106 protein-coding genes and 1 riboswitch (1 of these 107 only partly in view) are annotated in these 114,138 nt (G+C 66.8%); of the genes, 70 read left to right on the top strand and 36 right to left on the bottom strand.

Annotated elements, in window-relative coordinates; all coding sequences use genetic code 11:
- On the bottom strand, positions 1–1,143 hold the 5' portion of the coding sequence (locus tag NA11_RS21265; RefSeq protein WP_069163694.1) for a neutral zinc metallopeptidase. The gene continues 306 nt to the left of window position 1, outside the view; only the first 1,143 of its 1,449 coding nucleotides appear in the window; it begins with the start codon at positions 1,141–1,143; its stop codon lies off the left edge, out of view.
- A 107-nt stretch (positions 1,144–1,250) separates the two neighbouring features.
- Here NA11_RS21265 and NA11_RS21260 point away from each other — a divergent pair, with 107 nt between their 5' ends.
- From NA11_RS21260 to glmM, 5 genes are all read left to right on the top strand, one after another.
- The gene (locus tag NA11_RS21260; RefSeq protein WP_069163693.1) at positions 1,251–3,737 is read left to right on the top strand and encodes an FHA domain-containing protein; all 2,487 of its coding nucleotides are present in this window, start codon (positions 1,251–1,253) and stop codon (positions 3,735–3,737) included.
- A 76-nt stretch (positions 3,738–3,813) separates the two neighbouring features.
- Positions 3,814–5,589 (top strand): hypothetical protein, encoded by a 1,776-nt coding sequence (locus tag NA11_RS46685; RefSeq protein ID WP_245746029.1) that lies wholly within the window; start codon positions 3,814–3,816, stop codon positions 5,587–5,589.
- 216 nt (positions 5,590–5,805) lie between these two features.
- Positions 5,806–6,249, top strand: coding sequence for a 50S ribosomal protein L13 (rplM, locus tag NA11_RS21250; protein WP_014981802.1), 444 nt, complete (start codon positions 5,806–5,808; stop codon positions 6,247–6,249).
- On the top strand, positions 6,246–6,764 hold the full coding sequence (gene rpsI, locus NA11_RS21245) for a 30S ribosomal protein S9 (protein WP_084654883.1): 519 nt from the start codon (positions 6,246–6,248) through the stop codon (positions 6,762–6,764). The genes rplM and rpsI overlap by 4 nt, the downstream gene beginning before the upstream one ends.
- Before the next feature lie 242 nt (positions 6,765–7,006).
- Positions 7,007–8,383, top strand: coding sequence for a phosphoglucosamine mutase (gene glmM / locus NA11_RS21240; RefSeq protein WP_069163692.1), 1,377 nt, complete (start codon positions 7,007–7,009; stop codon positions 8,381–8,383).
- Here glmM and NA11_RS21235 read toward each other — a convergent pair whose 3' ends face one another.
- Positions 8,384–10,039 (bottom strand): ABC-F family ATP-binding cassette domain-containing protein, encoded by a 1,656-nt coding sequence (locus NA11_RS21235; protein ID WP_069163691.1) that lies wholly within the window; start codon positions 10,037–10,039, stop codon positions 8,384–8,386.
- Between the two features lie 275 nt (positions 10,040–10,314).
- Here NA11_RS21235 and NA11_RS21230 point away from each other — a divergent pair, with 275 nt between their 5' ends.
- From NA11_RS21230 to NA11_RS21210, 5 genes are all read left to right on the top strand, one after another.
- Complete coding sequence (locus NA11_RS21230; RefSeq protein ID WP_069163690.1) at positions 10,315–10,506, top strand: PspC domain-containing protein; 192 nt, start codon at positions 10,315–10,317, stop codon at positions 10,504–10,506.
- Positions 10,507–10,599: 93 nt separating this feature from the next.
- A complete protein-coding gene (locus NA11_RS21225; RefSeq protein ID WP_069163689.1) occupies positions 10,600–10,908 on the top strand; it encodes a DUF6802 family protein in 309 nt (102 codons plus the stop codon).
- 99 nt (positions 10,909–11,007) lie between these two features.
- Entirely contained in the window at positions 11,008–11,340 is a 333-nt protein-coding gene (locus tag NA11_RS21220; protein WP_069163688.1) for a hypothetical protein, read from the top strand.
- A 39-nt stretch (positions 11,341–11,379) separates the two neighbouring features.
- Positions 11,380–13,233, top strand: a complete 1,854-nt coding sequence (locus NA11_RS21215; protein WP_069163687.1) for a WXG100 family type VII secretion target — start codon at positions 11,380–11,382, stop codon at positions 13,231–13,233.
- Between the two features lie 109 nt (positions 13,234–13,342).
- The gene (locus NA11_RS21210) at positions 13,343–13,690 is read left to right on the top strand and encodes a hypothetical protein (RefSeq protein WP_141717743.1); all 348 of its coding nucleotides are present in this window, start codon (positions 13,343–13,345) and stop codon (positions 13,688–13,690) included.
- Positions 13,691–13,992: 302 nt separating this feature from the next.
- On the opposite strand, the gene NA11_RS21205 is transcribed toward NA11_RS21210, so the two are convergent.
- Positions 13,993–14,850, bottom strand: a complete 858-nt coding sequence (locus tag NA11_RS21205; RefSeq protein WP_069163685.1) for a dienelactone hydrolase family protein — start codon at positions 14,848–14,850, stop codon at positions 13,993–13,995.
- A 36-nt stretch (positions 14,851–14,886) separates the two neighbouring features.
- Here NA11_RS21205 and glmS point away from each other — a divergent pair, with 36 nt between their 5' ends.
- Positions 14,887–16,770, top strand: coding sequence for a glutamine--fructose-6-phosphate transaminase (isomerizing) (glmS, locus tag NA11_RS21200; protein WP_069163684.1), 1,884 nt, complete (start codon positions 14,887–14,889; stop codon positions 16,768–16,770).
- A gap of 277 nt (positions 16,771–17,047) precedes the next feature.
- Here the strand turns inward: glmS and NA11_RS21195 are convergent, their stop codons facing one another.
- Positions 17,048–18,241 (bottom strand): MFS transporter, encoded by a 1,194-nt coding sequence (locus NA11_RS21195; protein ID WP_069163683.1) that lies wholly within the window; start codon positions 18,239–18,241, stop codon positions 17,048–17,050.
- A 138-nt stretch (positions 18,242–18,379) separates the two neighbouring features.
- Here NA11_RS21195 and NA11_RS21190 point away from each other — a divergent pair, with 138 nt between their 5' ends.
- The gene (locus tag NA11_RS21190) at positions 18,380–18,871 is read left to right on the top strand and encodes a MarR family winged helix-turn-helix transcriptional regulator (protein ID WP_069163682.1); all 492 of its coding nucleotides are present in this window, start codon (positions 18,380–18,382) and stop codon (positions 18,869–18,871) included.
- A 9-nt stretch (positions 18,872–18,880) separates the two neighbouring features.
- On the opposite strand, the gene NA11_RS21185 is transcribed toward NA11_RS21190, so the two are convergent.
- The gene (locus tag NA11_RS21185) at positions 18,881–19,312 is read right to left on the bottom strand and encodes a cupredoxin domain-containing protein (protein ID WP_245746028.1); all 432 of its coding nucleotides are present in this window, start codon (positions 19,310–19,312) and stop codon (positions 18,881–18,883) included.
- 106 nt (positions 19,313–19,418) lie between these two features.
- Here NA11_RS21185 and NA11_RS21180 point away from each other — a divergent pair, with 106 nt between their 5' ends.
- From NA11_RS21180 to tsaD, 7 genes are all read left to right on the top strand, one after another.
- Positions 19,419–20,885, top strand: a complete 1,467-nt coding sequence (locus tag NA11_RS21180; RefSeq protein WP_069163680.1) for an NAD(P)H-hydrate dehydratase — start codon at positions 19,419–19,421, stop codon at positions 20,883–20,885.
- 219 nt (positions 20,886–21,104) lie between these two features.
- Entirely contained in the window at positions 21,105–22,232 is a 1,128-nt protein-coding gene (gene alr / locus NA11_RS21175; protein ID WP_084654881.1) for an alanine racemase, read from the top strand.
- Positions 22,229–23,320 (top strand): alpha/beta hydrolase, encoded by a 1,092-nt coding sequence (locus tag NA11_RS21170; protein ID WP_069163678.1) that lies wholly within the window; start codon positions 22,229–22,231, stop codon positions 23,318–23,320. Before alr ends, NA11_RS21170 begins: the two co-directional genes overlap by 4 nt.
- A 13-nt stretch (positions 23,321–23,333) precedes the next feature.
- The gene (tsaE, locus tag NA11_RS21165; RefSeq protein ID WP_069163714.1) at positions 23,334–23,759 is read left to right on the top strand and encodes a tRNA (adenosine(37)-N6)-threonylcarbamoyltransferase complex ATPase subunit type 1 TsaE; all 426 of its coding nucleotides are present in this window, start codon (positions 23,334–23,336) and stop codon (positions 23,757–23,759) included.
- Positions 23,760–23,814: 55 nt separating this feature from the next.
- Positions 23,815–24,546: a tRNA (adenosine(37)-N6)-threonylcarbamoyltransferase complex dimerization subunit type 1 TsaB gene (gene tsaB / locus NA11_RS21160; RefSeq protein WP_069163677.1), complete on the top strand. Its 732-nt coding sequence runs from the start codon at positions 23,815–23,817 to the stop codon at positions 24,544–24,546.
- 5 nt (positions 24,547–24,551) lie between these two features.
- Complete coding sequence (gene rimI / locus NA11_RS21155) at positions 24,552–25,046, top strand: ribosomal protein S18-alanine N-acetyltransferase (RefSeq protein ID WP_141717742.1); 495 nt, start codon at positions 24,552–24,554, stop codon at positions 25,044–25,046.
- Positions 25,043–26,086 (top strand): tRNA (adenosine(37)-N6)-threonylcarbamoyltransferase complex transferase subunit TsaD, encoded by a 1,044-nt coding sequence (gene tsaD / locus NA11_RS21150; RefSeq protein WP_069163676.1) that lies wholly within the window; start codon positions 25,043–25,045, stop codon positions 26,084–26,086. Before rimI ends, tsaD begins: the two co-directional genes overlap by 4 nt.
- Before the next feature lie 2,024 nt (positions 26,087–28,110).
- On the opposite strand, the gene NA11_RS21145 is transcribed toward tsaD, so the two are convergent.
- Positions 28,111–29,655, bottom strand: coding sequence for a DUF7159 family protein (locus NA11_RS21145; protein ID WP_069163712.1), 1,545 nt, complete (start codon positions 29,653–29,655; stop codon positions 28,111–28,113).
- Between the two features lie 733 nt (positions 29,656–30,388).
- Between NA11_RS21145 and groES the strand changes: the two genes are divergently transcribed.
- Positions 30,389–30,688, top strand: a complete 300-nt coding sequence (gene groES / locus NA11_RS21140) for a co-chaperone GroES (RefSeq protein WP_014981824.1) — start codon at positions 30,389–30,391, stop codon at positions 30,686–30,688.
- A 90-nt stretch (positions 30,689–30,778) separates the two neighbouring features.
- Entirely contained in the window at positions 30,779–32,389 is a 1,611-nt protein-coding gene (gene groL, locus NA11_RS21135; protein WP_069163675.1) for a chaperonin GroEL, read from the top strand.
- Positions 32,390–32,608: 219 nt separating this feature from the next.
- Here the strand turns inward: groL and NA11_RS21130 are convergent, their stop codons facing one another.
- From NA11_RS21130 to NA11_RS21120, 3 genes are all read right to left on the bottom strand, one after another.
- Positions 32,609–32,845 (bottom strand): RskA family anti-sigma factor, encoded by a 237-nt coding sequence (locus NA11_RS21130; RefSeq protein ID WP_069163674.1) that lies wholly within the window; start codon positions 32,843–32,845, stop codon positions 32,609–32,611.
- A gap of 1 nt (position 32,846) precedes the next feature.
- Positions 32,847–33,422, bottom strand: coding sequence for a sigma-70 family RNA polymerase sigma factor (locus tag NA11_RS21125; protein WP_069163711.1), 576 nt, complete (start codon positions 33,420–33,422; stop codon positions 32,847–32,849).
- Positions 33,423–33,784: 362 nt separating this feature from the next.
- Complete coding sequence (locus NA11_RS21120) at positions 33,785–34,078, bottom strand: WhiB family transcriptional regulator (protein WP_069163710.1); 294 nt, start codon at positions 34,076–34,078, stop codon at positions 33,785–33,787.
- 627 nt (positions 34,079–34,705) lie between these two features.
- Between NA11_RS21120 and NA11_RS21115 the strand changes: the two genes are divergently transcribed.
- From NA11_RS21115 to NA11_RS21105, 3 genes are all read left to right on the top strand, one after another.
- Entirely contained in the window at positions 34,706–35,578 is an 873-nt protein-coding gene (locus tag NA11_RS21115) for a hypothetical protein (protein WP_174567706.1), read from the top strand.
- 189 nt (positions 35,579–35,767) lie between these two features.
- Positions 35,768–36,346, top strand: a complete 579-nt coding sequence (locus NA11_RS21110) for a sigma-70 family RNA polymerase sigma factor (RefSeq protein ID WP_069163673.1) — start codon at positions 35,768–35,770, stop codon at positions 36,344–36,346.
- A complete protein-coding gene (locus tag NA11_RS21105) occupies positions 36,339–37,436 on the top strand; it encodes an anti-sigma-D factor RsdA (protein ID WP_069163672.1) in 1,098 nt (365 codons plus the stop codon). Before NA11_RS21110 ends, NA11_RS21105 begins: the two co-directional genes overlap by 8 nt.
- A 162-nt stretch (positions 37,437–37,598) precedes the next feature.
- Here the strand turns inward: NA11_RS21105 and NA11_RS21100 are convergent, their stop codons facing one another.
- The gene (locus NA11_RS21100; RefSeq protein ID WP_022567296.1) at positions 37,599–38,012 is read right to left on the bottom strand and encodes a DUF5319 domain-containing protein; all 414 of its coding nucleotides are present in this window, start codon (positions 38,010–38,012) and stop codon (positions 37,599–37,601) included.
- A 270-nt stretch (positions 38,013–38,282) separates the two neighbouring features.
- Between NA11_RS21100 and guaB the strand changes: the two genes are divergently transcribed.
- A complete protein-coding gene (guaB, locus tag NA11_RS21095; RefSeq protein WP_084654879.1) occupies positions 38,283–39,827 on the top strand; it encodes an IMP dehydrogenase in 1,545 nt (514 codons plus the stop codon).
- A 418-nt stretch (positions 39,828–40,245) separates the two neighbouring features.
- Positions 40,246–41,400 carry a GuaB3 family IMP dehydrogenase-related protein gene (locus tag NA11_RS21090; RefSeq protein ID WP_069163670.1) on the top strand — a complete coding sequence of 385 codons (1,155 nt, stop codon included), beginning with the start codon at positions 40,246–40,248 and terminating at the stop codon, positions 41,398–41,400.
- Between the two features lie 18 nt (positions 41,401–41,418).
- Here the strand turns inward: NA11_RS21090 and NA11_RS21085 are convergent, their stop codons facing one another.
- Entirely contained in the window at positions 41,419–42,219 is an 801-nt protein-coding gene (locus NA11_RS21085) for an alpha/beta fold hydrolase (protein ID WP_069163708.1), read from the bottom strand.
- 135 nt (positions 42,220–42,354) lie between these two features.
- On the opposite strand from NA11_RS21085, the gene guaA reads away from it, so the two are divergent.
- Positions 42,355–43,923: a glutamine-hydrolyzing GMP synthase gene (gene guaA / locus NA11_RS21080; RefSeq protein WP_069163707.1), complete on the top strand. Its 1,569-nt coding sequence runs from the start codon at positions 42,355–42,357 to the stop codon at positions 43,921–43,923.
- A 60-nt stretch (positions 43,924–43,983) separates the two neighbouring features.
- Here the strand turns inward: guaA and NA11_RS21075 are convergent, their stop codons facing one another.
- Both NA11_RS21075 and NA11_RS21070 read right to left on the bottom strand, forming a co-directional pair.
- Positions 43,984–44,196: a hypothetical protein gene (locus tag NA11_RS21075; protein ID WP_069163669.1), complete on the bottom strand. Its 213-nt coding sequence runs from the start codon at positions 44,194–44,196 to the stop codon at positions 43,984–43,986.
- Positions 44,189–45,892: a PspC domain-containing protein gene (locus NA11_RS21070; protein ID WP_141717741.1), complete on the bottom strand. Its 1,704-nt coding sequence runs from the start codon at positions 45,890–45,892 to the stop codon at positions 44,189–44,191. Before NA11_RS21070 ends, NA11_RS21075 begins: the two co-directional genes overlap by 8 nt.
- 178 nt (positions 45,893–46,070) lie before the next feature.
- Between NA11_RS21070 and NA11_RS21065 the strand changes: the two genes are divergently transcribed.
- Positions 46,071–47,432, top strand: a complete 1,362-nt coding sequence (locus NA11_RS21065; RefSeq protein WP_084654877.1) for an ATP-binding protein — start codon at positions 46,071–46,073, stop codon at positions 47,430–47,432.
- Positions 47,433–47,595: 163 nt separating this feature from the next.
- On the top strand, positions 47,596–48,231 hold the full coding sequence (locus NA11_RS21060; protein WP_069163667.1) for a response regulator: 636 nt from the start codon (positions 47,596–47,598) through the stop codon (positions 48,229–48,231).
- A 7-nt stretch (positions 48,232–48,238) separates the two neighbouring features.
- Here the strand turns inward: NA11_RS21060 and NA11_RS21055 are convergent, their stop codons facing one another.
- Positions 48,239–49,354 carry a serine/threonine-protein kinase gene (locus NA11_RS21055; protein WP_069163666.1) on the bottom strand — a complete coding sequence of 372 codons (1,116 nt, stop codon included), beginning with the start codon at positions 49,352–49,354 and terminating at the stop codon, positions 48,239–48,241.
- A gap of 308 nt (positions 49,355–49,662) precedes the next feature.
- Here NA11_RS21055 and imuA' point away from each other — a divergent pair, with 308 nt between their 5' ends.
- A complete protein-coding gene (imuA', locus tag NA11_RS21050) occupies positions 49,663–50,421 on the top strand; it encodes a DnaE2-dependent mutagenesis accessory factor ImuA' (RefSeq protein WP_069163665.1) in 759 nt (252 codons plus the stop codon).
- A gap of 118 nt (positions 50,422–50,539) precedes the next feature.
- Positions 50,540–52,147, top strand: coding sequence for a DNA polymerase Y family protein (locus NA11_RS21045; protein WP_439957085.1), 1,608 nt, complete (start codon positions 50,540–50,542; stop codon positions 52,145–52,147).
- Positions 52,148–52,165: 18 nt separating this feature from the next.
- On the opposite strand, the gene NA11_RS21040 is transcribed toward NA11_RS21045, so the two are convergent.
- Positions 52,166–52,867 carry a class I SAM-dependent DNA methyltransferase gene (locus NA11_RS21040; protein ID WP_069163664.1) on the bottom strand — a complete coding sequence of 234 codons (702 nt, stop codon included), beginning with the start codon at positions 52,865–52,867 and terminating at the stop codon, positions 52,166–52,168.
- Positions 52,868–53,012: 145 nt separating this feature from the next.
- Between NA11_RS21040 and NA11_RS21035 the strand changes: the two genes are divergently transcribed.
- The 3 genes from NA11_RS21035 to NA11_RS21025 all read left to right on the top strand — a co-directional run bounded on the left by NA11_RS21035 (position 53,013) and on the right by NA11_RS21025 (position 55,945).
- Entirely contained in the window at positions 53,013–53,768 is a 756-nt protein-coding gene (locus NA11_RS21035; RefSeq protein WP_069163663.1) for an alpha/beta fold hydrolase, read from the top strand.
- A 7-nt stretch (positions 53,769–53,775) separates the two neighbouring features.
- A complete protein-coding gene (locus NA11_RS21030) occupies positions 53,776–54,684 on the top strand; it encodes a ferredoxin family protein (RefSeq protein WP_069163662.1) in 909 nt (302 codons plus the stop codon).
- Positions 54,685–54,760: 76 nt separating this feature from the next.
- Entirely contained in the window at positions 54,761–55,945 is a 1,185-nt protein-coding gene (locus NA11_RS21025) for a phage tail tip lysozyme (RefSeq protein ID WP_141717740.1), read from the top strand.
- Positions 55,946–56,008: 63 nt separating this feature from the next.
- Here the strand turns inward: NA11_RS21025 and NA11_RS21020 are convergent, their stop codons facing one another.
- Positions 56,009–56,992 carry an SDR family NAD(P)-dependent oxidoreductase gene (locus tag NA11_RS21020; protein ID WP_069163660.1) on the bottom strand — a complete coding sequence of 328 codons (984 nt, stop codon included), beginning with the start codon at positions 56,990–56,992 and terminating at the stop codon, positions 56,009–56,011.
- A gap of 160 nt (positions 56,993–57,152) precedes the next feature.
- On the opposite strand from NA11_RS21020, the gene NA11_RS21015 reads away from it, so the two are divergent.
- The 4 genes from NA11_RS21015 to NA11_RS21000 all read left to right on the top strand — a co-directional run bounded on the left by NA11_RS21015 (position 57,153) and on the right by NA11_RS21000 (position 63,103).
- Complete coding sequence (locus NA11_RS21015) at positions 57,153–57,608, top strand: hypothetical protein (RefSeq protein WP_069163659.1); 456 nt, start codon at positions 57,153–57,155, stop codon at positions 57,606–57,608.
- Between the two features lie 20 nt (positions 57,609–57,628).
- Positions 57,629–60,973 (top strand): error-prone DNA polymerase, encoded by a 3,345-nt coding sequence (locus tag NA11_RS21010; protein ID WP_069163658.1) that lies wholly within the window; start codon positions 57,629–57,631, stop codon positions 60,971–60,973.
- A gap of 82 nt (positions 60,974–61,055) precedes the next feature.
- Positions 61,056–61,985: a M48 family metalloprotease gene (locus tag NA11_RS21005; protein ID WP_084654875.1), complete on the top strand. Its 930-nt coding sequence runs from the start codon at positions 61,056–61,058 to the stop codon at positions 61,983–61,985.
- Between the two features lie 86 nt (positions 61,986–62,071).
- A complete protein-coding gene (locus NA11_RS21000) occupies positions 62,072–63,103 on the top strand; it encodes a DUF4349 domain-containing protein (protein ID WP_084654874.1) in 1,032 nt (343 codons plus the stop codon).
- A gap of 85 nt (positions 63,104–63,188) precedes the next feature.
- Here the strand turns inward: NA11_RS21000 and NA11_RS20995 are convergent, their stop codons facing one another.
- From NA11_RS20995 to NA11_RS20985, 3 genes are all read right to left on the bottom strand, one after another.
- Positions 63,189–63,653 (bottom strand): tRNA (cytidine(34)-2'-O)-methyltransferase, encoded by a 465-nt coding sequence (locus NA11_RS20995; RefSeq protein ID WP_069163656.1) that lies wholly within the window; start codon positions 63,651–63,653, stop codon positions 63,189–63,191.
- Between the two features lie 119 nt (positions 63,654–63,772).
- The gene (locus NA11_RS20990) at positions 63,773–64,609 is read right to left on the bottom strand and encodes a helix-turn-helix domain-containing protein (RefSeq protein WP_084654872.1); all 837 of its coding nucleotides are present in this window, start codon (positions 64,607–64,609) and stop codon (positions 63,773–63,775) included.
- Entirely contained in the window at positions 64,606–65,106 is a 501-nt protein-coding gene (locus tag NA11_RS20985) for a DUF6879 family protein (protein WP_245746027.1), read from the bottom strand. The genes NA11_RS20990 and NA11_RS20985 overlap by 4 nt, the downstream gene beginning before the upstream one ends.
- 277 nt (positions 65,107–65,383) lie before the next feature.
- Between NA11_RS20985 and NA11_RS20975 the strand changes: the two genes are divergently transcribed.
- Positions 65,384–65,917, top strand: a complete 534-nt coding sequence (locus tag NA11_RS20975) for a hypothetical protein (protein WP_245746026.1) — start codon at positions 65,384–65,386, stop codon at positions 65,915–65,917.
- On the opposite strand, the gene NA11_RS20970 is transcribed toward NA11_RS20975, so the two are convergent.
- On the bottom strand, positions 65,914–66,462 hold the full coding sequence (locus NA11_RS20970) for a carboxymuconolactone decarboxylase family protein (RefSeq protein WP_069163654.1): 549 nt from the start codon (positions 66,460–66,462) through the stop codon (positions 65,914–65,916). The genes NA11_RS20975 and NA11_RS20970 overlap by 4 nt on opposite strands.
- 216 nt (positions 66,463–66,678) lie before the next feature.
- Between NA11_RS20970 and NA11_RS46680 the strand changes: the two genes are divergently transcribed.
- Positions 66,679–66,921, top strand: a complete 243-nt coding sequence (locus NA11_RS46680; protein WP_069163702.1) for a DUF3017 domain-containing protein — start codon at positions 66,679–66,681, stop codon at positions 66,919–66,921.
- Here NA11_RS46680 and NA11_RS20960 read toward each other — a convergent pair.
- Positions 66,918–67,559, bottom strand: a complete 642-nt coding sequence (locus NA11_RS20960; RefSeq protein WP_069163653.1) for a nitroreductase family protein — start codon at positions 67,557–67,559, stop codon at positions 66,918–66,920. The two genes, NA11_RS46680 and NA11_RS20960, sit on opposite strands and share 4 nt — an antisense overlap.
- Positions 67,560–67,628: 69 nt before the next feature.
- On the opposite strand from NA11_RS20960, the gene NA11_RS20955 reads away from it, so the two are divergent.
- Positions 67,629–68,006, top strand: coding sequence for a winged helix-turn-helix transcriptional regulator (locus tag NA11_RS20955; RefSeq protein WP_069163701.1), 378 nt, complete (start codon positions 67,629–67,631; stop codon positions 68,004–68,006).
- A gap of 45 nt (positions 68,007–68,051) precedes the next feature.
- Here NA11_RS20955 and NA11_RS20950 read toward each other — a convergent pair whose 3' ends face one another.
- Positions 68,052–69,002 (bottom strand): oxygenase MpaB family protein, encoded by a 951-nt coding sequence (locus NA11_RS20950; protein WP_069163700.1) that lies wholly within the window; start codon positions 69,000–69,002, stop codon positions 68,052–68,054.
- A 165-nt stretch (positions 69,003–69,167) separates the two neighbouring features.
- Here NA11_RS20950 and NA11_RS20945 point away from each other — a divergent pair, with 165 nt between their 5' ends.
- On the top strand, positions 69,168–69,821 hold the full coding sequence (locus tag NA11_RS20945) for a TetR/AcrR family transcriptional regulator (protein WP_069163652.1): 654 nt from the start codon (positions 69,168–69,170) through the stop codon (positions 69,819–69,821).
- An 87-nt stretch (positions 69,822–69,908) separates the two neighbouring features.
- On the opposite strand, the gene metX is transcribed toward NA11_RS20945, so the two are convergent.
- Positions 69,909–71,069, bottom strand: a complete 1,161-nt coding sequence (gene metX, locus NA11_RS20940; protein WP_069163651.1) for a homoserine O-acetyltransferase MetX — start codon at positions 71,067–71,069, stop codon at positions 69,909–69,911.
- Positions 71,070–71,165: 96 nt separating this feature from the next.
- Positions 71,166–71,276: riboswitch (SAM riboswitch) on the bottom strand.
- A 41-nt stretch (positions 71,277–71,317) separates the two neighbouring features.
- Positions 71,318–72,034 carry a TetR family transcriptional regulator gene (locus NA11_RS20935; RefSeq protein ID WP_084654868.1) on the bottom strand — a complete coding sequence of 239 codons (717 nt, stop codon included), beginning with the start codon at positions 72,032–72,034 and terminating at the stop codon, positions 71,318–71,320.
- A 91-nt stretch (positions 72,035–72,125) separates the two neighbouring features.
- Here NA11_RS20935 and NA11_RS20930 point away from each other — a divergent pair, with 91 nt between their 5' ends.
- Complete coding sequence (locus NA11_RS20930; RefSeq protein WP_069163650.1) at positions 72,126–73,664, top strand: MFS transporter; 1,539 nt, start codon at positions 72,126–72,128, stop codon at positions 73,662–73,664.
- 370 nt (positions 73,665–74,034) lie between these two features.
- On the top strand, positions 74,035–75,252 hold the full coding sequence (locus tag NA11_RS20925) for an NADP-dependent isocitrate dehydrogenase (protein ID WP_069163649.1): 1,218 nt from the start codon (positions 74,035–74,037) through the stop codon (positions 75,250–75,252).
- Positions 75,253–75,348: 96 nt separating this feature from the next.
- Here the strand turns inward: NA11_RS20925 and NA11_RS20920 are convergent, their stop codons facing one another.
- On the bottom strand, positions 75,349–76,236 hold the full coding sequence (locus NA11_RS20920; RefSeq protein WP_069163648.1) for an NAD(P)-dependent oxidoreductase: 888 nt from the start codon (positions 76,234–76,236) through the stop codon (positions 75,349–75,351).
- Between the two features lie 129 nt (positions 76,237–76,365).
- Between NA11_RS20920 and NA11_RS20915 the strand changes: the two genes are divergently transcribed.
- The 3 genes from NA11_RS20915 (at position 76,366) to NA11_RS20905 (ending at position 79,421) form a co-directional block, all read left to right on the top strand.
- Entirely contained in the window at positions 76,366–77,349 is a 984-nt protein-coding gene (locus tag NA11_RS20915) for a helix-turn-helix domain-containing protein (protein WP_069163647.1), read from the top strand.
- 213 nt (positions 77,350–77,562) lie between these two features.
- A complete protein-coding gene (locus NA11_RS20910; RefSeq protein ID WP_069163646.1) occupies positions 77,563–78,720 on the top strand; it encodes an MFS transporter in 1,158 nt (385 codons plus the stop codon).
- Between the two features lie 56 nt (positions 78,721–78,776).
- Entirely contained in the window at positions 78,777–79,421 is a 645-nt protein-coding gene (locus NA11_RS20905) for a TetR/AcrR family transcriptional regulator (RefSeq protein ID WP_069163645.1), read from the top strand.
- An 83-nt stretch (positions 79,422–79,504) separates the two neighbouring features.
- Here the strand turns inward: NA11_RS20905 and NA11_RS20900 are convergent, their stop codons facing one another.
- Positions 79,505–81,157 (bottom strand): purine-cytosine permease family protein, encoded by a 1,653-nt coding sequence (locus tag NA11_RS20900; RefSeq protein WP_069163644.1) that lies wholly within the window; start codon positions 81,155–81,157, stop codon positions 79,505–79,507.
- A 384-nt stretch (positions 81,158–81,541) separates the two neighbouring features.
- On the opposite strand from NA11_RS20900, the gene NA11_RS20895 reads away from it, so the two are divergent.
- The 5 genes from NA11_RS20895 to NA11_RS20875 all read left to right on the top strand — a co-directional run bounded on the left by NA11_RS20895 (position 81,542) and on the right by NA11_RS20875 (position 86,382).
- The gene (locus tag NA11_RS20895) at positions 81,542–82,747 is read left to right on the top strand and encodes a lipid-transfer protein (RefSeq protein ID WP_069163643.1); all 1,206 of its coding nucleotides are present in this window, start codon (positions 81,542–81,544) and stop codon (positions 82,745–82,747) included.
- A gap of 59 nt (positions 82,748–82,806) precedes the next feature.
- Entirely contained in the window at positions 82,807–83,244 is a 438-nt protein-coding gene (locus NA11_RS20890) for a type II toxin-antitoxin system Rv0910 family toxin (protein WP_069163642.1), read from the top strand.
- The gene (locus tag NA11_RS20885; protein WP_069163641.1) at positions 83,241–84,122 is read left to right on the top strand and encodes a MaoC/PaaZ C-terminal domain-containing protein; all 882 of its coding nucleotides are present in this window, start codon (positions 83,241–83,243) and stop codon (positions 84,120–84,122) included. Before NA11_RS20890 ends, NA11_RS20885 begins: the two co-directional genes overlap by 4 nt.
- A gap of 94 nt (positions 84,123–84,216) precedes the next feature.
- Entirely contained in the window at positions 84,217–85,095 is an 879-nt protein-coding gene (locus NA11_RS20880) for an SDR family oxidoreductase (protein ID WP_069163640.1), read from the top strand.
- 27 nt (positions 85,096–85,122) lie between these two features.
- Positions 85,123–86,382 (top strand): acyl-CoA dehydrogenase family protein, encoded by a 1,260-nt coding sequence (locus tag NA11_RS20875; protein WP_069163639.1) that lies wholly within the window; start codon positions 85,123–85,125, stop codon positions 86,380–86,382.
- An 816-nt stretch (positions 86,383–87,198) separates the two neighbouring features.
- On the opposite strand, the gene NA11_RS20865 is transcribed toward NA11_RS20875, so the two are convergent.
- Together NA11_RS20865 and ephH are read right to left on the bottom strand one after the other, a co-directional pair.
- Complete coding sequence (locus NA11_RS20865) at positions 87,199–87,627, bottom strand: hypothetical protein (protein WP_069163637.1); 429 nt, start codon at positions 87,625–87,627, stop codon at positions 87,199–87,201.
- A gap of 87 nt (positions 87,628–87,714) precedes the next feature.
- A complete protein-coding gene (gene ephH / locus NA11_RS20860) occupies positions 87,715–88,626 on the bottom strand; it encodes an epoxide hydrolase EphH (protein ID WP_084654867.1) in 912 nt (303 codons plus the stop codon).
- A gap of 63 nt (positions 88,627–88,689) precedes the next feature.
- Here ephH and NA11_RS20855 point away from each other — a divergent pair, with 63 nt between their 5' ends.
- Positions 88,690–89,568, top strand: coding sequence for an exodeoxyribonuclease III (locus NA11_RS20855; protein ID WP_141717739.1), 879 nt, complete (start codon positions 88,690–88,692; stop codon positions 89,566–89,568).
- Between the two features lie 107 nt (positions 89,569–89,675).
- Here the strand turns inward: NA11_RS20855 and NA11_RS20850 are convergent, their stop codons facing one another.
- Positions 89,676–90,146, bottom strand: coding sequence for an SAM-dependent methyltransferase (locus tag NA11_RS20850; protein WP_069163636.1), 471 nt, complete (start codon positions 90,144–90,146; stop codon positions 89,676–89,678).
- A 13-nt stretch (positions 90,147–90,159) separates the two neighbouring features.
- Positions 90,160–91,470, bottom strand: coding sequence for a helix-turn-helix domain-containing protein (locus NA11_RS20845; RefSeq protein WP_084654864.1), 1,311 nt, complete (start codon positions 91,468–91,470; stop codon positions 90,160–90,162).
- A 338-nt stretch (positions 91,471–91,808) separates the two neighbouring features.
- On the opposite strand from NA11_RS20845, the gene NA11_RS20840 reads away from it, so the two are divergent.
- The 9 genes from NA11_RS20840 (at position 91,809) to NA11_RS20805 (ending at position 99,815) form a co-directional block, all read left to right on the top strand.
- Complete coding sequence (locus NA11_RS20840) at positions 91,809–92,147, top strand: hypothetical protein (protein ID WP_245746020.1); 339 nt, start codon at positions 91,809–91,811, stop codon at positions 92,145–92,147.
- A gap of 210 nt (positions 92,148–92,357) precedes the next feature.
- The gene (locus NA11_RS45730) at positions 92,358–92,531 is read left to right on the top strand and encodes a hypothetical protein (protein ID WP_167837691.1); all 174 of its coding nucleotides are present in this window, start codon (positions 92,358–92,360) and stop codon (positions 92,529–92,531) included.
- Positions 92,532–92,597: 66 nt separating this feature from the next.
- Positions 92,598–93,110 (top strand): hypothetical protein, encoded by a 513-nt coding sequence (locus NA11_RS20835; protein ID WP_069163633.1) that lies wholly within the window; start codon positions 92,598–92,600, stop codon positions 93,108–93,110.
- Between the two features lie 70 nt (positions 93,111–93,180).
- A complete protein-coding gene (locus NA11_RS44920) occupies positions 93,181–94,452 on the top strand; it encodes a hypothetical protein (protein ID WP_141717738.1) in 1,272 nt (423 codons plus the stop codon).
- Positions 94,453–94,560: 108 nt separating this feature from the next.
- Positions 94,561–95,259 (top strand): hypothetical protein, encoded by a 699-nt coding sequence (locus tag NA11_RS20825; RefSeq protein ID WP_141717737.1) that lies wholly within the window; start codon positions 94,561–94,563, stop codon positions 95,257–95,259.
- Between the two features lie 352 nt (positions 95,260–95,611).
- Positions 95,612–97,408, top strand: coding sequence for an AAA family ATPase (locus NA11_RS20820; protein WP_141717736.1), 1,797 nt, complete (start codon positions 95,612–95,614; stop codon positions 97,406–97,408).
- A gap of 378 nt (positions 97,409–97,786) precedes the next feature.
- Positions 97,787–98,728, top strand: coding sequence for a hypothetical protein (locus tag NA11_RS20815; RefSeq protein ID WP_141717735.1), 942 nt, complete (start codon positions 97,787–97,789; stop codon positions 98,726–98,728).
- 86 nt (positions 98,729–98,814) lie between these two features.
- Positions 98,815–99,321 (top strand): guanyl-specific ribonuclease, encoded by a 507-nt coding sequence (locus NA11_RS20810; RefSeq protein WP_069163628.1) that lies wholly within the window; start codon positions 98,815–98,817, stop codon positions 99,319–99,321.
- The gene (locus NA11_RS20805; protein WP_069163627.1) at positions 99,321–99,815 is read left to right on the top strand and encodes a barstar family protein; all 495 of its coding nucleotides are present in this window, start codon (positions 99,321–99,323) and stop codon (positions 99,813–99,815) included. Before NA11_RS20810 ends, NA11_RS20805 begins: the two co-directional genes overlap by 1 nt.
- 77 nt (positions 99,816–99,892) lie before the next feature.
- Here NA11_RS20805 and NA11_RS20800 read toward each other — a convergent pair whose 3' ends face one another.
- On the bottom strand, positions 99,893–100,546 hold the full coding sequence (locus tag NA11_RS20800) for a TetR/AcrR family transcriptional regulator (RefSeq protein WP_069163626.1): 654 nt from the start codon (positions 100,544–100,546) through the stop codon (positions 99,893–99,895).
- A gap of 62 nt (positions 100,547–100,608) precedes the next feature.
- Here NA11_RS20800 and NA11_RS20795 point away from each other — a divergent pair, with 62 nt between their 5' ends.
- The 3 genes from NA11_RS20795 to yhjD are packed head-to-tail and all read left to right on the top strand — an operon-like array spanning position 100,609 to position 103,747.
- The gene (locus NA11_RS20795; RefSeq protein ID WP_245746018.1) at positions 100,609–101,592 is read left to right on the top strand and encodes an oxygenase MpaB family protein; all 984 of its coding nucleotides are present in this window, start codon (positions 100,609–100,611) and stop codon (positions 101,590–101,592) included.
- Positions 101,593–101,652: 60 nt separating this feature from the next.
- Positions 101,653–102,684 (top strand): tryptophan--tRNA ligase, encoded by a 1,032-nt coding sequence (trpS, locus tag NA11_RS20790; protein ID WP_069163625.1) that lies wholly within the window; start codon positions 101,653–101,655, stop codon positions 102,682–102,684.
- Positions 102,685–102,724: 40 nt separating this feature from the next.
- Entirely contained in the window at positions 102,725–103,747 is a 1,023-nt protein-coding gene (gene yhjD / locus NA11_RS20785; protein WP_069163624.1) for an inner membrane protein YhjD, read from the top strand.
- A 67-nt stretch (positions 103,748–103,814) separates the two neighbouring features.
- On the opposite strand, the gene NA11_RS20780 is transcribed toward yhjD, so the two are convergent.
- Positions 103,815–105,110 carry a D-alanyl-D-alanine carboxypeptidase family protein gene (locus NA11_RS20780; protein ID WP_069163623.1) on the bottom strand — a complete coding sequence of 432 codons (1,296 nt, stop codon included), beginning with the start codon at positions 105,108–105,110 and terminating at the stop codon, positions 103,815–103,817.
- 121 nt (positions 105,111–105,231) lie between these two features.
- Between NA11_RS20780 and NA11_RS20775 the strand changes: the two genes are divergently transcribed.
- Both NA11_RS20775 and NA11_RS20770 read left to right on the top strand, forming a co-directional pair.
- Positions 105,232–106,785 (top strand): DHA2 family efflux MFS transporter permease subunit, encoded by a 1,554-nt coding sequence (locus tag NA11_RS20775; protein ID WP_069163622.1) that lies wholly within the window; start codon positions 105,232–105,234, stop codon positions 106,783–106,785.
- Entirely contained in the window at positions 106,775–107,398 is a 624-nt protein-coding gene (locus NA11_RS20770) for an acyl-CoA-like ligand-binding transcription factor (RefSeq protein WP_069163621.1), read from the top strand. The genes NA11_RS20775 and NA11_RS20770 overlap by 11 nt, the downstream gene beginning before the upstream one ends.
- Before the next feature lie 14 nt (positions 107,399–107,412).
- Here NA11_RS20770 and NA11_RS20765 read toward each other — a convergent pair whose 3' ends face one another.
- Positions 107,413–108,312 (bottom strand): phenylalanine 4-monooxygenase, encoded by a 900-nt coding sequence (locus NA11_RS20765; protein ID WP_069163620.1) that lies wholly within the window; start codon positions 108,310–108,312, stop codon positions 107,413–107,415.
- Positions 108,313–108,636: 324 nt separating this feature from the next.
- Between NA11_RS20765 and NA11_RS20760 the strand changes: the two genes are divergently transcribed.
- Positions 108,637–108,840 carry a type II toxin-antitoxin system VapB family antitoxin gene (locus tag NA11_RS20760; RefSeq protein ID WP_069163619.1) on the top strand — a complete coding sequence of 68 codons (204 nt, stop codon included), beginning with the start codon at positions 108,637–108,639 and terminating at the stop codon, positions 108,838–108,840.
- A 9-nt stretch (positions 108,841–108,849) separates the two neighbouring features.
- Here the strand turns inward: NA11_RS20760 and NA11_RS20755 are convergent, their stop codons facing one another.
- A complete protein-coding gene (locus NA11_RS20755) occupies positions 108,850–110,337 on the bottom strand; it encodes an alpha/beta hydrolase (protein ID WP_245746016.1) in 1,488 nt (495 codons plus the stop codon).
- A gap of 229 nt (positions 110,338–110,566) precedes the next feature.
- On the opposite strand from NA11_RS20755, the gene NA11_RS20750 reads away from it, so the two are divergent.
- Positions 110,567–111,244 (top strand): JAB domain-containing protein, encoded by a 678-nt coding sequence (locus tag NA11_RS20750; RefSeq protein WP_069163617.1) that lies wholly within the window; start codon positions 110,567–110,569, stop codon positions 111,242–111,244.
- 146 nt (positions 111,245–111,390) lie between these two features.
- Positions 111,391–112,125: a DUF6008 family protein gene (locus tag NA11_RS20745; protein WP_069163616.1), complete on the top strand. Its 735-nt coding sequence runs from the start codon at positions 111,391–111,393 to the stop codon at positions 112,123–112,125.
- 60 nt (positions 112,126–112,185) lie between these two features.
- Here NA11_RS20745 and NA11_RS20740 read toward each other — a convergent pair whose 3' ends face one another.
- Positions 112,186–113,835: an alkaline phosphatase D family protein gene (locus NA11_RS20740; protein ID WP_069163615.1), complete on the bottom strand. Its 1,650-nt coding sequence runs from the start codon at positions 113,833–113,835 to the stop codon at positions 112,186–112,188.
- Between the two features lie 64 nt (positions 113,836–113,899).
- Positions 113,900–114,138 (bottom strand): hypothetical protein (locus tag NA11_RS20735; RefSeq protein ID WP_218023355.1); only part of this gene is annotated, 239 nt, incomplete at its 5' end.

The raw sequence follows: 114,138 nt of genomic DNA, 5'->3' as shown, positions 1-114,138 counted from the left end.
GGAAATGAAGACGATGTAGCCGTTGTAGTCGCCGGTGACCTTGACCGGCAGCGGATCGTCGACATCCCAGTTGGAGGCGCCGCGCTGGGCGAGCGCCGGGATATCGGTGCCGATGGTGTTCTTGGTCGGGCAGTAGGAAACCGGCTCGGTGGCAACGCCGTTGCTGCAGCTGAGGTTCGCGCCGGAGTAGTCGTAGGCGGGTGCCGGTGCGGTCGGCAGCAGCGCGGCGAGCGCCTTGGTGAGCTCGACCAGGCTGTCCTTGGTGATCTGGTATTCGCCCCGAGTCGCCTCGCTCCTGAAGTCCTTCGGCAAATTGCCGCGCCGCTGGTTGATCTCGGCCATGTCGATGCGCTTGCAGCCCTTCGGGCCGTCGGTGAAACCGACCTGCACCGCGGTGACGCGCTCGAAAGCCGAGCCGTGCACGCTCTCCGGATCATCGGGATCGGAATCGCGGATGGCCACGGTCGCGGCGAGGACATTGTTGAGGCCGTCGGAGGTGTTGATGGTGAAGTGTTTGGACTTGCCCTCGGCCACCGAGCGGATGAACGCGCCTGCGAAGCAGTCGGCCTGCTGTTCCTTGACGATCACCGGATCCTTGGCGCCGACCAGCTTGGCCATGGTCTGCACAGCGTGCCCGTATTCGTGCGCGAGCACCATGACGACCGCCATCTTGCCGAAGGTGTCCGTCATGGCGGGCAGCAGCACCTTGCGGTCCCAGCCGATCGAGTTGTCCAACCGGCAGTACGCGGCGTTCACCAGCTGATAGGTGGTCTCTTTACAGAATTCGAGCGCCTCGGCGCGCGGCGCGCGTGCGCTCCAGGAGATGAGCTTCTCGACCGGCTTGAAATCGCCGTTCTCGAACTCGCGGCCGAATTCGGCGCGCCAATAGGTCTGGATGTCGTCGATGGCGTTGAGTGCCAACGTGTCCTCGGCGCTACCATCCCCATTGGTGGCAGTAAGCGAGCTGTCCGGGACGCCGGGACGTGGTCCGCTCGGGCCGTCGGTAGTCGGCAGTCCGGCCACCTTGAACGGGTCGTCATAGATGGAGACCGCCCGCCCGTCCACCAGTCGCGTGCAGCCCGTGACCAGCACCGCGACGAGACAAGCAACGGTGATGAACGCCGTCGCACGAACTTTCGGCAAGGCTCCCCCTAGTCGGCCGGTATCACTTTCACATCGGTCGCCGGATCGGGGCAAGAGGCGCGTCGGGGGCACCGCCGATGTCCGGGTGATGGAATAGTATCCGCTGCATGTCTTCACCGGGGGCGCAGACCATCACCGTGCGCCATGATGGAAACGAACGAGTCTTCGATTCCGGCCAGCAGGTCACTATGGGCCGTGCGCCGGAAGTGACGCTGTTCGTCGACAGCCCGCTCGTTTCACGGGTGCATGCGACGCTCGCGTGGCAGGGGACTGCCTGGGTGCTCTCCGACAACGGCAGCACGAACGGCGTTTTCGTCGACGCGCGCCGACTGACCCAGCCGGTGTCCATCGATCGGCCGACGCAGGTGCGGCTCGGCGACGCGATCAGCGGTCCGCTACTCCATCTGTTGCCTGCCAATCCGCAACCGCCGCAGCGTCCTTCGGCGCGGCCGCCGCAATCGGGCCAGCAGCCGGTGCCGCCACCGATGTCGGGCCAACGGCCCGCCGCCCAGCAGTTCCAGCGCCCGGCTTATCAGCCACCGCAGGACGCGTCGCCGCCGGTCAACTTCAACATGACCACCAGGGCCGACACCTCGAACACCCCGCCGGTGCGCGCCAGGGCCTCGACCGCGCCGATCGCCAGGGGCGATCGCCTGCCGCCGGGTGGCCTCGCGATCGGGCGCACCACCGACAACCAGATCGTCGTCAACGATCCGCTGGCCTCCCGTAAGCACGCACGCCTGCTCGCCACCAACGAGGGCCTGACCCTCGAGGACCTCGGCTCGGCGAACGGCACCTTCGTCAATGGGCATCGCCAGCAGCGGGTGGTGCTGCGCGAGCGCGACATCATCACCATCGGCAACATCGACTTCGTCGTCCAGCAGGGCACTTTGGTGCATCGGCAGAAGCCGGTCGCCGAGCAGGGCCTCGCGGTGCACGGGGTCGGGTTCACCGTCGAGGGCAACAAGCAGCTGCTCGTCGACGTGAACATGCAGGCGAACCGAGGCACGCTGACCGCGCTGATCGGTCCGTCCGGTGCTGGCAAGTCGACGCTGTCGCGATTGATCGCGGGCACCACCCGCCCGTCCGGCGGTGTGGTCACCTTCGAGGGCCGCAATCTGCACGCGGAGTACGAGGCGTTGCGCTCCCGGATCGGCATGGTGCCGCAGGACGACGTGCTGCACCGCCAGCTCACCGTGCGTCAGGCCCTCGGCTACGCGGCCGAGCTGCGGCTGCCGCCGGACAACAGCAAGGCCGACCGCCAGCAGGTGATCGACGGTGTGCTGCGAGAACTTTCGCTCACCGAACACGCCGACACCAGGGTGGACCGGCTCTCCGGCGGCCAGCGCAAACGCGCGTCGGTCGCGCTGGAGCTGCTCACCGGTCCTTCGCTGCTGATCCTGGACGAGCCGACCTCTGGCCTCGACCCGGCGCTCGACCGCCAGGTGATGGTGATGCTGCGCGAGCTGGCCGACGCGGGCCGCGTGGTGATCGTGGTGACCCACTCGGTCGCGCATCTGGACATGTGCGATCAGGTGCTGTTGCTCGCGCCCGGCGGCAAGACCGCCTACTGCGGCAATCCGGCAGGCGTCGGCGGCACCCTCGGCACCAGCGACTGGGCCGAGATCTTCGCCGACGTGGCGGCCAATCCGGATCAGGCGTTCGCCGCCTATCGAAGCAGGCAGGCGGCCGCGCCACCGCCGCCGCCGCCACCCCAGCAGTACGGGCCGGCCGGCTCACCGCCGCAATCCAGTGGCGGGAAACAGTTCTCGACGCTGTGCCGCAGGCAGCTGCGGCTGATCCTGGCCGACCGCGGCTATCTGGCGTTCCTTGTGGTGCTTCCGTTCATCCTCGGCGGGCTGTCGCTGGTGGTGCCTGGCAAGGACGGTTTCCAGCGCGGTGCGCTGAAAGCGTTGCCGGACGGCACCTTTGTGCCGGAGGGCGGCGGCGAGACCCAGCAGCTCCTGGTGGTGCTCATTCTCGGCGCCTGCTTCATGGGCTCCACGCTCACCGTGCGTGATCTGGTCGGCGAGCGCACCATCTTCCAGCGCGAGCGCGCCGTCGGGTTGCTGCCGTCGGCGTATCTGATCGCGAAGATCGCGGTGTTCAGCTTCACCGCGCTGCTGCAGTCGGCGGTGCTGGTCGGCATCGTGCTCGTTGGCAAGAAGCGGCCGGGCGAGGGTGCGGTGCTCGCGTCGGGCAGTGCCGAGCTGTACATCGACATCGCGTTGACCGCGGTGTGCTGTGTCGTTGTCGGACTGTTGCTTTCGTCACTGGCCCGGTCGAACGAGCAGGTGATGCCACTGCTTGTGGTCGCGATCATGTGCCAGCTGGTGATGGCAGGCGGTTTGATTCCGGTCACCGGACGGGTCGTGCTCGAGCAGGTGTCCTGGTTGTTCCCCGCGCGCTGGGGTTACGCGTCCGGGGCGTCGACTGTCAACATTCGCGAGGTGTTCCTCAACGCGCAACCCGATGCGCTCTGGGAGCACACGCCTGGCATCTGGGCGTTGGATGTCGGCGTGTTGCTGCTGATCACGCTGGTGCTGGCCGTGATCACCTGGCGCAGGTTGCGACTGAAGAAGTCGGCAGCATGACGGGCGAGCGATTTCCCGGCCACTGCCGCAGACTGCGGACAACGGCGAGCATGTCTTGCGCGCACCAGGCACACTTATGCCTGTGACGGTGCGAGTAGGGGCAGTACATCTCGGCTGGGATGTGGTGTCCGTGGCCGCGGGCGGCGGTGGCACACCGATTCGCCCGGTTCAGGTGGAGGGTATGTGGACACCGCCTGCGTATCTGCTGGCGGACTCGTCGGGTCGGCTGCACACCGCAGGGGTGGATCGGCAGCGTCCTGACCTAGGGATGGCGATCGCCGACGTGCGCGACATCCTCGGCCATCCGCAGATCGTGGTCGCGGGCGCGACGTGGCCTGCGGAGCTGGTGTTCCGTGCGCGCATGTACAACCCGCTCGCCGCGATCGGCAAGCATCTGCGCGGCAAACCGGACCTGGTGGCGTTGCCGTTCCCGGACGGCTGGCCGGACGAGAAGGTCGACGTGTACGCCGCGCTGGTCGAACAGCTCGATGTGACTGTTGAACCGCTGCCGGAGAGCGTCGCGTTGTCGGGCTATGTGCGGGCGCTCGGGCTGGTGCATCCGCCCGACCAGGCCAGGCCGAACGGCATCGGCGCGACCGGTGTGTACTCCGACGGCCGCACTGTGCTCGTGGTCGCGGTGCACGGCGACGACGAACAGCCGACCGAATCGGTCGACGTGCCGGTGAACCCGGAATCCATGCGCGATGCCCGCTCCGCCGACAACGTGGTGATCGAGGTGATGGCCGCGGCGCGCTCGATCGGCGCGGACACCTCGACGGTGCTGCTTTCGGGCAACGTGTGCTTCAACGACCCGCTGCGCCTTGCCTTCCAGAACCATCTCGGCCACCGGCTGCAGGTCGCCGATCATCCGATGCACGCGCTCGTGCTCGGCGCGGCCCACCTGCTGGTGACCGACACCGAAGGCGTCGAGCCCGAGCCGCCAGGCAGGCACGCCGGGCCGCCGCAGCCGGTCGACCCGACCCAGTATCAGGATCACGGCGCGCAGCAGCGCGACCAGGCCGGGCACTACCGCGCCGAATCCGCGCCACAGCAGGCGGCGCCAGGGCAGCGTCAGGCAGGCGCGGCGCATCGGCAGGCCGAGTCCGCGCAGCGCCAAGCCGAGTCCGCGCAGCGCCGTACGGATCCGCCGCCTGCCAGGCAGGAGGCGTCGCCGCCGCGCTCGGTGCCGCCGGTGCAGTACGGCCCCGGTTATCCGACGCAGGGCGAGGATTCGACGACCCGGATGTCGCGGGAGGAGCCGCGCGGCAGTCTGCCGCCGAATCTCGCTGAGCTCGGCAGCCGTTTCACCCGCCCGCCCAGCGAGCCAGGCGCGCAGCCGCCCGGTGGCGCCCCTGCGGCGCCGCCGTCCGGACAGGCGCCGCCAGGTGCCGGGTCGCATCAGGCCCCGCAGTCCGAGGCCGGACAGGGTCGACACCAGTGGCGCGAACCCGGTGCCGAGCCGGACGACGACGAGGGCCAGCCCCGCAAGGGCAAGCTCTGGAACAAGATGAAGGACAACCTGTTCGGGGCGCACACGGTGGTCGGCGCAGTGGCGCTCGCGGTGGTCGCGCTGCCAGGCGGCGGCGATCGCGTCGAGCTCGCCTCGACCGAGGTGCAGCTGACCGCGGTGTCGGGACAGCTGGCGCTGCCGAGTGTGTGTCCGCTCATGCCGTACGCCACCACCGAGGTCAGGCCAGGCATTTCGGCCGCGCGCGGCCACCTGTCCCTCGCCAAAGGCCGTGATCGCGGGACCGACGAGCGCAAGTGCGAGCAGCCGAGCGTCGACACCCTGCGCTACCTGCTACCCGGGCCGCGCGGCGGCATCGACCAGGGCCCCCCGATGCAGATCTGAGGTTTGTCGCACAGTCCATCCGACGGCTCCTCGGCTGGATGCATCCGGCCGACCCCGGCGATTTCAGTCAGCCCGATCCGGGCTGGTATCGTGGCTCGTTGGCGTATGGACGGCCGGGTAACCGGCTGTGCAATCGAGCTCCGGGTCTCCACCGGCCGCCGGGGCATTTCGACCACACGCTTGGCCGGCAACACCGACGACAGACAGGGAAGCACTGTGCCTACGTACAGCCCCAAGGCGGGTGACGTGACCCGCAAGTGGTACGTCATCGACGCCACTGACGTAGTGCTCGGCCGTCTCGCCGTTCAAGCAGCGAATCTGCTGCGTGGCAAGACGAAGCCGACCTACGCACCGAACTTCGATGGTGGCGATTTCGTCATCATCATCAACGCCGACAAGGTTGCCATCAGCGGCAACAAGAAGGCGGACAAGCTGATCCACCACCACAGCGGGCACCCGGGCGGCCTCAAGTCGCGCACTGTCGGTCAGGTGTTGGAGAGCCGTCCGGATCGGCTCGTGGAGAAGGCCGTCAAGGGCATGATCCCGAAGAACAAGCTCGGCAACGCGATCGCGGGCAAGCTGAAGGTCTACGCGGGCCCCAGCCACCCCCACGCCGCTCAGCAGCCCATTCCGTTCGAGATCAAGCAGGTGGCCCAGTGACCGCTCCTGAAGAATTCAACGAGGAAGCCGTCGTCGAGGAATTCGACGCCGCCGAGGTTGTCGAAGACGGCGAAGGCTACGAAGAGGCCGAGGTTGTCGCGGAGACCTCCTTCGCGCCGATCGTGATCGACCGCCCGGTGCAGACCGTCGGCCGTCGTAAGGAAGCCGTCGTTCGCGTGCGCATGCTGCCCGGCTCGGGCAACTTCGTGCTCAACGGCCGCACCATCGAGGACTACTTCCCGAACAAGGTGCACCAGCAGCTCGTCAAGTCGCCGCTGGTGACCGTCGAGCGCACCGAGGCCTTCGACATCCACGCTCGCCTGGTCGGCGGCGGCCCGTCGGGACAGGCAGGCGCTCTGCGTCTGGCCATCGCCCGCGCGCTGATCGAGGTCACCCCGGACGACCGCCCCGCGCTGAAGCGGGCAGGCTTCCTGACTCGTGACCCCCGTGCCACCGAGCGTAAGAAGTACGGCCTCAAGAAGGCCCGCAAGGCGCCCCAGTACTCGAAGCGCTGATTTTGGCATCGCCGACCGCCGTCTTCCGTCACCCTGGAGGTGCCGGGGACGGTATGGTCGGCGCGGCAGCTGTACGAGAGCAGGCTTCCAGCAACGGCTGGTTGCCTGCTCTCGTGCTGTATCAGAACTGCGGCGTTCGCGGGCGTACGTCGCCGGGATCGGTCTCGCCGACCCCGGTGTACCTACCTCGCGCCTTCGGGCCGGACGTGCACGCCGCGGCACCACCGATGAGGGGCTGAGGTATGGGACGTTTGTTCGGCACCGACGGAATCCGTGGGCTTGCCAACGAGTCGTTGAGTCCGGAACTCGCACTGCGGGTCTCGGGTGCGGCCGCACAGATTCTGAGTCGGGGCAAGAAACGTCCCCTCGCGGTCGTCGGTCGTGACCCGAGGGCGAGCGGTGAAATGCTCGAGGCCGCGGTGACCGCGGGGTTGACCGCCACCGGGGTGAACGTGCTCCAGGTCGGCGTGCTGCCGACCCCGGCCGTCGCCTACCTCACCGGGCTCTACGACGCGTGCTTCGGCGTGATGATCTCCGCCTCGCACAATCCGATGCAGGACAACGGCATCAAGATCTTCGCCGCGGGCGGGCACAAGCTCGACGACGCCATCGAAGACCGCATCGAGGCGCTGATCGCCGAGGACGTCATGCAGCGACCGACCGGCGCGGGCATCGGGCGGGTCGTCAACGCCGCCGGTGCGCGCGACCACGGGCAGGTCGTCCCCGATCAGTACAGCCTGGCCGGCACCCATGAACGCTATGTCGAGCATCTCGTCGAGGCGACCGCGCAGGATCTGTCCGGGCTGACGGTGGTGCTCGACTGTGCGCACGGTGCCGCCGCCGAGGTCGGTCCCGCCGCGTTCCGCGAGGCAGGCGCGACCGTGATCGCCATCAACGCCGAGCCGGACGGCCTCAACATCAATCACGGCTGCGGCTCCACCCATATCGAGCAGGTGCAGCGGGCGGTGCGTGAGCACGGCGCCGACCTCGGCCTCGCCCTCGACGGCGACGCCGACCGGTGCCTGGCCGCCGACGCCGACGGCAACGTCGTCGACGGCGACGTCATCCTGGCGATCCTCGCCCTCGGCATGCACGAGGCCGGTGCGTTGGCCGACAACACCTTGGTCGGCACCGTGATGAGCAATCTCGGCCTGCACATCGCCATGCGCGCGGCCGGAATCACGTTGCTCACCACCGCGGTCGGCGACCGTTATGTGCTGGAGGAGCTGCGCCGCGGCGGATTCTCGCTCGGCGGGGAACAGTCGGGGCACGTCATCTTCCCGCAGTTCGGCACCACCGGCGACGGCATCCTCACCGGCTTGCAGCTGATGGCGAGGATGGCGCGGACCGGGCGCACCCTCGCCGACCTTGCCTCCGTATTGCAGACGGTGCCACAGGTTTTGGTGAACGTGCCGGTGACCGACAAGACCGTGGTCGCGGCGGCGCCCGAAATCCGCGAGGCCGTCCAGGAAGCCGAACGCATCCTCGGCGACTCCGGTCGAGTTCTGTTGCGCCCCAGCGGAACCGAACAGCTGGTCCGGGTGATGGTGGAAGCCACCGACCCGGCCCTTGCTCGTCAACTCGCCGACGACCTCGCCAAGCGGGTCGGCTCGGTCTGATCAGCTCGATTCGGTGAGCCTGCCCGCCGCCATGTGCCAGCGGCGGGTGGCCTCGATGGTGTCGAGCATGCGGCGGTCGTGGGTGACCAGGAGCAGTGTGCCGGTGAAGGATTCGACGGCCTGCTCCAGCTGCTCGATGGCGGGCAGATCGAGATGGTTGGTCGGCTCGTCTAGCACGAGCAGGTTCACCCCGCGGGCCTGCAGCAGGGCGAGCGCGGCGCGGGTGCGTTCGCCGGGGGACAGGGTTTCGCAGGCGCGCAACGCATGTGGGCCGCGCAGGCCGAACTTGGCGAGCAGGGTCCTGACCTCCGCGTCCGGCCAGTCCGGCAGCAGCGCGCCGAACGTGTCGACCAGCGAGGTGCTGCCGCGGAACAAGCCGCGGGCCTGATCGACCTCGCCGATCTCGACGCCGGAGCCGAGGGCGGCGGTTCCGCTGTCCGGCGTGAGCTTGCCGAGCAGCAGCGCGAGCAGCGTCGACTTGCCCGAGCCGTTCGCGCCGGTGAGCACGATCCGGTCGGCCCAATCGACCTGGGTGGTGATCGGGCCGAGGGTGAACTCGCCCCTGGTCACGCTCGCGTTCGACAGCGTCGCCACCACCGACCCGCTGCGCGGCGCCGCGGCGATCGTCATCCGCAGCTCCCACTCCTTGCGCGGTTCCTCGACGACGTCGAGGCGTTCGATGCGGCGTTGGGTCTGGCGGGCCTTGGCGGCCTGCTTCTCGGTGGACTCGGCGCGCATCTTGCGGCCCGCCTTGTCCGAGTCGACCTTCTTCGGGTCGCGGGTTTTGCGGCGAGCATTGCGGACCCCGTGCTCGAGCCAGTTGCGCTGCATCTGTGCGCGGGCCTCCAGGCCTGCCTTGGTGTCGGCGAAATCCTCGTAGGCCTCGCGCGCGTGCTGCCTGGCGATCTCGCGTTCGTTCAGATACGCCTCGTAGCCGCCGTCGTAGAGGCCGACCTGCTGCTGCGCCAGATCTAGCTCGACGATGCGATTGACGGTGCGCGCCAAGAACTCCCGGTCGTGGCTGATCACCACGAGCGGCACCCGGACGCCTGCGACGAACTGTTCGAGCCTGGCGAGGCCGTCCAGGTCGAGATCGTTGGTCGGCTCGTCGAGCAGCAGAATGTCGAAGCGGGACAACAACACCGAGGCGAGCCCAGCGCGCGCCGCCTGGCCGCCGGACAAGCCCGTCATCGGGGTGTCGAGGCGGTTCGGGAGGCTGTCGATCAGGCCGAGATCGGCCGCTACTTCCGCGGCGCGCTGGTCGAGATCCGCGCCGCCGAGTGCCAGCCAGCGCTCCAGGGCAGGTGAATAGTCGTCGTCGCCGCCGTCGGCGAGACGGGTGGCGGCGTCGTCCATGTCGTGCTGCGCGGCGGTGACACCTGTTCTGCGACCGAGGAATTCGAGGACCGTCTCGCCTGCCACCCGCTCGGGTTCCTGGGCGAGGTAGCCGACGGTGGCATCCGGCGGGCTCAGCGTGATGCTTCCGGTCGGTGTGCGGCGGTCAGCCAGCATGCGCAGCAGCGTCGACTTGCCTGCGCCGTTCACGCCGACCAGGCCGATCACGTCGCCGGGCGCCAGGGTGAGGTCGAGGTCGGCGAACAGGGTGCGCTCGCCGTGCCCCGCCGACAGGCCGCGCGCATGCAAGGTGGTCGTCACGACGCCGCCTCGTTGGCGCTCGGCGACGCCGCCTCGCTGGTGCTCGGCTCCGTCGCGCGCACCGGCACGCTGTCTTTGCGGTTCCCTCGCTGTCGCTCGCTCACTGGCCTAAGTCTGCCGTGTTCGGCGCCACGGCATGCACCCGGTCTCGGGGTCGCACCCTGAGCCGGGTCCTGGGGAAATCAGGGTTGGGATCGGTCGCCGGAGCGATGCGCCGCCGGGCGCCGCTCGGCAGAGTGGAGTCAGCTAGAGATCATCGCCAGAGAGGGAAGACCATGACCGTACCCGCCCGCCGCTTCGCCCGCTCCACCTCCGACAAGTGGATCGCCGGAGTCTGTGGTGGCATCGCCGAATACCTCGGATGGAATGCCAATGTCGTTCGCCTGCTTTTCGTTGTTTCGTGCCTGCTGCCCGGTCCGCAGTTCATCATCTACCTGGTGCTGTGGCTGCTGATGCCCAAGAAGTGACGTCCAGGGGGCTGCGTCGGGCACGGATGAATGTCAGGATGGAGCGATAGTGCTGCGCTCGGGCAGCACCGCTAGTCCTGCTGAGGAGGAGTAATGATCACCTCGGGCGAATTGCCGGGTCTGGATCTACCCGGCATCGATGCGTCCTCGTCACTGGACGGCCTGGGTGCGGTCGAGCTGCACCACCCCACCCAGGACATCGACGGCGACGGCACCCTCGACACCATCACCACCACCGGTGAGGAGGCCATGCAGGTCTGGACCGACTACGACCACGACGGCTTCGCCGACCACGTCACGGTCGTCGAGAAGGACGGCGACTACGCCGCCTGGGAATTCCACCGGCACCCGGACGGGTCATCGGAGTGGGTTCGGACGGATCACGGCAAAATCGGTTCCTGAGCCTGCCGGATCATCCCACCGGATTCGAGGGAACCGAACGCGGGTGCTGCGCGTCGAAGAAAGTATGGCGGCACTCGGCGAAGGGAACGGTGGGACCAGATGACCGGCGATCCGAGCAGCGTGGTCGGCGTCCAGACGGGGGAGTTGGGACGCCTCGCCGGAGACCTGCGGATATCCGGTCAGGTCGTGGCTGAACGGTCGAAAGACGTGACCGGCAACGAGTTCGGCCCCGGTGACGCCGGGGCGAACTACGCCGACCAGGGGACGCAGATCCAGGCCGGATTCGAGCGGATCGCGCACTGGATGGCGAGCTGGGCCGAAGCCACCATCACGACGGCGGACGCGCTCGGCGCCTCGATCGTCAAATACTCCGATACCGTCGCGGAGACCGCGGGAGACATCACGAAGGCCGGCCGTGAGCTCCCGATGTAGCGCCCGGGGTTTGCGCCGCGCGACGGTAGGGGGCTAACCGTGGTTTTCACCGTTCCGGCGCACGCGCCGATCGCCGAGTACCTCGACATCGGTTCTCGAAGTCTTTTGTACTTCGAGCATTTCGAGGCGAGGTATCGCCGTGCGTTCGGTGATCTGCCCGCGGGTTTCGCGAGCTACGAGCAGCTGCACCGGCGGTTCTACGAGCAGAACGGGCTCAACGAGGACAAGCTCGCCAGCGCGTCGGCTCGGCTCCGGGAGGTGTTGCAGGAGGCGGGAACTCAGCTGGACAGCCAGCGTGGGTCCGCGCAGGCGTTGCCTGCGCTGTGGCAGGGGCAGGCGGCTGACGCGGCGATCGACATGCTGAATCAGCAAGTGGGCCGGGCCGATACGGACTGGCAGGCCGCCGGGACCGCGTCGCAGGCACTGGCCGGTGCGGTCCCTGCCCTGCGCAGCGCGGTGAAGATCAAAGCCGATGTTGTTCGCTACATCTTGGAGAACGGCGAGACGGTGCGGATCGACGGGAAGGCGCCGGAGGACATCGACGACATCATCTCCGGCAAGACCATCGGTTTCACCAGCACCATGGGCAATACGCTGCTGAAGAAGCTGTGGCGGATCTTTCCGGAGTTGGCCGAAGACGACGGCGCGGTGACGCGCGGGTATCTGATTCCTGGCACCGACTACACGCACCGGATCCAGCAGCGGTGTCGAGACTGGCTCGACCAGGTGTTCAAGCCGGACTACGCGGCGAAGGTGCAGAAGTTCATCGAGGCCTGCGATGTGACCGACCAAGGGGTCAAGAATGTCTACACCCCGTTGATCGGTGCGCTGAACCAGGTTTCGGATGCGGCGTACCCGCGTCCGGCGGGGGCGCCGGTGCCGGGCAAGTCGACCGAGGGCACGCAGCCGACGGAGACGAATGCGCCAGGGCCGTCTGGTAATCCGACGGCGCCGACTGTGCCAGTGAGTCCGACACCGGCTGTGCCGGCGAGTACTACGCCGACTGTGCCGGCGAGCACTACACCGACTATTCCGGCGAGTACAACGCCGACTGCTCCGGCGACTACCACCCCCACCGTTCCGACAAGCCCTGCGCCGACCACCGAGCAGACGCCGGACACGACCTCCGCGACACCATCGAAGACGCCGTCGCTGAATGAGCTCGCTTCGCTGAGCCAGGTGGCTGGTCAGTTGTCGCCGTTGGCCTCTGGGCTCAGCCAGGCCGTCACCCAGGGGATCAGTTCGCTGTCCGGCGCGATCAGTGCCGGTGTCGAGGATGCGGTGGCGAGGCTCGAGGATGCCATCGATCCGACGAAGGCAGACGAACGAAACCCAGCAGGCCCGCCCGCGGCCGAATTCGATATCGCTGGAAAGCATCTGAAGTTCGAGATGGCGGACGGCGAGCTGAAGCTGATGCTGTCCGACGCTGACGGACAGCCGCAGGAGTTCAGCGTGCGGCTGGATGAGCATGGGATGCCGGTCTTTTCGATGAACGAACCGACCGAGGAGCCAGCACCCGGAGGCGACCCGGCGCAACCGGGGGATCAGCCGCAGCCCGACAAGTCCGCGCCGAGCGGCGACAAGGCACAGTCCGAGGCGCCGAGCACGGGCCAGCCGAGTACGGGGGAGCCGAGTACGGGTGCACCCCGGTCTGACCAGCCTGGGCCGAGCGGTCCGGAGCAGGAGAAGTCGACCGAGAAGGCACCCGCCGCCGAAGAGACCGTCGACCGACCTGGCATGCCGACCGGGACCCCACCGAACATCCGGCGCGGCGAGGACGGCGAACACCGGCCCAAACCCATGCCGGGCACGCAACAGCCGGACACCTCGCATGGTCCGGAACTGGCCGAGGCCGGCCCACTCTCGGATCTGACCGAGGCCGGTCCGTTGTGAGCGCGCGCAGCGCGGAGTCGTGGGCCTAGTGCATGCGGCCGACGGCGTCGACAGGACGGATGCGGCGCTGTCGCGGCGCGGTCCTGGCGAATCAGGAAGAATCGGCAGGGTGAGTTACGCCGAGGAGATCGAGCGTGCGGCTGAGGAATGCCGTCGCCGTTCGGCGCTGCTGCTGGACGAGCTCGACGACATCAACCGTCGCACCGCGGACACCAGCCGCGACCTGACCGAGAAATCCGCCGCCCAGCTGCGGGAGTACACCGCCGCGCACGCCGGCGAATTGGCGAAGGCCCGCGCCGCAGCCGAGGAGCAGGAGCGGCTCGAGGCCGAGGCCCGCGCACAACGCGAAGCCATCGCCCGCTCGATCGCCACCCGCCGCGCCAACCGAGACGTCGCCCCCGTCGACCAAGAAGACGAGGAAGCCGCCTTCTACCAGCGCGAAACCTGGTTGATCTGAGGCGAAGTCGCTGCGCCGACGCACGAGGTCGATCGGTCGAGGCAGGGTTGTCGAGGCGTTAGGGGCGCCGTGCGGGCAGCTGCCTCCGCGTTTGCCCGGATGGTTGTGGTGGCGTCGCGTGCCGGATCAAGCACACCGAGATCCGCACCCGTTCCGTGCGTCCGCACCGGTTCCGTGCGTTCCAGAACGGGTGCTGATGCGGACAAAGGGTGCGGATCTCGAGGGTTCAAGAACGTCCGCACTCCGGGCGTGTCGGCGCGCGGAGTGTTGGTGTGCGAGGGCGATTCTGGTGCGGCGCCGGGTTACTTGCGCAGGAGTGCGGCGAGCTGGCCGATCTTGAGCTTCGGGGCTTCCTTCTCTTCCTTGGCTTCCGGGTCGACCACCGCGGTGTGCGGGATCTCGGCGTCCGGATCGGCGAAGGCGCGGTAGGTCTTGTCGCCGAGCACGGTGGCGAGCAGGTATCCGACGAGCAGGGCGCGGGTGGTGCGGGCGGTCTTGGATTCGTGCTTGCCCGCGCCGACCGCGGCGAGGATGCGACGACCCTCGATGATGCCGTTGTGCGATGCGCCGTCGATCGCGCGCAGCACCATCGGCCCGGCCCAGCTGGTCGAGAGCGGGATGGCGTTGGAGCTGACCGAGGCGATATCGGTGGCGCCGGCCAGGATCAGCGCGGGCGTGTCGATGTCGGCGGCCAGGGTTTCGGCCGACGGTGCCGTCGGCGCAGGGAACAACGCGGCCACCGCGGCGACCTGCCGCTGGTTCGCGGCGATGACGGCGGCCCCCGCACCCATGCCGTGGCCGACCAGCGCGAGCTTGTCGGGGTGGACGCTGATCGTGCCGTCGCCGAGGCGCACACCCGTGCAGATATCCAGCGTGGTGAGCAAATCGGTCGCGAGGCCGAGATGTGACGGAATCGGCCCGCGCTCGGTGTCCGGCGCCGCGGCGACGAAACCCCAGGACGCGAGGTGTTCGAGCAGGTCACGATAGTTGGCGGCGCCGGTCAGCCAGCCATGTCCGAAGGCGACGGCCGGTAGGTTGAGTCCTGATTCGGGCGTGAACACCACCCCGGGCTGGCCTGCGATGGCCAAATTGCCGCGCAGCACCCGGTGGGGGCCGCGGCTGGTCAGGGTGCTCAGGAGCGATTTCACAGACGCCGACACGACGAGAACGTTATCCGATAAGTACTCTGGTGAGCCATGTGCGGAATCGTGGGGTACGTCGGATACCGGGACGCGCTCGGCGTAGTCGTTGACGCGTTGCGCCGCATGGAATATCGCGGCTACGACTCCGCCGGTGTGGCGATCGTCGACGGTGCCGGGGCGCTTGCTGTGGAGCGCAAAGCGGGCAAGCTGGCCAATTTGGAGGCCGAGCTCGCCGAAATCGGGATCGCGCGGTTCGCGGGGACCACGGGCATGGGCCACACCCGCTGGGCGACGCACGGTGCGCCGACCGATCGCAACGCGCACCCGCATCGCGATCTGAGCGGCAAGGTCGCGGTCGTGCACAACGGGATCATCGAGAACTTCGCCCCGCTGCGCCGGGAGCTGGAGGACGCGGGCGTCGAGCTGCGCAGCGACACCGACACCGAGGTGGCGGTGCATCTGGTGGCGCGCGCCTATGCGGAAGGCCCGACCGCGGGCGATTTCGCGGCGAGCGCACTGTCGGTGGTTCGTCGGCTCGAGGGCGCGTTCACGCTGGTCTTGACCCATGCCGATCATCCAGACCTGATTTTTGCGGCGCGCCGCTCGACTCCGCTGGTGGTCGGCGTCGGCAAGGGCGAGATGTTCATCGCCTCGGATGTCACCGCGTTCATCGAGCACACCCGCGAGGCGGTCGAGCTCGGCCAGGACCAGGCCGTGGTGATCACCGCGGACAGCTACACGGTCACCGACTTCAGTGGCGCGAACGCGAAGGATCGCACCCGCCCGTTCACCATCGACTGGGATCTGGCCGCCGCCGAGAAGGGTGGCCACGACTACTTCATGCTCAAGGAGATCGAAGAGCAGCCTGCCGCGGTCGCGGACACGCTGATCGGGCATTTCAGCCTCGAGCAGGACGGCGCGGGCCGGATCGTGCTCGACGAGCAGCGCCTCGCCGACCAGGAGCTGCGCGACTTCGACAAGGTGTTCGTTGTTGCCTGCGGCAGCGCCTACCACTCCGGCCTGCTCGCCAAGTACGCGATCGAGCATTGGACCAGGCTGCCCGTCGAGGTGGAGCTGGCCAGCGAATTCCGTTACCGCGACCCGGTTTTGGATCGGTCGACGCTGGTGGTGGCGATCTCGCAGTCCGGTGAGACCGCGGACACGCTCGAAGCCGTGCGCCACGCCAAGGAGCAGAAGGCGCGGGTGCTCGCGATCTGCAACACCAACGGCGCGCAGATTCCGCGCGAGTCCGACGCGGTGCTCTACACCAGGGCTGGACCGGAGATCGGCGTCGCCTCGACCAAGGCGTTCCTGGCCCAGGTGACCGCGAATTACCTGGTCGGGTTGGCCTTGGCGCAGGCGCGCGGCACCAAGTATCCGGACGAGGTGGCCCGCGAGTTCGCCGAGCTGGAGGCGATGCCGCAGCTGGTGCAGCGGGTGCTGGAGACCGCGCCGCAGGTGCGCGCGATCGCGCGTGAGCTGGCGCACGTGTCGACGGTGCTGTTCCTCGGCCGCCACGTCGGATATCCGGTGGCGCTGGAGGGTGCGCTCAAGCTCAAGGAGCTGGCGTACATGCACGCCGAGGGCTTCGCGGCAGGTGAACTGAAGCACGGGCCGATCGCGCTGATCGAGGACGGGCTGCCGGTGATCGTGGTGATGCCGTCGCCCAAGGGGCGCGCGGTGCTGCATTCCAAGCTGCTCAGCAACATTCGGGAGATCCAGGCACGCGGCGCGCGCACCATCGTGATCGCCGAGGAAGGCGACGACACGGTGCGTCCGTTCGCCGACGACCTCATCGAGATTCCCACGGCGCCAACGCTGTTCCAGCCGCTGCTGTCCACGGTCCCGCTGCAGATCTTCGCCGCCGAGGTGGCGCAGGTCCGCGGCTACGACGTAGACAAGCCACGAAACCTCGCGAAGTCTGTCACCGTCGAATAGACCCTGGCCCGACCTCGACAGCCGCCCGACGCACTCGCGTCAGGCGGCTGTCTACGTTGTAGCTGGTCGCCGACCGGGAAGAAGCACGGTCCTGTCCGGTTCGGCGGCCGAGCGGTGTCCGCGTTGTGCGGGAGCGGGTTTCGCCGTTGGTGGCCGAGAAGGCGCACGGTCCTATCCGCTCGATGGCCGAGCAGTGCCTGCATTGTGCAGGAACGTGTTTCGCTGGTTGCGGAAGATCCGGCGGTGACGTGTTGGCACCGCCGGATCGTCGGCATGGTCAGTGGTTGGCGGCGATCAGCACGGAAGCTGGTTCTGCTGCGGGACTTCCGGCGCGGCGTTCGAGGGCGCCGGACCAGACAGCGAGGCCGAGGGCGGCAAGGACAAGGGCGACGCCGACCCAGTTCGATGCGGTGTAGCCGTAGCCTGCGGCGATGACCAGACCGCCGAGCCAGGCAGCGACGGCGTTGCCGAGGTTGAAGGCGCCGATGTTGACGGCGGAGGCCAAAGTCGGTGCGCCCGCGGCCTGGTCGAGGACGCGCTTCTGCAGCGGCGGGACGGTGGCGAAGCCGAGCGCGCCGATCAGCACAACGGTGATCGCGGTCGCGATCTTGTTGTGCGCGGTGAGGGTGAACAGCGCGAGCACCACGGCGAGACCGCCGAGGGTGAGGTAGAGCATCGGCATCAGGTGGCGATCCGCGAACTTGCCGCCGACCAGGTTGCCGACGAAGAAGCCGACGCCGAACAGCACGAGCAGCCAGGTGACCGAGCTGTCCGCGAAGCCGGTGACCTCGGTCATCATCGGCGCCAAGTAGGTGATCGCCGCGAAGACGCCGCCGAAGCCGAGCACGGTCATCGCCATCGCGAGCAGCACCTGCGGGTTGCGGAAGACGGCGAGCTCGGTGCGCAGTCGCGCGTCCTGCGGCGCAGGCTGCTCGGGCACCAGCGCGGCCACGCCGATCAGCCCGATCAGGCCGACCGCGGCGACGATGAGGAAGGTGAGCCGCCAGCCGAAATGCTGGCCGAGCAGGGTGCCGAACGGCACGCCGACCATGGTGGCGACGGTGAGCCCGGTGAACATGATGGCGATCGCGCCCGCCCGCCGGTCCGGGCGGACGACCGCACCCGCGACGACCGCGCCGATGCCGAAGAAGGCGCCGTGCGCCAGCGATGCCACGATCCGCCCGGTCAGCATCAGTCCGAAAGTGGGTGCGACAGCGGACAATACGTTGCCCGCCACCAGGAGCAACAGCATGCCGAGGAGCATGCGCTTGCGCGAGACTCGCGTGCCGAGCCCGGTCATCAGCGGTGCCCCGACCACGACGCCGAGCGCGTATCCGGTGACGAGCAGGCCTGCGGTGGGGATGGACACCGCGTAGGTGTCGGCGATGTCGGGGAGCAACCCGACGACGACGAATTCGGTGGTGCCGATTCCGAAGGCCCCGAGTGTCAGGGCGAGGAGTGCGAGCGGCATGGTCGAGAGCCTCCACTTGATGTTGCGCCTGAGCCTTACGGGCGTCAACAATAATTGCATACGCGTGATAATTGCAAGCGCGGGCTATTGCGATGGTCATCTATCCTGGAACTACTGTCCCGACGCGGAAGGAACACCATGACCGCGGATGCCGCCCTGACCGGCCTGGCCGATGGTTGGTACGCACTGTCGCTGCTGCACGATCGGATCGAAGCGCACATCGAACGTGCGCTGCAGTCCGGTCACCACCTGAGCGTCCGCGAGTTCTCGCTGCTAGTAGTGCTCAGCCGCCAGCACGACGGACCGGGCGGTCACCTACGGATGAACCAGGTCGCGGAGGCGGTCGTGCTGAGTCAAAGCGCAACAACCAGGCTCGTCACGCGCCTGGAAGACCGCGGTCTGCTCCAGCGCTACCTGTGCCCCGACGATCGCCGCGGCATCTACACCGACGTCACACCGCCAGGGCTCACGCTGCTCGAACAGGCCAGGCCGACCCATGACGCCGCGCTCGCGAGTGCACTGGGTCAAGCCGCCGCCGACCCCGAACTGGCCCCGCTGGTGGCCGCGGTGGAAGCCCTCAACACCTCGTCGGCGCGCAGCTCGCGCACCCGCCAGTACCGTCCCGTCTGACCCGTCGGGTCATTGGACGGTGATGGTGCCGCGCATTTCGGGATGGAGGGAACAGAGATAGCGGTAGGAGCCGGGCACGGTGAAGGTGTAGCTCCACTCGCCCTTGTCGATGATCGGGCTGTTGATGCCCATCGCCTTGTCGCCGATGCCCTGCACGGTGTGCGGGACCTTGTCGGTGAACTTCCAGGTGACGGTCTCGCCCGCCTTGATGGTGACCTCGGCGGGGGCGAACTTCATGTCGCCGACGTGGACGATGACGGCGGCGGGTTTCTGGTCACCCGTCGGCTGCGTGATCGTTGTCGTCGGCTGGGGCGGCCGCTTCGTCGTCGTCGCGGCGGTACCGCTGTCGCCGCCGCCGCACCCGGCGACCAGCAACGCCGCCACCACCGTGAATCCGGTGAGGACCTGCATGGACCTGGCGCGGCGCTTGACCATTGGCATGATGGCCAAGCGTAGTCTGCTGTCGTTGCGGGCCCACGCGGCACCATCCGCGCGACCGGAACACCGAACACCCAGCAGTGCCGAACAACCCAGTGGAGGATCGCCCATGTCGCAGCGGGGCTATTTCACCGCCGATGAAGTGCGCGCGGCCGAGGCCGAGCTTTTCCTGCGCGTCCCGGACGGCGTCCCCATGTGGCGTGCGGCATATGGGCTGGCCACGGTGGTCGCGGACGAGCTACGGGCGCGTACCGGCGGCATCGCAGGACGCGCGGTGACGCTGCTCGTCGGTTCCGGTGACAATGGCGGTGACGCCTTATGGGCAGGCGCTACGCTGCGCCGCCGCAGTGTCGCGGTGACCGCCGTGCTGTTGCACCCGGCCCGCGCTCACGCGAAAGGTCTTGCGGCGCTGCGCAAAGCAGGCGGCCGGGTGCTCGACGGCAGCGGCGACCCCGCCGCGGTGCGCCTCGGCAGTCCCGATCTGGTGATCGATGGCATCGTCGGCATCTCCGGCCGCGGGGCGCTACGCCCGAACGCCGCGGAACTCGTTGCGGCGCTCCAGGTCCCGATCATTGCCGCGGATTTGCCCAGCGGTGTCGATCCGGACACCGGTGCCGTCACAGGACCTGCCGTGCGTGCCGCCGTCACCGTCGCGTTCGGCGCCTACAAGCCGGTGCACGCGCTTGCTGCACCGTATTGCGGACGAATCGAGCTGGTGCCCATCGGATTACGATTACCCGAGCCGGCGCTGGCGGCACTGGAGCCTGCGTCGATCGGTGCGGCATGGCCGGTGCCGGACGCCACCGACGACAAGTACACCCAGGGCGTCACCGGCGTCTGTGCGGGCAGCGCGAGCTACCCGGGCGCCGCGGTGCTGTGTACCGGCGCGGCGGTAGCGGCGACCTCTGGCATGGTCCGCTACGCGGGGCCGTGCACCGCCGACGTGCTCGCGAAGTTCCCCGAAGTCATTGCCACCGACCAGGTCTCCGAGGTCGGCCGGGTCCAGGCCTGGGTGTTCGGGCCCGGCGCAGGCACCGATGCCGCGGCCCGCGAGCGCCTCGTCGAGATTCTCGCCACCGACCTGCCCGTCGTCGTCGACGCCGACGGACTGACCCTGCTCGCCGCCGAACCCGAGCTGGTGCGCGGACGCTCGGCGCCGACCGTATTGACCCCGCACGCAGGCGAATTCGCCCGACTAGCCGGCGCGGAGGTCGGCGCCGATCGAGTAGCCGCGGTGCGTGCACTCGCCGACTCCTGGCAGGCCACCGTCCTACTGAAGGGGCGAGCCACCCTCATCGCTGCCCCCGGCGCACCGGTTCTCGTCAACGAGGCGGGCGCCTCCTGGGCCGCCACCGCAGGCGCGGGTGACGTCCTCTCCGGCATCATCGGCGCGCTGCTCGCCGCGGATCACGCCCCGGCCGCGGCGGCTGCGGCCGCTGCACGCGCCCACTCCCTTGCCGCCAACCTGGCGGCCAACGATGGTCACCCGGAAGCCGCCCCGATCTCGGCGACGCCGCTCCTCGACCACATCCGCCCCGCCATCCGCACCCTGCGCGCCCTCGCCGACGGGCAATAGACCCGCGCATCGACTTGTGCCGCGGAACACCTTCCGCGCTACACGCTCCACCAGGACATTTCTCGGTCGATAGACTCGGTCGACAACCAATGACGACTGATTTCGGAAGCAGATGGGTAACTCACCGGGGACGGGCTAACCCCACGACCACGTCACCGCAGGCCGCCCGAGTCACTACCGTGGCACCTGGGTCTGGCCTGAATACTCGGAGAGGCGGACATGCACGCGCAGGTGGAGGCGGTCGTCGACCTAGACGCCATTGCTCACAACGTGCGGATCCTGCGGGAGCACGCGGGCGACGCCGCGGTGATGGTGGTGGTCAAGGCGGACGGGTACAACCACGGTGCCGTCGAGGTGGCGAAGGCCGCGCTGGCGGCGGGCGCCGCCGAGATCGGTGTCACCACCATCGATGAGGGCGTGCAACTGCGCAAGGCAGGCATCACCGCGCCGATTCTGAGCTGGCTCAACGATTCCGACGCCGACTACGGTGCCGCGATCGCGGCCGATATCGAGATCGGCGTCTCGACCCTCGCCCATCTGCGCGCGGTGGCAGCGGCGGCCGAGCGCCTCGGCAAGCCTGCGACGGTCAGCCTCAAAGTCGACACCGGCCTCAACCGCAACGGGCTGTCGACGGGCGAATATCCGCAGGCACTCGCGGAATTGCGGACACTCGTCGATGCGCAGGCGGTGCGCTTCCGCGCGATCTTCTCGCACCTGGCGCGCGGTGACGAACCCGCGCACCCGACCAACGACCTGCAGCGCGACCGTTTTCTCGACGCCATCGCGGCGGCCAAGGAGCACGGCCTGGAACCGGAGCTCGTGCACCTGGCCAACTCGCCCGCCGCGCTGACCCGCCCCGACCTCGCCTTCGACATGGTCCGTCCCGGCATCGCGGTCTACGGGCACAGCCCGATCCCCGACATCGACGACTTCGGCCTGCGCCCCGCGATGACCTTCCAGGCCCGCGTGCTTCAGGTCAAACCGGTGCTCGCGGGGGAGGGCGTCTCCTACGGGCACACCTGGGTCGCCACCCACGACACCACCGTCGCGCTCATCCCCGCCGGCTACGCCGACGGCGTATTCCGGCCGCTGAGTGGACGTTTCGAGGTGTGGCTCGGCGGCGCCCGCCGCCCGAACGTCGGCCGGATCTGTATGGACCAGTTCGTCGTCGACCTCGGCGACAATGCCGCAGGCGTCCGCGAAGGCGATCTCGCGATCCTGTTCGGCGGCGGGCCAGGCGAGCCGCGCGCTCAGGACTGGGCGGAACTGCTCGGCACCCTCAACTACGAGGTGGTCTGTTCACCACGAGGCAGGGCGGCGCGACGCTACGTGGGTGGCATCCGATGAAGCGCCGCACCAAGGTCGCCGCGGTCCGCGGCGGCCTCGCCACCGCGGGCGTGGTCGGCGCGCTGGCCGGGGTGCACGCCCTACGCCGCGCCGGCGCCAAAGTGCTCTGGCCTGCCCTTCGCGACGAATACCGGGACGAGAACTTCGACCTCATCGAGCAGGATCGGGCAGGCGCGGTGCTCACCGAAGACGGTGTGCGCCTGGCCACTCGGGAATGCGGTCCTGCGGACGCGCCGGTCACCGTGATCTTCGTGCACGGCTTCTGCAACAGCATGGAGTCCTTCCACTTTCAGCGCCGCGACCTCGAAAAGCGGTGGGGCGCAAGCGCTCGGCTCGTCCTGTTCGATCAGCGCGGACATGGGCGCTCCGGCACGCCGACGGCGCAGAGCTGCACTGTCGCCCAGCTCGGCCGCGACCTCGCCGCGGTGATCCAGGCGACCGCGCCGACCGGCCGGGTGGTGCTGGTCGGTCATTCGCTCGGCGGCATGACGGTGCTCGCTGCGGCAGCGCAGTTCCCGGAGCTGTTCGCGGAGCGCGTGATCGGGATCGCATTGCTCTCGACCGCGGCCGCCGAGGTCACTGCCGCCGGTATCACCCAACTGCTGCGCAACCCCGCGATCGACGGGTTCCGGGTCGCCGTGCATACCGCGCCCGCGCTGATCCAAGCCGGACGATCCACGGCCCGCCATGTGATCACGCCGATCCTGCACGTCAGCTCGTATCACGGTCAGGTGAGCCCGACACTGTCCCGATTCACCACCCTGATGATCGATCAGACGCCGGTCGAGACCATCGTGAAGTTCTTGAAAGCCATCGAGTTACACGACGAGTCGGCCGCACTGCCCACCCTGGCGCACCTGCCGGTGCTGGTACTCGGTGGCACCCGCGATCTGGTGATCCCCTTCCGCAACTCCCGCGCCCTCGCCCGTGAGCTGCCGAACAGCGAACTCATCCGGCTCGCTCGGGCCGCGCACATGGCGCACCTGCAGTTCCCGGATATCGTCAACGGCGCGCTCGATCGATTGCTCGTGCGCGCCGGCGCGCTGGAACCGGCCGACCAACGCCCTTCGGAGGTGAGCAGTGGCTGAACGGCAGCAGCGGATGCTGCCCACCGTCGCCGACACCGAGGCACTCGGACGCGAACTCGCGGCCGGGCTCGGCGCAGGCGATCTGGTGGTGCTCGATGGTCCGCTCGGTGCGGGCAAGACCGCGCTCACCCGCGGCATCGCCGCAGGCCTCGGCGTGCAGGGCCGGGTCAGTTCGCCGACATTCATCATCGCCCGCCAGCACCGAGCAGGCGAGCAGCCCGGCGCGGTGCCGCTGGTGCACGTGGACGCCTATCGGCTCGGCGGCGACCTGGACGACCTGGATGCCCTCGATCTCGACACCGATCTGCATCAGGCGGTGGTCGTCGTGGAATGGGGTCGCGGCGTCGTCGAGCACCTGACCGATCGGCATCTGCGGGTGCTGTTGTCGCGCGAACCGGATTCGGACGTACGCACCGCAGAATGGGAATGGGTGGATTAACTACCTGGTAGCTCCGCACCGGCGGCAGCTACCACCCGGTATCGTTGGGTCAATCATGCTGGTATTAAGTGTCGACACCGCGACACCCGCCGTTACCGCGGGATTGGTGGAACTGGAGCAGGCCGCACCGGATGCGGCGACCGTCGTCGGCGACGGCATGCCGGTCGGCCGGAACGGCACTGTCCAGACGCGGACCGTCGCATCCAGGGTTCGGGTCGACCCGCGCGCGCACGCCGAGGTGCTCACCCCGCAGATCCTCGAATGCCTCACCGAGGCAGGACGTTCCAGGGCCGACATCGCCGCGATCGTCGTCGGCATCGGACCGGGCCCCTTCACCGGGCTGCGTGTCGGCATGGCGACGGCAGCGGCCTTCGGCGACGCACTCGGCCTGCCCGTGTACGGCGTGTGCAGCCTCGATGCGATTGCCGCCGACGCTGCGACGGACCTCACGCCGGACAGCGAACTCCTGGTCGTCACCGACGCGCGCCGTCGGGAGGTGTACTGGGCGCGCTACCGCGCCGGCGTGCGGGTCGCCGGTCCGGACGTGACCAAGCCAGGCGACGTCGATATGGCGCAAGCCACCGCGATCGCCGGATCCGCCTCGCACGTCGACTTCTTCGACCTTCCCGTCCTTCCGGTGGAGACACCGTCGCCCGCCGGACTGGTCCGGGTCGCCGCAGCCGAGCTGCTCGCGCGCACCGTGCCGGAGCCGCTCGTGCCGCTCTACCTGCGCAGGCCGGACGCTGTCGAAAAGAGTTACCGCACCCTCGACCGGACGGGAGCGTGAGGCCGGTGGACATTCGGATCGAACCGATGGCTCCCGCGGACATCGAGCGCTGTGTGGAACTCGAGCAGCTGCTGTTTCCGGAGGACGACCCCTGGCATGCGGTGGCCTTCCAGTCGGAACTGGCCGCGCCGCACAATCGCTACATCACCGCGCGCGCCGAGGACGGGCGAATGGTCGGCTACGCAGGCATCGCGTTGCTCGGTGATGACGAACACCCCGAAGCCGAGGTGCATACCATCGGCGTCGACCCTGGCTGCCTGCGCGCTGGCATCGGCACCGTGCTGCTCGAGGCGTTGCTCGACGAAGCAGGCAAGCGCGGCGGGCCCGTGTTCCTCGAGGTGCGCACCGACAACACGCCCGCGATCGCGCTGTACGCCAAGCACGGCTTCCACATCATCGGCTTACGCAAGAACTACTACCACCCCAGCGGCGCCGACGCCTACACCATGCGCAGACCCGCGTTGAGCGCGCTGCCCCTCCCGGACGAGGTCCTCTCGTGATCATCATGGGCATCGAGAGTTCCTGCGACGAAACCGGAGTCGGCATCGTGCGCAGGCACGCCGACGGCCGGTGCGAACTGCTCGCCGACGAGGTCGCGTCCAGCGTCGACCAGCACGCTCGGTTCGGCGGCGTTGTCCCCGAGATCGCGTCGCGTGCCCACCTCGAGGCGATCGTGCCCGCCATGCGCCGGGCGCTCGCCGTGGCAGGCATCGCCAAGCCGGACGCGCTGGCCGTCACCATCGGACCCGGTCTGGCCGGTGCCTTGCTGGTCGGCGTCGCGGCCGCGAAAGCCTATGCGGCAGCGTGGGATGTGCCGTTCTATGCGCTGAACCATCTCGGCGGACACGTCGCGGTGGACACCCTCGAGCACGGTCCGATGCCGCCGTGCGTCGCGCTACTCGTCTCCGGCGGGCACACGCACCTGCTGCACGTCACCGACCTGGCGGCGCCGATCGTAGAACTGGGCAGCACCGTCGACGATGCGGCAGGCGAGGCCTTCGACAAGGTCGCGCGGCTGCTCGGTCTCGGCTTCCCCGGCGGCCCCGCCCTTGACGCCGCTGCGGCCAAAGGCAATTCGCGCGCGATCAGCTTCCCGCGCGGCATGACCGGCCCCCGCGACGCGCGCTACGACTTCTCGTTCTCCGGCCTGAAAACAGCCGTGGCCCGCTACGTCGAGTCCGCGCAGCGCAGCGGCCTGACCGCGGAGGACCTGCCCATCCCCGACATCGCCGCCTCCTTCCAAGAAGCCGTCGCCGACGTCCTCACCATGAAGGCGATCCGCGCGGCCAAGGACGTCGGCGTCGACACCCTGGTGCTCGGCGGCGGCGCCACCGCCAACTCGCGAATCCGTTCGATGGCCGAAGAGCGCTGCACCGCAGCAGGTTTGACGCTACGGGTGCCCAAGCCTCGGCTCTGCACCGACAACGGCGTCATGATCGCAGCCCTCGGAGCGCACGTCATCGCGGGCGGTGCGTCCCCGTCCTCGCTGACCGTCGCCACTGATCCGGGTCTGCCCGTTTCGGTCAGCCGAGTCGGCTGAAACGCGCCGGATCGGCTGGCGAAGCCCGAAAATTCCTCAGCTCAACGGTTTCCTGAGAGCGGCAGCCTCGGGGTATGCACCGGATCAGCGTGGTGGCGTCGTGTGCCGTACCCGGCTGACCTCCGCTGTCAGATGCTCGGTGTCTCGTTCCAGCGTGGTCATCTGGCTGTGGTCCGGTCCAAAGATCTCGGGAAGTGATCTTGGGAAGGTTGATGGGAGTCCAATGGTGGGCGTCTCGGCGCGTATTCCCGCCATATGACTACCGTCAACGGCCACCTGCAACCATTCGACTACCGTCAACGCGGCCCAGCAACCATTTCTCTGCTGTCGATGAGGGGTCGGCGCTTGCCAATGAGTCGGCAACCACTGCTCTCCCATTGAGCCGAGCCTCGCCACTTCCGGTCGGTTCCTCGTACACCTATCGAGTCACGATGACATCCAAAAGCGTTGTCCTGGTCGACAGTTGGCACAGCCATGTCCCGTTCGCACGGGGCAAGCTCGACGAGCGGGACACGACGGAGGCGTTTGCGGCGTGTCGCCTCCACCATGTCCCACTCGTGCGGACACCTGCACTCCTTGCTGAGTGCTGCACTAGTGCCGGTCTGCTGCTCCTTTGCTGGTGAGAACGGGGTGCGGATTCCGGAGTTGGAGACGCGGAAGTCGTTGCGCGACGCCGGTTGTTGGCCGCGATTGACGGCCCGGTGAGGCCTGCAATCCCGGTATGTGGGATCAGAGGGGCGGTTCCATGCCGAGTGGGAACTGGTGGCGGTGGCTTCTCGGGCGATGCCGCCACCAGTTCCCAGTGATCAGTCGCCCAACTCCGCAACGGGTGTAGATGCGCAGAAGGGGTGCGGATTCAGCATTGGAGACGCCGGAGTCGTTGGGCAACGCTGGTTGGTGGGCGAGGTCGAGACCCGCTGGGCAGGACGGGAGCGGCTGGCCAGGGCCGGCGCCGCTGACCGAGGCCGTTCGTTGGGCGGGGCCGGTTGTTGGGACCGGAGTCGTTGAGCGGGACCAGAACCGCTGGGACAGAACCGGAACCGCTTGGCGAGACTGGAACTGCTGGGGCGGGACCGGAGTCGTTGGGCAACGCTGGTTGGTGAGCAAGGTCGGGACCCGCTGGGCAGGACGGGAGCCGCTGGGCAGGACCGGCGCTGCTGACCGAGGCCGTTCGTTGGGCGGGGCCGGTTGTTGGGACCGGAGTCGTTGAGCGGGACCAGAACCGCTGGGACAGAACCGGAACCGCTTGGCGGGACTGAGCCGCTTGGCGGGACCGGAACTGCTGGCCAGGACCGGAGTTGTTGGGCGGGACCAGAAGCCGGAGGTGGGAACGGAACCGCTGGGGCCGGATGGGAACCGCTTGGCGGCCCCGGAACTGCTGGGCCAGGGCCGGTTGCTGGGCGGGGCTGGAGTCGTTGAGCGGGACTGGAAGCGCTAGGCGGGAAGCGCAGGTGGGACCGGAACCGTTGGGACAGAACCTGAATCGTTCTTGGCGGACCGGAATCGTTTGGTGGCCCCCGGGGCGGCTGGGCGGGGTCGGAGATGTTGAGCGAGGCTGGTTGTTGGGCGGAACCGGTGTCGTTGAGTGGGACCAGAACCGCTGGGGCAGGACCAGAACCGCTGGGGCAGGACCAGAACCGCTGGGGCAGGATCCGGAACCGTTGGGGCAGGCCCGGAACTGCTTGGCGGGACTGAAATCGTTTGGCGGGCCCCCGGGCCCGCTTGGCGGGACTGGAGCTGCTTGACGGACTGAAATCGTTTGGCGGCCCCGGGGCCGCTCGGCGGGACCGGAACTGCTGGGCCAGGACCGAAACCCATTGGCCCTCTTGCCACCTCCACTACCGGAGGGCACAAACAGCACTGCTCAATCGGTACGAACCGACTGCCCTGCCCGGATTACGGGCCCTTCTGCCCGCCCTGCCTGTGTTACGGGCCCTTCTGCCCGCCGTCCCCTGTTGCGTGCTCTTCTGCCCACCCTGCCCGGTTGCGGGACCTACCACCTCCCACACCGGAGAGGCACGCACTCAATCAGCGTGAGCTGACTGCCCCGAACCCGTCACCGGACCACCCGACCCGGAGTTCGTGCGCGGCGGCAGTGGCAGATGGGATTCGGCGGGGGCCTGGCTCGGCTTCGAAGACTGACCAGGCGTGGTCGGCTTGGTCTTCTCCTGGTCCGACGAACCTCCTTGCGGCCCGGGGGGATTGCCGAGAATCGGGCCGAGCAGCTCCGGGAACGGGATCACCGGGAGGTTCGGGTCGGGGCGGAGGGTCGGTTGGGTGGGTGGGGTGCCGGAGATGGGTGGTACCACGGTGTTGGAGGGCTGGCCGCGGTCCGGGGTGAACGGCGGAATGTTGCCGTCGGACGGACGATTGGTGCCTTCCTGGTTCTGGCCGCTGGTTGTGGTGCCGGATCCGGTCGGCGGCACGCCGCTCACGGAGGGGGACGGCGATTGCGTCACACCGCTGGTGGTGCCTGCGGGGGAGACGTCGTCGGAACTGGGCGCGAAGGTTTTCACCCCGTAGCCGATGATCAGCCCGACCACCACGATCGCGCCTGCCAGCGTGCCGACCACCTTGGTGAAGGTGCCGACCGGCGCGTCGGCGGTGAGCGTGGCCACCGGGAAGATCGACGGCTGGACCGTATCGGCAACCAGCGCTGCGCCTTTCGCGATCACCGCGTCCGGATCTTCCACGGTGAACACTGGGACTTCGAGTTGCCTGCCGAGGGTGTCGACGACGGCTGGGATGTTGGCGCCGCCGCCGATCACCGTGACCGCTTGCGGGAATTTGGGTGCCCGCGCGAAGACCGCGGCGGCGAACACGGCGGTCTCGCGCAGCAGGTCGGCGATCAGTTCTTCGAAGTCGGCCCTGGTCAGCTTGAGCGGTTGGCCCGCAACGTGATCGATGGTGACGGCGGGCGCGAGGGACAGGTGTTCCTTGGCCGCGCGGCCGCGGTTGGTCAGCATGCCGCGGTTGGGTCGGGTGCCGCGCCGTGCGTAGTGCAGGTCGACCAGGTGGTGGTAGATGAGGTCGTCGATGGCGTTGCCGCTGATCGTGATCGTGCGCTCGGCTCGGAGGATGGAGCCGTCGGCTTGGTCGGCCACGGTGACGCTGAGCCCGGACGCGCCGAGGTCGATGATGGCGACGGTCTCGTAGCGGTCGAGCAGTCCGGTGTGCCGCAGGTAGGTGAGTGCCGCGGTGCCTTCGGGTACCAGCTTCAGATCCCGCTGCTTGCCGGTGGCCGCGCGGATGGCTTGCGCCTGCTCCTTGGTGCGGTAGGCGACGGCAACGCTGGTCGGCGGGCGACTGGTCGGCGTTTCGAGGCCGCGGGGCTGTGCGCCGGCGAAGCGTGCGCCGACGGGATAGCTGACATCGTGCGCGAGCTGCGTCGTCGGCAGCTGGTTGGTCATCAGCTCGATCGAGGAGGCGACGAGGTCGCCGAGGTCGGAGTGGGCGGCGTCGGCGGAGACGACGCGGTAGTCGAAGCTCTGCGCGCCGTTCGACGCGGTGGCGACGAGCGCCGAGCACACGACCTCGGACCCGGCCGAGATGCCTAGGGATGTTCGCATGTTCATTCACCTCCCTTCGAGCGGATGGTCAGGTCGCCGACCATCTCGAATGGACTGCCGAATCGCGGTGTTGTCGACGCACGACCCGGACTCGAACCCGGTCGGTCCCGTTGTCCGGATGGGTCGCGGGGACCGGCGATAGATCACTGTGGGTAGCTCTCTGGTGCAGCTCTCGGTGAGACGTTGTTCGGTGAAGCGGGTGTTCGCCGACGCTGGTATTCGATACAGCCGAACGCGGTGACGACAGGTGTTCGGTGACGACCCCTGGTCCCCGACGCCAGTTCGTGACGAGTCACATTCGTGACGAACACGGCGGTCGGACAGCGACCGTCGTCAATACTGTCACAATCCGTTATCCGAACGTTACAGTTTTCGCGAACTCTTGAAAACCCCTCCAGGCGTGCGGTGGGCGTGTCGCAGGCAACACTCGTCGGTGGCGAACCGAAATTGGCACAGCCCGGCCTTGAGCGCTGGCACTCTCATGTATAGAGTGCTAGTCGGCACTGTGTGAGGTGCACGGCCGGGTTTTCGCCCCGCTGCGCGCTCTCTGCGTGTGCCAGGAAGTTCGACCACTGAGCAGGGGTCCCGGCACCCGCGACGACGGGGCTGAGCGCAGTGTCGGCTACCACTTGCGACTGCTTGCAGATCGCTCGAAATACCTGTGAACCAATACTGATGGTCTGGGACAACAGTTCTGGACGACCGTAAATCCCCTGAAAGTGGAGGGCTCAACGTGGCGAGCGTGAACATCAAGCCGCTCGAGGACAAGATCCTCGTCCAGGCCAACGAGGCCGAGACGACGACGGCCTCCGGCCTGGTCATCCCCGACACGGCGAAGGAAAAGCCGCAGGAGGGCACCGTCATCGCCGTCGGCGAAGGACGCGTCACCGACAAGGGTGACCGCATCCCGGTCGACGTCAAGGAGGGCGACACCGTCATCTACAGCAAGTACGGCGGCACCGAGATCAAGTACCAGGGCGAGGAATACCTCATCCTGTCGGCGCGCGACGTGCTGGCCGTCGTCACCAAGTAGCCGATAGGCATACGCGTTCCGCCCCGGTGTCTTTCGTGACCCGGGGCGGTCTGCGTTCTGCCGCGTACTAGCACAGGAGCTGATTACCCCATGGCAAAGCAGATCGAGTTCGACGAGAAGGCTCGTCGCGCTCTGGAACGCGGCGTCGACAAGCTGGCCGACGCCGTCAAGGTCACCCTTGGCCCGCGCGGTCGCCACGTCGTGCTCGCGAAGGCCTTCGGCGGCCCGACCGTCACCAACGACGGTGTCACCATCGCACGCGACATCGACCTGGAAGATCCGTTCGAGAACCTCGGTGCGCAGCTGGTCAAGAGCGTCGCCACCAAGACCAACGACGTCGCGGGCGACGGGACAACCACCGCCACCGTGCTGGCCCAGGCGCTGGTCCGCGCAGGCCTGAAAAACGTTGCGGCGGGCGCAAACCCGATCTCGCTCGGCTCCGGCATCGCCAAGGCCGCCGGCGCGGTCTCCGAGGCGCTGCTCGCCGCGGCGACCCCGGTCTCCGGTGAGCAGGCGATCGCGCAGGTCGCCACCGTGTCCTCGCGCGACGAGGAAATCGGCCAGATGGTCGGCAAGGCGCTGACCACCGTCGGCAAGGACGGCGTGGTCACCGTCGAGGAGTCCTCGACGCTGCAGACCGAGCTCGTGGTCACCGAGGGCGTGCAGTTCGACAAGGGCTACCTCTCGCCCTACTTCGTCACCGACGCCGACAGCCAGCAGGCCGTGCTGGAGGATGCGCTCATCCTGCTGCACCGCGAGAAGATCAGCTCGCTGCCCGACTTCCTTCCGCTGCTGGAGAAGATCGCCGAATCCGGCAAGCCGGTGCTGATCATCGCCGAGGACGTCGAGGGCGAGGCGCTGTCCACCCTGGTGGTCAACTCGATCCGCAAGACGATCAAGGCCGTCGCGGTGAAGGCGCCGTTCTTCGGTGACCGCCGCAAGGCGTTCCTCGACGACCTGGCCGTGGTCACCGCGGGCACCGTGATCAACCCGGATCTCGGCATCACGTTGCGCGAGGCCGGTCTCGACATGCTCGGCAAGGCGCGTCGCGTCGTCGTCACCAAGGACGACACCACGATCATCGACGGTGCAGGCACCGCCGATGACATCGCGGCCCGCGGCGCCCAGCTGCGGCGCGAGATCGAGGCCACCGACTCCGACTGGGACCGCGAGAAGCTCGAGGAGCGTCTGGCGAAGCTGGCCGGCGGTGTCGCGGTGATCAAGGTCGGCGCGGCCACCGAGACCGCGCTCAAGGAGCGCAAGTACCGGGTCGAGGACGCGGTGAGCGCGGCGAAGGCCGCGGTCGAGGAGGGCATCGTGCCCGGCGGCGGTTCCGCGCTCGTCCAGGCGGCCGCCAAGCTGATCGAGCTGCGCGACTCGCTGTCCGGCGACGAGGCGGTCGGCGTCGAGGTGGTGCGGACCGCGCTGTCGGCTCCGCTGTTCTGGATCGCCACCAACGCGGGCGTGGACGGTTCCGTCGTGGTCAGCAAGGTCGCCGAGGGCAAGGAAGGCTTCAACGCCGCCACCCTGACCTACGGTGACCTGCTCACCGACGGTGTTGTCGACCCGGTGAAGGTGACCCGCTCGGCCGTCGTGAACGCGGCGTCGGTGGCGCGGATGATCCTGACCACCGAGAGCGCGATCGTGGACAAGCCTGCCGAAGAGGCGGCCGACCACAGCCACCACGGTCACAGCCACTGAGCCTGAGCTCCCTCGCGAGTTAGGGCGGGCTCGACCCGAACACCAAGAAGGCCCTCGGACCGTGATTCGGTCTGGGGGCCTTCGCTTTTGCGCTACTACGACAACTGATTTCTCGAGTACATGGGTAACTCGCCGGGTGCCGGCTGACTTCCCGCCTCGTTACCGTCGGCCGCCAATGCGGCTGTCGAGGTGCCTGAGTCGGCTAGAAACCGCGGGGGCCTAGTTGTCGGCAGCGATTGCTGCGAGGAGACGGGTCCGCAGGCCGGCGGGCGGCGGCGTTGCCGTCAGCTCGGCGAGCGTGGCGAGTGCGTCTTCGGTGCGCTGTACTTCGCTGCGGAAGCCGGTGCGTAGCGCGGGGTCTTCGGTGTCGAGCAGTTCCTGCACTTCATGGCGGTCTACGTCGTCGATCGATCCGAGCGCGACGGTGTGCGCGAGATCGACCTGGCGTTCGTTCATCTCACGTCACCCCCAAACTTCTTTTGAGTCGTGTCAGTCCGTCCCGAATTCGGGACTTAACGGTCGGTAACCCTACGCCGAGGTAATGCGCGACCTCCGCGTAGGTCCGCCCGCCGTAGTAGGCGAGCGAGATGGCTTCTCGTTGAGTCTCGGTCAAAGTCGCGAGCCCGTCGAGGACAGCCTGCTGTTCGAGCCTTCGCTCTACCTCTTCGGTCACTTCGTCGAATTCGTTACCGAGCACCCGGATGCCGTATGCCACCTCGCGCTGGGTGTGTGCCTGCTCGGCGCGGACCCGGTCTACCGCCCTGCGATGGGCAAGGGTCATCAACCAGGTGACGGCCGATCCCTTCTCGGCGTCGAAACTGGCTGCCGTGCGCCAGATCTGCAGGTAGACCTCTTGCGTGGTCTCCTCGGCGTAGCCAGGATCGTGTAGCACGCGCAGTACTAGACCGAAGACTCGCGCAGACGTCCGGTCGTATAGCTCTGCGAAGGCTTCCTGGTCGGACTGGCCGCATCGATCCAGCAGGGCGGCGAGCTCGATACTTTCGGCGGCGCGGGCGGTAACCGCAGAATCGATACCGGGCGTAGAGGCGTCTCTTCGGAACGAGTCGCCCTCTGCGGCCGGCTGCCGCGTTGTCACAACGCTCCATTCTGTGTCATCGGTCACCACCGTAGCGTGCCGCTATGACCCCCCTTCGGCTGGGGGTGTCGGCAAACCGCCTGTGGCCCAGCGACTTTGCGGGAAACTTCGACACGCCGGGTGTCTCGAGAGGAGACACGCCGTGACACGCCGATAGCTCACGCAAAACGCAGGGCTCTACAGGTTGTGTGACTTGTGATGGTGCGGCGGCAGGCGCATCGGTGGTGACCGCTTGTTGCCTGCCGGTTGTTTGCTAGGGATTCGGCGCACCGCGCCACATGGATGGAAATATTTTTCGATTACACCGTCATGCGGCGCCGATTGCGTCGAGCGTGCATCTCGCGCTCGGTCTCGGACATGCCACCCCAGATGCCATAAGGTTCGCTGACCTTCAGGGCATGGCTGCGGCACTGCATCAGGACCGGGCAGGCCCGGCAGATCTCTTTGGCGCGCATCTCGCGCGCGGTCCTGGCGCGGCCACGTTCGCCATCGGGATGGAAGAACACGGCGGAGTCCTGCCCGCGGCAGGACCCTCGCATCTGCCAATCCCAGACGTCGGCGTTCGGCCCGGGGAGGTGGGTCGGCATGGGCATGGTGGTGAACTCCTCGTGATGCGAGCTCGTCAGCGTTGTCGAGCAGTTGTTCTGCAAAGTCGTAGGCCACTGCGCTGTGTCGGCGGGTGTCCCGGTGCTCGCCCGTTGCGGTCGCTGCAATTTCGAGCGGCGCCGACCGTGGCGATGAGCTACGTTAGGTCCAGCCGCGAAATTCCGTCAATAGTTCTGTGCAGCAGTTTCCCAAATCTTAGGCTGCGAAATTTAACCTTCGAGCTGTTTACTTTTCGCATTGGTTCCGGCGATACTGATCGGTTGACCAGCGGCCAGTGGCTAGGCGCTGCGCACCATCCGGACGCATTTCCCCAGGTAGACCACTATTTCTGGCTGGAAACAAGGGTCAGAGCCGGTGGCAGGCCACGTGGGGCCGGTCACAGCCGTGCCTGGCGGCGGCTGCTGCGGGCGGATCCGAGATGGCGGATGCAGGGCGCTGAGGTAAATTGCGCGAAAAGCATGTGAATTCCAATCGCGCGCACTCTTGGATTGTCGAGACGAGTTTTACCTGATGGCAACATGACTTTTCGCGAGAAATGCTGAGTGGTTGCCAACTGGTGGTGTCAGGTCTTTCTTCCGGCCACCTGGTGCGGCGGCCCGGGATAGAGTTCGGCCGTGCTCGCGCCCGCTCCGCTCGGAGATCCCCGCATCGAGATACTCGCCGAGAGCGCCTTCGGGCCGACCCCCGGCCGTGCCGCTGCCGAGTTGCCCGCCGCCGGCTCCGCACTGGGTTCTTGGTATCGCGCGGTGATTCTGGGCGGGCAAGGGCGATATGCAGCCGCCAGGGCTGAATTGCGAATTATCTACGCCGAGAGCGTGGATCCGGTGCTGATTTCGCTGGCGGCCAGCACCGAGGGGTCGCTGCTGCGTCAGCTCGGATGGCACGAACGCGCCGCCGTCCTAGACGGGCGCGCGTTAGCCGTGCTGACGACCAGGTCGCTTGGTGACCGCGCGGTCGATCCGGCGGGCGGCCTCGACTACCCGTTCAGTCGCGCCGATGCGCTCGGTGACGCGCTGACCGGTCTTGCCGCCGACGCGCTCGGCACCGGGCGCACGGCACTGGCCTGGCGGCTGCTCGGCCGCGGCGATGACGCGGTGCCGCCGGACCGGCTCGGCTGGCGGCCGGCCCTCCGCAGGCAGTGGGTCAGCGCTGAAACCGCGCTCGCCGCAGGCACTTCCGAGCCCGCACAGGCGCATGCGGCGGCGGCGCTCGCGCTCGCCGAACGCGGCCCTTCGGTGCGGCATCAGGTCAAATCCCGGCTCCTTGTCGCCGCGGCCGCCGCGGTGGCGGGGGAGCACGATCGGTCCCGTGCACTCGCCGAGCAGGTCACCCACCAGTGTTGGGAACACGGTCTGGTGCCGCTGCGCTGGGCCAGCGCCATGCTGCGGGCCGGGCTCGGCACCGCGGGTGCTGCGGCGGAGGCCGAGCAGTGTGCCGCGATCATTTCCCGACGTGGCGGGCGGTTTCGTCCGATAACCGCCGACTGAGCATCAGCCTGTCCACAGTCGAACTGAAGAGGAGTGAAGTTCCGCTTAATGGGTCACACGCTGGCAAGGCCACCCGTGTTGCCTTGCACCGCGCGCTGTGTCGCTATTGTTAGTTCCGTTCCGCCCCTTCGGCGGAAGCACTGGTCATCACCGACCGTGCCACTTGTAACGCCAGGAATCTCGCTGACGATGACGAACACGGGCGAAGAGTTGGACCTCGCCGTCGCTGCCGCTGCGCAGGGCGACAGATCCGCTTTAGCTCAGGTACTCGAGATGGTCCGCCCGCTAGTGGTGCGTTATTGCCGCGCGCGGATCGGAGCCGCGGAGCGTGGGCAGCTCTCCGCGGATGACGTTGCGCAGGAGGTCTGTTTGGCCGTGATGACCGCCTTGCCCAGGTATCAAGACCAGGGCAGGCCCTTCATGGCCTTCGTTTACGGAATCGCTTCGCACAAGGTCGCCGACGCTCATCGCAATGCCGCCCGTAACAAGGCGGAGGCAATGGCCGAAGTACCAGATGTCATATCCACCGACCATGGCCCAGAACAGCGAGCTCTCGAATCGGAGACGAGCAGGCAGATGAACCGTCTGCTTGCGACACTCCGCGAGAAAGATCGAGAGATCCTGATCCTGCGCCTAGTCATGGGTTTGTCAGCCGAAGAAACCGCAGTCGCCGTGGGCAGTACGGCGGGCGCGATACGAGTGGCTCAGCACAGGGCACTCGCGAAACTCAAGTCTCAAGTGGCGAGGGCAGGTGAAATGTATGGCTAGGGATGGCGAGCGCGGTCGGGGCGACTGGAAGGCGCGACGTGGATCGCGAAACAGCGGTCCCTACGCCGACGCGTCCGAGGACACCGGCCCGGTCGACATCGCAGCGGTACGCCGCGACGATGCTCTGATCGATGCCATCGGTAGCGATGGCCCGGTACGGACCGACAGCGCGGAGGAATATCAACTCGCGACATTGCTCGCGGACTGGCGCGCGGAGCTGATCGCTCCGCCGATACGAGATGCACCCGATCTGGATGCGATCGTCGCGGCGGTCAATCAGGAGATCGGCGCACGTCAGGTAAGGATCGGGGCTCCGGTCAGCCGACTACGGCTGGTCAAGCCGCTCGTCGGTGCCGCGGCGGCACTGGCGCTGGTCTTCGGTGGTCTCACGGCGTTCACCTATCAGGCAGATCCTGATAGTCCGCTGTGGGGGGTCAAAGAGGTCGTGTTCAGCGCACAGGCCCAGACCACCGTGGTGCAGCGTGCGGGTTCCGAAATGGACGAAGCGGCAAAACTGGTCGCCCAGAACCCGACTCAGGCCAGACAGCGCCTGGAGCAGGCGAAGGTGAACGCGGAGCAGGTCGACAATCCGCAGAAGCATGCCGAGCTGATGGATCAGTTGCAGAAGCTCGTCGCACTGCTGCCGCCGGAGCTTCAGGACGGACTGAACCAGGGCACGAAGCTGCCGACCGATCCTTCGGTGACGGTGTCGACACCGGTGAAGCCGTCGCGTCCGCAGGATTCGGCGACGCTGCCTGCCAAGCCGGTCGACCCGACGGGCACCAACCCGACCACCGGGCCGACCGACCCGACCCCACCGAGTAACGACAAGCCGACGACGCCGCCACCGGTGACGACCCCGCCACCGGTGACCACTCCGCCGCCGACGGTCAACCCGACGACGGAACCCGAGAAACCCCCGGTGCCGCCGACCACTGTTCCCGAACAGCCAACGGTGGTCGTACCGACCGCGGACACGGGTACGGGCGCGCCGACGGTGCCCGCGACTCGGGTGCCGACACAAGGCAATCCGGCGACCACGTTCGCCGTCCCGCACATGACCGGTGGGGCGGGGACACCGAGTAGCTGACAAGAAACTCCCGAAGAAGACATGAACCGATTGCCTTATGGCGGTCGGTTTTCTGTCGTCGGGGGTATCGGCGTTCCGACAGTGGTGCGGTGAAAGTCACAGCGGGATAGCACACCTCGCGCGAGCCCTCTGGGTCGCGTCAGTGCTGCGGTGGAACGTGCCTCAGTTGTCGAACCCGTCGAATCCGTCGCCGTGGAAGGCCTCGTTCATCGAGGCATCCGCGTATCCCCTGCAGTAGTCCCAGGTGACGTACGCTTCCGGCGTCGGATCGTAGGCGGGCTCGTGCGGGCGCACCGTGCCGTCGACCAATAGCTGAAGCAGGTTGGCGCGCAACATGTCCCAGTCGTGGTAGTGGTCCTGCCGACAGTCTTCGCAGCTGACAACGAGACCGCGGATACCGCGGTGGGCTAGTAGGGCCTCGTAGACCGCGAGATCGGCGAGATCTTCCTCGACCGCGAGGCGCTCGTGGGGATCCAGCGGCTCACCGGGCTCGATGGCGTCGAGCGCGGCGGACGGGTCGGAGGGGTCTCCGGCGAACGGATCCGGCGGCAAGCCAGGTGGTAGATGGTCACGCACATCCCCACGGTACGCAGAACAGGGTGGTCTGCGCCAGCTATGGAGGCCGCAAGTTTCGCCGGTGCTCGCCCACTGCGGGTCGGCTACGCCTCCCGGCCAACCCCCGGTGGGCTCACTGCACCGATGAGTTTGCGGGACAGATACCATGGTGTCAGGCTTCGGCGAGCACCCGACACGATTCCCGGAGCCACCAGTCCATCCCATCAGCTGCGCGCGGCGCCGGAGACCCCGGCGCCGGTCGCTGTCGACGTCCAGGAGGGGTCGATCCGAATGAGTAATCCCGTATCGGGCGAACGCACGGCTGTCCGCCCACCTACGGGTGGTGACGATCCGAACAAGATCGCCATGCTCGGCCTCACATTCGACGATGTGTTGTTGTTGCCCGCCGCCTCGGATCTCATCCCAAGCTCTGTCGAGACCTCCAGCCAGTTGACGAGGGAGATCCGGCTGCGGACCCCGCTGGTCAGTTCGGCGATGGACACGGTCACCGAGGCGCGGATGGCCATCTCGATGGCACGCGCGGGCGGCATGGGTGTGCTGCACCGCAACCTGTCCGCCGCCGATCAGGCCGCGCAGGTGGAGACCGTGAAGCGCTCCGAGGCAGGCATGGTGACCGACCCGGTGACCTGTCGTCCGTCGGACACCCTCGCCGATGTCGACGCCATGTGCGCCCGATTCCGCATCTCCGGCCTGCCGGTGGTGGACGAGGTCGGCGCCCTTGTGGGCATCATCACCAACCGCGACATGCGCTTCGAGGTCGATCAGAACCGCAGGGTCGAAGAGGTGATGACCAAGGCGCCGCTGATCACCGCGCAGGAGGGTGTCACCGCCGAGGCCGCGCTCGGCCTGCTGCGCAGGCACAAGATCGAGAAGCTGCCCATCGTCGACGGCAACGGCAGGCTCCGCGGCCTGATCACCGTCAAGGACTTCGTCAAGACCGATCAGTACCCGAACGCCACCAAGGACCGGGACGGCAGGCTGCTGGTCGGCGCCGCGATCGGCACCGGTGACGACTCCTGGTCGCGCGCTATGACACTGGCCGACGCGGGGGTCGACGTGCTCATCGTCGACACCGCGCACGGCCACCAGGTGCGGGTGCTGGAGATGGTCACCAAGGTCAAGGCCGAGGTCGGCGACCGCATCCAGATCGTCGGCGGCAACGTCGCGACGCGGGCGGGCGCTGCCGCGCTGGTCGAGGCGGGCGCGGACGCGGTGAAGGTCGGTGTCGGTCCCGGCTCCATCTGCACCACCCGCGTGGTCGCCGGTGTCGGCGCGCCGCAGATCACCGCGATCCTCGAGGCCGTCGCCGCGTGCAAGCCCGCCGGTGTTCCGGTGATCGCCGACGGCGGCATCCAGTTCTCCGGCGATCTTGCCAAGGCGATCGCCGCCGGCGCGTCCACCGTGATGCTCGGCTCGCTGCTCGCAGGCACCGCCGAATCGCCGGGCGAGCTGATCCTGGTGGGCGGCAAGCAGTTCAAGAGCTATCGCGGCATGGGTTCGCTCGGCGCGATGCAGGGCCGCGGCCAGGCCAAGTCCTTCTCCAAGGACCGCTACTTCCAGGACGACGTGCTCGCCGAGGACAAGCTGGTGCCCGAGGGCATCGAGGGCAGGGTGCCGTTCCGCGGCCCGGTCAACCAGGTCATCCATCAACTCGTCGGCGGCCTGCGCGCGGCCATGGGCTACACCGGTTCGCAGTCGATCGCGCACCTGCAGAACGCCCAGTTCGTGCAGATCACCGCGGCGGGCCTCAAAGAGAGCCACCCGCACGACATCACGATGACCGTCGAGGCCCCTAACTACACTGGTCGCGGCTAGCCGGTCGGCGGTCGTGTACAGGACCGCCCAGTCCGTGCATGATTGAGCTGGTCGGCGACCCCGAACAACGTGGGGCCCTTCGGGGCAGGTGACCGAGGGCCGAGATGAGTCGGTCAGGCTTGCCATCGCGAGGTAACCCCCGGAGCGAGTGTCGCGAGCGATCGTTAGCGGCCCGTCTGGCGTCCGCGTGCAGGCGCGGTCGGCAGTTGCTGCCGTGCGAGGGCGCGGTCGGCACTTGCTGCCGCGTGCACGCGCGGTCGGCGGACGAACGCCGCGCGAACGCGCGACAGACAGACCAGCCGGGTGGTCGACACGGATGCGACGGTGTCGCGCGTGCCGACTGCCTGGACGCGCGGCCGAGGGGCCCGAACACGCCGTGCCACCGGCGCGGCAAACCAACACAGCAAGGAGTACAGACGTGCGCGACATGGTCGAGATCGGCATGGGCCGGACCGCCCGGCGTACCTATGAGCTGGACGATATCGACATCGTTCCCTCGCGCCGGACCCGCTCGTCGAAGCAGGTGTCGCTGTCCTGGCAGCTCGACGCCTACCGCTTCGAGATCCCGTTCCTCGCGCACCCGACCGACGCGCTGGTGTCGCCGGAGTTCGCCATCGAGCTCGGACGGCTCGGCGGCCTCGGCGTCATCAACGGCGAGGGTCTGTGGGCCAGGCACGCGGATGTCGCCGCGAAGATCGACCAGCTGCTCGAGCTCGTCGGCAAGGGCGGCTACGAGCGGGCGGTCTCGCTGCTGCAAGAGCTGCACGCCGCGCCCATGCAGCCGGAGCTGCTCGCCGCCGCCGTCGCGCAGGTGCGCGCGGCAGGCGTGACCACCGCGGTCCGGGTGAGCCCGCAGAACGCCCGCGCGCTCACGCCCGCGCTGGTGCAGGCCGGCGTCGACCTGCTGGTGGTGCACGGCACCATCATCTCCGCCGAGCACGTCGGCGACGGAGAACCGTTGAACCTCAAGACCTTTATCGCCGAGCTCGACGTGCCCGTGGTCGCGGGCGGCGTCAGCGATCATCGGACCGCGCTGCACCTGATGCGCACCGGGGCGGCAGGCGTCATCGTCGGCTACGGCTCGTTCCCCGGCGCGACCACCACCAGGGAGGTGCTCGGCATCGGCGTGCCGATGGCCACCGCCATCGCCGATGCCGCCGCCGCGCGCCGCGACTACCTGGACGAGACCGGCGGGCGCTACGTGCACGTCATCGCGGACGGTGACATCGAGACCTCCGGCCAGCTGGCCAAGGCGATCGCCTGCGGTGCGGATGCCGCGATGCTCGGGGTGCCGCTGGCCGTTGCTGCCGAGGCGCCCGGCCGCGGCTGGTACTGGCCGTCGGCCGCCGCGCATCCCTCGGTGCCGCGTGGCTCGCTGCTCGGCGTCGACTGGGAGCTGGAGGAGGGCAACGGCGACGCGGTGCGCCCCAGCCTGGAGCAGGTGCTGTTCGGCCCCTCCGACGATCCGTTCGGTTCGCTGAATCTCGTTGGTGGTCTGCGCCGCTCGATGGCGAAGGCGGGCTACTCCGACCTCAAGGAATTCCAGAAGGTCGGCCTCAGCGTCCGTGCGTGAGCCGCACGGCACTGCCGCTCAGCGGGCGTGGGTCGGGGTGACCCGCTCGCGCAGGAACCGCCGGATGGCGGTGTTCACCGGGTCGGGATGCGTCATGGTGACCGCGAGGCGGGCACCGGCGATCTCGACATAGCTTGCGCCGGTGAGGCCTTCGGTCAGCTGTTTGGCGCGATCGGGCGGGATGCCGCTGTCCGTGGCATGAATCACCAAGGCGGGACAGGTGATTTCGGACAGCCGCTCCAGCACCGAATCGCGGCTGAGCAGGCAGCCCGCCGCGACCTCGATGCCACGGCAGTCGCGAAGCAGCCAGCGGGTGGTCCAGATGGTGCGGAACCAGTTGTCGTCGCCGATCAACCAGGATGCCAGCTGGTGGGCCGCCCGCTGGCGGGAGCCGTCGTCGTACCACTCGTCGAGGAACTTGTGCGTGGCGTCGGACTGCTCGGGTGTCGGACCGTTGGCCTCGGTGCTGATCAGGATCAACGCAGACACCCGTTCCGGCGCGATGAGGGCGGTGCGCAACGCGGTGAAGCCCCCTTGCGCCGTGCCGCCGACGACGGCGTGCTCGGCACCGAGGTGGTCGAGCACGGTCAACGCGTCGCGGGCCGCGGTCCAATAGGTGAAGGGCAGTCCCTCGTCCCTGGTGCGCCCGTGCCCGCGGGCATCCCAGGAGACGATCCGGAATTCCGGTGCCAGCGCGGCCATCTGAGCCGCGAACATCGTCCGGTCCATGAAGAATTCATGTGCTAGCAGCACCACCGGGCCGCTCCCGCCGCTGTCCTCGTAGTGGATGTCGGCGTCGATCGCGCGGGCGAATGGCACGAGCACGAGGATAACCAGCGGCACGGGGGCGCGCGGTGGGATTTGCTGGCTCGTCTCATTGCTTGCTGGAGCCGGCCGCGACCGAGGTGCTGTGCCGATGGTTCTGCCACAAAGCGCGCTCACTAAACTGTGCCGGTGGCGCAAACACAGAGACCGGTCCTCGTCGTCGATTTCGGCGCGCAATACGCCCAGCTGATCGCGCGGCGAGTCCGTGAATCCAGTGTGTTCTCCGAGGTGATTCCGCACACCACCACGGTCGAGGAGATTGCCGAGAAGCAGCCACTCGCGGTGATTCTTTCCGGCGGCCCGTCGAGCGTGTATGCCGAGGGCGCACCGCAATTGGACCCGCGCCTGTTCGATCTCGGCATCCCGGTCTTCGGCATTTGCTACGGCTTCCAGGCGATGGCGCAGGCGCTCGGCGGCACGGTCGCGCACACCGGAACGCGCGAGTACGGCCGCACCGAGATCAACATCGATGGCGGCCTGCTGCACGGCGGCCTGCCGACCATCCAACCGGTCTGGATGAGCCACGGCGACGCGGTCACCGACGCTCCGGCCGGTTTCGAGGTCACCGGCACCACCGCGGGCGCACCGGTCGCCGCGTTCGAGGATCGGGAACGTCGCCTGGCCGGCGTGCAGTACCACCCTGAGGTCCTGCACTCGCCGCACGGGCAGCAGGTGCTCAGCCGGTTCCTGCACGAGCTCGCCGGCATCCGCGCCACCTGGACCCCGGCCAATATCGCCGACTCGCTGGTCACCGCGGTGCGCGAGCAGATCGGTGACGGGCACGCGATCTGCGGGCTGTCCGGTGGCGTCGACTCCGCGGTGGCCGCCGCGCTGGTGCAGCGCGCCATCGGCGACCGGCTGACCTGTGTGTTCGTCGATCACGGCCTGCTGAGGGCTGGCGAGCGCGAGCAGGTGCAGCAGGATTTCGTCGCCGCGACCGGCGCCAAGCTGGTCACCGTCGACGCGGTCGACAAGTTCCTCGGTGAGCTGAAGGGTGTCACCGATCCCGAGGAGAAGCGCAAGGTCATCGGGCGCGAGTTCATTCGCTCCTTCGAGGACGCGGTGTCCGAGGTCGTGCTCGAGCAGGGCGACGGCGCGGCGCCGACGGTGGAATTCCTGGTGCAGGGCACCCTCTACCCGGACGTCGTCGAATCCGGCGGCGGCAGCGGCACCGCGAACATCAAGAGCCACCACAATGTCGGCGGCCTGCCGGACGACCTGGAGTTCGAACTGGTCGAGCCGCTGCGGTTGCTGTTCAAGGACGAGGTGCGTGCCGTCGGCCGCGAGCTCGGGCTGCCGGAGGAGATCGTCGCCCGTCAGCCGTTCCCCGGGCCAGGCCTTGCCATCCGGATCGTCGGTGAGGTCACCGAGGATCGATTGGCCACGCTCCGGCAGGCCGACGCCATCGCGCGCGAGGAGCTGACCGCGGCCGGGCTGGACAAGCAGATCTGGCAGTGCCCGGTGGTGTTGCTCGCGGACGTGCGCAGCGTCGGCGTGCAGGGCGACGGCCGCACTTACGGTCATCCGATCGTGCTGCGCCCGGTCTCCAGCGAGGATGCGATGACCGCCGACTGGACCAGGCTGCCCTACGAGGTGCTCGAGCGGATCTCCACCCGGATCACCAACGAGGTGTCCGAGGTCAACCGGGTTGTCCTCGATGTGACGAGCAAGCCGCCGGGCACCATCGAGTGGGAGTGAATCCCTAACTGACGCAACAAAATGGCCCGTCGTGCAGACGGGCCATTTTTGTGCGGTCGATCAACGGCGTTTACGTGGCGACACCACGAGCAGGATGCCGATGAGGATGGCGCCGAGTACGGCGATCCAGCCGACCGGGACCGAGCTGCCCGGCCAGTGCTCCGGGACGAAGGCCCATGCGCTCACGCCGAGGGCGAGCAGGCCGATGATGAGTAGCGAGAGGGACGGACCGCGCTTCGAGTCGGTCGCTTCGTTGTAGGACTTGTCAGCCACGGTGCACCGCCACGTTGCCTGCACGGACGTCGATATCCAGGTTGAGCACGGGGGTGCCCGGCGTGTTCGGGCCGGTGGTGCCGCTGACGCACCCGTCGCCCATGTTCACCGTGCATGTGGTGTGCACCGTCATGGCCTGGGGCAGCATCAGCTGGAAGTCACCCATCCTGATGTCGATATCGACGGAACGATTCTCGGTCAGGTTCAGCTGGCGCAGGTCGAGCGTGCCCGAGCCCATGTTCACCCGGTACTGCGGGTCGAGGTCGGTGAGCGTGGTCGGCACCCAGGTGTGGTCGCCCATCGCGCCTCGGTCGATGTCGATCGGGCCGATCGCGGTGGCCAGCAGCACGAATCCGGCCAGCGGGGCGGTCAGCACCAGCAGCCCGTAGCCGCGGCGCAGGAACGCGCCGAACACCAGGCCGAGGCCGATCACCGCCAACGCCACCGCAGCGACCCGGCCCGGCGTCATCCAGTCGACACCCGAGGCGGCTGCCGCACCCGCGCCTGCGGCGGCGAGGATGGCGAGGCCGATGATCACCGGGGTCAGCCGGGAGCGTTGGCGTTTGGGTGGCGGCGCGACGATGGTGCGGACCGGGGTGGGTTCGGGCAGGTCCCAGGCGAGCGGGGCGACGCCGAGCGGATCCCAGGACGGCGGGGTGGTGCGGCCGAGGGAGGTCGGAGCAGGCTGCGCCAGTGCTGCAGATGGTCCTGTGCCGGAAAGGGATTGGCGGTCAGGGCCGGACTTGCTCAGCGACGGAGTGTCAGTGCGGCCAGGCGAGGCGTCGACCGATGCGGTCGCGCCGCCGGAGGGGCGATCACCCGACACGGTGGCACCGGACAGGTCGGCCGATGCTGTACTGCCGGAAGAGCTCTGGGTCTGCGCGGTGCCGCCGGAGGTCGTCGGACCGGACGGAGGTGTGCTGTGGTGCACCTCGGTGGTGCCCTTGCTGAGCAACCCGGTGTCGGATTCACCTGGTGCGTCGGCCCTTTCGGCCTCGGTCGGATCCTTGCGCAGCAAAACGGTGTCCGCGTCGCCACTCTGCATCGAATCCTGGCGGAGCACAGCGGTTTCGGCGTCGCTCGACGGGACAGGTGCTTCCGGGACATAGGTGTCAGGCAGTTTCGTGTACGGGGTGTACACGGTGGTCGGTGGCTCGTACGCGGCGGTCCGCTGCATACCCTGCGGGAAGACCGCGCCAGGGTAGCCGGTCGCCATGAGCCCGCCGCCGTCCATGGTGAATTCGCTGAATTCGCTGGTGGTGCCCGGCGGCGGTTCCGGATGGCGCAGGTGCAGCATCCACCAGCCCGCCAGCATCAAGGCCATGCTGATCACGCTGGAGCCGCCGAGGCCGACCCCGATCGGACCCATCGTGCTCACCGCGATGGCGAGCGCGACGATCAACACGATCGTTTTGGTCTGCGACTGCGAGCTGTGTCCCTTACCTACCAACGACTCGGCGGCGGACGCTTGGTCCCCTGCCTCGCTGCACAACAGCCACGCCAGCAGATAAAGGACGATCCCGGCGCCACCGAAAATCGCCGACACTACGAACGCCACCCGCACCAATACCGGGTCGACGTGGTAGCGCTGGGCGAACCCGGCAGCGACGCCGGCAACCGGCCCCTGCCGAGGCAACCGCACCGGACGCGTGCGCCACATCTGCTGGAGCTGATCCCCGAAGCTCGTTTTCGTCATGGTTCTCATACTGTGCCTGACCAGCACATCCGCACATCGGGGGGAACCCTGAAAAATAACCTGATCCGTTTGGACCACCCGGTCAGTGCGATGGTGGACAGCGGGCAAGGCCATGGCAGACAGAGATCAGGGTGATTCCTGATAGCTAGCTGTCGTCGGATCATGCCACTATCGAGTGATGTACCCGTCTGCGCCCTCGTTCGACGCCAGGGGGTTCGACGCTGCGCGCGGATTCGAGGCCACCCGCGGCTTCGGCCCGGCTCCGGTGTTCGATCCGGGGCGGCCGCCACCCGCGCGGATGTTGCGCCGCTCGGGCGGCCGGATCATCGGCGGCGTCGCGGGCGGTCTCGCCGATCACCTCGGCATCGACGTGTTCAAGGTGCGGATCGCCTTCGTACTGCTTTCCGCGTTCGGCGCAGGCATCGTCGCGTACGGCCTGCTGTGGATCTTCACCTCGGGCGGCGCCGATGTGGCGAAGGCGCCCGCGGCGGAGCGACGCCAGGCGATCGGGCTCGCCCTGCTCGGGATCGGGCTCGCCGTCGCGGTGTCCTGGATGGTCAGCGGGACCGCGGCGAGTGTCATCGCCCCGATCATCGTGGTGGCCATCGGCGCGGCGCTGGTGTGGCGGGAGTACGACGCCGACGGACCACGCTCGCTGCTCGGCCTGCCTGCGCGCCCCTCGGTGGTGACGTGGGCGCGGGTCGTCGCCGGCGGCACGCTGATCGTGGCCGGGCTCGGTGTGGTGGTGCTGGCCAGGATCGACCTGAGCTCGCTCGGGTCGGCGCTGCTCGCGGTGGCGGTCTCGCTGATCGGCGCCGGACTGCTCACGGTGCCGTTGTGGCTGCGCATGATGCGGGCGCTGAACGCCGAGCGCTCGGCCCGCATCCGCAACGAGGAACGCGAGGAAATCGCGTCACACCTGCATGATTCGGTGCTGCAGACGCTGGCTCTCATCCAGCGTCAGGCCGACGACCCGCAGGAGGTGCTGCGGCTGGCCCGCAGCCAGGAGCGGGAACTACGCAAGTGGTTGTTCGAGGATTCCGGTCCCGCGCAGTCGAGCCTGGCCGCCGCGCTGCGCACCATCGCAGGCGAAGTCGAGGATCAGCACGGGGTGAAGGTGACGCCGGTGACGGTCGGCGACGTGACGATGGACATCGGCGAGACCGGTTCGGGTTTGCCGAAGGAGCATTTCACCGCGCTGCTCGGCGCCAGCCGGGAGGCGCTGGTCAACGCCGCCAAGCATGCCGGTGTCCCGGAGATCGACCTGTTCGCCGAGACCGAACCGCATCAGGTGAGCATCTTCGTGCGCGATCGTGGCGCCGGTTTCGATACGAGTGCCGTGCTGCCGCAGGACCGGCAGGGGCTGGCGAAATCCATTCGCGGCCGGATCGAGCGGCGCGGCGGGCAGGTGGAGATCATGTCCACCCCCGGTCGCGGCACCGAGGTGCGAATCATCATGCCGCGCACGGATTCCGGTGAGCGTGAGATGGATTCTGAGGCGGTTTCCGTTGAGGTACCGGAAGGTTCGCGTGTGCCGTAATGTGGCGGAGGCTCGGAGTTATGCCACCGTGACTACTGGTCTCGTGAGCACATGGGTAACTCGTCGGGTACGTCCAGAACCGGACGCAGTGCCTGGCCGTCGGCCCGGTGACAAACCAGTGCGGCTCTTACGGCCGGCAGAAAACGCGGAGAGGCGGGGGAGCGTGCGGGTCTTTCTGGTGGACGATCACGCAGTGTTCCGGTCGGGTGTGCGGGCGGAGTTGAGTCGGGAGACCGACATGGAGGTGGTTGGTGAGGCCGGGGGTGTCGGCGAGGCGATCGCCGGGATCAATGCGGCGAAACCGGATGTGGTGCTGCTCGACGTGCACATGCCGGACGGCGGTGGGGTCGCGGTGCTGGCAGGCATCGACAGCGGGCCGGTGTGTTTGGCGTTGAGCGTGTCCGATGCCGCTGAGGATGTGATCGCGGTGATCAGGGCCGGTGCCAGAGGCTATGTGACCAAGACGATTTCGGGTTCCGAGCTGGCCGACGGCATCCGGCGGGTATCGGGTGGCGACGCGGTGTTCAGTCCTCGGCTCGCTGGTTTCGTGCTCGACTCGTTCACCGGCAAGTCGCCGGTGCCGGAGCCGCCGCTCGATCCCGAACTGGATTCGCTGACGCCACGCGAACTCGAGGTGCTGCGCTTGCTCGCTCGCGGCTACACCTATCGGGAGATCGCCGAATCGCTTTTCATCTCGGTGAAGACGGTGGAAACGCACGCCTCCAACGTGCTTCGCAAAACCCAGCAGTCCAACCGCAACGCGTTGACCCGTTGGGCCCACCGCCGTCGCATTGATTGAGTGGGTTCTACATCACTGCGACGATGATCGCGATGATGATGATCAGGCCGATCAGCAGGCCGACGGCGATGGCGAGGGGGGCGTTGCTCGGCTGCGGTGCCTTGGTGCGCTGCGGTGCGGGGGCCGCGGTGGCGCCGGGCTGGGTGCGGTGCGGGCGTGGCAGCGGGGTCGAGTGCGGGCTGCGCAGGCCCGATGCCGAATTGCGGGCTGCCCACGCCGGAATGGTGCCGTCTTCGGTGCGTACCGGGGCGCCGAGAATGTAGGGTCCGGTGCCAGGCCCGAAAGCCGCAGTAAGGATTTCGTCCCTGGCCTCGGCCATCGTCGGCCTGCGCTGCGGTGCGGGTTCCATCATGTGCAGCAGTGCCTCGGTGAGCATCCCGCTGCGGGTCGGCGGAATGATCTGCGCCATGGCCGCGCGATGCACCAGCACATCGCTGTCTTCGTCGAGACCGAACGGCGGTTGCCCCTCGATCGCGGTGTACAACGTTGCGCCGAGCGAGAATACGTCGCTGGCCCTGGTCGGTGTCGCGCCGCGCGCCACCTCGGGCGGTAAGTAGGCCGGGGTGCCGACGATCACGCCTTCGTCGTCGTAGTCGCCCGCGCCGCGGGAGATGCCGAAGTCGCTGAGCTTGGCCATGCCGACGATCGAACCCCGGTCGGCGACAAGGATATTGCCCGGTTTGATGTCGCGGTGCACGATGCCTGCCGCGTGCGCGGCAACCAATGCGTCGGCGACCTGCGCGCCGATCTGTGCCACCTCGATCGGCGGCAGCGTATCGACGAGCGCGAGTGCCTTGGCGACGCTGCGCGAGGGCAGATGCTCCATCACCAGCCATGGCTCGCCTGCCTCGAGCACCACGTCGTACACGGCGATCGCGTGCTCGTGCGACAGCTTGGCCGCGACCCGGCCCTCGTGCATGATCTGGCTGCGGATCTCGTTGGCCTGCGCCTCATCGAGGTCCGCCGTCGAGATGACCTGTTTGATGGCGACATCCCGGTCGAGCAGCCGGTCGTGCGCGAGCCAGACCGCGCCCATGCCACCGCCACCTGCCTTCGACTGCAGGCGGTAGCGGCCGGCAACCAGATAGTCGGGGCCGACAATGGGACGAGCGCGTTCGGTCACGGTGCGAGGGTAGCGGAAATCGGGGGTAGCTGGCCTGATTCATGACCGGTCGCGTCTGTATCTCCGTGCGTGCTCGCGGGCGCGGACACGAATCGGGCGAGGCGCCGCTCGATTTACAACGGCATCGTTTCGAAATGGTGGGGCGCGGGGTGGGCTCTTGACGGGAACTCGGGGGTCGGTTTCTACTGAGCAGGTATTCGAACGTATATTCGATACGAATCGATAGCTGAATCGGTGCTGACTTCTCCGCCATGAGGGCAGTTCCGCAGGCATCGCCTCGGGTCCATCGTGGAAAGCAGGTGAGAGAGATGGGTTCGGACGCGACCTCGCAGGAGGAGCAGGATCGGCCGCCGCCGACACTGGCTGAACTGCGCAAACGGATGGCGGCGATCCCCGGTCGCGGCGAAGCGGCGGCCGAGCGGATGCCACTCGACACCGCATTGCGCCGGGAGTCGCTCGCGGTGCCGCCCGCGCTCGCGAGCTTGTTGCCCGGCGGTGGCCTGGCCAAAGGGTCTGTCGTTGCCTACACGGGGGCCAGGTCGCTGCTCGCTGGACTGGTCGCCGCGGTGACGGCGGACGGTGGGCACGCCGCCGTGGTCGGGGTGCCGCGACTCGGTCTGCTCGCCGCGGTGGAGATGGGCGCCCAGCTGGAACGACTGGCCGTGATCGCCGATCCTGGCCCGGACCCGGTGGAGGTGGCTGCCGTGCTGCTCGACGGCCTCGACCTGGTCGTGCTCGGTCTCGGCGGCACCGCCGTCGCACCAGCACGCACCAGAGTGATCGCCGCCCGCGCCCGCAACAAGGGCGCCACCCTCGTGGTCACCGACGGCCGCTGGCCCGGCGCCGCAGTACAGCTCGACGCGCGCATCGCGGGCTACGCGGGTCTCGGACACGGTCGCGGCAGGCTGCGCTCTCTCGGGCTAGAGGTCGAAGTGCGCGGCAAAGCAAGCCAACCCCGGCGCGGCCGCCTCGACCTGAGCACGGACGCGGGCCGCGTGGAATGGGTACGCCGCGAAACCTCCACGCGCACTGCCGAAACCGTCGCCACCAGGGAGGTCGCGTCGTGAACGACCAGCGCCGACCGAGCACGACGGTGGGCCGGGTCTGCGGGCGAGCCACTGCGCACACCGACAACAGGTGCGGCTGTGGTGGATCGGGCGGACCTGCGGTGGCCAGCCGGGCATCGTGATTCGGCCTGGAGCGCCGAAAGGTGCGGCACGGGTGTTGGCGCTGTGGTGTCCGGATTGGCCTGCGGTGGCCGCGGCGGCGGTGGCGCAGGTGCCTGCGACGCGGCCGGTGGCGGTGTTGTTCGCCAATCGGGTGATCGCTTGTTCGGCGATCGCGCGGGCCGATGGCGTGCGGCGGGGGTTGAAGCGAAGGGAGGCGCAGGCGCGGTGTCCTGAGGTGTTTCTCGCGCAGGCGGATCCGGATCGGGACGCGCGGTTGTTCGAGCCGGTGGTCGCGGTGGTCGACGCGACGGTGCCGGGGGTCGAGGTGCTGCGGCCCGGGCTGCTTGTGCTCGGGGCGCGCGGTGCCGCACGGTTTTTCGGTTCCGAGGAGGTGGCGGCGGAGCGGCTCGTCGACGCGGCGGCCGCGGCCGGAGTCGAGTCGCAGATCGGCATTGCCGACGAGTTGTCCACGGCGGTGATCGCGGCCAGGCGTGCCGCGATCGTGCCTGCCGGTGCTGGTGCGCGGTTTCTCGCGCCGCTGCCGGTGCGGGAGCTCGCGGTGGAGCCGAGCCTGGCCGCGCCGGAGCGCGCCGACCTGGTTGATCTGTTGCACCGCTTGGGTTTACGCCGGATCGGTGATTTCGCCGCGCTGTCCGCCGTCGAGGTCGCCTCGCGGTTCGGCGCCGACGCCGTGCTCGCGCACCGCTGTGCGCGGGCGCTTCCCGAGCGCCCGCCCGCCGCGCGGCAGCCGCCCAAGGATCTCACCGTGACTCACCGCTGTGACCCGCCGATCGAGCGGGTCGATGCCGCCGCCTTCGCGGGCCGCCTGCTCGCCACCGAGTTGCACGGCGCGCTCTCGGCCGCCGGGCTGGCCTGCACCCGATTGTCGATCGTCGCGGAAACCGATGCGGGCGAGGAGCTTTCCCGCATCTGGCGCTGCGCCGAGCCGCTGACCCCCGAGGGCACGGCGGACCGGGTGCGCTGGCAGTTGGACGGGTGGCTCACCCGGCGTGACCGGCCGACCGCACCGATCACCGTGCTGCGGCTGGCGCCCGTCGAAGTGGTGGCCGCCGGCGCGCTGCAGCTCGGGCTGTGGGGCGGTGTCGGTGAGGAGGACGAGCGGGCGAGGCGCGCGCTGATCCGGGTGCAGGGGCTGCTCGGCGGCGAAGCGGTGCGGATCGGCGTGCTCAGCGGGGGCCGCGGTCCCGCCGAGCGCATCACCATGGTCGCGCTCGGCGACGAACCCGTCCCCGCCGCCGACCCGTCCCTGCCGTGGCCGGGCCGACTGCCCGAGCCTGCGCCCGCGCTGATCCTGGTGAACCGGCCGCCGGTGCGCCTGGAAGCCGCCGACGGCGCCCCGGTCCTGGTCACCGAGCGCGCCATGTTCAGCGCCGACCCCGCCCGGCTGCACTGGGGCAGCAGGCAGTGGCAGCTGACCGGGTGGGCGGGGCCGTGGCCGGTGGACGAACGCTGGTGGGCGCCGGAATCGGCCGAAAAAGACGATGCACCAACCGCTTTCATCGCCCGCGCGCAGGTGCAGCTGGCCGGTGCGCCGTCCGATGTCCGGGTGCTGCTGCTCGTCTACCAGGACGCGAGTTGGCGCGCCGAAGGCCTGTACGACTAGCCCCGTCGACTGCCGCCCCTAGGCGGGTTTGGTCCACACCGTCGCCATGGTGAACGGCTGCCCGCGCAGCTCGGCCCACTTCGGCTTGGCGGCGAGCCAGGTGTCGTCGACCAGCATCTCGGTGAGTTCGGTGAGCACCCACCCCGCGTCCAGCGCCGCCGTGACGTGCTCGCTGAGCAGATGCAGGTGCGTGCTGATCGCCACCGGCGCCCCGGCGGCGGGCGTGTAGTGCGTCGGCATCCCGGTCACCATCATGAATTGCGGGTGGAAGCTCACCAGGACACAGCGCGCCCCCGGTGCGGCCAATCGCCACGCCTCCGCGTAGAACGGCGCCAAGTCGGGCAGGTGCTCGTCGATCAACGAGGCGATCACCAGGTCGTAGCTGCCGCTCGGCAGTCCGGTGTCGCGCGCGTCCCCCTCGGTGAGCGTGGTGTGTGCGCCACGCGCCCTGGCCAGCTCCAGCATGCCCGTGCTCACATCGACACCGTCGATATGGGAGATCCCCTGCGTACGCAGCCATGCGCCGGTGCGTCCCGTCCCGCAGCCGAGGTCGGCGGCCCGCCGCACGTGCGCCCATTCCGGCCGTTGCAGCTGGGTCAGCAGCGCAAGGTCCATCTTGTCCAGCACGGTCTGTTCGTAGGTCGGCGCCCATCCGTCGTATCCGGTGGCGACGTCGACGGTGCGATAGTTCCTGCGGTCGTAGTCCGCGAAAGACGGCATGGGCGGAGTATTTCGCGGTACAACAGGATTCGCCAGACATTTTCCGGACACGCATCCCCGGTCGCTCCGCTGTGTCGCCCGGCTCAGGTGATCCGTGCAACAAGTCACCGGTCTGCCTGCGACAGCCCCAGTATCCTCGGAGATCGTGGATCTCACGGTGAACAGAGTCGCGCTCGGCGACGTGCGGATCGCCTACCGGGATTCCGGGGCGCGCACGGCCGCCGACGTGCCCGTGATCCTGGTGCACGGCATGGGCGGGGACGGCCATACCTGGGATCGGTTCGCCAGGACCCTGGTGCAGGCGGGCCGCCGGGTGATCATCCCCGATCTGCGCGGCCACGGCCGCAGCGCGCACACCGATTCGTACCGGTTCGACGAATTCGGCGCCGACGTGGCGAAGCTTTCCGATCACCTGGGACTGACCTCGGTGGATCTGGTCGGTCATTCGCTCGGCGGCTACGCGGTGTCCTGCGTCGCGCAGGAGCGCCCCGAACTGGTCCGGCGCCTGGTCATCGAGGAGTGCCCGCTGCCGTTGCAGTCCGGCGCCGAGGAACTGCGGCTGACCCGTCGCTTCCCGACCGTGCCCGAACTCTGGCACGCCACCAGCAGCCTGGTCCGGCATCCGCGCGCGGTGCTCGCCTTCGACCGGTCCATGACCGGGACGGCGCTCGAGCAGTTCCGTAAGCCGAACCCCGAGTGGTGGGATCGGCTCGCCGACATCTCCGCGCCGACGCTGGTGCTGCGCGGTGGGCCGGGTGGCATGGTCGATCCGGAGAAGCTGGCGCTCATGTACGCCGCCATCCCGGACTGCACGGTCACCGCCTTCTCCTGTGGCCACAGCATCCACCGTGATCGCTACCGCGAGTTCGCGGCCGCCGTACACCCGTTCCTCGCGGCGTGAATCGATCGTGAACGTTTTCGAAGGGCTTTCCTGTTCCGCCGCTGCGACGGATGCACCGTTGCCTGGCACCGCCACCGAGGTGACCGGCTGGTTGTGCATCGAACACCCCGGTGCGTGGGGGCGCGATGTAATCGGTGACGAGGTGCTCGGTCCGGAGATCACGCAGGAGCTGGCGGCGCGCACCGCCGCAGCACAGGTGCGGCCGACGCTGATCCGCCGTCCCGGCCGCAACGAATTCACCGGTACCCGAACGGTTTTGATCGCCAGCTCGCGCGAGGACGGCGCATGGTGTGAACGCTTCGAGATCACCGACCTGAAGCAGTTGCTCGATATCGATCTGCATCTGTTGAACGGGCCGCCGCCGGGTATCGGTGTGCCGGTGCATGATCCGCTGGTGCTGGTGTGCGCGCACGGCAAACGCGATCAGTGCTGTGCGCTGCTCGGCCGCCCGATCGCCGCCGAGCTCGCGACGAAATACCCAGGGCAGGTGTGGGAGAGCTCGCACACCGGCGGGCACCGCTTCGCGCCCGCCCTGGTGCTGCTGCCTTCCGGGTTCACCTACGGGAGGCTCGATAGCGCAGCCGCTGTGGCGATGGTCGAGGCCGCGCGCCGCGGCGAGGTCGCGTTGACCGGCCTGCGCGGGCGCAGCTGCCACCGGCCGATCGAACAGGTCGCGGAAGTCGCGGTGCGCGAACAGATCTCCGCCGCCGCAGGGGACCTCACGGTCGTTCTCGACGCCGATCCGGCGCCGACCGAGCCGACGATGGCAGGCGCTGCTCTCGTCACCCATCGCGACGGCCGTCGTTGGCGCGTCACCGTCCGCACCATCGCCTTCGCACCACGTCAGGCCAGCTGCAATGCTGCCGCCAAACCCGTAACCGGCCTGGTCGCCGACCGCATCGTTGTGTTGCTCTGAGCTACGTTCCCATGTTCGGGAACACCCGATAATCGACCTTGTCAGCATTGTCTACCCAGGTGAGAGCGAGGTGTCGATGAGTCCTAACGACACCCGGAGGGGCGATTTGCATGAGTTGCCAGCCTGCGCCCCAGGGGGATTGAAGGCGCTGTGCCGGTGGGCCGAGGGGGTCATTCAAACCCAGATCCAACTACTGGGGTCGGCCACCCCGTCCAAGGCGCCCAACTCACGTCAGCTCCTGAAGGACAACGGCATTGCCAAACCTGACGATCAGTCGGTGATAATCGACCATTATGTCGACCACAAAGAAGGTATGGATAAGGCCATCTCGGGCCTTCAGTGGAATGAAAAAGGCGTCGGCGAGGAAACCTTGAAATTCGGTGGTGAGGTGACGACAGCCTACGATGCCATCGAAGCCGCCGTGACGGTGCTCAACGGGATGATCGATGATTCCCACAAAAAGGTGCGGACCGTGACCGACAGCGCAGGCAAACCGGTGCTGGACGAGCATGGTAATCCTAAGCAGGAACTGCCGCGTGAAGTGACAAACGGACTGTTCAATGGCATCTGGAGTACTTTGGACAAGACCTCCGGAGTAGTCAGCGGTATCACTGATCAGGCGGCCGCCGCAGCGCTCAGTATCCAAGGTGGGGAGCCGAGCTACACCCCACCCAACGTCAACACCGGTGGTGGCACGCCGGTGTCGTATCCCCCCGCTGGGTACAGTGGCGGGTCTCCTGCGACGTCTCGTGGCGCCACCCCGCAGTTCAACTCTGGTTCGACGGTCGCGGCGAATATCCCTGCCGGGGAAAAGCCGACCGCGATGGCGATGATGAAATATCTCATCGACAAGTACGGCCTGAATCCGGAACAGGCAGCGGCAATCGTCGCCAATGCGAAGCATGAGTCGGGATTCCGCGTCGATGCCGTCGGCGACAACGGGACAGCCAAGGGACTGTTCCAGTGGCGTATGGGGCGGCAGGCCGCATTCATGGACTTCGCGGACAACCCGGGTGAGAGCGTCAGCGACTGGCGGACTCACATCGATTTCATGATGCATGAATTGCGTAGCGTGGATGCGTATCAGTCGGCCGAGGACAGCCTCAACAATCCCAATAAAAGTGCAGGTCAGAAGGCGGCGGACTTCGATCGGTACTACGAGATCAGCACCGGGTCGACGACCAGCGCTCGGGCCAGCTACGCCGAAGGACTTGCGAACGAGTGGAAGCAGTCCCAGTCAGGCTCCAGCATCGCCGTCTGAAGCGGTAAGCGCGCGCACATTTCGATGTGGCTCCTCAGGTTGCTTACGGGCGAGCCACGCCGTCTACCAGTGGGTGCCGGGGACCCAGCGCGCGGCGCGGCGCAGGGCGGTGCCGGTGACGCGGCGGGCGGCGGAACGAGGCCGTGGTTCGGATTGGGGGACAAGCGAAGTCTCGTCCTCTTCGGGGTCTGCCACCTGTTCGCCCTTGGCCGCTGGCGAGTCGGGCAGGGCGCGGTAGTAGCGGTGCAGGATGCGGTCGCGGAACTTGGGCGTGACCAGCGCGCCGTACTCGGCGAAGGTGCCGAGCGGCGTGTCGATGCGCTTGGGGCGCTCGGTCAGCGCGCGCACGATCGTCGCGGCGGCCCACTCAGGGGATTCGGACGGGCCCTGGTTGCCGCTCGGGGTGATCATCGGGGTGCGCACCAGCGGCATGTGGATGGTGGTGAAGGTGACCCCGTCGGCCATGGTCTCGACCGAGGCCACCTCGGCGAACTTGTCCAGTGCCGCCTTGCTGGCGAGGTAGGCGGCGAAGCGCGGCGTCGCCACCTGCACGCCGGCGCTGCTGATGTTGACGATGTGGCCGAACTTGCGCTCGCGCATCTGCGGCAGCAGCGCCAGCGTCATCCGCAGCGCGCCGAAGTAGTTGACCGCCATGGTGCGTTCGAAGTCGTGCAGCCGGTCGGTGGAGCGGTGGATGGCGCGGCGGATCGAGCGGCCCGCGTTGTTCACCAGCATGTCGACGTGGCCGTGCTCGTCGAGGATGGTCTTCACGGCGTGGTCCACCGAGTCGGAATCGGTGACGTCACACTGGTATCCGTATGCGGTGCCGCCCGCGGCCCTGATCTCGTCGACCACGCTCGCGAGTTCGTCGGCGCGGCGCGCGAGCAGGAACAGGGTGGCGCCCTTGGCTGCGACGGCGATCGCGGCCGCCCGGCCGATGCCGGAGGAGGCGCCGGTGATGAGGACGTGCCGCCCGGTGATGTCGCGGTTGCGACGGGTGCGCGGGGTCGCACGGACGTCGATGTCCTGAGCGGATGCGTCGGTCATCGCTGCTCCTTTTGCGGGGGTTCGATGGGCCTGAACTTACTCTGAAGTAAGTTTACCTGCTAAGTGCGATTGGTCACTTTTGGGGGCGGTGGTCGAGGTGGTGAACACGGGTCGAACAACCTCTCGAAATCGATCGAACATATGTGCGATACTCGGGCGCATGGCGGACGATCGGATGGCGGACATCTTTGCCGCGGTGCGGCTCGGGGGTGGGGACCCGGCGGCGGCGCGACAGGCGTTGGAGAAGTTGTGGGACGAGATCGGAGAGGGCGGTGATCCCTTGCACCGCTGCGTGATTGCGCATCACCTAGCCGATCTGCACGACACCGCCGCCGACGCGCTGCTCTGGGATCGGCGCGCGCTCGCCGCGGTGTTCGGCCCAGGCGTCCCGCTCGACGAAGGACTACGCAGCTTCCTCCCTTCGCTGTACCTCAACCTGGCCGACAGCCACCGCCGAGTCGGCGATTTCGAGGCCGCCCGCATGCAGCTGACCATCGCCCGCGGCCACCTCGACGTGCTCGCCAACGACGCCTACGGCGCCCTGATCCGCACCAGCCTCGACCGGGTCGACGCCGCACTGACCGCGCGCTCGACGGACCGTTTGCCGAACGACTAGCCCGCCGAGGAGGGTGCGCCATGGGGTGGAGCAATGGACCGCCGACCTGGTCGGAGCTGGAGCGGGTGCTCTCGGGACGGCCGGGCCGGACGAACCCGGACGCGATGTACCCCGGCGACGGCGGCGACAGTCCGGCCTGGTCGCGCAAGCGCGGGGAGTATCTGGCCGAGCCGGTGCTGCCCGGCGAATCGGTGGTGCCGTACGCGGAACTGCACACGCATTCGGCCTACAGTTTCCTCGACGGCGCGAGCCAGCCGGAGGAGCTGGTGGAGGAGGCCGTGCGGCTCGGGCTGGAGGCGATCGCGCTCACCGATCACGACGGCTTCTACGGCACCGTTCGATTCGCCGAGGCGGCAAGGGAGTGGGGAATGCCGACGGTGTTCGGCGCCGAGTTGTCGCTCGGCGCGTCGGACGGTGAGCTGGTAAAGCCGGTTGCCGCAACGGATTCCGCACCGCGGACCGGGGCGCCCGACCCGGCGGGACCACACCTGCTCGTGCTGGCTCGCGGCCAGGAGGGCTACCGCAGGCTGTCGCGGGAGATCTCGGCCGCGCACATGGCGGCGGGCGAGAAGGGCATCCTCCGCTACGACCTCGATACGCTCACCGCGGCAGCCGGTGGCCACTGGCAGATACTCACCGGCTGCCGCAAAGGCCACCTGCGCCAAGCGCTCGCACACGATTTACATTCGGGCAGCACAGATCTCGTGCACGCCGAGGCCGCGCTGCGCGACCTCATGGCACGGTTCGGCGCGGATCGGGTGAGCGTGGAACTCACCCACCACGGCGTCCCGGAGGACGACGAGCGCAACGCTCACCTCATCGCGCTGGCCGACCGCCTCGATCTCCCCGTACTCGCCACCACCGGAGCACATTTCGCCGCGCCGCGGCAGCGCCGCCGCGCCATGGCACTCGCGGCGATCAGGGCCAGACAGAGCCTGGACGAGATCGCCGGGTGGTTGGCCCCCACCGGCGGCGCGCATCTGCGCTCCGGCGCCGAGATGGCGCGGCTGTTCGCCGAATGCCAACGGGCGGTGCACAACGCGGCCGCGCTTGCCCGCGACTGTGCCTTCGACCTGAAGCTGATCGCACCGAAACTGCCGCCGTTCGACGTGCCTGCAGGCCACGACGAGGAGTCGTGGCTGCGCGCGATCACCCTCGCGGGCGCCGCGGACCGCTACGGTCCGCCTGCGGGAAACCCGCAGGCGTACCGGCAGATCGAGCACGAGCTCGCGGTGATCAACACGCTGAAGTTCCCCGGCTACTTCCTGGTGGTGCACGACATCGTCGCGTTCTGCAAGAAGAACGACATCCTGTGCCAGGGCAGGGGCTCGGCGGCCAACTCGGCCGTCTGCTACGCGATCGGCATCACCAATGTCGACCCGGTCACCAACAACCTGCTGTTCGAACGCTTCCTCGCCCCGGAACGTGACGGCCCGCCCGATATCGACGTCGACATCGAATCCGATCGGCGCGAAGAGGCGATCCAGCACGTCTACACCAAGTACGGCCGCGCCTACGCCGCCCAGGTGGCCAACGTGATCACCTACCGCGGCAAGTCCGCGGTGCGCGATGCCGCACGCGCGCTGGGGTTTTCACCGGGACAGCAGGATGCGTGGAGCAAGCAGGTGAGCCGATGGTCCGGCGTCGGCACCGAGACCGGCACCGACATCCCCACCGAGGTGCTGGAGTTGGCCGCCGACATCGAGGGCCTGCCACGGCATCTCGGCATCCACTCCGGCGGCATGGTGATCTGTGACCGGCCCATCGCCGATGTCTGTCCGGTGGAGTGGGCACGCATGCCAGGGCGCAGCGTGCTGCAGTGGGACAAAGACGATTGTGCCGCCATCGATCTGGTGAAGTTCGATCTGCTCGGCCTCGGCATGCTCTCCGCGCTGCACTACATGATCGACATGGTGCGCGAGCACACCGGCGAGGTGGTCGAACTGCACAAGCTCGATCTGCAAGAAGCAGGCGTCTACGAAATGCTGTCGCGCGCAGACTCGGTGGGGGTCTTCCAGGTGGAATCGCGGGCGCAGATGGCGACGCTGCCCAGGTTGCGCCCGCGACAGTTCTACGACCTGGTGGTCGAGGTGGCGCTGATCCGGCCCGGTCCCATCCAGGGCGGGTCGGTGCACCCCTACATCCGGCGTCGCAACAAGCTGGAGCCATGGAAATACGACCATCCGGCACTGGAGAATTCGCTGGCCCGCACCCTCGGCGTGCCGCTGTTCCAAGAGCAGCTCATGCAGATGGCCATCGACGTCGCGGGTTTCAGCGCCGCCGAGGCCGATCAGCTGCGCCGCGCGATGGGCTCCAAACGGTCGCCCGAACGCATGGAACGCCTCAAGGAGCGCCTCTACCAGGGCATGCGTGACCTGCACGGCATCACCGGCGAGATCGCCGACCGTATCTACGAAAAGCTCTATGCCTTCGCGAATTTTGGTTTCCCGGAAAGTCATTCGCAGAGTTTCGCTTCGATCGTGTTCTATTCGGCGTGGTTCAAGCTGCACCACCCCGCGGCGTTCTGCGCCGGTCTGCTGCGGGCCCAGCCGATGGGGTTCTACTCGCCGCAATCCTTGGTCGCCGACGCGCGCAGGCACGGCGTCCTGGTGCACGGTCCCGACATCAACGCCAGTCGCGCCGAACCCACCCTCGAACGGGACGGCACCGAAGTGCGTCTCGGGCTGGCCGCGATCCGGCACATCGGCGCCGATCTCGCCGAAAAGATCGTCACCGCAAGGGATTCGGGTGGCTACACCGCCTTCCTCGACCTGACCGGGCGGGTGGAACTCTCCGTCGCCCAGGCGGAAGCGCTCGCCACCGCAGGCGCTTTGAGCAGCCTGGGTGTCACCCGTCGCGAAGCGCTGTGGGCCGCGGGCGCTGCCGCGGGGGAACGCCCGGATCGGTTGCCGGGCACCGGCGCTGCCACCGAGGCGCCCGTGCTGCCCGGCATGAGCGAACTCGAGCTGGCCGCCGCGGACGTGTGGGCCACCGGTGTTTCCCCCGGCAGTTACCCCACCCAATTTCTGCGTCCGCAACTCGACGCCCTCGGAGTCGTGCCCGCGGCAAGCCTGCTCGCCGTTCCCGATGGTTCGCGAGTGTTGGTCGGCGGCGCGGTAACACACCGCCAGCGGCCCGCCACCGCGGCGGGCGTCACCTTCCTCAACCTGGAAGACGAGACCGGCATGGTGAACGTCGTCTGTTCGGTCGGCCTGTGGTCTCGCCATCGTCGCCTGGCGCAGAGTGCCCCGGCGCTGCTCATTCGCGGACGAGTGCAGAACGCCGAGGGCGCGGTGAGCGTCGTCGCCGAGCACCTGCAACGGATGGATCTGCGGGTCGACTCGAAATCGCGCGACTTCCGCTGAGCTGTCGCAGAACTCGGCTGCCACCGGACAACAGTCGCCGTACGATGAAACGTTCTGCCCAGCGCGGGAATCGGGAGGGTTCATGCACGCTGACACACCACCACCTGACGCGCCACCGTTCGTGCACCGGACCCGATTCCTTGCCGTCGTGGCCACCCTCGTGCTCGGGTTGCCGACCGTATTGCTCAGTGCCATGGTCATTTACCTCATCGCGGCACTGGCGGGGGATTGGTGGGCTGCGGCGACCGTGGTGCTGTGGTTCTGCGTCGGCGGGTATCTCTTCGACGCGGCATGGTTCACGCCGCAGCGGGGCGCGATCGCCGCCGCGTTCGGCTGCAGGCCCCCGACCGAGCCCGAGTCAGCCAGGCTGACCGCCGCGTGGGCCAACGTCACCCGCGCCCCCGGCGTGGACGGCTGGCCCTATGCGCTTCGGGTGCAGAACAACCCGGGGATGATGGCGTTCGCCATGCCCACGCGCATCGTCGCCGTGGCAAGCGGTGCGATCGCGACCCTCGAGTCGAGGCAGCTGGAGGCGATTCTCGCGCATGAACTCGGACACCACGTGAACGTCGACCCTCGGGTGCGGCTGCTCGACATGTGGGTCGACTTGCCTGGGCGGGCGCTGTGGGCGGTATGCAGGCTGTTCGGGCAGAGCGCGCGGTGGCGCGGTCCGGTCGCGCTGGTTGTTCGGTGCGTGCTGGCCGTGGTGCTGCTGCCGGTCGCTGTTGTCCTGTTGATGCCGGTGCTCGGTCCGGCCGCCGCGATCGCGCTCGGGGTGTTGCTCGCCGTCGAGCCGTTCGCCAGGGCGGCGCGGCGGCAGCGGGACGAACTCGCTGCCGATCGAACGGCGGTCGAACTCGGCTATGGTCCTGATTTGGCGGGCGCTATGCGCGAGTGGGCGGCGCGCAAGCCACCCGCCGGGCGACTGGTCGCGCTCCGTGAGCGACTGCTCGGCACGCATCCGCCGCTGGCGGTGCGGATCCGGGCGATCGAGGCCGGAATCACCGGATGATCACTGCTTTAGAGAAGTGTTAGAAGGCTTCTAGAGAACCGTTATGTCGTGCTGTTTCCGCAGCAGGGGCGGCTACTGTGCGAGTCATGCGGAAGCTTTCAGTGCTGTGCATCGGACTTTTGGGTCTGACTTTGCTTGTGGGCTGCGGTAACGGCGACGACGCGAACAAATCCGCGCCGCCGATGCCGGGGCGATCGGATTACGCATCGGCCACGGTGGCGCCTGCGCCCGCGACGGTGCCTGGGCTGCGCGAACAAGGGCCGGTGCGCAAGGACAACAACACCGGCGGTGAAACCGTCACGGCGCGTAAGGAAGTCGTCACCGGCAGCGTGGATCTCACCGCGGACAAGCCGGTCGAGGCGGCGGGCAAGATCGTCGATCGGGTGCGCGATGTCGGTGGGCGGGTCGACAGCAGGACCGAACAGCCGGGCAGCGACGACAGCGACGCCGGCGCCACGCTCACCGTGCGCGTGCCCGCCGACAAGACCGATCGCTTCGTCGACGGTCTCGGCGGCATCGGAAAAGTCACCAGGGTCAGCACCAATCGGGACGACGTGACCATGCAGTGGGAGGACCTGGACGCCAGGATCAAGGCGCTGCAGACCTCCGTCGACCGGCTCCGTGCCCTCATCGCGGGCGCGACGAACACCGCCGACCTGATCAACGCCGAACAGGCGCTGTCCAGCAGGCAAGGCGAGCTCGACAGCCTGACCGCGCAGAAGAAGCACCTCGACGACGAGGTTTCGCTGTCCACCCTGACCATCGACGTCACCACAACGACGAAGAAGGCCGACCAAGGGCCGGACAGCTTTTGGGACGGGATCGTCGCAGGCTGGCACTCGCTGGTGAACTGGTTGAAGGACGCGGTGGTGTTCACCGGTAAGGCGTTGCCGTGGCTCGGGTTCCTCGCGGTGCTCGGTGCGGCGGTGTGGGCGGTCGTGCGGTTCGTGGTGCGGCGCACCAAGGGCGGCGGGTCGACCGGAACCGGTTCCGGCACAGGCGGTTCGGGCGGGCCGATGCCGCCGATCGGATCGGGTGCGGCGAGTGGGCCTGCCCCGCAACCTGCCGGGGCCGAGAAGCCGGTCGGTGCAGGGACTGCCACCTCCTCGGAGTCCTGAGCGCTCGACGGTTTACGAAAGACGATGGGGCCGTGAGTAATCACGGCCCCATCGGGCTGTGTAGCGACCTTCTCGAATTACGGGTTCAGACGCCGTCGGGGAATCCGAGTTGCCGCCACGCCTCGTACACCGCGACCGCCGCGGCGTTCGACAGATTCATCGATCGCCTGCCCGGCAGCATCGGAATCCGCAGCTGCGCAGTGATCCGCGCGTCATCGAGCACCTCCGCGGGCAGACCCGTCGGCTCGGTCCCGAACAGCAACACGTCCCCCTCCCGATAAGCGACATCGGTATACCGAGTACTCGCCTGTGTGGTGAACGCGAACACCCGCTCCGGCCGCAACGCCTCCCACGCCGCCTCCAGATTCGCGTGCACCGTCACCGACGCCAAATCGTGGTAGTCCAACCCGGCCCGCCGCAACTTCGCCTCCGAGAGGTCGAACCCCAACGGCTCCACCAGATGCAGCTCACACCCGGTCCCAGCAACCAGACGGATCGCATTCCCAGTGTTCCCGGGAATGCACGGCTCATGAAACATCAGTCGGAACACAGCAGGCCAGTCAACCAGATCCCCACCGAGGTCCGACCACTGAGCCGGTCACCCCAGCCACCCGCTCGGCCGTAGCGCCATCCACCTGAACAAGCAGCTCGGATGTTCGGCATGCAACGTCAACTGGACCGTGCCTCGAGAGCTTTGCGGATCAATGCGCGAGCTCCTTCGCCGGTCAGGGCCTGACTTGCCAGGACGTCGAACGTTCGGTGATAGACCTGGAGCTCTCGCGGTTGAGTGATGCTCAGCTCTGCCGTGATCTCTTCCACCAGGACCATTCTCGAATCGAACATCACAAACCCGGTTGTTGCTGTTTCGAAGGGCGCCGTACGCGGAATGATCCCCAACGTCACACGGGGCATTCCCTGAACGGCTATCAGCCGATCCATCTGCCCTGCCATGGTCTGGTCATCGCCAACCGTCGTGTACAAAGCCTGCTCGGCAATCACGAAGTGGAACAAGTGATCTCGCTGATACAAGACCTGCTGGCGTTCCATACGGTTGGCCACACCCTGATCCAAGTCATTCGGAATCTGCTGGAACGCAATCACTTTCCGAATAATGCCAGCAGCATAGTCCGCTGTTTGGAGCAGCCCAGGAATCAACGTCGGCTCATACCAGCGAAGTATCCGAGCTTCCGACTCCCACTTGATCGAGGCTTGCTGCCGTCGTTTCGTGCCGGTGCTGAGAACCTTCCGCCACTCCAGGTACGCGGTATCAATGTTCTGTCGTGTGGCCTGGAGGTCCGCCAACTGATCCTCGGCATTGCAGTCCCGGCAGTACGCGGAAATATCGTCCAGCGACGGCTTGATTTTGCCGTACTCGATTTTGGAAACTTTGCTCGGGTCCCAACGGTTCCGGCGAGCGAGCTCAGCGCCGGACAAGCCGGCAGCAAAGCGAATCTCCCGCAGACGTGCCCCGAGAGATTCGCGCTGCTGATCAACAGAACTGGTCACCGTGCGACGTACTCCAAGTACGGGACACTCAGGGACCAGAGTCGTTCTTTGAGTTGTTTGCAGTAGGCGGCTATGTGCGGATCGGTGGTGACCGCACCCGACCAGCCTCCGGCATCCCCGAACGCCGAGAAGACCACCACCAAGTCATCGAACAGCCAGAAGTCATCCGGAGGTATCTCCCCGGCCAGATGTCTTGGTAGGTAACGGATGTCTTCCCCCGCCTCGGTGTTCAGTGCGGCTATCGCCAGTGCGAACCGTGTGTAATCGGTATGCGGCTCGGTGACGATCCGAACTCGGGTGATGGCGATCCCTCGGCCGACGGTCTCCTGCACCAGCTCGGTCCACGACTGGAACCAAGCATGATCCGCTGGTTCACCCGCGAGGAATCGCCTCAGCGGTTCGTGCTCATCCGGTTCGGCGTATGAGTCGAGTACCTCCAGATGGAACGCTTCCCGCTTACAAGTCCGGAGTAGGTCTGGGAAACCCTCATCAGGCACCAGCCGCACCGTAGAACGTCCTCTCTCGTTTAGGGACCGAGATTGCTGCTTCGTCGTCGGCAAGTTCGAGCTGACTCAGCGTCTCATGGTCCGTAATCGGTTGGCCGGTAAGGGTGAAGGTGCCTCGGCCGGTGTCGGTCAAGGTCGCACCGATGAACGTATCCGGCTCCAAGAAGCCGAGTAGCAGGTTCTCCGTTTCTACCGTGAGGCCAGGCGTTCGGGGCCGGTGCAGTCATCTCGGTCCCGAACTGCCTCACCAGCGACCAGAGGGGTAGTCGTGACGGATGAACCTGACGCGATAGCGGCCGTGCCGCGTAGGCGATTGCTCCAGTTCCCTGGTGGCCTACTGGAAATTCAGTCCTACGGCGACGAAGCTGAGGACTGCTCGGGGATCTACCTGGAGCTCTTTGGCCCGCTTGAACTCGACAGCCACGAAGACGGAGAAGCAGTGATGAAGTACCGGCCAACCGCAGTCGGCTATCTTCGAACGGACGTGTCCGGTTTGGCACAGCTGTGGGACCAGGGCCAAATTCGAAGGCTTGCAACACGTCTCGGATACGACTTCGCCGACATGGTGATCTACGACCCGAAGTTCGGCCGACCACCTTTGGCCCGGCTGAAGGCTCAGGCAACCCGCCTGGAGGCCGAGGCGGTCATAGTGCCGAGCCCTGAGCATTTCGACGGAGGGCAGGCGCCGGGAGCGTTGGTTAAGCAACTCGACGTGATCACCCTGACCCCTGAGGCGACGTACGCGCGGCGGGTCATGCCGCCGTTTCGTGCTCTTCCGCCGGTCAAGGCTGAGGAAGCTTAAGGTGTCGCGCGGGGTTCGGGGAGGGCGCAGGCCAGGCCTTCGGCCATTCCGGTCGGGCGGACGCCGAGCCCCTGGTTGAGGCGGGCTCGTTGGTTTTCCCAGGCGATGGCGGCTGCCAGTTCGGCGAGCTGGGATCTCGAGAGGTGCGTCAGGAGGTCGGCGCGGAGGTCGGCCATGGAGACGGCGGGGGTGGCGGTCGTGGCTTCGGCGTAGGCGATGACCAGCTTTTGTATGGGGGTGTAGGCGTCGCTGGTTCGGTAGCGGGGGAGGTCGAGGAGTTGCTGTTCGGAGAGGCCGGAGGACGCCGCGAGGGCGGAGCCGATGTCGAGGCAGAATTCGCAGTTGATCAGGCCAGCGGTCTTCAGTTCGGCGAGCTCCTTGAGTCGGGGGTCGAGGCGATTCGCGAACAGCAGGGCCGTCTCGAAGACGAGTGTGCTGACCAGGATTTGGGGCCTGCGCAGGAGCCAGCCGATGAGGTCGGATCGATGGCGCTTGGCCTGTCGCACTGCCTGCCCGTAGTGCCGGATCCGTGTCAACGCTCGCATTGCCCCCACCCTCTCGTTCGGCGATGATTCGACTCTTCCTTCAAACTACGCCCGGTAGTAGTGATGCGGAAGGGTGTCGCCGTCGCCGACCGGGCCCGTCGGCGGCACGCGAGCAGGGGTCTCTGTAAGAATCGGGGGGTGACCGACGGCGAGACGTCCACTGTGGACCAACGGGTAGCGACCGCGAGCACCGGGTTCTTGCGCCACCACCTGCCGATGATCGTGGTGGCGGCGGTCATCGTGGTGGCCGTGGTGTTCGTGGCGCAGGAGCGCTGGCGCCGCGGCACGCTGTTCTTCGGTGGGGCGACGCTGCTGGCCGCGGCGTTCCGGCTGTGCCTGCCGACCGCGCGGGTCGGGCTGCTCGCGGTGCGCAGCAAGCCCTTCGACGTCGGTGCGCTGACGCTGCTCGGCTCCGCCATCGTCCTCATCGTCGCCACCATCAACCTCGGCGGCGTCTAGCGCCCGTACCGTTCGGTGAACACCGTGTGCTCGCGCGACCTGCGGCCGGGGTGCGGCGGCGCGGCATCGCTGTAGCCGACGGCGACCAATACCGCGATGGCCAGATCGTCGCGATCGCCGATCCCGATGGCCTGTTTCACCGAGTCGGGGTCCCAGCCGTTCATGGGTGCCGAGGCCAGGCCGAGGCTGGTCGCCGCGAGCATGACGTAGGTGGCCGCGATCATCGCGTTCTTGATGGCGTTCTCTCGCAGCAGCCCGCGCTCTCTGAGCGCATGAAACTCGCTGCGGGAGTCGAACAGTGCGGTGAATTCGGCATTCCAGGCGCCGTTGCGGCGAGCCAGCTCGGCGATGTCGGCGTTGTTGTCCTGCCAGGCCGTCGGGTCGGCGACGAAGACAAGAACCACCGGCGCTTCGAGGGGCTGCGGCTGGCCGAACGCGGCCGCCGACAACGCTTGTCGGCCGGATTCGCTGGTGACGACGACGATCGACCGGTCCTGCATGTTCCATGCGCTCGGCGCCTGCACCGCCAAGTCGACGAGCTCGTCGACCAGCTGCGGCGTGAGGGGATCGGGCCGGAAGTGGCGGGTGGTGCGGCGGGCTCGTATCGCGGCGGGAACCGAAAGTGTCTGTGTTTCCATAATTCTTACTATCGGAGAGTGACGCTCCAATGGGAAGAAGGCACCTTTGGGTGCGCTACAGTGGGAAAGGTGCGCACGCTCATCGATGGCTCCGGCCTGCCCGCCGACATCTACTCGGCCAAATGCCCGACCCGCCAGGTGCTCGATCATGTCGCGGGAAAGTGGACGGTGCTGATCGTCGACGCGCTCGCGGACGGCACCATGCGCTACACCGACCTGCACAAGCGCATCGATGGCATCTCGCAGAAGATGCTGACGCAGACCCTGCGTCAGCTCGAGACGGACGGATTCCTCACCCGCACAGTGCATCCCACCGTGCCGCCGCGCGTCGAGTACACCCTCACCGAGCTGGGCCACAGCCTGCGCACACCCATTGCGGCACTGCGGGATTGGATAGAGACCAACATCAACAGGATCGAGGCGGCCCGCCGCGCGGCGGCAAGCTGACCGATTCCCCGCCGCACCCCTCGATGCAGCGGGGAATCGGCGAGGTCAGGCCGGTTCGGCGATCAGGGCACGGCCGGATCGACTGCCGTACAAGGCACGTGCCTCGCTGGGGGTGACCGTCTCGGGCCGCGTCGGCGGCGCCGCGTTCAGGTGCTCTTTGAGGATCTGACCCGCCATCGGCGCGACGAACGGTGCGGCGAACAGCAATCCGAACGAGTTGAACCGGGTGAAGCTCCATACCAGCACCTTTGCGGGCAGTTTCACCGCGAGATCCACGATCCCCCAGCGATCGAAGCGGCCGAGCCTGCGCATCCACTTCGGCAGGGTCGCCACCGACGCCAGCGAAAGCAGCCTGCTGCCAATGGCATACGAGATGCCCGCACCGTTGCGCGGCGAGGTCCACAGCAGATGGTGCATGCCCTCCTCGGCCTTTTCGGAGGTGCACAGGCGCGGCCGCACCCTGGCGAAGTATTCGCGCACCTCGGCACGGCTGCGCGGCACGTCCTCCGGCTTGCAGGTCTGCAGCTCCGCGGCGATCGCGCATTCGTGCCAGTAGCGCGCCTCTTCCTCGGGTGCCAACGGGCCGGACCCGAACACCTCGTAGGCCTTGAGCACCGAATGCCAGCCGGTGATGTGGATCCACAGCTGGGTCTCCGGGCTGTTGGCGCTGTAGCGGTTTCCGCTGATCGGCTCGATGCCCGTCATCGGCGCGTGGATCTGCATGAGGTGTTCGGCCGCCTGGATGGCGGTGCGGCCGTCGGCGATCGCGGCGATCAGGAAGTAGGAGAAGGTGTGGTCGAGGCGCTTGCGCGGGTCGCGGTAGATGCCGCGCGAGTCGGCGACGGCCGCGGTGAGGAACGGGTCGAAATGCTCGAGCACCACCGCACGCTGGAAGCCGATGACGGCGGTCGGCGCGGTCCAGATCTTCCAGCTTGGCGAGTCGGGGCCGAAGAACCCGTAGTCGTCCCGGCGCAGGGTGGTCGGATCGAAGTGCATCAGGTGCTCCTTTGCGGTGATCACCCCGGCGCGCGGAGTGAATGCAACGCAACCGTAGCAATTGCTCGAAATGAATACAACGGGTGCGTAGCATTTGTTATCGGCGGGATTCGCCAGCGATACCGGGGCGGGTGCCAGGATGGACCGCATGAAGGTGAGGCGGCAGTGACGACATCGCGTGCCAGGGCGGACGGGCCACGCAGGCGCTATGCGCCCCGCCTGCCCCCCGAGCAGCGGCGGGCGCAACTGCTCGACGCCGCTTTCACCGTGCTGAGCCGGATGGAACTGCACGAGCTGAGCATGGAGGCGGTCGCCCAGGAGGCGGGCGTCGGCAAGCCGGTGCTCTACACCGTCTTCAAGACCCGCGCCGAACTCGTTGCGGCACTGCTGGAACGGGAACGCGAACGCGGCCTCGAACAGGTCGCCGACACCCTGCCCGCGGACCTGATGGGCGCCGACCCGGTGGTTGCCGCCTCGGCGACGGTCGAGGCGTTCGTCGGTGTGGCACTGGAGAATCCGACCAGGTGGCGACTGATCCTGGCGGGCCCTGGCAACGCACCCGACGAATACCGCGAAGCGCTACGGACGTCGAGGGCTGGCATCTTCGATCAGGCCGAAGCGCTGGTCCGCATCGGCACGGCGCTCGAACCTCGATGGGCGGGTGTGGATTCCGCCCTGCTCACCAACTCGCTGCTGCAGGTCGCCGAGATGCTCGGCCGGCTGGCGGTCAGCGAGCCGGACGAGTATCCCAGGGAACGCCTGCAGGGCTTCGTGCACGCCATCGTCCGGCTGCTCGTCGGCGCGCCGACCACGAAATAGCCTGCGCCCGAGCCGCTTTCGGTCGGACCGTGGGTCAGCGCGCCGAGCATCGAACAATCCGCGAACAGTGCTGCCCGCGAAGCGAACTCAGTCGCGGGGCTTGCGATGCAGCCGAGCCAACCGCACCGTGTCGATCAGCAGCTTCGACACCGCCGTCGCCTCGGTGAGGAAACCGTCGTGCCCGTCGCGCGAATGCACGATCTCCAGTCGGTCGCAGCCGGGCAGCCCGTCCGCGAGTTCGCGCTGAGTGCGCAACGGATACAACCGATCCGAGTCGACACCGCCGACCACGCACGGCACCGGCGTAGCGGCCAATGCCGCATGCACCCCACCGCGCCCGCGCCCGATGTCGTGCCGGTTCATCGCCTCGGTCAGCAGCACGTAGGTGCCGGGATCGAAGCGGTTGCACAGCTTGTCGGCCTGGTGATCCAGATAGCTCTGCACCGCGTAACGCCCGCCGTGCCAAGGATCCTCGGCGTCCTGCGCGCTGTTCTCGAAGCGATGGTCGAGTTCGTCCTCGGTGCGATAGGTCAGGTGCGCGATCCGGCGCGCGATGCCCATGCCGCTCATCGGGGCACGGTCGGTGTCGTGGTAATTGCCGCCCTGCCAGTCCGGATCGGCCTTGATCGCGGCGATCTGGGTGGTCTGGGTGCCGATCTGATCGGCGGTGGCGCGGGCGCCGACGGCGAGCACCAGTGCGGCGCCGACCCGGTCCGGCGCGCCGACCATCCACTCCAGCACCCGCATGCCGCCCATCGACCCGCCCACGACGGCGCCGAGGCGGTCGATGCCGAGCCGGTCCATCAGCGCGGCTTCGGCGGCCACCTGGTCCCGGATGGAAATCTCCGGAAACCTTGCCCCCCAAGGCTTTCCATCCGGCGCCAGGGTCGAGGGCCCGGTGCTGCCCTTGCAGCCGCCGAGCACGTTCGTCGCGATCACACACCACTCGTCGGTGTCGAGCGGACAGCCGGCGCCGACCATCCCGTCCCACCAGCCCGGCAGCGGGTGGATGTCGTCCGGATAGCCGACCACATGCGAATCGCCGGTCAGTGCGTGCTCGACCAGCACCACGTTGTCCAACTCGGGGGAGAGCTCACCCCAGCGTTGCACGGCCAGATGGACCTGCGGAATGACCGCGCCGCTTTCCAGCGTCAGGTCGCCGATCGGGATGATGCCGAGGCGCCCGTCCGGCGGTGGCAGAGCCACCCCGGCGGCGCGTGCGACGCTCGGTTCGGTATCCACGGTCACGTCGCCGCCGCCGTGACACCGGCGGATTGTGCATGCATCCTCGACCCGAGGTGGTTCTTGGGCAACGGGAAACGACACATTAGAGGAACCTCCTGGACGGCGCGCTTGCTCTCGACCTTCGAGAGCCCGGTCATCACCCGGAGCACCCCACCGCTGCTGGAGGGTTGCCGTCCAGCAAGCCGGGGCTTCGCGCTGGCACTCATGACCTGTTCCGCATCATAGCTAACGGCTGCGCGCTGCCCGAAACGTCACCCGCGATCGGGGCAGCAGACGCGAAGGAATTCGTCGAATGTCGAGGTGAAGGCCGTGCGCGAGGCCTGTGCCGCGGCCTCGAGGTCGTCGTCGTCGAACGCGGCCTGTTGGCACTCCATGCCGAGATGGCCGATCAGCTGCCAGACGCCGAGGACGATCCGCACCGGCATGGCGTCGGGCTTGGTGCCGAGTCGCTCGGCGAGCACACCGGCGATCGCGGCGTTCTTGGTCTCGGCGTGGTCGATGCTGCGGGTACTGACCGCCGAGCTGCCGCGCATGATCCGCCGCATTTGCTGGAACTGACGGAAGGTGACGGGGCCTGCGGCGTTGTCGGCCGACGCACGATCGACGACCTGCAGGAACGCTTCGCGCAATGACTCCAACTCGTTGCCGGTGACCGGCATCCCACGCAGCGTTTCGGCGATGGCGGCCCCGAAATCGACCACCGGCCCGAGCACGATGTCTTCCTTGCTCTCGAAGTACCGGTTGATCGTGCGCGGTGAGATGTCGGCGGCGTTGGCGATCTGCTCGATGGTGGTCGCGTCGAATCCCTGTGCGTCGCAAAGGTTCAGGCCCACCTCGATGATCCGCAACCTGGTCTGTTCCTTCTTGCGTTCACGCAGTCCGGTTGGGTGCGGTCCGGGATGTGGGGTGGCGCTCGCAGGGTGTTCCGCTGCGGCACTCGCGCCCGTCGGCGTCGGTGACTCGAGCATGCTCACATGCTATCGCAATCCGGCCCTCTCCTGTCTTTAACCGCCAAATGTCGGAGTACGACATTTTTCTCTTGACGACAAATGTCGCCAAATGTCAGGATGGTCGAGCACTTCGAGCGACGAGGAGACCACAGTGACCGACACTGCGACCGCGGTAGACGTTCCGACAAAGCGGGGCAGTTCCGCCCGCTGGCTTGCCCTGGCGGTGATCGCATTGGCCCAGCTCATGGTGGTCCTCGACGCGACCATCGTGACCATCTCGCTGCCGTTCGCCCAGCAGGATCTCGGCATCAGCGACGGCAACAAACAGTGGATGCTGACCGCCTACACGCTGATCTTCGGCGGCCTGTTGCTGCTCGGTGGCCGGCTCGCCGACTACCTCGGCCGACGGCGGATTTTCATCATCGGCCTGATCGGCTTCGCGGCCGCGTCGGCATTGGCCGGTCTCGCACAGAACGGTGCGGAGATGTTCGCCGGGCGCGCGCTGCAGGGCGCGTTCGCGGCGTTGCTCGCGCCCGCCGCACTGTCCTTGCTGTCGGTGACCTTCACCGAGCCGGGTGAGCGGGCCACCGCCTTCGGTGTGTTCGCCGGCATCTCCGCCGGCGGCGCCGCGCTCGGCCTGATCGCGGGCGGCGCGCTGACCGAGTACGCCTCGTGGCGCTGGTGCCTGCTGGTGAACACCCCGATCGCGCTGCTTGCCCTGGTCGGCGCGCTGGCCTGGGTGGTCAAGGACGTTCCCGCCCCGCGCAAGGGCGGCTACGACGCGCCCGGCGCGGTGACGGTGACACTCGGTTTGATCGCCATCGTCTACGGCTTCAGTCGCGCCGCCGACGACGGCTGGCTGGCGGGCAGCACCCTCGGCCTGCTCGTCGCGGGCACCGCACTGCTGATCGCTTTCGTCGCGATCGAACGCCGCTCGGCGAACCCGCTGCTGCCGCTGCACATTCCGGGTGAGATCAACCGCGGCGGCGCGTTCCTGGCCGCGCTGCTCGTGCCGATCGCGATGTTCGCGATGTTCCTGTTCCTCAGCTACTACTTCCAGATCACGCTCGGCTACTCCTCGCTGAAGGCGGGCTTCGCGTTCCTGCCCTTCCCGGCGGGCATCGCGATCTCGGCGGGCATCACCAGCGCGCTGCTGCCCAAGCTCGGCCCGCGTCCGCTGATGGTGGCCGGTGCGGTGCTCGGGGTGCTCGGTCTGGTGTGGCTGGCGCAGCTCGGCTTCGGGGACAGCTACGCGTCGAGCGTGCTGCCCGCGCAGGTGCTGATCGCGCTCGGCATGGGTCCGCTGTTCGTCGGCATGCAGACCGTCGCGCTGCATCAGGTGGAAGAAGAGGACTCGGGCGTGGCCAGTGCGCTGCTGAACGCGGCGCAGCAGGTCGGCGGCGCGGTCGGCACCGCACTGCTGACCACGATCTCGGTGCAGGTCGCCAAGACCTACGCGGAGAACAACGCGACCGTGGACAACCTGATCGCGCGCGCCTCGATCCACAGTTACGACGTGGCGTTCTATGTCGGTGCCGGCTTCTTCCTCGCCGCGATCCCGGTGATCGCGCTGATGATCAAGGACCGGCCTGCGAACCTGATCGAGGGCGCCGAGGACGGTGCGCGCCCGGTGCATGTCGGAGTCTGAGTAGCGCCGCCCAGGTCCGCGTTCCGCTGTGCGGTGCGCGGACCTGGGGCGTTGTCGGATAGCCGCCGGAATTGCCAGATTGACCTACCAGCCAGTAAGTTCGTGGGGTTTCTCACTCGGGGGGCTGCCCGCACACCGCCGAGGGCGGCAGCAGTACGCTTGTCTTGTTTGCACCAGACGTCTCGCGGACAACGCGGGGCATATACGTTGTCTGTTGGAACAGCTGGGGTCCGCTCACAAGCGTGATTGCGGCATGAGCGTCAGGCCTGAGGCGGCAGCTTGCGTCACCACGAAGGCCCAGTGAATGCCGCCTGTCAAGCACAGCCTGGCCGTGCAACGAGGGCACCATCCTAGGAGGACGCGAAGATCCATGTCCAAGATCAAGGTTGAAGGCACCGTCGTCGAGCTCGACGGCGACGAGATGACCCGGATCATCTGGCAGTTCATCAAGGACAAGCTGATCCACCCGTATCTCGATGTGAACCTCGAGTACTACGACCTGGGTATCGAGTACCGAGACAAGACGGACGACCAGGTCACCATCGATGCCGCAGAGGCCATCAAGCGGCACGGCGTCGGCGTCAAGTGCGCCACCATCACGCCGGACGAGGATCGCGTCAAGGAATTCGGCCTGAAGAAGATGTGGCGGTCGCCGAACGGCACCATCCGCAACATCCTCGGCGGCACCATCTTCCGTGCGCCGATCATCATCTCCAACGTTCCGCGCCTGGTGCCCGGCTGGACCAAGCCGATCATCATCGGCCGCCACGCGTTCGGCGACCAGTACCGCGCCACCGATTTCAAGGTGTATCAGGCGGGCACGGTCACCGTGACCTTCACGCCAGAGGACGGCAGCGAGCCGATCCAGCACGAGGTCGTGAAGATGCCCGAAGACGGCGGCGTCGTCATGGGCATGTACAACTTCAAAGACTCGATCATCGATTTCGCGCGTGCCTCGTTCAATTACGGCCTGCAGCAGAACTACCCGGTGTACCTCTCCACGAAGAACACCATCCTCAAGGCCTACGACGGCATGTTCAAGGACACCTTCCAGGACATCTTCGACGCCGAGTTCAAGACCCAGTTCGACGCGGCGGGCCTGACCTACGAGCACCGCCTGATCGACGACATGGTCGCCTCCTCCATGAAGTGGGAGGGCGGCTACGTCTGGGCATGTAAGAACTACGACGGCGACGTCCAGTCCGACACCGTCGCACAGGGCTTCGGCTCGCTCGGCCTGATGACGTCGGTGCTGCTGACCCCGGACGGCAGGACCTGTGAGGCCGAGGCCGCGCACGGCACCGTGACCAGGCACTTCCGTCAGCATCAGCAGGGCAAGCCGACCTCGACCAACCCGATCGCGTCGATCTTCGCCTGGACGCGCGGGCTCGAGCACCGCGGCAAGCTCGACAACACCCCCGAGGTCATCGGCTTCTCGCAGACGCTGGAAGACGTCGTCATCAAGACCGTCGAAGGCGGCCAGATGACCAAGGACCTCGCGCTGCTCGTCGGCGGCGATCAGGGCTACCTGAGCACCGAGGAATTCCTCGGCGCTCTTGATGCGAACTTGGCCCGCGCACTGCGTTGAGCTGAGAGATATCCCGGCGCTGGACGCGAATCCGGCGCCGGGGGTGAACCTTACGGGCACCCGCGCCACACGGTGGTACGGGTGCCCGGACTGTTTTCAGGCGTGCACCGGGTGGTCGAGCAGGACCGAGACGGCGCGGGTCAGGCTCTCCGTTCCGTTGCCACGCGCTACCCCCGCGTCGAGCAAGGCAAGCACCGGATCGAGCAGGTCGGTCGGCAGGTCCTGCGCGCGGTTCGCGTCGAGAATCATCCGCACTATCATCTGATGCTCCTCGACGCTGGCCATGGTCGGCGGGAACTCGTCCTTGTCGATCTGGGTGGCGAGCGCGGGCAGGGTGTCGAGCAGCGAGCGCAGCCACGGCACCAGCAGTTCGCGGGTGAATTCCGTTGCGCTCGCCTGCTCGCGGCGCATCATCGCCATCGCCTGGAAGAAGCCGCCGAACAGGCCGTACATGCCTGCCAGCACCGCCAGATCGTGCGCGGCGGCCAGTCCGGTGTCCGCGCCGAGGTGCTTCGCGGTGCCCAGTTCGGCGATCGTCGCGTGATGTTCGGCCTCGGCCTCGGGGGAGCCGCTGTAGACGATTGTCGTCGCGGGCGTGCCGAGCGTCTCCGGCATGCCGAGGATCGAGCCATCCAGAAAACGGCCGTGCCGCTTGGTCGTCCAATCCGCCAGCTCGCGGGCGTCCTCGGGGCGGCCGGTCGAGAGATTCAGCACGGTGCGGTCGGCCAGGTCGTCCGGGACCGCGTGCAGCAGCTCGGCCACCATCTCCGTGTTGTGCACCGAGACGATGGTCAGCGCGCCGGCCCGCAGCGCCTCGCCGAGGGTGTCGGCGCGGACGGCGCCGAGCGTGTCGAGCTGCGGTGCGCGGCCCGGCGAGCGGTTCCACACCGTGACCGAGTGGCCGTTGCGCAGCAGGACCTCCGCGATCGTCGCGCCCATGCGCCCGAGGCCGAGCACGGTCACCGGTGTGCGGTCGCTGGTCATTGATTCCTCCGTGGTGTCGTTCGTGCGAGTGAACAGGGCGCCCGGAGATCAGTTTTCTGGTTCGAGCTTCCCAGGTGTGAGTGGCAGGACTGACCTCGACCGAACGCTTTCTGCCATACGCTGGCGGCCATGACCGGTCATGTCGTCGCGATCGCCGTCACGCCAGGGGCGCTGCATCCGTGGGATATCTATGAGCTCGGGGTGATCGCCGCGATCTTCGGTACGCCCTACCCCAATCTCGCAGACCCTTGGTACGAGTTACGGGTGTGCTCGACCCAGCCGGACGCGGCGGAATCGGCCGTCGGCGGCGGGGTGTATCTGCGAGCCGACTACGGACCGGACGAACTCCGCTCCGCCGACACCGTTTTCGTGCCATCGATCGCCTACGACTGCGTCACCGGCGACCGGCCGGTGCCGCAGGAACTGCTGGACGCGCTGGTCGACGCACACGGTCACGGCGCACGGATGGTCGCGCTCTGCAACGGCGCCTTCGCGCTGGCGGCGGCACAGCTCTTGAACGGCCGCAAGGTCGCCACGTACTGGGAGCACGCGGCGATCCTGGCCCGCCGCTATCCCGCCGTCGAGGTCGACCGGTCGGCGCTCTACGTCGACGACGGTGACATCCTCACCAGCGCCGGAATGACCACGGCCATTGATCTTTCGCTGCACCTGGTCCGCAGTGACTTCGGCGCCGCCGTCGCCAACCGGCTGGCCAGGCGGCTGGTGACACCGCCGCATCGGACCGGCGGGCAGGCCCAGTTCGTCGATCTGTCCGCCGAGGCCAAGGCCGAGACCGACCTCGGGCCGGTGCTGGCCTGGGCCACCGCCAACCTCGACCAGCCGCTCACTGTCGATCTGCTCGCCGCCCGCGCCAACATGAGCCCGCGCACTTTTCACCGGCGCCTGCACCAGTCGATCGGGCAGACGCCGAAGCAGTGGTTGCTGAGTCGTCGCCTCGCACACGCCCAATCGCTGCTGGAGTCCACCGATTTCGGCATCGAACGGATCAGCAGGCTGTGCGGGCTCGGCACGGCGACGAACCTGCGCCGACACTTCGCCGCGGTGGTCGGCGTCACGCCCGCGGAGTACCGCCGCACCTTCGAACGGCGTTAACGCGAACCGGCTCGCGCGACGAGTTCGTCCTAATTGCGGCAATTGGGTTTCTGACCTGCGCGGACCCTCGCCGGTAGCGTGTCTTAACTCACGTTTACTGGGGAAGCGAAAGTGGGGATTCGCGCGTTTCATTGACACGTGACCATCGACCTTGTCGCCCAGGCTCCCGCACTGCCCCCCGAGGCTCAGCGGTCGACGTGGCATGTCCCGGCCATGCTCGCGCTGGCGCTCGGCGGGTTCGGTATCGGCACAACAGAATTCGTCACCATGGGTTTGCTGCCCAATATCGCGCACGCCATGCGGGTCTCCGAGCCGACCGCGGGGCATGCGGTGTCCGCGTACGCCCTCGGTGTTGTCATCGGCGCGCCGGTGATCGCCGCCGTGTGCGCGCGGGTCTCCCGCAAGAAGTTGCTCATCGCGTTGATGGCCGCATTCACGCTCGGCAATGTGGCGACGGTGGTCGCTCCCACCTTCGAGACTCTGGTGCTCGCGCGGTTCGTCACTGGGTTGCCGCACGGTGCCTATTTCGGCGTCGCCTCCCTGGCCGCCGCCACGCTTGCGCCGGTGGGGCAGCGTGCCAAAGCGGTTGCCGCAGTTATGCTGGGGTTGAGCGCCGCCAATGTTGTCGGCGTTCCCGCCGCCACCTGGCTCGGCCAGCATCTCGGCTGGCGCGACGCGTACGTGGTGGTCACGGTGATCGGGCTGGCGACGGTGGCCGCGCTGCTCTACTTCGTGCCGGAGCTGACCGGCATCAGGATGACCAACCCGATGACCGAGCTCGGCGCGCTGCGGCGGCCGCAGGTGCTGCTGACCCTGCTGGTCGGTGCGATCGGCTTCGGCGGCATGTTCGCCGTGTACACCTACATTTCCACCACGCTCACCTCCGTCGCGGGGATGTCCGCCGGGTCGGTTCCGTTGGTGCTGATGCTGTTCGGCGTCGGCATGGTGGTCGGCAACATCGTCGGCGGCGTGCTTGCCGATCGCGGTGTCGATCGCGCGATCTTTCTCTCGATGATCGGCATGGCCGTCATCCTCGCCGGTTTCGTTGTCGCGGCGCACAATCCGTACGCCGCGGCCGCAGGCGCCTTCCTCGTCGGCGCGACGGGCGCGGCGCTGGCGCCCGGCCTGCAGACCCGGTTGATGGATGTGGCGCACGAGGCGCAGACTCTGGCCGCCGCGTTGAATCACGCCGCGCTGAACATCGCCAATGCCGCGGGCGCCTGGCTCGGCGGCGCGGTCATCGCGGCAGGTTTCGGCTACACCGCGCCTGCGCTGGTCGGTGCCGGGCTCGCTGTTGTCGGTGTGCTGCTGTTCCTCGGTACCGTCGGGGCCGCGCGGCGCGACGCACGCAGCGCCGCGGCGACACTGTGAACCCCCGCGGTGGCACTGTGAACATACAGAGCTGTATGTAAGTGTAGAATCACCTGATGGCCAGGATCGACATCGCGAAGCCGCAGCGGCGTACCCAGGAGCAACGCAGCACCGAGATGCGCACGCGGCTGCTCGACGCGACCATCGACTGCCTGGTCGAGTACGGATACGCGGGGACGACGACGCCGCGGGTCGCCGAACGCGCAGGCGTCACCCGCGGCGCGCAGGTGCACCACTTCGGCTCCAAGACCGACCTGGTGGTCGCCGCGATCAGTCACCTCGCACAACTGCGCGCCGAGACCGCGATGCGGGAGATGGCCAAGGTCGAGCGCGGTGACGATCCGGTCGGCGCCGCACTGGAATTCCTGTGGGAGCTGCACCAGGGGCCGCTGTTCATCGCGACCGTCGAGCTGTGGGTGGCGGGGCGGACCGATCCGGTGCTCGCCGCCGCGATGGAGAAGGTCGAGCCGTTCGTCAACAACGCCGTCCTGATGGCCGTCGCCCGGTTCGTGCCGGACGAGATCCGCCGCAAGGAGGCCCGCGACTTCATCTACACCGCGATGGACGCGCTGCGCGGCATCCTGATCTCCAACTTCGTCGACCCGGATAACGAACGCGCCCAACGCCGTTGGCGTCGCGCGACCGCGCACCTGCACGACATCGCCGCCGCGGCACTTGCCGACGTACGCGCGGCCGAGTGATCTCGTAGCGGCAATTGCCGTACCGGCTTGCCTTGTCGTCGCCGCCGTGCGGGACACCGGCTGCGTCCCGCACGACAGGGCGGTCAGTGCTGTTGCGGGAGCAGGTGATCGCCTGCCTTGTCTGTGGACAGTGCCAGCGAGCTGATGTATTGGATCTCGCCCTCGGGTCCGGGGACAGCGGAGGCGATCATGTCAGGGCGTTCGAACTCCAGGCCGGTGACGTGGCAGGTCAAGGTTTCCCCTGACGGGTTGCCGTGCTCGTCGAGCATCGGCATGTCGATGCCGTCGTCGGTGCGCCGCAGGTAGTACTTGCCCTTGGTGGCGATGGCGGTGAGCGGCGTGGCGACGAACGCGACGACAACGGCGACGATCGGGGAGTAGGGCTTCAACAGGTCGCCGAAGATCCCGAAGAACGTCATGATCGACAACACCGCCGAGAGCCCGAAGCCGACCAGGCCGACCGGGTTGACGTCGTAGAGCATGCCGCGACGGAACTCCGGCTGCTTGGGCGAGATCTTCAGCAGGTACTTGTTGACCGCGATATCCGTTGCGACGGTGACGATCCAGGCGATGCCGCAGTTGGCGTAGAAGCCCAGAATGTTGTTGAGGAAGTCGAACATGTTGGCTTCCATCAGGATCAGCGCGATCACCAGGTTCACGGCCAGGAAGATCAGCCGGCCAGGGTAGGTCTTGGTGACCCTGGTGTAGGAGTTCGTCCAGGCCAGCGACCCCGAATACGCGTTGGTGACATTGATTTTGATCTGGCTGATGACGACGAGCACCACGGCGAGCGTCATGGCGAGCCACCCTGGCACCATGTCGCGGTAGATTTCCAGGAACTGGTGCACCGGCTGGTTCGCGATGCCCTGTGCGGCAGGCACATTCGCAATCAGATACACCGCGAGGAACAGCCCGACCACCTGCTTGAGCGCGCCGAAGACCACCCAGCCCGGTCCGGCAAGCAGCATCCAGGTCCACCACTTGCGTGCGTTCTCCGGCGTGCGCGGCGGCATGAAGCGCAGGTAGTCGATCTGCTCGGCAATCTGCGCGATCAGCGACAAACACACGCCTGCCGCCAGCAGCGTGCCGGAAATGCTGACGCCCGAACCGTTTTCGCCACCGTAGGCGAAGAACGCGGACACCGAATCGGGGTGGCGCACCAGCAGGAAGCCGAACGGAAGCACCATCAGTAGCAGCCACAGCGGCGTCGTCCACACCTGCAGCTTGGCCAGGGTGTTCATCCCGTAGATGACCAGCGGGAAAATGATCAGCGTCGAGGCGAGATAGCCGAGCCACAGCGGAACGCCCAACCCCAATTCCAGCCCCTGGGCCATGATCGACCCTTCCAGCGCGAAGAAAATGAAGGTGAACGAAGCGAACACCACATTGGTGATGACCGAGCCGTAATAGCCGAATCCGCTACCGCGCGTGATCAAGTCGAGGTCGAGGTTGTATCGCGCCGCATAATAGGCGAGCGGAAATCCGGTCAGCATGACAACGATCGCGAAGAAACCAATGCCGAGCAACGCGTTTCCGGTGCCGTGCGCAATGCCGATGTTCGCGCCGATGGCGAAGTCGGCCAGGTAGGCGATGCCGCCGAGGGCCGAGATGCCGACAACGGCCGGGCTCCATTTCCGGTAGCTCCGTGGCGCGAAACGCAGCGTGTAGTCCTCCAGCGTTTCCTTGGCCGCGGCTATCCCGTCGGTATTGAGCGACCGGGTATCGAGCTCGACCACATTTACTCCTCATCCCCGCACAGACAAAAGCAACCGTTCGACCGTCGTACACGGTTGTGGACGGGGAATTTCCGAACCATTACGCGGCTGTTACGTCCGCCGCCGCGGTGAGTCACGTCACAGCAATGCGCCCGGCGCGGGCGTGACCGGCGATTTGTCGACCTGAGCTGGTGAAACATACACATCCGGCGGTATGTATCGGAGAAGGCGTTACTGGCTGGCTATTCGATAGCTGGGACCGTGAGTACCGACTACAGCCTTGCGTACTTACATACATCTCTGTATGTTTGTTTCAGCGCGATCCATCGGGATCGGCGACCGCTGTCCGCTGCGCGGGCGGCATCCGGCGGAGCACGCCGGGCGGGCACTATCTGGAGGAGTTCGATGGCGAACAAGGTCTACGTCGTCGGCGTCGGCATGACGAAGTTCGAGAAGCCGGGCCGCCGCAAGAACGAAGATGGCACCGATTGGGACTACCCGGATATGGCCAGGGAGTCGGGAACCAAGGCGCTCGCCGACGCGGGCATCGCCTACGACCTGGTCGAGCAGGCCTACGTCGGCTACGTCTACGGCGAATCCACCTCCGGCCAGCGCGCGGTCTACGAGCTCGGCATGACCGGCATCCCGGTGGTGAACGTCAACAACAACTGTTCGACCGGCTCGACCGCGTTGTACCTTGCGGCACAGTCGATTCGGGGTGGACTTGCCGACTGCACGCTGGCGCTCGGCTTCGAGAAGATGCAGCCTGGCTCGCTCGGCTCCACCTGGGACGACCGCGAGCAGCCGATGGCGCGGCACATCATGGCGCTCGCCGAGATCTCCGAGGTGCTGTTCCCGGTGGCGCCGTGGATGTTCGGCGCGGCCGGACGTGAGCACATGAAGCTGTACGGCACCACCGCCGAGCAGTTCGCCAAGATCGGCTACAAGAACCACAAGCACTCGGTGAACAACCCGTATTCGCAGTTCCAGGACGAGTATTCGATGGACGACATCCTGGGCGCCAGGATGATCTACGACCCGCTCACCAAGCTGCAGTGCTCGCCGACCTCCGATGGCTCCGGCGCGGTGATCCTCGCCAGCGAGGCGTTCGTCGACAAGCACAACCTGGCCGGGCAGGCGATCGAGATCGTCGGACAGGCGATGACCACCGACTACAAGTCCACCTTCGACGAGACCGCCAAGAACCTGGTCGGCTACGACATGACCGTCCAGGCCGCGCGCAAGGTCTACGAGCAGGCCGGGCTCGGCGCCGAGGACTTCCAGGTGATCGAGTTGCACGACTGCTTCTCCGCCAACGAACTGCTCACCTACGAGGCGCTCGGCCTCTGCGGCGAAGGTGAGGCGGGCAAGCTCATCGACGAGAACCTGACCACCTACGGCGGCAAGTGGGTGGTGAACCCGTCCGGCGGCCTGATCTCCAAGGGGCATCCGCTCGGCGCAACGGGTTTGGCGCAGTGCTCCGAACTCACCTGGCAGCTGCGCGGCGCCGCCGACAAGCGTCAGGTGGACAACGTCACTGCCGCACTGCAGCACAACATCGGCCTCGGCGGCGCCGCGGTCGTGACGGCGTACCAGCGCGCAGAGCGCTGAGCGGCAGCCGACGCTGACCATCGAACTCGCACAACACATCTCGACGAGGAGCCATTGTCATGGGACACATCGAAGCAACCAAGGACGTCAACGCCACCCCTGAGGCACTGTGGACAGTCGTCTCCGACCCGCAGACCTGGGACAAGTGGTTCACCATCCACGAGCGCTTCATGGAGGAGCCGCCCGCCGTGCTCACCGAGGGCGCGAAACTGGTCGCCAAGATCGTCATGCTCGGCATGGCGAACAAGCTGGAGTGGACCGTCGTCTCCGTGCAGCAGCCGACCAAGCTGACCCTCGGCGGCACCGGAATGGCAGGTGTGAAGACCGAATTCACCTTCGACATTCAGCCCAAGGGCGACGGCGGCAGCACCATCCTCGTCTCCGGCGACTTCGAGGGCGCGCTGATCAAGGGTGCGCTCGGCAAGGCGGTCGAGAAGGACGGCCTCAAGCAGCTGGACAAGTCCCTCGAGCAGCTCGACGCCCTGGCTTCGGCATGACATCGGAGACCACCACGTCCTCCCGGCTCGTCGAGTTCGACGACGCGGGGCTGGAAACCTGGTGTGACGAGGAACGTTTCGAGGTCACCGGCGAGCGGATCGCCGAATACGCCGCGGCAACCAACGATCCGATCGAGGCGCACCTCGCGGGCACGGTGGCCTCGCCGATCTTCGGCATCGTCCCGGTCTTCGAGGCGATGCTGATGCCGGTGATCGAGGTCGCGCCGATGGACATCTTCGGCCGGGTCGTGCACGGCGAGCAGGACTTCCACTTCCACCGGGCGATCCAGCCCGGCGACGAACTGGTCTCGCGGGCCAAGGCGATCGGCTACACCAGCAAATCCAAGGGCACGACGATCTCGCTCGTCATCGAATGCCGCACGGAAGCGGGGGAGCTGGTCAACGAGCAGTACCTGACCGCGTTCTTCCGCAACATCGACGCGGGCAAGTCGGTCGGTGTCGAGGCGCCGACGCACAAGTTCGACGAAAGCCTGCGGGCCCACGATCCGGTGGCGGTCGTCGCGCAGCATGTCGACGACGACCAAACCTTCCGTTATGCACCGGCTTCCGGTGATCCGGTGCCGCTGCATCTGGACGAGCAGGTGGCCAAGGACGCCGGGTTGCCCGGCATCATCGCGCACGGTCTGTGCACGATGGCCTTCGCCTCGTGGGCGGTGCTCACGGAGGTCGCTGATTCGGATGTGAACCGACTCAAGCGATTTGCCGTGCGCTTCGCAAAGATGGTGTTCCCTGGTGACGACCTGGAGACCCGCATCTGGAAGGTGGGCTCGGCCGACGGCGTCACCACCTACGCCTTCGAGACCGTCCGTGGCGAGGACGTCGTCCTCAGCGACGGGCTTGCCGAAGTAGCCGACTGAGCTGGTCCGGTGTGCGCCCCGGCGAAAACCCCTGGCGCACACCGTGACCCCGGCGCGACATGCAGCACAGACTTCAGTAGAAGAGGAGACATCGATGGGTGCACTCGAAGGTCGAGTAGCCGTCATCACCGGCGGCGGCCGCGGCATCGGCCGCGAGCACGCCTTGCTGTTCGCGCGTGAGGGCGCGGCCGTGGTCGTCAACGACCTCGGCGGCAGCAACGAGGGCGAGGGATCCGACACCACCCTCGCGCAAGAGGTCGCCAACGAGATCATCGCCGCGGGCGGCAAGGCGGTGGCCAACACTGCCAACATCGCCACCTGGGACGGCGCGAAAAACGTTGTCGATCAAGCGGTCTCCGAACTCGGCGGGCTCGACATCGTGGTCAACAACGCGGGCATCCTTCGTGACGCGTTCATCGCGGGCATGGACGAGGCGCAGTGGGACGCGGTGATCGCGGTCCACCTGAAGGGCCACGCCGCGGTGCTGCACCACGCTGGCGCCTACTGGAAAGAGCAGAGCAAGGCGGGCAACCAGCCGAACGCCGCGGTGATCAACACTGCGTCCGCGTCCGGCACCACGGTGCCGAATGCCGGGCAGGCCAACTATGGCGCGGCCAAGGCGGGCATCGCCGCGTTGACCCTCGTCGCGGCCGACGAGCTCGCCCGCTACGGCGTGCGGGTCAACGCCATCGCGCCGATCGCGCGCACCCGGCTCACCCTGGCGACCCCCGGCATGGGTGCGATGATGGCCGCAGAGGCGGACGAGGTCGAAGAGGGCGGCTTCGATGCCTTCAGCCCGGCCAACATCTCCCCGCTGGTGGCCTACCTCGCCTCGGACAAGTGCCCGATCACCGGCAAGGTGTTCGCGGTGCAAGGTGGGGCCATCTCCGAGCTGGCAGGCTGGCACGATGTCAAAACGATCGAGACCGAGGGGCCGTGGCTGATCGACGACATCGCCGCCCGGCTGCCATGAGCTCGGCGGAACGTTAGGAGAACAACGATGTTCGAATGGTCCGAGACCGATGTGTTGATCCGCGACGCACTGCGGACGTTCATCGACAAGGAGATCCGCCCGCACCTGGACGCGCTGGACAGCGGCGAGCTTTCGCCGTACCCGATCATCCGGAAGCTGTTCAGCGAGTTCGGGATCGACGCCATGGGCGGCGAGGCCGTGGAGAAGCTGCTTGCCAAGCAGCGGTCCAAAGAGGCCGCGCTCGCCGCCGGTGAACCACTGCCGGAGAAGAAGGAAAAGTCTTCCGGCGGTAGGCCGTTCGCCGGGCAGGAATCGCTGATGGCGGTGCTGGTCGGCGAATTGTCCGGCGTCTGTATGGGTTTGGTCACCGCGCTCGGCGTCAGCATCGGCCTCGGCGCCACCACCATCATGTCGCGCGGCACGCTGGCCCAGAAGGAACGCTGGCTCGCCGACATCGTGACCATGAAAAAGGTTGCGGCATGGGCGATCACCGAACCCGACTCGGGGTCCGACGCATTCGGTGGCATGAAGACCTACGTCAAGCGCGACGGTGAAGACTATCTGCTCAACGGGCAGAAGACCTTCATCACCAACGGGCCGTTCGCCGATGTGATGATCGTGTACGCGAAGCTCGACGAGGGCGACGGCGGCGACAAGCGTGAGCGCAAGGTGCTCACCTTCGTGCTCGACAAGGGCATGGAAGGGCTCACCCAGGGCAAGCCGTTCAAGAAGATGGGCCTGCACGCCTCGCCCACCGGTGAGCTGTTCTTCGACAACGTCCGCCTCGGCCGCGACCGGCTGCTCGGCGAGACCGAGGAGCACAAGGGTGGCGACGGCAGGGAGAGCGCCCGCTCCAGCTTCACCGCCGAGCGGGTCGGTGTCGCGTTCATGGCGCTCGGCATCATCAACGAGTGCCACCGGCTGTGCCTGGATTACGCCAAGAACCGCAAGCTCTGGGGCCAGGAGATCGCCCGCTTCCAGCTCGTCCAGCTCAAGCTGGCCAAGATGGAGATCGCGCGGATCAACGTGCAGAACATGGTGTTCAACACGTTGGAGCGTGGGCGCGCAGGCAAGCCGCCGACGCTGGCCGAGGCATCGGCGATGAAGCTGTACGCGTCCGAGGCGGCCACCGAGGTCGCCATGGAAGCCGTCCAGCTGTTCGGCGGCAACGGATACATGACCGAGTACCGCGTGGAACAGCTTGCGCGCGACGCCAAGTCGCTGATGATCTACGCGGGCAGCAACGAGATCCAGGTGACCCATATCGCCAAGGGGCTGCTGGCATAACCACGACCGATCCCGGGCGCGGCACGGCGCGCGCCCGGGACCCGTTGTCCCGACCAGGTCAGCTATCTACTCCTGACCTTCCCCCGCCACCTCGACAGCAAGCGCACCGGCGTCGCCTCCTAACGGACGCAAGGAGATCCGACGTCGTGCCCGGGCCGGCTCCGGACGGGAGCAGCGGTCGTTACTGCTCCATAGCCCTTCGCCAAGACTTGCGTGATGCGGTCCTCCAGGTGTGCCACCCGCGCGTGGAGTTGTTCTCTGTCTCGACTCAGCTGACGCTTCTGGGCGTAGAGCCGAGTCATCTCGGTCCCGAGGCGGCTCATCCCAGGCTCGAAGTGGGACTTGCGTTGTCGGGAGACGCCGGTGCGTCTGCTGGCGTCGTAGCGTTGCATGCCGAGGTGGGATATCCGGTTCCCGAGCCTGTCGACGCGTGCTCCCAGCCGGGCTACGCTGACCTTCACCAGCTTGACATCGGTTCGCACCTGTTCCTCCCGTGATTGGCGAAGTTCGGCCTCCTGTCCCTGTTGTCGTTTGCATTGCGACCACTGCCGCCAGTCGTCGACCGGTTCGCTTCTCTAGATGATCCAGTTGTGAGTCGATCGTGCGGACGGTTCGACCTATATCGCTGGCGCGCTCGTTGGACGCATGGACCAACTCGTACAGGCTTTCCACATCACTCCAGAGCCTGCTGATTGCGCGTTGAAACTCTGCGATCCCCATGGCGCGCAACGGTAGTCGCCGCTCGGCGCGCGATCGAGACCTTTTCGTGATCTGAAGAACATCCTGAACTGTGATCGCCGCACGAGTCGGCGTCGGCTAGTGCGATGGTGGCGGCTGCTTCTGCTGCAGCAACTCGACGACGAGGTCGAGGGTCTGTGAGTTCTGACGTACAACGACGTCCAGCTGAGTCACCTGCGACTCGAGTCGGGTGACCTTGGAATCGAGGTGGGTGACCTGCGATCCGTTCTGGTCCACCTGTGCCGTAAGACCGCAGAGCAGCGATTCCACGCGATCCAGGCGTTGCGCGTGTTGTCGCTGGGCGGCGAGAAGCAGGCCGAAATTTCGACCGGACGTTTTCTCTAACCGGTGCAGTCGCAGACTGTTTCCTCGTACGAAGCATTCGATCTTGTCCGTCTGCTTCTGGATCTTGTCCGTCGTCTCCTTGGTCTCAGCCGCCAGCTCGTACAGCCCATCGACATCGCCGCGAATTTGGTCGACCCTTCGATCCTCTGGTGTGCTCCCCATGGCGGCAACAATAGGTCGCTGCCGCAACGAGATCGAGACCTTTCCTCGATCTGGGGATAACTCGCTGAGCTGTGGATATCCCGTGCGTCAGACTGCGCGGAGGCGGTTGCGGCTGGCGTAGACGTGTTCGGCGATGAGGGTGGCGATCCGGTCCGGTGCTTCGAGCATCGGGACGTGGCCGACGCCGTGGACGACGATGCGGTCGGCGGAGTCGGGGAGCTCCTTGAGGTAGCGACGGGCGTAGCTGCGGTTGGGGATCACCCGGTCGTATTCGGAGAGCAGGAGCCGGACCGGGGTTTGCAGGGTGGACAGATCCTCCTGCTCGGGTCCACGGGCGGTGCCGACGATGATCGCCAGCATGGCAGGGCAGTTCAGCGTTGCCGTGATGGCGGCGGCGGTGTCGCGGCGGGAGACGGCGGCCGCGTTCTTGCTCAACGGCAACAACGCCAGTCGCTGGATGACGGGGTTGTTGATCGCGAAACCGCCGAGGCGCTTACCGATTTGGATGACCGGGACCAGCGAAAGGAACTTCAGGCAGGTGCGCATCTGGGCGAGCGAGGGGATATGCCAGCCGCCTGCGGGCGCGATCAGGGTGAGCGTGCGCGCCCGGCCGCGCCTGGCGAGTTCGACGCCGACCCAGCCGCCGAGCGAGTTCCCGGCGATATGGCAGGTGCGCCAGCCGAGTTCGTCGAGTTGGTCCTCGACGCGATCGGCCAGCGCGTGGATGTCGACGGACCAGCCGTCCGCGGGCTCGCCGCCCCAGTGTCCGGCGAAGGCGGGTGCGAACACTTCGCACTGGCTCGACAGCCGGGCCGCGGTCTGCTCCCAGCAGTGCGGCGACAGCATGAAGCCGTGTAGCAGGAGCAGCGGGTCGCCGGACCCGACATGCAATGCCTTCAGCACCTGAGGCCGGGTCGGCTCGGGCTTGGCCGGAACGGATGCGCCGGTGGCGCGTTTCGCATCGGCCTTGGACTTGGAGGTGTCAGACGACATCGTCATCGCCCCTTCCTGGACGGCGGTGTCCCGGGGGAATTCATCTGACCAGCATTGTACGGTCGTGCGGTGGCCTACATCATCTCGAGTGTGAACGTAAACGGCGTCCGCGCGGCTGCGGGCAAAGGCATGCTTGCCTGGCTGGCCGCCACCGAGGCCGACATCGTCTGTGTCCAGGAGACCAGAGCCACCGAGGACCAGGTCGCGGCGGCGCTGGCGCCCGCGCTTGCCGACGGCTGGTGGCTGGCGCAGGCCGAGCCGGAGTCCAAGGGCAGGGCTGGTGTCGCGATCCTGTCGAGGCGCGAACCGAGCGCGGTCCGAATCGGCTTCGGCAGCAGCGAGTTCGGCGCGTCTGGCCGCTACCTCGAGGCCGACTTCGGCGAGCTCACCGTGGCCAGCGTGTACGTGCACTCCGGCGACGCAGGGACACCGCGACAGGACGAAAAGTACCGTTTCATGGCCGAACTCGGCGCGTACCTCACCGCACGCACCGGCGATTTCGTGGTGAGCGGTGACTGGAACATCGCGCACACCGAACGGGATCTGAAGAACTGGAAGGGCAATCTGAAGTCGGCAGGGTTCCTGCCGGACGAGCGTGCCTGGATTGATCAGCTGCTCGCCGCAGGCTACGTGGATGTGGTGCGCGCACTGCATCCCGGTGTCGACGGCCCGTACAGCTGGTGGTCCTATCGCGGCCGCGCTTTCGACAACGACACCGGCTGGCGCATCGACGCGGTTTACACAACGCAGAGTATCGCATCCCGAGCCATATCGGCACGGGTGGAGCGTGCCGCCGCCTACGACCAGCGCTGGTCCGACCATGCGCCGGTCACGGTGGAATTCGCGGAGAAGGTACGCGAACCGCTGCTCGGCGCCTCACGTCCATCGCCCGACGTATCAGCGATCGCAGATAACCCAAAGGCTGTCCCTCAACAGGTCTACGCGTAGTTCAAGCCCGGTCCGAAGGGCGGACCGGGCTCGGAGGCTCACAGAGCGAGACTGCTACTGGCCGTTGAACTCTCCGTCGACCACCTACCCGCAGACACTGACAAGCTTCAGAAGTAGTTCTTGAGCATCGCTGTGGACCACTCAGCTTGCCGCACTTCACCGCGCGGACCGAACTCTGCGAACCACGGCTTGATGTCCAGCACGGGCGTGCCGTCCACCGCGTCCAGTTCGGCCACATGGAGATCTAGTCCGTCTACGCGAAGCAGACGCGTACGGGATACCCCTAGCCAGTTGACACGGCGCATGTTTCGGTGGCCGAAGATTCCGACCTTCGGCCAATCGGGGTTATCGCGGGCACTACGCGCTCCGAAGTGCAAATCTGTCGGATCTGTCAGATGGAAGCGGAATACAACCTCCAGATGACTGAAAGCCTCTAAGCCCAGTACAGACTCTTCTGTGAACCGGCTGTCATCTATCCGGATGATTGCCTCGGTTCCGGCCCAATGATCGTCCGTAGGTTCGATGCGACCACCCACGACATGGGCGATCGGAACAACCTCAAACGTTTCGTCTGCCATATGACCTCTGTTCCTATGTCCCGCTGGCGATCAGATATTGCGCGGCCCGCTCGTCGATCTCAGTCACGCCCGCAACCCGCTGGCCCAGATATGGTTCCACTGTGGCGCGTATGTCGCGGGCAACTTTCCTGGTGCGCCCTGACTGCACCCGGCTTCCTGATGGCACGCCATCCTGGATACCTTCCATAGCATCTAGAGCGGATGTCCATGTGGCGTAAGCCTGTTCAAGTTCGCCGCTGCGTGCCTGCACGGTACCCAAGTAGCCAAGTGTCACGGCATGGGTTCTCGCGAAGGGCTTGGCCTGTCGTTTGCGGACACTGAGTTCGAACTGGTCGGCAGCGCCGGTTAGATCGCCCGCATCACGCAACGCGCACGCGGTTTCGTGAGCAAGGCTCGCTTCGGAGAAGAAGAACACCCGAGCGGGCTCAAGGTCTGCCGAGGCAGACGCGGCGGCAAGGTCTTGCTCCGCTCTGAGTAGGGCTTTGGCCGATTCAGCGGTCTGACCAGCCGCGCCCAGCGCCTTGGCGTGAACAACCTTCAAAAGCGCTCGCTCGCGCGGGCAGGCGTTTCGGTACCGGTCGCCGCTTACCGATGCCTCTGCGAGCTGAAGGCCCTGCTGAGGGTGGCCCAGGTCGACAGCCTGATGTGCCATTGCGCGCAGTACGTGTCCGGCAAGCGGATCGTCGCCTGCATCGGCCGCGAGCTTGGTTGATGCCATGAAATAGCGTTGCGCCGGATAGTGCTCGTCGTTGTCGAAAGCCATCCAGCCAGCCAGATACGCAAGTTCACTTGCTGCTGAGAACATGTCTCGCCGAACGGCCTCGCTGGTGTACGAACCGTTGAGATAGCGGGTTACCTCATCAGTCAGGTACTGGACAACAGCTGTTCGTCCGTGGCCACCGCCCAATCGCTGGTCCATGCGCGAGAACAGGGCCACCACCTCGCGCACATCGGCCACGTCGGCTTCACCCACATGGCGAACGCTGTTATCCCGGCGTGGCAAGTCGGACGTTGATGGAGCAAGCCAGCCTGGCAGCAGAACCGATGCGCTCAGCGCAGTGGAGTAGCCGACACGAAGAAATGAGCGCCGCTCCACATCAGCCCTTCCGAGGTCTAGCAGGGTCGCCAAAGGGTCTCGAATCTGACCGAAACGCTTTTCGTACCACGCTATGACATCGTCTGTTGGTGTCCGCTCTCCGGTCTCGTAGTAAGACAGGGCGGACGTGCTGTAGTGGGTCACTCTCGACACGGCAGCAAGAGACATCCCCGACGCTTCACGGGCCGCTCGGAGCTGCGCTCCGACGACGGCAGCGTGACTGTCCATAGATCGAATCTAGACGCTTTGTGGACGCGCTGTGGACGAGATCCTGCGTATCTCATGCCGGTAGCGGTGGTTGTCTGAATAGGTGCCTGGTAGGCGCTCCACTACTCGGACGGAGCCGCCGCACCCTACCGACCGCAGGGGCCGGGCACACCTAAACCGTGCGATGCCAGCAGGGGGCTTGAACCACGATGGAACACATACCGTTTGGCGATACACCGATTTCTCGATGCGGCTACTACCGGTTGGTGTGCGGACTGGCCGCTGTCATCGACCCGCCCGGTTCTGCGCGCATCACCTTCCCTGCCGGAAGTACTGGCGCGCTGACCATGCCCGGACCGTTGGGGATCGTGCTGCGGGGCCATATGCAACACCATGGCGTTGCGGTCGGCCCGATCGTGGCGCACGTCGGCTCGAACCGGTGGAGCTTTCTGATCCGGCCTGACATACCCGATGACGACACACGGCTGTTCAACGACATGTTCCGGCTCAACGTGATGATCGTTCGTTCGGGAAGCATCCCGCTACCTTCACCGACAGCCCAAACCGGAGGCGTTCGACGCTGGATCGAACTGCCGCGCAATACCTTCCGCCCTTCGGGCAATGTTGTGGTCGACGCGATACGCGCGTGTACCGGTATCGATCGGGATTCGCGATCGTTGGCGGTGCATCGTGGCTGACACACCCACGTCCCCGCATCCTGAGGAGCCGGACGTGCACCTAGCCATCACGCTATGAGGCGAACGGCTGGACTACGCCGCATCCCAGACCGCCGCAGACAACTTCTTGCAGGAGCACCGACAGCACCACTACGTCGATGATGTGAGCGTGATCCCTGGTGTCCCAACGGGATTGGACCGACTTCCGAACGAACGACTGTACGACGGGCCATGACTGAGTACGAGCGGGCGGTACGCGAATTCCGCAGCGCTACAGACGCTTACAACCTCATGGGCGAGCCGGAGTCGGGTCCGATCCGTGACCGGTTGGACCTAGCGGTCGACCAGTTCATCCGCGCTGATAGACGCAAGGCTTCCGGCGAGGATGACGAGGACGGGGCGTGAGTTGGTTGTACCTTGACCACGACAGCGGGACGATGGCCTGTTCTGGCCATGACGAGAGGGGTAGGCATGGGAAATGACGAACAGCAATTGAGCATGGATCTCGGTGTCGAGCAGACTGAATGGGGTAAATGGGTCGACCCTGAACGTCGCCGGGTGCAAGCCCAGAAGTTCATGGACTACGCGGGTATTCGTGAAATCCCTTCAGAGCCGTGGCCGGAGGACTCGGCAGAAGTAAAGCGGCTCGATCCTATTGTTTCGGCGCTGTTCCCTGACCTGGCTACGGCGATGGCTCCCGAGAATTCCGACCTGTCCGACGCATTCATATGCTTCATGGGGCAGTGCTTTATCGAGCTGGCGGGCGCTGAGTGGATTGAATACGAATGGCCGGGCGAAGAGTGCACATTCTATCCGCATGTGAACCCTGCCCTCAGGTTTGATACTGAAGACGAAGACGAAACCACAGCATGGTATCTGATGAAAAGCATGATCGAACACCGTGACGGAATGTTCTCAGATCTAGCGGAAACGATCCGAGAGTACGCGGGCTATCACGCCGAGAAGCGAGACGGCGAAGCCTAGCCGTCATGTGACGATTCGCTGCCCGAGCCCTTTAGTCGGGACGTAAACACACCGGGGGGTGTGGCCAACGATGGACGGATACGACAGAGACCGCGATCCTTACTCGAATAATGATCGGGGCAGGATATTCGAGAACGGTACCTATGAGCACTACCATCTGCGTGAGAAGGGATACGTTCAACAGTCGCAGATGTTCAGAGTCCCCGGCATAGGTAATGTCGTCTTCGACAAGATAACGAATGATCAGGGCAAGACCTTGGCCGACGAAGACAAGTCGGGCAGGATGGATAGCAAGAAAGACGAGCGGCAGCTAGAGGTCGTATACGAGCTGATCAAGACGGGCAGGATCGACCATTACACCCTGCGGACGGTCGAGCGTGAGCCTATTTCCGACCGGTGCCAGGAGCTGATAGACAAAATACGCCGAGATTTTCCGGAAAAGTCTACGCATTTGATAATCGACCGCGAAACTGCACGGGAAATCTGGGCAAAAGGTCTCGCCATGGACCGAGGCAAAGGGCAGCAGCTCGAACTAGATAAGGTCCGCGAGAAAGCGCGAGAGGGCAAGGCGCAGGCGCTTCAAAGGGCCAAGGATAGAATCGCGGCCCTAGCTAAGGCGCGTGAAGCAAGAGAAAAATTCCGTAACATGCAACGGTTCCGGGAAGCAGTTGCACGCGGCAGGGCGGACGCTCCGGCGCGTGTCCAAGCTGAACGAGCCGAGAGGGCTAAGCCACCACCGGTACCTGAAGCCAAACGCGCCAATCGAGCACGAAGCACACCGGAAAGCAGGCGGTTGGCCGAGCGGGCACGGATCGAGAGAGAGGCCGCCGCCAAGCGGGCAGTGCGGGAGTTTCAGGACCGAATCAAGTCCGGCCCTGTGCCGTCCACAGGTAAAGCGCCCGAGAAGTCCACGCCGGAACGAGAGTCACCCGAAGCCGCACGCGCCAGAGTCGAACGCGAAGCCGTCGAACGGGTGTTGAAGGAATTCCCGTTCCCGGCAGCCAATCAATCCCCTGAGCGGGAAGCGCCCGAAATCGGGGAACGAGCCGCCCCAGAGTTGGCCGACGCTGCCAGCGTGGAACGCGCAGCCGCAGCCGAACGTGAAGCAGCGGACAGGGCAGCACGCGAGGCCGCGCGGACGCAGGCCGAGTTGGACCGGGCACGGGACGCGGCGTATCGCGAGATGCTGAATCAACCTCAAGTTCCTGAGCATGTACGACTAGGACTGTCGCACGCACAGGCACCGGAGGCGGCTGTGCGGACTCCGCCTGGACAGGCACCCAGTGTCGAACGAGGCGGCAGGGAGGGACGAGACGCACGCGGCCTCGAACGCGACCGCTGACGCGCGAAACCGCCGCCCCTGACCGGAAGCGGCCGACACGCCGACATCGGCGAAGTTGGTCAGTTGTATCCCCCACGGTGCGTCATGGCCTGCGGCACACTGCCGCGTATGGATTGGCTCAAGCTCGCCGGTGTGATCGTGGCCAGCCTCGCTCTTCTAGCTGGCCTGTACTACTTTCTTGCGGGAAGACGTAGGAACAAGATTCACATCACCTTCTCGGCGCAATCGGTCATCAGCAGCAACGTCGCGCACCATGACCTTGAACTTCGCCACAACGGCACCCTAGTCCAGAACCCCTATGCCGTACTCCTGGTCATCCAGAACCTAGGCCCGAAGGATGTGCGCAGTAACGACTTTGATGGCGATGCCTCTTTGCAGATCGATCTCGGGATGCCGATCCTGTCGGTGTCGGCCTCCTGGTCCTCGCCAAGAACGGCGAAATCGGTGTCTACTTCACCCAAGGCGGGCACCACAACGAGCGTGGAGTTTCCACCAGGACTCATGCGCAAAGGCGATCAGTGCACTGCAAGTGTGATCGTTGACGGAAAGCCAAAACCCGAGGTGCGCTCGCCTATAGCCGATACCGACGTCACGCTTGATGATCGTGCGGCTCCCCCGGTCTTCAGGGCACTGACCGTGGCGTTCACCGCTGCGGGGAGCGCCTTCACAGCGAGTGCACTTGCGGCGGGCGCCATCAGCGCGGCGGGACTCCCCAGCTTCGGAGTTGCCCTCGTCGGCGGTGGAGCCTTTATGGTCGCGACCGGCGTCAGCGTTGCCGCTCTGTACTTCGCGGTGGATCGGAGATAGTTCTGGCTGTCAGCACTACTGCCATCGAACCTATGTTCGAGGACTGCTGGAAGTGTTCGAACCTTCGCTACGCCGCGTCGTCGACCCGCCTGCGTCCGTGGCGGTCGACTTGGCGCGCGCAATACCCAGGAACCACCTGAACGCGGTCTTCTGTCGTGCGTGGCGGGACGGGGGCAAGGGCAAGACCGGACGTGCGCGGTATATCTCGGGGACCGGTAGCTAACAGACGCTCACGATTGCCGATTGGCATAAAAGCCCAAAAGGCGTTGCGCGCGCGAGTAAAGTTACCGCACACGAGGTTGCACGCGGGTGCCGTACGCACACTCGAGTTGAATACGCCCTGGGAGGCAAATTGTATTTGCGTGAGCTCCTCATCAAGAATAACGGGCCCATACGGAATCTGCATCTAATTCCGACCTTCACCGAAGAGGGCAACCCGATCCCACATGTAATTGTTGGGCGCAACGGTACCGGCAAGACCAACCTGCTCTCATTGATCGGCGATGCTCTGATGGAGGGCGCATCCGTTGCATACAGCGATATTTTAAAGACCACCGGTTTGGTACGCAGCTATTTCCGCGTAGTGGGCGGGAAGACCATAGCCTACGGTGAGCCCGGCAGTTACTCAATCTTTCGATTCGACCATGAAGGCACTGAGGTCTTCTATCATGAGGCGACCGCTCGCATGGACCCAGCTGACCTAATTGATGATATTCCTACCGATCTCGCCGCTGGTGCGAACTGGAATACAGGAAGCGAGGTCAAGAACTTTGCAATTTCCGAGAAGAAGGCCCGCGAGATCTACGGAGGCGGTATCTACGCCTTCTTCCCGGCCAGCAGATCAGAGAATCCCTTCTGGTTCAACCAAGATGCCCTGTCTGTAGATCTATACGAGAACCGCGATAGATATACACAGAATCTCGATCGGCCAATCTATGTGGAACACGGAATAGATACGTTCACTCAGTGGCTACTCGGAGCTATCACTGAGTCTCGACTCGACCCTTCGCAGACCAAAGTGATTTCCGCAAATGAAGAGCGGATAACAGTCGAGCTGGATACACCTTCATTCCGGGCATCCCAAGCGCCGCTCACTTGGGCCAATAAAATTATCAGAATTATCCTGGATGATCCCTCGGCAAATTTTCACTGGGCGGGGAGGAAGAGCTCAAGAAAGGCAGGGATATCGTCTGCGGGGAAACTTCTGGTTGCCAGCCTTGATGGCCTGTCCGGGGGACAGTCTACGCTTCTCGCTATCTTTGGAACAATATTGCGATACCTTGACGAAACCGGCAGTGCGCGGGGAATTGTAGTTATCGACGAGCTTGACGCCCACATGCATATTGACCTTCAAATGAAGGCTCTACCTCAGCTGGTCGGCATATTTCCTGAAATTCAGTTTATTTTCTCCAGCCATTCTCCCCTATTTGCACTTGGCATGGAGCAGCACTTCTCACCCACCGGCGTTCGAATTCTTGAAATGCCCACGGGACAACAGATGTATGCCGAAGGGTATCAAGAATTTGAGCACGCTCTAGCCGTTCTTATTGATACTCAAGCATTCGCCCGCGCAGTTGAAGAGCGCGTTACAGCCAACGAAGACCCGGCCATCTTTCTTGCCGGACAAACTGATTTGCTGTACTTTCGGACTGCCGCGAGGTTGTTGGGTTTCGACCGGCTGGTCGAACGTTTTTCCTGGATAGGCGAAGACAATGAACGTAAGGGCGGCGCGAACACGGGAGACCGTGCGTTAAATTCGGCAATCAGTTTCCTCAAGGCGAATCCGGACATCACTTCCAAAACGATAGTTGCCGTGTACGACTGCGATGCTAACAAATCGGATGAACATGTAGGCAACATCCACGTAATCGCCTTACCAACATTGCCTGATCGAGAGATTCAAAAAGGAATAGAAAATATGCTACCGGACTCAGTATTTTTGAAGGAGTTCTACGACGATAAGATCATCCCGAATGACTATGGCCCCGATGTGACAAAGCCTGAACTCAATAAAATGAAGTTGTGCCAGAGTTTATGTGGAGACGATGCGGTAGCTGCAACATTTTCCGACTTTCGGCAAGTCTTGGAGCGGATTGATTCCATCCTGCCTGAAAGTGAGAATCCCTCAAGCAAAACAGATACGACCTGACCTCCAACAGATAAAGCATTGAAGTCGCGAAGGGCTGCTAAACCTTACCGACACAAGAAGGCCCTCAGTTTGGATGCTGGGGGCCTTCTTCGTTCTGTGGCTAGTGAGGCCACCACCCGGCGGCCTTAGGCGTCACGCCGCCTACGACCAGCGCTGGTCCGACCACGCGCCGGTCACGGTGCAGTACCGGTGAGACTCGCCGAGTCGAACGCGCGTCGGCTGTCCCGCGGTAGTCGTTATCGTGCGAAAACTATTCAACCCGAATGATTTTCGGGTGATCTAGCGGCGGTCGAACTAGACTGGAGAGGCTTCGGGTGCACAAGGGCGTCACCGACTCCTCCGTTCCACCAAGCAAAGCAGAAGGCCGCGGTGAGTCCCGTGACATCTCCGGTTTCCCGTCATCATCCCGATACTCGACTCTGGGCCTCCGGTGCGGCTCTCGGCGGTGCGTGGGTCGAGCAAGCGCCCGTTCCCGGGGCTACGTCGCCCGATGTTGCGGCGCTTGCGGTGTTCCAGCGCGGGCTGCATATGGCTTGGCGGGCGGAGGACAGCACCGACAGCATCTGGCTGGCCGGCACCAGCGACGGGAACAGTTGGGCCTTGCCGTGGAATCTGCCGTATGTCGGCACGTCCGAGCGGCCCGCGCTGTCGGCGGTGGAGCACGCGGGCAGCGAGTCACTGTTTTTGGCGTGGAAGGGGGCGGGTCGCGATCAGAGTATCTACTGGTCCACCTCGTCCGACGGCCACAAATGGGAGGACCAGCAGATCCTGGGCGGCGCGGAATCCGCTCGCGCGCCGAGTCTGGTCGTGTTTCGCGGTGTGCTGCATGCTTTCTGGCGCGGCAGCGAGCATTTGATCACCTCCAATCAGAACCTCTACACATCGGTGCGTGATGAGACTGGTTGGGGCGCGCCCATGGGACTGCCGGGGATGAGCTCTGCGGAGAGTCCTGCGGTCGCGGTGCTCGGCGACACGCTGTATCTCGCCCATCGTGGGACGAAGGCCACCCTGGACAACGACAAGTTCATTCGACTGTGGAGTTCCGGAAACGGGATCTCCTGGACCTCGCGCGTCAATCCGCCCGACGCCTATTCCGATCTCGCGCCCGCGCTGGCCGCCCACGACGGCCGACTGCACCTGGTATGGAAATCAGCAAGCGGTCCCGAGATCTGGTACTCGTCGTTCGACGGCGAGCAGGCCTGGCAGCCGCCGACACGGGTCGCGACCTTCGAGACCGGTTGCGGTCCAGCGCTCTGTGCTTTCCGGCCCGAGCGCGGCACGGACGAACTCCATCTGGTGTGGCGCGGCTCGACACTGTGAGCGATTGTCCGCCCTTGCTCGAGTTGACGAGCGAGTGACGTAGATTCGTCAGTCATGACGGAAAGCCTGGTCACGGTGCAGTACCGGTGAACGTGTCGCCCAAGACGATCCGCGCGCTGGCCGCGGTCGGCGTGGTGGTGCTCGCGCTGATCGCCGTCGTGGTCCTCGCGGTGCGCGGCGGCGACGACCCGGCCGCGACCACCGCGCGCGTATCCGGCTCCTCGGTTCCGGCCTCGACCGTCGCGGCCCCCACCGGCACGGCAACGCCGCAACGACCGCCGCAGCCCGATCCGGCGAGCACCCGGGTAGCGGGCGTTCCCGACCGTGCGTACGCGACCCTGCTCGAGATCGATGCGGGGCGCTGGCCGGATTCGGCGAACGCGCCGGGCACCAAGGGGGGTGACCGCTGGATGAATCGTGATCGAACGTTGCCTGCCTCCGATGCCGCGGGCAAGCCCGTCAGCTACCAAGAGTGGGACGTGAATCCCAAGCAGCGTGGCCGATCCCGGGATGCCGAACGCATCGTCACCGGCAGCGACCGCTCGGCTTGGTACACCGGTGACCATTACAAGACCTTCACGAGGATGCGCTGATGTCGGAAACTCTCTCGCTGTCGCAGTTCCTTGCCCGCCCCGATGCCGCAACCGCGCAGTCCGGCGTTGCGCACCCGGTCTCGGCCGCGGTTCTCGGCGCGGCCGAGGTCGATGCCGCCGAGCTGAGTGGGGTGCGCTACCGCGCGCCGTCGGGGTACGTGGTGCGCGAGTTGCGCGGGGCGAAGATGCGGACGGTCGCGCGGTTGTTCGACGAGTTCGCCGCCGCGCTGCAATTCCCGTACTACTTCGGCGACAACAAGGATTCCTTCGACGAATGCCTGCGTGATCTCGACGATTTCGTCGGTGATGCGACGGGATACGTTGTGGTGGTCCGTGATTCGGGGCATCTGCTGGCGGAGGCGCCGACGGAACGAACCTGGTTCGGCGAGGCGATCCGTGACTGTGCCGAGTACTGGACACGCAAGGGGATTCCGTTCCGCGTTGTCTTGCACGGCGAAGCGACAGGGCTGCAGGACGTTTCGCTGGATCTCTGAGCGCGTGATCTCCAGCGCTGGATCTTCGAGCGCCGGGCCGATCGGCGCGCGACCCCCAGCGCCGTAGTGGATAGGCGCTAGGTCAACCGGCGCGCGAGGTCCTCGCCGAGCAGCACGAACACATCGGTGGTGTGCTCGATCAACTCGGCACGGGTGAGCGGCAACTCGTCGTGCAGCCACGCGGTGAGCGTCTGCACCAGTCCGCCGACGAGATAGTTGGCCCGGAAGTCGATCGCCGGATCTGAATTCGGGTCGTCGATTCCGTAGAAGTCGACGCCCTCGGCCGCGACCATTCGCGCGAAAACCCGGACCGTCTCGGTGGTGCGCGCACGCAACTCCGGCGTCGCCATGCCCGCGACCAGCGTGACCTTGGCCTTGCGCGGATCGTCGGTGAGCAGATGGATGCCTGCGGTGATCGCGGCGCGCGCGGTGGCCCTGGTGTCCTTCGGCGCGGTGGCGACCGCGGCGACGATGCTGACCGCCAGTTCCTCGGCGATCGAGTCGACGAGCGCGGTCAGCACGGCATCGCGACTGTCGAAACTCTCGTAGTAGTACCGCTCGTTGAGCCCGGCTTGCGCGCACAGGCCCGAGACGGTCAGTTTGGCCAGCCCTTGGGTGCCGATGATTTCCAGCGCCGCCTCGAGCAGCGCAGTACGCCGCTGTGCCTTGCGCTCGTCCGCAGATATCCCACCATAGGTCCGCTGCGCAGACCCACTACGCGATGAAGTCACATCCTGAATTCTTGCACTCACAATTCTGGCAGAGAGTATTGCCAGATTGTCGAATCTGGCGGATGCTGTTGCCAGATGCTCTCGACGAGGAGGCAGTGATGTCCGAGCCCGGCTACTTCAGCGACCACTCGATGGCAAGACGAGTGATGAGCAAACGAGCCGTCGGCCTGACCTACGGCCAGCGCGCCCTGGTCGTCGGTGCGGTCAATCCGCTGCTCTACGTCGGCACCGCCGAGAACACCGAGCACCGGATGACCCCGTACACCCGGCTCTCGCTCACCGGTCACCTCTTCGAGGCGGTGTTCCTCGGCACCAAGGCGGAGGCCGATCGCGCGCTGGAGTTCACCACGAAGAAGCACGCCCGGGTCAACGGCGCGCTGCCCGAAGCGGCAGGCACGCACCACCCGGCTGGCACCCCCTATTCCGCGCACGACCCGCACCTGATGTACATGACGATGGCCTTCACCTTCGACTCCGCCGAGGTGATGTACGACCTGCTGGTGCGCACGATGACCGACGGCGAGCGCGAAGGCCTCTACCAGGACTACGTGCGCTGGGCCGAGTTGTTCGGCATGTCACGCGATGCCGCGCCGGACAGCTACCGCGCGTTCCGCTCGTCCTTCGACGCTTACCTCGCCTCCGACGAGCTGTTCCTCACCGAGGAGGCCAGGCTGGTCGGTTCGTACCTGGCCGGACAGCGCGTGCCCTATCCGCAGCGGGTGCCGCTGCAGCAGGTCACCTCCGCGGTCTTTCTGTTGATTCAGGGCAGCTTGCCGCCGCGGATCCGGCAGATGTATGCCATGCCGTGGGGTCGCGCCGAACAGCTCGCCTACCGGGCGCTCGCGCAGGGTGTGCGTACTGCGCACGTGTCGTTGCCGCTGGTCCCGCCCGTGTTGCGCGGCACGCTGGCCGGGCCGAGCGGGCCCGTCTACAAGCTCGTCTCCCAGCGCGAACGCAAGCTGGTCGGCACCGGGCGGCCGAGCATGCCCGGCGTCGACCCACGGAACTGGGTGGAGCGAAATTCCACAAGAGGGAGCGTCGCGTAGCGACTCGATGAGGGGTGGTGGTCGGGCGACGGGTGGGCAGGGCATGGGAAGATCGGGAGTATGTCCGCTCCTGCAGAAACCCCGGCCGCTGAACGCAAGCAGCGGGTCCTTTCCGGGATCCAGCCCACCGGCACCTCGTTCCACCTCGGCAATTACCTTGGGGCGCTGCAGTATTGGGTGACCATGCAGGACGACTACGAGTCGCTGTACTTCATCCCGAACCTGCACGCGATCACGGTGCCGCAGGATCCGAAGGAACTGCGGGCCAAGACCAGGGCCGCCGCCGCGCAGCTGCTGGCCATCGGCATCGACCCCAAGAAGTCGACGCTGTTCGTGCAGAGCCAGGTGCCCGAGCATGCCGAGCTGGCCTGGGTGCTCAGCTGCATCACCGGTTTCGGTGAGGCCAGCCGGATGACCCAGTTCAAGGACAAGTCGGTCAAACAGGGCTCGGACAACGCGTCCGTCGGGCTGTTCACCTATCCGGTGCTGATGGCCTCCGACATCCTGCTCTACCGCGCGCATCAGGTTCCGGTCGGCGAGGATCAGCGCCAGCACCTGGAGCTGACCCGAAACCTGGCGCAGCGCTTCAACACTCGGTTCAAGAAGACGTTCGTTGTGCCGGAGGCGCACATCGTCAAGGGCACCGCCAAGATCTATGACCTGCAGGATCCGACCTCGAAGATGAGCAAGTCGGCCTCCAGCGATGCCGGCCTGATCAACCTGCTCGACGACCCGAAGATCACCGCCAAGAAGGTCCGCTCCGCGGTCACCGACACCGAGCGGGAGATCCGGTACGACGTGGAGCAGAAGCCCGGCGTCAGCAACCTGCTGGTGATCCTCAGCTCGCTGACCGACACTCCGATCGTGACGCTCGAGCAGGACTACGCGGGCAAGGGGTACGGCGACCTGAAATCCGATGTGGCCGACGCGCTGGTCGAATTTGTCACGCCATTGCAGGCGAAGGTGCAAGAGTATTTGTCGGATCAGGGCGAACTCGATCGCATCCTCGCCACCGGTGCCGAGCGGGCGCGCGAGATCGCCGGCAACACCCTCGCACAGGTATACGACCGAGTGGGCCTGCTGGCTCGCTAGCGGGCGGCACCTGCGAGATCACTCCTGAAGGGGCGAACTGGTGCAGGTGATCGACAACATCAAGGCCTGGATCGAACGACGGATCCAAAAGCGGCCCTGGCTGGACCATCTGGTGCGGGCGGGTGGGCGGTATCAACGGCAGCGTGGTGACTACTACGCGGCCGGCATCACGTATTTCACCGTGCTGTCGCTGTTTCCGCTGTTGATGGTCGCGTTCGCGATCGCGGGCTTCGTGCTGTCGAGCAATCCCGAGCTGCTCGGCGAGCTGCAGACCAAGATCGTCGATACCATTCCGGGCGACCTCGGTTCCGAACTGAACAAACTGATCGACAAGGCGGTCGAGTCGCGCGGCACCGTCGGCACCCTCGGTCTGCTGGCTGGGATCTACACCGGGCTCGGCTGGATGGCGAATCTGCGGGCCGCGCTGACCGAGCAGTGGGAGCAGAAGACCGAAGAACAGAATTGGTTTCTGGCCAAGCTGTCCGACCTCGGCGCACTGGTCGGGCTCGGCCTGGCCTTCCTTGTCTCCCTTGGACTTTCCGCGCTGGCCTCCAGCACGCTCGGCGCCAGGCTGCTGATCGGCCTCCACCTCTCGCATCTGCCTGGCGCGCGCCTGTTGCTGGTCCTGGCGTCGATCCTGCTCGGCTTCCTCGCCTCCTGGGCCGTCTTCGCCTGGATCATCGCGCGCCTGCCGCGCGAACCGGTCACCCTGGCCAGCGCCGCCAAGGCGGCCGCACTGGCCGCGGTGGTCTTCGAGGGGTTCAAGATCGTCGCGTCGATCTACCTGCAAACCGTGCTGTCCAGCCCGGCAGGCGCGGCCTTCGGCTCGATCATCGGCCTGATGGTCTTCAGCTACATCACCTATCGCATCATCCTGTTCGCCACCGCATGGGCAGCCACCGCCTCGGACAACGAGCGCGACGCCGACATCGAACCACCGCCGGCGGCCGTCATCGCGCCCCGCATCACCCCTCGGGAACTCTCGGTCGGCGCAGGCGCCACCTTCTTCGGCGCCGGCGCCCTTGCCGCCCTTGCGCTCACCGGCCTGCGCCGCCGTCGCTGACACACCGCCGAAATGCTGCCCAGGTCAACGGTTTACCGCCACCACTGACCTGCGGCAGGCGAACGGTCTACCGCCGCCGACTGATTCGGCGAGCGCCTAGCAGCAGGGCGAGCACCAAGATGGTGCCGCCGATGATCCAGACGGTCCGGCTGTTGCTGTGGTCGGTCGTTGTCATCGGGTCCATGGCTTGATCGACGCCCTTGGGCGGCGGAGAGGCAAGGGTCGCACCGGTTTTGGCATCTTTGCTGTCGGCCGTCGGGAGGGTCCCGATGGCGCTGCCCTTGGGGAGCGCGAAGCCGTAGTCGAGGAGGCGGGCGGCCTGGTCGGACGGGCGAAGCGGGCGCACGTCGGCTTGCAGGAGGGTGACGACGAGGCGGCGGCCGTTGCGCTGGGCGGCGGCGACGAAGGTCTGCCTGGCGTCGTCGGTGTAGCCCGTCTTGCCGCCGAGCGCGCCCTCGTAGTCGTAGAGCAGGTGGTTGTCGTTGCCGATGGGGAAGCCGGGGCGATCCTTGTCGCCGGGGATCGTCGGGTTCGCCGGGAAGCCGGGGAAATCCACCTGTTCGGTGTGGATCAGCTCGGCGAACAGTGGGATGGTCATGGCCTCGCGGAACAGCACGGACAGGTCGTAGGCGGAGGTGCTCATGCCGGGCCCGTCCAGGCCGGACGGGGTGGCTGTGCGGGTGTCCAAGGCGCGCAACGATTTTGCGAGCTCGTTCATCTTCGCGACGGTCGCCGTCTCGCCGCCGAGCTGGCTGGCGATGGCGTGCGCCGCGTCGTTGCCGGACGCCATGATCAGCGCCTGCATCAGCTGGCGGTTGCTGTAGTGGCCGCCGGGACCGATGCCGACGCGGGTGCCGTCGGCGTTCGCGTCGTCCTCGGTGCCGACGATCACCTTGTTCAGATCGAGGGTGCGCAGCGCGATGGTGGCGAGCAGCACCTTGATGGTGCTGGCAGGCCGATAGCGGCCGTGCGGGTCCTTGGCCGCGAGTACCTCGCCGCTGTCCAGGTCCGACACCTGCCAGGCGGTCGCCGAAATGTCCTGTGGCACCGGCGGAGCGCCCTTGGGCAGCACGACGCCGCATTCGGCGAGCCGAGCGCCGCCGATGGCGGGGGTCGGGATGGGCAGCGCCGATGGTGTCGGCTGCCCCGGTGCCGGGACCTCGGACTCGTCGATCGGCGCGGGCGGGCGCGTCTTCTGCGGGCAGGAGTCGGTGTTCGGGGTGGTGAACGGCGTCGTCGTCGGCGGCGTGCTCGGCGGAACGGCGAACGAAGGAGTGGCGGCCACGCCCACGCTGACGGCCAGCACGGCCAGCGCGGAACCGAGGCGAAACGTGGCGCGGCGGCGCGAGTCCCGGATCTTCATCGTTTGCGAGCCTAGCGATCTGACGGCGAGTCGGCCGAATACACGCCTGGTGCGCTATTGACACCAACTACTAAATGGTGGTTACCATCAAAAGGTTGCTTCTGTCATTTTCGGAGGGGTTATGAACACGGACTCGACTCGCCGCTGGCTGGCGCTCGGCGCGCTGGCGGTGGCCATGCTGACCATCGGACTCGACGTCACGGTGCTGACCGTGGCACTGCCTACGCTTGCGGTCGATCTGCACGCGAATACTGCTGCGCTGCAATGGTTCAGCAGCGCCTACACGCTCGCGCTCGCCGCGATGATGCTGCCTGCCGGTGCGCTCGGTGATCGATACGGGCGCAAGAAGTTCCTGCTCGCCGCGCTGCTCCTCTTCGGTGTGGCGTCACTGGCCTGCGCCTTCGCCACCTCGGCCGGACAGCTCGTCGCCGCACGGGTGGTGCTCGGCATCGCGGCCGCGGCGATGATGCCGCTGTCCATGGCGGTGCTGCCTTCGCTCTTTCCCGAACCTGCGGCCCGCCAGCGCGCGCTCACCATCTGGATCACCTCGACCGCGATCGGTCTGCCCCTCGGTCCGATCGTCGGCGGCTGGCTGCTGCGGAACTTCTGGTGGGGTTCGGTGTTCCTGATCAATGTGCCGATGGTGATCATCGGTGCGCTCGCCGTGCTCGCCCTCGTTCCGGAATCCCGTAGCGCGCAACGATTCCGGGTCGACGTGGCGGGCGTCGTGCTCTCGGCGCTCGGTATGCTCGGGCTCACCTACGGCTTCATCCGGTTCGGTGAGTACGGCTGGGGCAACGGGCTTGCCTGGGTGGCCGTAGCGGCGGGTGTGCTGCTGCTCGGCGCCTTCGTGCTCTGGCAGCGAAGGACCGCGCACCCCCTCGTCGACCTCGGGCTGTTCCAGAGCACCGGATTCCGTTGGGGCACCGCGCTGTCCATCGTCGTCAACTTCGCGATGTTCGGCATGTTCTTCACCGTGCCGCAGTACTTCCAGGCGGTACTCGGCGTGGACGCGCTCGGCAGCGGGCTGCGCCTGCTTCCCCTGATCGGCGGATTGATCATCGGCAGCAGGGTGGTCGACAAGGCATTGCCGAAGCTCGGCACCAGGGCGATGCTCGCCATCGGATTCGCGCTGCTTGCCGGTGCGCTCGCGCTCGGCGCGCTGACCACCGTCGACAGCGGCTACGGCTACACCGCGCTGTGGACGACGGTGCTCGGCGCCGGGATGGGCTTGGCGATGCCGACCGCGATGGGGCTGGCGATGGGCGAACTCACCGCGGAACGGTCCGGGTCCGGTTCCGCGCTGATCCAGGCGCTGCGGCAGGCGGGCGGCACCATCGGTGTCGCGGTGCTCGGCACCGTGCTCGCCACCCAATACCGTTCGGAGCTGGGCACATTGAACCGTGACCCGATCTCCGACGGCGTGAACGCAGGCGTCTCGGTGGCGCACCAGCTCGGCGACTCCGCGATGCTGCATCAGGTACAGACGGCCTTTGTCGGCGGCATGGCCGCGATGCTCTGGGTCTGTGCCGCCCTGTGTGCTGCGGCGGCCGTGCTCGCCGCCGTCCTCATCCGGGCACCCCGAGCCGCAGTCGGGGAACAGCAGGAGCGGCTGGACGACGCACCCCACGTCGGCCAGGGAGCCGATGCGTCAGAATCGACACATGTCAGCTGAATTGTCCGGAGAAGAGCCTGCGACGCGTGGGCTGCGGGAGCGGAAGAAGGAACGGACCCGCCGGACGATCCGCCTCGAGGCGTTCCGGCTGTTCCGTGAGCAGGGATACAACGAGACCACCATCGAGCAGATCGCGGCGGCGGCCGAGGTCTCGCCGAGCACCTTCTTCCGCTACTTCCCGACCAAGGAGCAGTTGGTCCTGGCCGACGACCTCGATCCGCGGATGATCGAGGCGCTCAAAGCCGAGCCGCTGGACCTGCCTGCGTTCGAGGCGGTGCGCAATGCGATGAACACTGTCTTCGGGCAGCTGACCGCCGAGGAGGCGGCCTTCGAGCAGGAACGACAAGCGCTGCTCTACCACGTGCCCGAGCTGCGTTCAGCCATCGGCCATGAGCTCGAGCGCAACATAGACCTCTTCGCCGCCATGATGGCCGAACGTCTCGGCGTCACCCCCGACGACTTCGAGGTTCGCGTGTTCGCGGGTGCGTTGACCGGAGCCGCGCTGGCCATCGCGACCGTCACCCCGGTCAACGTCGAAAACCTGGGCCGCATCATGGACTTCTTGGGGGCGGGACTACCGCTCGGCGAGCCACGGCCGGTCGACCGGGGCTGAGCCGCGGCGGAAAGCTACTGGGCGCCTGCCGCGCTCGAATGCCGCAGCCGTTCCGGGGTGTCGTCGTCCATGGTGGCGAAGAAGCCGCCGACCACATCCTCGATCTCGGCGACCGACTCGGCGCAGTAGAGGATCGGCTGGTAGTGCGTGATGTCGTAGACGGCGGTGCCCATCGCGGCGACGTCGAGGGGACGCAGGTCGGCGCCGCGGAATTCCTCGATCTCACCGTAGGAGGACAGCAACCCCGCGCCGTAGCAGCGGACCTCGCCCTGCTCCCTGACCACACCGAACTCCATCGAGAACCAGAAGACGTTGGCGAGGAACTTCAGCGCGGACTCGGTCTCCACCCGGCCGACCGCCGCGCCGACCGCCTCGTAGATGGCGGCGAAGCGCGGGCTCGCGATCTGATTGGCGTGCCCGATGATCTCGTGAATGGCATCGGGTTCCGGGGTGTACAGCGGCGCGGAGTGGTGCCGAATGTACTGGGTGGAGTGGAAGATTCGATCCGCGAACGACCCGAAGAACTCGCGAAGCGGCACCAGTCCCGCCGCCGGTGCGTAGCGGAATCCGGTGAGCGGCACCAGCGCCGCCGAGACCTCGTCCAATTGCGGGATGTGGTCCTCGGGCAGCGCGAGTCGGGCCGCGGCGTCGAGCACCTCGGCGCAGGCGTAGGTGCGGTGCTTGCGCGCGAGTTCCGCCGACGCGATCCGCCACACCTCTTGTTCCTCCGCGGTGTAGGCGATCTGCGGAACGGATTTGCCCGGTGCGTAGTCGAGTGCCATCGCGGCGATCGCGTTGCGGCGCTCCCGGTATTCCGGGTCGTGCACGCCGGGGTGCTCCTCGCTCAGGTGGACGGTCACATCGCCGTCGCCGGACCGGGTCACCGGTGAGTACAGCTGAGCTTCGGTGAACATACCTCGATGCAATCATCGCTCGGGCCCATCGACAACAAACCCACGCCCAGCTTGGCAAACTGCCTAGCTGGGTGCGCTTTCCCGGGTAAGTACCGGCATGGGACGGCGTATTTCGACGGCGAGCTGACCAGTGGCCGGTGAGCGGTGCGGCAGGTGTGCTGCCGAAGGTGCGCGGACGGCATGGCGGCCGCCATGCCGCTGGGCGGATGCGGGCCGAACATACTGCGGCCGTGAATTTCTCGTGACGCGCCCGGCCACTCCCACCGATTTGCCGGACATGAGCGGGCGGACAGCGCAAAATGGCGAAAGTACGAAGGAGGACGCATGAAATCCGTGCGGATCGATCTCGACCAGAAGTTGCTCGCCGCCGCGGCCGCCATCATGGGCACCTCGACGAGCAACGCCACCGTGAACGAGGCACTGCGCCGGATCGTCGTGCACGAACGTCAGCTGCATCATCTCGAAAAGCTGGCCGCCACCGCGTTGTTCACCCTGCCAGGACCCGAGGTCGTTGTCGTCGACGGGTAATCGAGCGCCTCACGGCTTCGCGCAGCGCAGGCCGTCGGCCGGTGGCGTCAGGTCGGTCAAGTACTTCAGCACGGGTTCGTCGACGCAGGCGATTCCCTCCAACGCCGCGCCGTGCTGGGTGCCCTCGTAGGTGATCAGTGCGGCGCCAAGGGATTTGGCGAGCTTGACACCGCCCGCGTATGGCGTCGCCGGATCGCCGGTCACTGCGACGACCACCACCTTCGGCAGGCCTGGCACGGCCGGCGGGTGTGGTTGGGCCGTCGGCGGCACCGGCCAGAACGCGCAGGTGCCGAGGGGCGCTTCGGCATTGGCCAGGCCATCGTCGAAAATCGGTGCCGCGCTGCGGGATCGGCGGTCGATGTCGGCCGCGGTCGCCCGGTCGGTCACCCGAACCTCCTCCAGACAGAGCACCGCGCGGTGCACGTCGTCGGACGAGACCTCCTGATACGAACCGGCGTCGCCGAGCATCGCCTCGCCGCGTCCCTTGGCCAGCTCGGCCAGGCCCCTGGTGAGACTCGGCCAGGAATCGGGATGGTAGAGCAGCGAAATCGTCGCGGTTGTTGCGGCGCTGTAGTCGAGTGCACGGCGGTCCTGGGTGCGGATCGGGTGCTTGATCAGCGGGAGTACCAGCGCCCGATAGGCTTCGGTCGACTTCTTCGGATCGGTGCCGAGTGGGCAATCCGGCGCCTTGGCGCAGTCGGCGGCATAGGCGTCGAATGCCTGCTGGAAACCTGCCGCGGTGATCACGTCGTCGCCGATATTCGTGGTGGGATCGACGGCAGCGTCGAGAACCATGGCGCGCACCCGATCCGGAAACAACTCTGCATAGGTGGATCCGAGGCGGGTGCCGTAGGAGCCGCCGAAATAGGTCAGCTTCCGCTCACCGAGCACGGCGCGGATCACATCCATGTCGCGGGCCACGTCGCCGGTGCCGACATGTCCGAGCAATTCGAGTCCGGTCCGACTGCCGCACGAGTTGGCGTACTCCTCGTTCTCCTCCTCGATCTGGTCGATCTCCACGAGCGGGTCGGTCCTGTTGAGCACCCGCCGGTCCGATTGGTACTCGGTGGCCGTGCGGCAGCGGACATGGGGTTTCGAGGCACCGAGCCCGCGCACGTCCATCCCGATCACATCGAAACGCTCGGCCACCGGCGATTTCGCCAGACCGAGCGGCATCGTCAGACCGGGCACGCCGGGGCCACCCGGGTTCGTGAGCAGCGCGGCGACCCGCGTGCCGGTGGCGCGCAGCCGGGAGATCGCGATCTCGGCGGTGGCGCCGTCCGGCTTGCCGTAGTCGATCGGCACCCGTACCCGCGCGCACTCGATGCCGTGCGCGGGGAGTTCCTTGCCGCCCTGGTAACTCTCACACGAGCCCCACGCGAGTTGCTGGTTGTAGAAGCGATCGAGGGTAGGAGCAGGCGGGTCGACCGCGGCCTTGTCGCCGCCACATGCCGTCAGTAGCAGCGCGAGTGCGGCGATGGCCGCGGCAATCGGCATGACCCGTTCCGAAGCCGCGATTCCCTTGCGCGGTGTGCACATTCGTTGCCCTCTATTCACCCACCCCGCCGGCTGCGCCGGCGTCCGTCGACGCACTCAGTGTGCCCGAAGGGTGCTGATCCGACAGCGGCAGGATCGGGCAACTCGGGCGGCCCCGCCTGCGCGGGCAACATGTCGGTGCGGCCTGGCACACTCCATGACACTGTCGCCATGACCGAGGGGTGTAACGATGCCGGTCTCCCTTATCGATGTGCCCGTCGAGCAGCGGCCGCGTGAGCGGTTGCTCGCGGTCGGCCCGCACGCGCTCAGCGATGTCGAACTGCTCGCCCTGCTGTTACGACACGGCAGACCGGGCGCCAGCGCGCTCGACCTGGCCATGGAACTGCTCGCCGAGCACGGCGGGCTGGCAGGCCTGGCGGCCGCACGGCCGGAGGAGTTGTCCCGGCGCGCCGGGATCGGCGTGGCCAAGGCCGCGGCCCTCATCGCCGCATTCCACCTCGGTTCCCGCGCCAGGGGTGTCACCGGCACCCCGCGGCGCCTCGGCGGCGCGGCCGACGTCGCTGCCGCGGCCCGCCCGCTGTTCGCGGGCACCAGGGTCGAGCGGCTGCTGGTGCTGGTGTGCGACGCACAGAACCAGTTGCGGCAGAAGATATTCGTCGCCGAGGGCGCGGTCGACCAGGTCGCGGTCCCGGTCCGGGAAATCCTGAACACCGTGCTGCGGCACGACGGCCGCGCGTTCGCCGTCGTGCACAACCACCCCTCCGGCGACCCGACCCCCAGCGTCGACGACCGTCGCGCCACCACGCTGCTCGCCGAAGCCGCACGCACCGTCGGCCTTCGCTTCCTCGACCATGTGGTCGTCGCGGGCGAGGCATGGGCGAGTGCGCCCGCAACTACCGCGCGATAGTGATATCCAACGACGAATTACATTGTCATATCGTCGGATTACGCTGTTATTTCGTCGGATATCCGTTTGACCCACCATGATTGGTGATCGTGAAATAAAATTGCCTCACTCCCATTCTCCGCGGGAGTAGTAACAGGCGGTTCGACATGGAAAATATGAATCACGGTGCGGGCGCTGCCGGTTGGGAGATCGCCGGAGCGGTCCTGATGGTGGTGTGGATGGTGGTCATGTGGGCCGCGGTAGCGGTCTTGATCGTCGGTCTCCGCAAACAGGTACGGCCATGGATGTACAAGACAAGCCTCGGTGTCATCGCGTTGGGGGTGATCGCGCAGATCGGCCATTTCCAGGAGCATGTGCTGCAGGCGGGCTACTGGATCGGGCACAACAACTCCCCGGCCTGGATGACGCCGTGGGGCACCGGTCTCGCCAACGGGTTCGGCACGGTGGATCCGTCCAACAAGACACTGGGTATGGAGATTCTGCACCTGGTCGGCAACTTCCACTTCCTCGCCGGATTGGTCGGCGTCGCGCTGATCACGCACCGGGCCATCGAGAGCCAGGCACGCAAGTGGGCGCGCATGGGTGTCGTGATGCAAGGCATCCACGGCCTCGAACACGTCGCGCTGACGGTCTCGGTGTTGCTGGGGTACAAGGCGATCGGGTTCTCCACCTGGTTCGGTCTGCTCGACGCGGGACCCGGTCTGTGGACATATCGCGTCTGGTGGCACTTCCTCGCCAACGTGATCGGTACGACGATCTTCGCCCTCGCGCTGATAAATCTCTGGCGGGAGCGGGCGACCATCGAGGCGACCTTCCACGAGGCCGACGCGGTCGAGCAGCGCAAGCCGGTCACGGTCGCCGAACCGGTGCCCGTTCAGTAGGTACTGAGCTGGAACGATGCAGGCCGCCTTCGTCTTTGCCCTGCGGCCTGCATAACGGTGTTATCGGGGCGGCTTGTTGGTCGAGCTCGCGTCCGGTTCGGGCGGCGATGGTGCAGGGGCGTCCGGCCGCGCGGCCTGCGTGACGCCGGGAACCCCGTCCTGCACCACGAAGCTGGCTCGGGTGTGGATGGGCGCGCCGGTTCGCCGCACATACGGCACCACGCGGAAGTCGCTGCGCCACAGCCGATGATCGAGCTCGACACGGACGTAGCCGCGCTGCGAGTTGACGAACTTGAGATCCGGGTTGGCGGCGAGCAGATTCCGGCCCGCATCGGTCAGGTCGGCGCCGTCGCCCGCGCTGGTAATCGATGTCCCGATGAATTCCGAGGCCACCACCGGTGATTCGGGATCGGTGTAGTCGCGGCGCAGGTCGGCGGCCTGATTCTGGTGCCGATCTCCGGTGATGACGACGAGGTTGGGCACGCCGCGCTCGGCGGCGGCGCCGAGCACCGCATTGCGGTCGGCGACATAGCCGTCCCAGCCGTCGGTGCCGACGGCCGTGACCGGACCGGCATCCTGATCGGACTGGGCCATCGATACCTGATTGCCGAGGATCTGCCAGCGGGCGGCGGATGTCGCGAACCCATCCAGCAGCCAATTGCGTTGCGCGGCACCGAGTATCGTGCGATCGGCAGCGAACCGGTCGGCACAGTCGATGACCGTGTTGCCGTCGCCGCATGCCTGTTTGTCGCGGTACTGCCTGGTGTCGAGCATGGTGATCTCGGCGAGGTCGCCGAACCCATAACGGCGGTGCAGGTGCATGGCAGGTCCGGACGGCATTTGCGCGATCCGCAGCGGTTGATGCTCGTACATGGCCTGGAACGCGGCGGCCCGGCGGCGGCGGAACAGCGCGGGAACGCGGGAGATATCGAAACCGAGCCCCGGCGAGTCGCCCGCCCAGTTGTTGTCGAGCTCGTGATCGTCCATGGTGACCAGCCACGGAAACGCGGCGTGCGCGGCGCGCAACGGTTCCTCGGCCTTGGCCTGCGCGTACCGCAGCCGATAGCCGGCCAGGTCGACGGCCTCGTCCTGGAAGTACGGCGCCTGCGTCATGCCTTGCCGTCCCCGCGTCCAGCCACGTTCGTAGATGTAGTCGCCGAGATGCACGACGAGGTCGAGGTCCTCGGCGCTCATGTGCTCGTAGGCGGTGAAGTACCCGGAACTCCACGATTGGCACGAGGCGAACGCGAAACGCAGGCGCGCGGTGGGGCTGCCGACCGCGGGTGCGGTGCGGGTCCGCCCGATCGGAGACAGCACGGTGCCCGCACGAAAGCGATAGAAGTACCACCGATCCGGCGCCAACCCGGAGACCTCAGGGTGCACGCTGTGCGCCAGCTCGCGCGTGGCAACGGCCGTGCCGCGCGCGACCACCTGTCGGAAGCTCTCGTCGTGTGCGACTTCGTATTCCACGCTCACCGGCCGCAACGGCATCCCGCCGAGCCCGTCCGGCGCGAACGGATCAGGCGCCAACCGCGTCCACAGCACCACCCCGTCCGCGGTCGGATCGCCCGAGGCGACCCCCAAGCTGAACGGATAGTCGTCCCATCGGGGCACTCGAAACAGTCCACTGCTCGCCGTCGCCGCCCCGGCCAGCACGGCAGCCGACCCTGCACCCCCGACCCGAAGTAGTTGTCGACGCGACAGACCCATACGTCAGGGTAGCGGCCGGGGATGACGGTGCGGTTGCGACCGGAGAACCCGGCTGCTCCTGCGGTCAGGTTGCGGGGCCGAGGCGCAGCGGGCGGTATTCGGGTTCGGTCGCGGTGTTGTTCGTGGCTGTCTTGTCGGCAGCCACCGGGGAGGCGGCGCTGAGTGAGCCCATGGTGGCGCTGCCGGTGACGATGCCGGCGGCGACGCCCGCGCCGAGCGCGACACCGAAGGGGGCGGCGGCGACACTGCCGGCGCCGAGCATCGCGCTGCCGGTGCCTGCCATAGCGGCGAAGGGTGCGATCG

This window comes from Nocardia altamirensis NBRC 108246, assembly GCF_001612685.1.
In the GTDB taxonomy this organism is placed as follows: Bacteria; Actinomycetota; Actinomycetes; order Mycobacteriales; family Mycobacteriaceae; genus Nocardia; species Nocardia altamirensis.
This window is presented reverse-complemented; position numbering and strand designations above follow the sequence as displayed.

What these genes read in the sequence shown, in the direction of transcription:
- NA11_RS20880 (WP_069163640.1), top strand. Translation starts at nt 84,217, where the DNA reads ATGGGTGCACTCGAAGGTCGAGTAGCCGTCATCACCGGCGGCGGCCGC.
- guaB (WP_084654879.1), top strand. Translation starts at nt 38,283, where the DNA reads ATGAGTAATCCCGTATCGGGCGAACGCACGGCTGTCCGCCCACCTACG.
- NA11_RS21170 (WP_069163678.1), top strand. Translation starts at nt 22,229, where the DNA reads ATGAAGCGCCGCACCAAGGTCGCCGCGGTCCGCGGCGGCCTCGCCACC.
- NA11_RS20865 (WP_069163637.1), bottom strand. Translation starts at nt 87,627, where the DNA reads ATGGGGAGCACACCAGAGGATCGAAGGGTCGACCAAATTCGCGGCGAT.
- NA11_RS20875 (WP_069163639.1), top strand. Translation starts at nt 85,123, where the DNA reads ATGTTCGAATGGTCCGAGACCGATGTGTTGATCCGCGACGCACTGCGG.
- NA11_RS20795 (WP_245746018.1), top strand. Translation starts at nt 100,609, where the DNA reads ATGCTGTTGCCAGATGCTCTCGACGAGGAGGCAGTGATGTCCGAGCCC.
- NA11_RS20780 (WP_069163623.1), bottom strand. Translation starts at nt 105,110, where the DNA reads ATGAAGATCCGGGACTCGCGCCGCCGCGCCACGTTTCGCCTCGGTTCC.
- trpS (WP_069163625.1), top strand. Translation starts at nt 101,653, where the DNA reads ATGTCCGCTCCTGCAGAAACCCCGGCCGCTGAACGCAAGCAGCGGGTC.
- NA11_RS20765 (WP_069163620.1), bottom strand. Translation starts at nt 108,312, where the DNA reads ATGTTCACCGAAGCTCAGCTGTACTCACCGGTGACCCGGTCCGGCGAC.
- glmS (WP_069163684.1), top strand. Translation starts at nt 14,887, where the DNA reads ATGTGCGGAATCGTGGGGTACGTCGGATACCGGGACGCGCTCGGCGTA.
- ephH (WP_084654867.1), bottom strand. Translation starts at nt 88,626, where the DNA reads ATGACGATGTCGTCTGACACCTCCAAGTCCAAGGCCGATGCGAAACGC.
- NA11_RS20750 (WP_069163617.1), top strand. Translation starts at nt 110,567, where the DNA reads ATGCCGGTCTCCCTTATCGATGTGCCCGTCGAGCAGCGGCCGCGTGAG.
- NA11_RS21225 (WP_069163689.1), top strand. Translation starts at nt 10,600, where the DNA reads ATGATCACCTCGGGCGAATTGCCGGGTCTGGATCTACCCGGCATCGAT.
- NA11_RS45730 (WP_167837691.1), top strand. Translation starts at nt 92,358, where the DNA reads ATGACTGAGTACGAGCGGGCGGTACGCGAATTCCGCAGCGCTACAGAC.
- NA11_RS20935 (WP_084654868.1), bottom strand. Translation starts at nt 72,034, where the DNA reads ATGCTCGAGTCACCGACGCCGACGGGCGCGAGTGCCGCAGCGGAACAC.
- NA11_RS21015 (WP_069163659.1), top strand. Translation starts at nt 57,153, where the DNA reads ATGGCGGACGATCGGATGGCGGACATCTTTGCCGCGGTGCGGCTCGGG.
- NA11_RS21230 (WP_069163690.1), top strand. Translation starts at nt 10,315, where the DNA reads ATGACCGTACCCGCCCGCCGCTTCGCCCGCTCCACCTCCGACAAGTGG.
- NA11_RS20835 (WP_069163633.1), top strand. Translation starts at nt 92,598, where the DNA reads ATGGGAAATGACGAACAGCAATTGAGCATGGATCTCGGTGTCGAGCAG.
- NA11_RS20805 (WP_069163627.1), top strand. Translation starts at nt 99,321, where the DNA reads ATGTCGGAAACTCTCTCGCTGTCGCAGTTCCTTGCCCGCCCCGATGCC.
- NA11_RS21220 (WP_069163688.1), top strand. Translation starts at nt 11,008, where the DNA reads ATGACCGGCGATCCGAGCAGCGTGGTCGGCGTCCAGACGGGGGAGTTG.
- NA11_RS21025 (WP_141717740.1), top strand. Translation starts at nt 54,761, where the DNA reads ATGAGTCCTAACGACACCCGGAGGGGCGATTTGCATGAGTTGCCAGCC.
- NA11_RS46685 (WP_245746029.1), top strand. Translation starts at nt 3,814, where the DNA reads ATGCCTGTGACGGTGCGAGTAGGGGCAGTACATCTCGGCTGGGATGTG.
- NA11_RS20925 (WP_069163649.1), top strand. Translation starts at nt 74,035, where the DNA reads ATGTCCAAGATCAAGGTTGAAGGCACCGTCGTCGAGCTCGACGGCGAC.
- NA11_RS21040 (WP_069163664.1), bottom strand. Translation starts at nt 52,867, where the DNA reads ATGCCGTCTTTCGCGGACTACGACCGCAGGAACTATCGCACCGTCGAC.
- NA11_RS20905 (WP_069163645.1), top strand. Translation starts at nt 78,777, where the DNA reads ATGGCCAGGATCGACATCGCGAAGCCGCAGCGGCGTACCCAGGAGCAA.
- groL (WP_069163675.1), top strand. Translation starts at nt 30,779, where the DNA reads ATGGCAAAGCAGATCGAGTTCGACGAGAAGGCTCGTCGCGCTCTGGAA.
- NA11_RS20740 (WP_069163615.1), bottom strand. Translation starts at nt 113,835, where the DNA reads ATGGGTCTGTCGCGTCGACAACTACTTCGGGTCGGGGGTGCAGGGTCG.
- NA11_RS21260 (WP_069163693.1), top strand. Translation starts at nt 1,251, where the DNA reads ATGTCTTCACCGGGGGCGCAGACCATCACCGTGCGCCATGATGGAAAC.
- NA11_RS20775 (WP_069163622.1), top strand. Translation starts at nt 105,232, where the DNA reads ATGAACACGGACTCGACTCGCCGCTGGCTGGCGCTCGGCGCGCTGGCG.
- NA11_RS21130 (WP_069163674.1), bottom strand. Translation starts at nt 32,845, where the DNA reads ATGAACGAACGCCAGGTCGATCTCGCGCACACCGTCGCGCTCGGATCG.
- NA11_RS20950 (WP_069163700.1), bottom strand. Translation starts at nt 69,002, where the DNA reads ATGCACTTCGATCCGACCACCCTGCGCCGGGACGACTACGGGTTCTTC.
- NA11_RS21120 (WP_069163710.1), bottom strand. Translation starts at nt 34,078, where the DNA reads ATGCCCATGCCGACCCACCTCCCCGGGCCGAACGCCGACGTCTGGGAT.
- imuA' (WP_069163665.1), top strand. Translation starts at nt 49,663, where the DNA reads ATGGGTTCGGACGCGACCTCGCAGGAGGAGCAGGATCGGCCGCCGCCG.
- NA11_RS21145 (WP_069163712.1), bottom strand. Translation starts at nt 29,655, where the DNA reads ATGCGAACATCCCTAGGCATCTCGGCCGGGTCCGAGGTCGTGTGCTCG.
- NA11_RS20895 (WP_069163643.1), top strand. Translation starts at nt 81,542, where the DNA reads ATGGCGAACAAGGTCTACGTCGTCGGCGTCGGCATGACGAAGTTCGAG.
- NA11_RS21105 (WP_069163672.1), top strand. Translation starts at nt 36,339, where the DNA reads ATGGCTAGGGATGGCGAGCGCGGTCGGGGCGACTGGAAGGCGCGACGT.
- NA11_RS21185 (WP_245746028.1), bottom strand. Translation starts at nt 19,312, where the DNA reads ATGCCAATGGTCAAGCGCCGCGCCAGGTCCATGCAGGTCCTCACCGGA.
- NA11_RS20970 (WP_069163654.1), bottom strand. Translation starts at nt 66,462, where the DNA reads ATGCGAGCGTTGACACGGATCCGGCACTACGGGCAGGCAGTGCGACAG.
- NA11_RS20920 (WP_069163648.1), bottom strand. Translation starts at nt 76,236, where the DNA reads ATGACCAGCGACCGCACACCGGTGACCGTGCTCGGCCTCGGGCGCATG.
- NA11_RS21195 (WP_069163683.1), bottom strand. Translation starts at nt 18,241, where the DNA reads ATGCCGCTCGCACTCCTCGCCCTGACACTCGGGGCCTTCGGAATCGGC.
- glmM (WP_069163692.1), top strand. Translation starts at nt 7,007, where the DNA reads ATGGGACGTTTGTTCGGCACCGACGGAATCCGTGGGCTTGCCAACGAG.
- tsaE (WP_069163714.1), top strand. Translation starts at nt 23,334, where the DNA reads ATGCTGCCCACCGTCGCCGACACCGAGGCACTCGGACGCGAACTCGCG.
- NA11_RS20930 (WP_069163650.1), top strand. Translation starts at nt 72,126, where the DNA reads ATGTCAGGATGGTCGAGCACTTCGAGCGACGAGGAGACCACAGTGACC.
- NA11_RS20770 (WP_069163621.1), top strand. Translation starts at nt 106,775, where the DNA reads ATGTCAGCTGAATTGTCCGGAGAAGAGCCTGCGACGCGTGGGCTGCGG.
- NA11_RS21180 (WP_069163680.1), top strand. Translation starts at nt 19,419, where the DNA reads ATGTCGCAGCGGGGCTATTTCACCGCCGATGAAGTGCGCGCGGCCGAG.
- NA11_RS20885 (WP_069163641.1), top strand. Translation starts at nt 83,241, where the DNA reads ATGACATCGGAGACCACCACGTCCTCCCGGCTCGTCGAGTTCGACGAC.
- NA11_RS21020 (WP_069163660.1), bottom strand. Translation starts at nt 56,992, where the DNA reads ATGACCGACGCATCCGCTCAGGACATCGACGTCCGTGCGACCCCGCGC.
- NA11_RS21110 (WP_069163673.1), top strand. Translation starts at nt 35,768, where the DNA reads ATGACGAACACGGGCGAAGAGTTGGACCTCGCCGTCGCTGCCGCTGCG.
- NA11_RS20760 (WP_069163619.1), top strand. Translation starts at nt 108,637, where the DNA reads ATGAAATCCGTGCGGATCGATCTCGACCAGAAGTTGCTCGCCGCCGCG.
- alr (WP_084654881.1), top strand. Translation starts at nt 21,105, where the DNA reads ATGCACGCGCAGGTGGAGGCGGTCGTCGACCTAGACGCCATTGCTCAC.
- NA11_RS21010 (WP_069163658.1), top strand. Translation starts at nt 57,629, where the DNA reads ATGGGGTGGAGCAATGGACCGCCGACCTGGTCGGAGCTGGAGCGGGTG.
- NA11_RS21005 (WP_084654875.1), top strand. Translation starts at nt 61,056, where the DNA reads ATGCACGCTGACACACCACCACCTGACGCGCCACCGTTCGTGCACCGG.
- NA11_RS21070 (WP_141717741.1), bottom strand. Translation starts at nt 45,892, where the DNA reads ATGACGAAAACGAGCTTCGGGGATCAGCTCCAGCAGATGTGGCGCACG.
- tsaB (WP_069163677.1), top strand. Translation starts at nt 23,815, where the DNA reads ATGCTGGTATTAAGTGTCGACACCGCGACACCCGCCGTTACCGCGGGA.
- NA11_RS21190 (WP_069163682.1), top strand. Translation starts at nt 18,380, where the DNA reads ATGACCGCGGATGCCGCCCTGACCGGCCTGGCCGATGGTTGGTACGCA.
- NA11_RS20915 (WP_069163647.1), top strand. Translation starts at nt 76,366, where the DNA reads ATGACCGGTCATGTCGTCGCGATCGCCGTCACGCCAGGGGCGCTGCAT.
- NA11_RS20910 (WP_069163646.1), top strand. Translation starts at nt 77,563, where the DNA reads ATGCTCGCGCTGGCGCTCGGCGGGTTCGGTATCGGCACAACAGAATTC.
- NA11_RS20960 (WP_069163653.1), bottom strand. Translation starts at nt 67,559, where the DNA reads ATGGAAACACAGACACTTTCGGTTCCCGCCGCGATACGAGCCCGCCGC.
- NA11_RS21000 (WP_084654874.1), top strand. Translation starts at nt 62,072, where the DNA reads ATGCGGAAGCTTTCAGTGCTGTGCATCGGACTTTTGGGTCTGACTTTG.
- NA11_RS20755 (WP_245746016.1), bottom strand. Translation starts at nt 110,337, where the DNA reads ATGCCGATTGCCGCGGCCATCGCCGCACTCGCGCTGCTACTGACGGCA.
- NA11_RS21065 (WP_084654877.1), top strand. Translation starts at nt 46,071, where the DNA reads ATGTACCCGTCTGCGCCCTCGTTCGACGCCAGGGGGTTCGACGCTGCG.
- NA11_RS20845 (WP_084654864.1), bottom strand. Translation starts at nt 91,470, where the DNA reads ATGGACAGTCACGCTGCCGTCGTCGGAGCGCAGCTCCGAGCGGCCCGT.
- NA11_RS46680 (WP_069163702.1), top strand. Translation starts at nt 66,679, where the DNA reads ATGATCGTGGTGGCGGCGGTCATCGTGGTGGCCGTGGTGTTCGTGGCG.
- NA11_RS44920 (WP_141717738.1), top strand. Translation starts at nt 93,181, where the DNA reads ATGGACGGATACGACAGAGACCGCGATCCTTACTCGAATAATGATCGG.
- NA11_RS20850 (WP_069163636.1), bottom strand. Translation starts at nt 90,146, where the DNA reads ATGGCAGACGAAACGTTTGAGGTTGTTCCGATCGCCCATGTCGTGGGT.
- NA11_RS20825 (WP_141717737.1), top strand. Translation starts at nt 94,561, where the DNA reads ATGGATTGGCTCAAGCTCGCCGGTGTGATCGTGGCCAGCCTCGCTCTT.
- NA11_RS20745 (WP_069163616.1), top strand. Translation starts at nt 111,391, where the DNA reads ATGGAAAATATGAATCACGGTGCGGGCGCTGCCGGTTGGGAGATCGCC.
- NA11_RS20890 (WP_069163642.1), top strand. Translation starts at nt 82,807, where the DNA reads ATGGGACACATCGAAGCAACCAAGGACGTCAACGCCACCCCTGAGGCA.